Annotated in this window: 114 protein-coding genes and 1 pseudogene; 54 read left to right on the plus strand and 61 right to left on the minus strand. The window is 61.5% G+C overall.

Annotated features, from left to right (window positions below; genetic code table 11):
* The 9 genes from LPA44_RS10845 to LPA44_RS10885 form a co-directional block, all read right to left on the minus strand.
* Positions 1-1245, minus strand: a 1245-nt coding sequence (locus LPA44_RS10845) for a proton-conducting transporter transmembrane domain-containing protein (protein WP_230889602.1), incomplete at its 3' end; no start/stop codon positions are given.
* On the minus strand, positions 1238-1594 hold the full coding sequence (locus tag LPA44_RS10850; protein WP_230889603.1) for a cation:proton antiporter subunit C: 357 nt from the start codon (positions 1592-1594) through the stop codon (positions 1238-1240). The genes LPA44_RS10845 and LPA44_RS10850, both read right to left, overlap by 8 nt.
* Positions 1591-2079, minus strand: a complete 489-nt coding sequence (locus tag LPA44_RS10855; protein ID WP_230889604.1) for an MnhB domain-containing protein — start codon at positions 2077-2079, stop codon at positions 1591-1593. The genes LPA44_RS10850 and LPA44_RS10855 overlap by 4 nt, the downstream gene beginning before the upstream one ends.
* Entirely contained in the window at positions 2076-2606 is a 531-nt protein-coding gene (locus LPA44_RS10860; RefSeq protein WP_230889605.1) for a DUF4040 domain-containing protein, read from the minus strand. The genes LPA44_RS10855 and LPA44_RS10860 overlap by 4 nt, the downstream gene beginning before the upstream one ends.
* Positions 2603-2920: a monovalent cation/H(+) antiporter subunit G gene (gene mnhG / locus LPA44_RS10865; RefSeq protein WP_230889606.1), complete on the minus strand. Its 318-nt coding sequence runs from the start codon at positions 2918-2920 to the stop codon at positions 2603-2605. The genes LPA44_RS10860 and mnhG overlap by 4 nt, the downstream gene beginning before the upstream one ends.
* The gene (locus tag LPA44_RS10870; RefSeq protein WP_230889607.1) at positions 2917-3192 is read right to left on the minus strand and encodes a cation:proton antiporter; all 276 of its coding nucleotides are present in this window, start codon (positions 3190-3192) and stop codon (positions 2917-2919) included. Before LPA44_RS10870 ends, mnhG begins: the two co-directional genes overlap by 4 nt.
* Positions 3189-4232, minus strand: a complete 1044-nt coding sequence (locus tag LPA44_RS10875) for a monovalent cation/H+ antiporter subunit E (protein ID WP_230889608.1) — start codon at positions 4230-4232, stop codon at positions 3189-3191. Before LPA44_RS10875 ends, LPA44_RS10870 begins: the two co-directional genes overlap by 4 nt.
* 143 nt (positions 4233-4375) lie before the next feature.
* Entirely contained in the window at positions 4376-5527 is a 1152-nt protein-coding gene (coaBC, locus tag LPA44_RS10880) for a bifunctional phosphopantothenoylcysteine decarboxylase/phosphopantothenate--cysteine ligase CoaBC (protein ID WP_230889609.1), read from the minus strand.
* A gap of 38 nt (positions 5528-5565) precedes the next feature.
* Positions 5566-6285: an NAD(P)/FAD-dependent oxidoreductase gene (locus LPA44_RS10885; protein WP_230889610.1), complete on the minus strand. Its 720-nt coding sequence runs from the start codon at positions 6283-6285 to the stop codon at positions 5566-5568.
* Between the two features lie 88 nt (positions 6286-6373).
* On the opposite strand from LPA44_RS10885, the gene LPA44_RS10890 reads away from it, so the two are divergent.
* Both LPA44_RS10890 and LPA44_RS10895 read left to right on the plus strand, forming a co-directional pair.
* Positions 6374-6865 carry a type II toxin-antitoxin system RatA family toxin gene (locus LPA44_RS10890; RefSeq protein WP_230889611.1) on the plus strand — a complete coding sequence of 164 codons (492 nt, stop codon included), beginning with the start codon at positions 6374-6376 and terminating at the stop codon, positions 6863-6865.
* A 122-nt stretch (positions 6866-6987) separates the two neighbouring features.
* Complete coding sequence (locus tag LPA44_RS10895; RefSeq protein WP_230889710.1) at positions 6988-8067, plus strand: Gfo/Idh/MocA family protein; 1080 nt, start codon at positions 6988-6990, stop codon at positions 8065-8067.
* Positions 8068-8071: 4 nt separating this feature from the next.
* On the opposite strand, the gene LPA44_RS10900 is transcribed toward LPA44_RS10895, so the two are convergent.
* A complete protein-coding gene (locus LPA44_RS10900; protein ID WP_230889612.1) occupies positions 8072-8620 on the minus strand; it encodes a plastocyanin/azurin family copper-binding protein in 549 nt (182 codons plus the stop codon).
* A gap of 154 nt (positions 8621-8774) precedes the next feature.
* On the minus strand, positions 8775-9320 hold the full coding sequence (locus LPA44_RS10905; RefSeq protein ID WP_230889613.1) for a GNAT family N-acetyltransferase: 546 nt from the start codon (positions 9318-9320) through the stop codon (positions 8775-8777).
* A 172-nt stretch (positions 9321-9492) separates the two neighbouring features.
* Between LPA44_RS10905 and LPA44_RS10910 the strand changes: the two genes are divergently transcribed.
* From LPA44_RS10910 to LPA44_RS10925, 4 genes are all read left to right on the plus strand, one after another.
* Positions 9493-9750: an MTH865 family protein gene (locus tag LPA44_RS10910; protein ID WP_230889614.1), complete on the plus strand. Its 258-nt coding sequence runs from the start codon at positions 9493-9495 to the stop codon at positions 9748-9750.
* Between the two features lie 84 nt (positions 9751-9834).
* On the plus strand, positions 9835-11136 hold the full coding sequence (locus LPA44_RS10915) for a M28 family peptidase (RefSeq protein ID WP_230889615.1): 1302 nt from the start codon (positions 9835-9837) through the stop codon (positions 11134-11136).
* Positions 11137-11211: 75 nt separating this feature from the next.
* Entirely contained in the window at positions 11212-11940 is a 729-nt protein-coding gene (locus LPA44_RS18260) for a hypothetical protein (RefSeq protein ID WP_230889616.1), read from the plus strand.
* Between the two features lie 45 nt (positions 11941-11985).
* Positions 11986-12426, plus strand: a complete 441-nt coding sequence (locus LPA44_RS10925) for a DUF7313 family protein (protein ID WP_230889617.1) — start codon at positions 11986-11988, stop codon at positions 12424-12426.
* A 243-nt stretch (positions 12427-12669) separates the two neighbouring features.
* On the opposite strand, the gene LPA44_RS10930 is transcribed toward LPA44_RS10925, so the two are convergent.
* The 9 genes from LPA44_RS10930 to LPA44_RS10970 form a co-directional block, all read right to left on the minus strand.
* On the minus strand, positions 12670-12930 hold the full coding sequence (locus LPA44_RS10930) for a DUF7314 family protein (protein WP_230889618.1): 261 nt from the start codon (positions 12928-12930) through the stop codon (positions 12670-12672).
* The gene (locus tag LPA44_RS10935; protein ID WP_157501088.1) at positions 12923-13216 is read right to left on the minus strand and encodes a DUF7315 family membrane protein; all 294 of its coding nucleotides are present in this window, start codon (positions 13214-13216) and stop codon (positions 12923-12925) included. Before LPA44_RS10935 ends, LPA44_RS10930 begins: the two co-directional genes overlap by 8 nt.
* Before the next feature lie 112 nt (positions 13217-13328).
* Positions 13329-14093, minus strand: coding sequence for a cytochrome bc complex cytochrome b subunit (locus LPA44_RS10940; RefSeq protein WP_230889619.1), 765 nt, complete (start codon positions 14091-14093; stop codon positions 13329-13331).
* A gap of 4 nt (positions 14094-14097) precedes the next feature.
* Complete coding sequence (locus LPA44_RS10945; protein WP_230889620.1) at positions 14098-14910, minus strand: cytochrome b; 813 nt, start codon at positions 14908-14910, stop codon at positions 14098-14100.
* Positions 14911-15750, minus strand: coding sequence for a ubiquinol-cytochrome c reductase iron-sulfur subunit (locus LPA44_RS10950; protein ID WP_442903380.1), 840 nt, complete (start codon positions 15748-15750; stop codon positions 14911-14913).
* Positions 15747-16133, minus strand: a complete 387-nt coding sequence (locus LPA44_RS10955) for a DUF7318 family protein (protein WP_230889622.1) — start codon at positions 16131-16133, stop codon at positions 15747-15749. Before LPA44_RS10955 ends, LPA44_RS10950 begins: the two co-directional genes overlap by 4 nt.
* On the minus strand, positions 16134-16805 hold the full coding sequence (locus LPA44_RS10960) for a plastocyanin/azurin family copper-binding protein (protein ID WP_230889623.1): 672 nt from the start codon (positions 16803-16805) through the stop codon (positions 16134-16136).
* Between the two features lie 85 nt (positions 16806-16890).
* Entirely contained in the window at positions 16891-17745 is an 855-nt protein-coding gene (locus tag LPA44_RS10965) for a DUF7319 domain-containing protein (protein WP_230889624.1), read from the minus strand.
* A gap of 40 nt (positions 17746-17785) precedes the next feature.
* A complete protein-coding gene (locus LPA44_RS10970; protein ID WP_230889625.1) occupies positions 17786-18223 on the minus strand; it encodes a hypothetical protein in 438 nt (145 codons plus the stop codon).
* A 111-nt stretch (positions 18224-18334) separates the two neighbouring features.
* Between LPA44_RS10970 and LPA44_RS10975 the strand changes: the two genes are divergently transcribed.
* The gene (locus LPA44_RS10975) at positions 18335-18820 is read left to right on the plus strand and encodes a DUF7321 family protein (protein ID WP_230889626.1); all 486 of its coding nucleotides are present in this window, start codon (positions 18335-18337) and stop codon (positions 18818-18820) included.
* 5 nt (positions 18821-18825) lie between these two features.
* Here the strand turns inward: LPA44_RS10975 and LPA44_RS10980 are convergent, their stop codons facing one another.
* Complete coding sequence (locus LPA44_RS10980) at positions 18826-19512, minus strand: ArsR/SmtB family transcription factor (protein WP_230889627.1); 687 nt, start codon at positions 19510-19512, stop codon at positions 18826-18828.
* A 100-nt stretch (positions 19513-19612) separates the two neighbouring features.
* The gene (gene nth, locus LPA44_RS10985) at positions 19613-20296 is read right to left on the minus strand and encodes an endonuclease III (RefSeq protein WP_230889628.1); all 684 of its coding nucleotides are present in this window, start codon (positions 20294-20296) and stop codon (positions 19613-19615) included.
* A gap of 246 nt (positions 20297-20542) precedes the next feature.
* Between nth and mvaD the strand changes: the two genes are divergently transcribed.
* The 3 genes from mvaD to LPA44_RS11000 are packed head-to-tail and all read left to right on the plus strand — an operon-like array spanning position 20543 to position 23425.
* The gene (mvaD, locus tag LPA44_RS10990) at positions 20543-21523 is read left to right on the plus strand and encodes a phosphomevalonate decarboxylase MvaD (protein ID WP_230889629.1); all 981 of its coding nucleotides are present in this window, start codon (positions 20543-20545) and stop codon (positions 21521-21523) included.
* Positions 21524-21571: 48 nt separating this feature from the next.
* Positions 21572-22714, plus strand: a complete 1143-nt coding sequence (locus tag LPA44_RS10995) for an NAD(P)/FAD-dependent oxidoreductase (protein ID WP_230889630.1) — start codon at positions 21572-21574, stop codon at positions 22712-22714.
* A 60-nt stretch (positions 22715-22774) separates the two neighbouring features.
* A complete protein-coding gene (locus LPA44_RS11000) occupies positions 22775-23425 on the plus strand; it encodes a response regulator transcription factor (RefSeq protein WP_230889631.1) in 651 nt (216 codons plus the stop codon).
* Positions 23426-23428: 3 nt separating this feature from the next.
* Here LPA44_RS11000 and LPA44_RS11005 read toward each other — a convergent pair whose 3' ends face one another.
* The 6 genes from LPA44_RS11005 to LPA44_RS11030 all read right to left on the minus strand — a co-directional run bounded on the left by LPA44_RS11005 (position 23429) and on the right by LPA44_RS11030 (position 29638).
* Complete coding sequence (locus LPA44_RS11005) at positions 23429-25243, minus strand: sensor histidine kinase (protein WP_230889632.1); 1815 nt, start codon at positions 25241-25243, stop codon at positions 23429-23431.
* A 63-nt stretch (positions 25244-25306) separates the two neighbouring features.
* Positions 25307-26347, minus strand: a complete 1041-nt coding sequence (locus LPA44_RS11010; RefSeq protein WP_230889633.1) for an ATP-binding protein — start codon at positions 26345-26347, stop codon at positions 25307-25309.
* Positions 26348-26422: 75 nt separating this feature from the next.
* Positions 26423-27118, minus strand: a complete 696-nt coding sequence (locus tag LPA44_RS11015) for a hypothetical protein (protein ID WP_230889634.1) — start codon at positions 27116-27118, stop codon at positions 26423-26425.
* Positions 27111-27392 (minus strand): sulfurtransferase TusA family protein, encoded by a 282-nt coding sequence (locus LPA44_RS11020; RefSeq protein WP_230889635.1) that lies wholly within the window; start codon positions 27390-27392, stop codon positions 27111-27113. Before LPA44_RS11020 ends, LPA44_RS11015 begins: the two co-directional genes overlap by 8 nt.
* Entirely contained in the window at positions 27392-28342 is a 951-nt protein-coding gene (locus tag LPA44_RS11025; protein WP_230889636.1) for a hypothetical protein, read from the minus strand. Before LPA44_RS11025 ends, LPA44_RS11020 begins: the two co-directional genes overlap by 1 nt.
* Positions 28343-28417: 75 nt before the next feature.
* Positions 28418-29638, minus strand: coding sequence for a hypothetical protein (locus LPA44_RS11030; RefSeq protein WP_230889637.1), 1221 nt, complete (start codon positions 29636-29638; stop codon positions 28418-28420).
* Between the two features lie 84 nt (positions 29639-29722).
* On the opposite strand from LPA44_RS11030, the gene LPA44_RS11035 reads away from it, so the two are divergent.
* Entirely contained in the window at positions 29723-30580 is an 858-nt protein-coding gene (locus tag LPA44_RS11035) for a hypothetical protein (protein WP_230889638.1), read from the plus strand.
* 54 nt (positions 30581-30634) lie between these two features.
* Positions 30635-30811, plus strand: a complete 177-nt coding sequence (locus tag LPA44_RS11040; protein ID WP_230889639.1) for a YegP family protein — start codon at positions 30635-30637, stop codon at positions 30809-30811.
* Positions 30812-30815: 4 nt separating this feature from the next.
* Here the strand turns inward: LPA44_RS11040 and LPA44_RS11045 are convergent, their stop codons facing one another.
* Positions 30816-32156 carry a phosphoribosylamine--glycine ligase gene (locus LPA44_RS11045; protein WP_230889640.1) on the minus strand — a complete coding sequence of 447 codons (1341 nt, stop codon included), beginning with the start codon at positions 32154-32156 and terminating at the stop codon, positions 30816-30818.
* Between the two features lie 171 nt (positions 32157-32327).
* Here LPA44_RS11045 and LPA44_RS11050 point away from each other — a divergent pair, with 171 nt between their 5' ends.
* From LPA44_RS11050 to LPA44_RS11060, 3 genes are all read left to right on the plus strand, one after another.
* Positions 32328-33626: an ABC transporter substrate-binding protein gene (locus tag LPA44_RS11050; RefSeq protein WP_230889641.1), complete on the plus strand. Its 1299-nt coding sequence runs from the start codon at positions 32328-32330 to the stop codon at positions 33624-33626.
* 543 nt (positions 33627-34169) lie between these two features.
* Positions 34170-35024, plus strand: coding sequence for a sensor histidine kinase (locus LPA44_RS11055; RefSeq protein WP_230889642.1), 855 nt, complete (start codon positions 34170-34172; stop codon positions 35022-35024).
* A gap of 45 nt (positions 35025-35069) precedes the next feature.
* Complete coding sequence (locus LPA44_RS11060) at positions 35070-36596, plus strand: bacterio-opsin activator domain-containing protein (protein WP_230889643.1); 1527 nt, start codon at positions 35070-35072, stop codon at positions 36594-36596.
* A 126-nt stretch (positions 36597-36722) separates the two neighbouring features.
* Here the strand turns inward: LPA44_RS11060 and LPA44_RS11065 are convergent, their stop codons facing one another.
* Positions 36723-37277 carry a response regulator gene (locus LPA44_RS11065; protein ID WP_230889644.1) on the minus strand — a complete coding sequence of 185 codons (555 nt, stop codon included), beginning with the start codon at positions 37275-37277 and terminating at the stop codon, positions 36723-36725.
* Positions 37278-37428: 151 nt separating this feature from the next.
* Between LPA44_RS11065 and LPA44_RS11070 the strand changes: the two genes are divergently transcribed.
* The 3 genes from LPA44_RS11070 (at position 37429) to LPA44_RS11080 (ending at position 40121) form a co-directional block, all read left to right on the plus strand.
* Complete coding sequence (locus tag LPA44_RS11070) at positions 37429-37785, plus strand: winged helix-turn-helix domain-containing protein (RefSeq protein WP_230889645.1); 357 nt, start codon at positions 37429-37431, stop codon at positions 37783-37785.
* A gap of 147 nt (positions 37786-37932) precedes the next feature.
* Positions 37933-39021 carry a tubulin/FtsZ family protein gene (locus LPA44_RS11075; RefSeq protein ID WP_230889646.1) on the plus strand — a complete coding sequence of 363 codons (1089 nt, stop codon included), beginning with the start codon at positions 37933-37935 and terminating at the stop codon, positions 39019-39021.
* A gap of 359 nt (positions 39022-39380) precedes the next feature.
* Positions 39381-40121, plus strand: a complete 741-nt coding sequence (locus tag LPA44_RS11080) for a hypothetical protein (protein ID WP_230889647.1) — start codon at positions 39381-39383, stop codon at positions 40119-40121.
* Between the two features lie 382 nt (positions 40122-40503).
* Here the strand turns inward: LPA44_RS11080 and LPA44_RS11085 are convergent, their stop codons facing one another.
* Positions 40504-42150 (minus strand): ATP-binding protein, encoded by a 1647-nt coding sequence (locus LPA44_RS11085; RefSeq protein ID WP_230889648.1) that lies wholly within the window; start codon positions 42148-42150, stop codon positions 40504-40506.
* Positions 42151-42355: 205 nt separating this feature from the next.
* Between LPA44_RS11085 and LPA44_RS11090 the strand changes: the two genes are divergently transcribed.
* From LPA44_RS11090 to LPA44_RS11105, 4 genes are all read left to right on the plus strand, one after another.
* Complete coding sequence (locus LPA44_RS11090; protein ID WP_230889649.1) at positions 42356-43192, plus strand: hypothetical protein; 837 nt, start codon at positions 42356-42358, stop codon at positions 43190-43192.
* A gap of 164 nt (positions 43193-43356) precedes the next feature.
* The gene (locus LPA44_RS11095; RefSeq protein WP_230889650.1) at positions 43357-44016 is read left to right on the plus strand and encodes a sensor domain-containing protein; all 660 of its coding nucleotides are present in this window, start codon (positions 43357-43359) and stop codon (positions 44014-44016) included.
* A gap of 277 nt (positions 44017-44293) precedes the next feature.
* On the plus strand, positions 44294-45979 hold the full coding sequence (locus LPA44_RS11100) for an ATP-binding protein (RefSeq protein ID WP_230889651.1): 1686 nt from the start codon (positions 44294-44296) through the stop codon (positions 45977-45979).
* Between the two features lie 158 nt (positions 45980-46137).
* Entirely contained in the window at positions 46138-46605 is a 468-nt protein-coding gene (locus tag LPA44_RS11105; RefSeq protein WP_230889652.1) for a DUF3592 domain-containing protein, read from the plus strand.
* Positions 46606-47461: 856 nt separating this feature from the next.
* Here LPA44_RS11105 and LPA44_RS11110 read toward each other — a convergent pair.
* The 3 genes from LPA44_RS11110 to LPA44_RS11120 form a co-directional block, all read right to left on the minus strand.
* A complete protein-coding gene (locus tag LPA44_RS11110; protein ID WP_230889653.1) occupies positions 47462-47857 on the minus strand; it encodes a DUF7475 family protein in 396 nt (131 codons plus the stop codon).
* A gap of 86 nt (positions 47858-47943) precedes the next feature.
* Positions 47944-48840, minus strand: coding sequence for a hypothetical protein (locus LPA44_RS11115; protein ID WP_230889654.1), 897 nt, complete (start codon positions 48838-48840; stop codon positions 47944-47946).
* Between the two features lie 415 nt (positions 48841-49255).
* Positions 49256-50146, minus strand: coding sequence for a DUF7544 domain-containing protein (locus tag LPA44_RS11120; RefSeq protein WP_230889655.1), 891 nt, complete (start codon positions 50144-50146; stop codon positions 49256-49258).
* 110 nt (positions 50147-50256) lie between these two features.
* On the opposite strand from LPA44_RS11120, the gene LPA44_RS11125 reads away from it, so the two are divergent.
* From LPA44_RS11125 to LPA44_RS11135, 3 genes are all read left to right on the plus strand, one after another.
* Entirely contained in the window at positions 50257-50877 is a 621-nt protein-coding gene (locus tag LPA44_RS11125) for a DUF7500 family protein (RefSeq protein ID WP_230889656.1), read from the plus strand.
* A 70-nt stretch (positions 50878-50947) separates the two neighbouring features.
* Entirely contained in the window at positions 50948-51328 is a 381-nt protein-coding gene (gene cheY / locus LPA44_RS11130; RefSeq protein WP_230889657.1) for a chemotaxis protein CheY, read from the plus strand.
* Positions 51329-51491: 163 nt separating this feature from the next.
* A complete protein-coding gene (locus LPA44_RS11135) occupies positions 51492-53480 on the plus strand; it encodes a chemotaxis protein CheA (protein ID WP_230889658.1) in 1989 nt (662 codons plus the stop codon).
* 84 nt (positions 53481-53564) lie between these two features.
* Here the strand turns inward: LPA44_RS11135 and LPA44_RS11140 are convergent, their stop codons facing one another.
* From LPA44_RS11140 to LPA44_RS11150, 3 genes are all read right to left on the minus strand, one after another.
* Positions 53565-54434 carry a CheF family chemotaxis protein gene (locus LPA44_RS11140; protein WP_230889659.1) on the minus strand — a complete coding sequence of 290 codons (870 nt, stop codon included), beginning with the start codon at positions 54432-54434 and terminating at the stop codon, positions 53565-53567.
* A 179-nt stretch (positions 54435-54613) separates the two neighbouring features.
* Positions 54614-55837 (minus strand): HEAT repeat domain-containing protein, encoded by a 1224-nt coding sequence (locus LPA44_RS11145; protein WP_230889660.1) that lies wholly within the window; start codon positions 55835-55837, stop codon positions 54614-54616.
* Between the two features lie 71 nt (positions 55838-55908).
* On the minus strand, positions 55909-56490 hold the full coding sequence (locus LPA44_RS11150; protein WP_230889711.1) for an archaellin/type IV pilin N-terminal domain-containing protein: 582 nt from the start codon (positions 56488-56490) through the stop codon (positions 55909-55911).
* 156 nt (positions 56491-56646) lie between these two features.
* On the opposite strand from LPA44_RS11150, the gene LPA44_RS11155 reads away from it, so the two are divergent.
* The 9 genes from LPA44_RS11155 (at position 56647) to minD (ending at position 65639) form a co-directional block, all read left to right on the plus strand.
* The gene (locus LPA44_RS11155; protein WP_230889661.1) at positions 56647-56880 is read left to right on the plus strand and encodes a DUF7385 family protein; all 234 of its coding nucleotides are present in this window, start codon (positions 56647-56649) and stop codon (positions 56878-56880) included.
* Between the two features lie 507 nt (positions 56881-57387).
* Entirely contained in the window at positions 57388-57858 is a 471-nt protein-coding gene (locus tag LPA44_RS11160; protein ID WP_230889662.1) for a FlaD/FlaE family flagellar protein, read from the plus strand.
* Between the two features lie 161 nt (positions 57859-58019).
* Positions 58020-59369 (plus strand): FlaD/FlaE family flagellar protein, encoded by a 1350-nt coding sequence (locus LPA44_RS11165; protein ID WP_230889663.1) that lies wholly within the window; start codon positions 58020-58022, stop codon positions 59367-59369.
* The gene (locus LPA44_RS11170; RefSeq protein WP_230889664.1) at positions 59353-59799 is read left to right on the plus strand and encodes a fla cluster protein FlaF; all 447 of its coding nucleotides are present in this window, start codon (positions 59353-59355) and stop codon (positions 59797-59799) included. The genes LPA44_RS11165 and LPA44_RS11170 overlap by 17 nt, the downstream gene beginning before the upstream one ends.
* Complete coding sequence (locus tag LPA44_RS11175; protein WP_230889665.1) at positions 59800-60246, plus strand: flagellar protein G; 447 nt, start codon at positions 59800-59802, stop codon at positions 60244-60246.
* The gene (locus LPA44_RS11180) at positions 60243-61004 is read left to right on the plus strand and encodes an ATPase domain-containing protein (protein WP_230889666.1); all 762 of its coding nucleotides are present in this window, start codon (positions 60243-60245) and stop codon (positions 61002-61004) included. Before LPA44_RS11175 ends, LPA44_RS11180 begins: the two co-directional genes overlap by 4 nt.
* 15 nt (positions 61005-61019) lie before the next feature.
* A complete protein-coding gene (locus tag LPA44_RS11185) occupies positions 61020-62909 on the plus strand; it encodes a type II/IV secretion system ATPase subunit (RefSeq protein ID WP_230889667.1) in 1890 nt (629 codons plus the stop codon).
* Position 62910: 1 nt separating this feature from the next.
* A complete protein-coding gene (gene flaJ / locus LPA44_RS11190; RefSeq protein ID WP_230889668.1) occupies positions 62911-64650 on the plus strand; it encodes an archaellar assembly protein FlaJ in 1740 nt (579 codons plus the stop codon).
* A gap of 47 nt (positions 64651-64697) precedes the next feature.
* Positions 64698-65639: a MinD/ParA family ATP-binding protein gene (gene minD / locus LPA44_RS11195; protein WP_230889669.1), complete on the plus strand. Its 942-nt coding sequence runs from the start codon at positions 64698-64700 to the stop codon at positions 65637-65639.
* Here minD and LPA44_RS11200 read toward each other — a convergent pair whose 3' ends face one another.
* Together LPA44_RS11200 and LPA44_RS11205 are read right to left on the minus strand one after the other, a co-directional pair.
* Positions 65640-66623: an aldo/keto reductase gene (locus LPA44_RS11200; protein ID WP_230889670.1), complete on the minus strand. Its 984-nt coding sequence runs from the start codon at positions 66621-66623 to the stop codon at positions 65640-65642.
* Between the two features lie 57 nt (positions 66624-66680).
* The gene (locus LPA44_RS11205; RefSeq protein WP_230889671.1) at positions 66681-66902 is read right to left on the minus strand and encodes a hypothetical protein; all 222 of its coding nucleotides are present in this window, start codon (positions 66900-66902) and stop codon (positions 66681-66683) included.
* Positions 66903-66983: 81 nt separating this feature from the next.
* Here LPA44_RS11205 and LPA44_RS11210 point away from each other — a divergent pair, with 81 nt between their 5' ends.
* The 3 genes from LPA44_RS11210 (at position 66984) to LPA44_RS11220 (ending at position 68722) form a co-directional block, all read left to right on the plus strand.
* Positions 66984-67709, plus strand: coding sequence for a metal-dependent hydrolase (locus tag LPA44_RS11210; protein WP_230889672.1), 726 nt, complete (start codon positions 66984-66986; stop codon positions 67707-67709).
* 88 nt (positions 67710-67797) lie between these two features.
* Positions 67798-68193, plus strand: coding sequence for an OsmC family protein (locus LPA44_RS11215; protein WP_230889673.1), 396 nt, complete (start codon positions 67798-67800; stop codon positions 68191-68193).
* A gap of 82 nt (positions 68194-68275) precedes the next feature.
* Positions 68276-68722 (plus strand): DUF5799 family protein, encoded by a 447-nt coding sequence (locus LPA44_RS11220; RefSeq protein WP_269069981.1) that lies wholly within the window; start codon positions 68276-68278, stop codon positions 68720-68722.
* Here the strand turns inward: LPA44_RS11220 and LPA44_RS11225 are convergent.
* Positions 68719-68865, minus strand: coding sequence for a DUF4806 domain-containing protein (locus LPA44_RS11225; RefSeq protein ID WP_230889675.1), 147 nt, complete (start codon positions 68863-68865; stop codon positions 68719-68721). The genes LPA44_RS11220 and LPA44_RS11225 overlap by 4 nt on opposite strands.
* Positions 68866-68941: 76 nt before the next feature.
* Between LPA44_RS11225 and LPA44_RS11230 the strand changes: the two genes are divergently transcribed.
* Positions 68942-69235: a DUF5779 family protein gene (locus LPA44_RS11230; RefSeq protein WP_230889676.1), complete on the plus strand. Its 294-nt coding sequence runs from the start codon at positions 68942-68944 to the stop codon at positions 69233-69235.
* A 163-nt stretch (positions 69236-69398) separates the two neighbouring features.
* Here LPA44_RS11230 and aglM read toward each other — a convergent pair whose 3' ends face one another.
* From aglM to LPA44_RS11245, 3 genes are all read right to left on the minus strand, one after another.
* Positions 69399-70682, minus strand: a complete 1284-nt coding sequence (gene aglM / locus LPA44_RS11235; RefSeq protein WP_230889677.1) for a UDP-glucose 6-dehydrogenase AglM — start codon at positions 70680-70682, stop codon at positions 69399-69401.
* A gap of 74 nt (positions 70683-70756) precedes the next feature.
* Entirely contained in the window at positions 70757-71107 is a 351-nt protein-coding gene (locus tag LPA44_RS11240; RefSeq protein WP_230889678.1) for a TRAM domain-containing protein, read from the minus strand.
* 55 nt (positions 71108-71162) lie between these two features.
* Positions 71163-71846 carry a VOC family protein gene (locus LPA44_RS11245; protein ID WP_230889679.1) on the minus strand — a complete coding sequence of 228 codons (684 nt, stop codon included), beginning with the start codon at positions 71844-71846 and terminating at the stop codon, positions 71163-71165.
* A 70-nt stretch (positions 71847-71916) separates the two neighbouring features.
* On the opposite strand from LPA44_RS11245, the gene LPA44_RS11250 reads away from it, so the two are divergent.
* Positions 71917-72630 carry a hypothetical protein gene (locus LPA44_RS11250; protein WP_230889680.1) on the plus strand — a complete coding sequence of 238 codons (714 nt, stop codon included), beginning with the start codon at positions 71917-71919 and terminating at the stop codon, positions 72628-72630.
* Positions 72631-72647: 17 nt separating this feature from the next.
* On the opposite strand, the gene LPA44_RS11255 is transcribed toward LPA44_RS11250, so the two are convergent.
* Entirely contained in the window at positions 72648-73415 is a 768-nt protein-coding gene (locus LPA44_RS11255; RefSeq protein WP_230889681.1) for a DUF72 domain-containing protein, read from the minus strand.
* Positions 73416-74212: 797 nt separating this feature from the next.
* Between LPA44_RS11255 and LPA44_RS11260 the strand changes: the two genes are divergently transcribed.
* Complete coding sequence (locus LPA44_RS11260) at positions 74213-74848, plus strand: SDR family oxidoreductase (protein ID WP_230889682.1); 636 nt, start codon at positions 74213-74215, stop codon at positions 74846-74848.
* A gap of 16 nt (positions 74849-74864) precedes the next feature.
* Here the strand turns inward: LPA44_RS11260 and aglJ are convergent, their stop codons facing one another.
* Both aglJ and LPA44_RS18095 read right to left on the minus strand, forming a co-directional pair.
* Positions 74865-75782, minus strand: coding sequence for an S-layer glycoprotein N-glycosyltransferase AglJ (aglJ, locus tag LPA44_RS11265; protein WP_230889683.1), 918 nt, complete (start codon positions 75780-75782; stop codon positions 74865-74867).
* Between the two features lie 39 nt (positions 75783-75821).
* Positions 75822-75947 (minus strand): hypothetical protein, encoded by a 126-nt coding sequence (locus tag LPA44_RS18095; RefSeq protein WP_269069988.1) that lies wholly within the window; start codon positions 75945-75947, stop codon positions 75822-75824.
* Between the two features lie 87 nt (positions 75948-76034).
* Here LPA44_RS18095 and LPA44_RS11270 point away from each other — a divergent pair, with 87 nt between their 5' ends.
* Genes LPA44_RS11270 through glmS form a run of 7 tightly spaced genes read left to right on the plus strand, consistent with a single transcriptional unit; the run spans position 76035 to position 84148 of the window.
* Positions 76035-76877, plus strand: a complete 843-nt coding sequence (locus LPA44_RS11270) for a TrmB family transcriptional regulator (protein WP_230889684.1) — start codon at positions 76035-76037, stop codon at positions 76875-76877.
* Positions 76878-76924: 47 nt separating this feature from the next.
* Positions 76925-78067 (plus strand): NAD-dependent epimerase/dehydratase family protein, encoded by a 1143-nt coding sequence (locus LPA44_RS11275; protein ID WP_230889685.1) that lies wholly within the window; start codon positions 76925-76927, stop codon positions 78065-78067.
* Positions 78063-78962, plus strand: a complete 900-nt coding sequence (locus tag LPA44_RS11280; protein ID WP_230889712.1) for an NAD-dependent epimerase/dehydratase family protein — start codon at positions 78063-78065, stop codon at positions 78960-78962. Before LPA44_RS11275 ends, LPA44_RS11280 begins: the two co-directional genes overlap by 5 nt.
* Positions 78955-79911 (plus strand): NAD-dependent epimerase/dehydratase family protein, encoded by a 957-nt coding sequence (locus LPA44_RS11285; RefSeq protein WP_230889686.1) that lies wholly within the window; start codon positions 78955-78957, stop codon positions 79909-79911. Before LPA44_RS11280 ends, LPA44_RS11285 begins: the two co-directional genes overlap by 8 nt.
* Positions 79912-79941: 30 nt before the next feature.
* Positions 79942-81138, plus strand: a complete 1197-nt coding sequence (gene glmU, locus LPA44_RS11290; RefSeq protein ID WP_230889687.1) for a bifunctional sugar-1-phosphate nucleotidylyltransferase/acetyltransferase — start codon at positions 79942-79944, stop codon at positions 81136-81138.
* Between the two features lie 24 nt (positions 81139-81162).
* Positions 81163-82326: a sugar phosphate nucleotidyltransferase gene (locus tag LPA44_RS11295; protein ID WP_230889688.1), complete on the plus strand. Its 1164-nt coding sequence runs from the start codon at positions 81163-81165 to the stop codon at positions 82324-82326.
* Between the two features lies 1 nt (position 82327).
* The gene (glmS, locus tag LPA44_RS11300) at positions 82328-84148 is read left to right on the plus strand and encodes a glutamine--fructose-6-phosphate transaminase (isomerizing) (protein ID WP_230889689.1); all 1821 of its coding nucleotides are present in this window, start codon (positions 82328-82330) and stop codon (positions 84146-84148) included.
* 31 nt (positions 84149-84179) lie between these two features.
* Here glmS and LPA44_RS11305 read toward each other — a convergent pair whose 3' ends face one another.
* From LPA44_RS11305 to LPA44_RS11315, 3 genes are read right to left on the minus strand one after another with little or no spacing between them, the layout of a single operon-like run.
* Entirely contained in the window at positions 84180-85163 is a 984-nt protein-coding gene (locus LPA44_RS11305) for an NAD-dependent epimerase/dehydratase family protein (protein WP_230889690.1), read from the minus strand.
* A 14-nt stretch (positions 85164-85177) separates the two neighbouring features.
* Positions 85178-85936 (minus strand): UTP--glucose-1-phosphate uridylyltransferase AglF, encoded by a 759-nt coding sequence (aglF, locus tag LPA44_RS11310; protein WP_230889691.1) that lies wholly within the window; start codon positions 85934-85936, stop codon positions 85178-85180.
* Between the two features lie 57 nt (positions 85937-85993).
* Positions 85994-86629, minus strand: a complete 636-nt coding sequence (locus tag LPA44_RS11315) for an IS6 family transposase (protein ID WP_230889692.1) — start codon at positions 86627-86629, stop codon at positions 85994-85996.
* Positions 86630-86842: 213 nt separating this feature from the next.
* Here LPA44_RS11315 and LPA44_RS11320 point away from each other — a divergent pair, with 213 nt between their 5' ends.
* A complete protein-coding gene (locus tag LPA44_RS11320) occupies positions 86843-87514 on the plus strand; it encodes an FkbM family methyltransferase (RefSeq protein WP_230889693.1) in 672 nt (223 codons plus the stop codon).
* On the opposite strand, the gene LPA44_RS11325 is transcribed toward LPA44_RS11320, so the two are convergent.
* Complete coding sequence (locus tag LPA44_RS11325) at positions 87515-88609, minus strand: glycosyltransferase family 4 protein (RefSeq protein ID WP_230889694.1); 1095 nt, start codon at positions 88607-88609, stop codon at positions 87515-87517. It abuts the gene before it with no gap.
* A 78-nt stretch (positions 88610-88687) separates the two neighbouring features.
* On the opposite strand from LPA44_RS11325, the gene LPA44_RS11330 reads away from it, so the two are divergent.
* The gene (locus tag LPA44_RS11330) at positions 88688-89632 is read left to right on the plus strand and encodes an NAD-dependent epimerase/dehydratase family protein (protein ID WP_230889695.1); all 945 of its coding nucleotides are present in this window, start codon (positions 88688-88690) and stop codon (positions 89630-89632) included.
* 295 nt (positions 89633-89927) lie between these two features.
* On the opposite strand, the gene LPA44_RS11335 is transcribed toward LPA44_RS11330, so the two are convergent.
* The 3 genes from LPA44_RS11335 to LPA44_RS11345 form a co-directional block, all read right to left on the minus strand.
* Positions 89928-90866 (minus strand): hypothetical protein, encoded by a 939-nt coding sequence (locus LPA44_RS11335; RefSeq protein WP_230889696.1) that lies wholly within the window; start codon positions 90864-90866, stop codon positions 89928-89930.
* Between the two features lie 441 nt (positions 90867-91307).
* Positions 91308-92282 carry an alkaline phosphatase family protein gene (locus tag LPA44_RS11340; protein WP_230889697.1) on the minus strand — a complete coding sequence of 325 codons (975 nt, stop codon included), beginning with the start codon at positions 92280-92282 and terminating at the stop codon, positions 91308-91310.
* A 55-nt stretch (positions 92283-92337) separates the two neighbouring features.
* Positions 92338-93921, minus strand: coding sequence for a flippase (locus LPA44_RS11345; RefSeq protein ID WP_230889698.1), 1584 nt, complete (start codon positions 93919-93921; stop codon positions 92338-92340).
* Positions 93922-94030: 109 nt separating this feature from the next.
* Here LPA44_RS11345 and LPA44_RS11350 point away from each other — a divergent pair, with 109 nt between their 5' ends.
* A complete protein-coding gene (locus tag LPA44_RS11350; RefSeq protein WP_230889699.1) occupies positions 94031-95071 on the plus strand; it encodes a glycosyltransferase family 4 protein in 1041 nt (346 codons plus the stop codon).
* A 308-nt stretch (positions 95072-95379) separates the two neighbouring features.
* Here LPA44_RS11350 and LPA44_RS11355 read toward each other — a convergent pair whose 3' ends face one another.
* Positions 95380-96516, minus strand: coding sequence for a glycosyltransferase family 4 protein (locus LPA44_RS11355; protein ID WP_230889700.1), 1137 nt, complete (start codon positions 96514-96516; stop codon positions 95380-95382).
* Positions 96517-96547: 31 nt separating this feature from the next.
* Complete coding sequence (gene aglG, locus LPA44_RS11360) at positions 96548-97465, minus strand: glucosyl-dolichyl phosphate glucuronosyltransferase (RefSeq protein WP_230889701.1); 918 nt, start codon at positions 97463-97465, stop codon at positions 96548-96550.
* A gap of 204 nt (positions 97466-97669) precedes the next feature.
* Here aglG and LPA44_RS11365 point away from each other — a divergent pair, with 204 nt between their 5' ends.
* Together LPA44_RS11365 and LPA44_RS11370 are read left to right on the plus strand one after the other, a co-directional pair.
* The gene (locus tag LPA44_RS11365; RefSeq protein ID WP_230889702.1) at positions 97670-100954 is read left to right on the plus strand and encodes an oligosaccharyl transferase, archaeosortase A system-associated; all 3285 of its coding nucleotides are present in this window, start codon (positions 97670-97672) and stop codon (positions 100952-100954) included.
* Positions 100954-101889 carry a DUF368 domain-containing protein gene (locus LPA44_RS11370; protein WP_230889703.1) on the plus strand — a complete coding sequence of 312 codons (936 nt, stop codon included), beginning with the start codon at positions 100954-100956 and terminating at the stop codon, positions 101887-101889. Before LPA44_RS11365 ends, LPA44_RS11370 begins: the two co-directional genes overlap by 1 nt.
* Positions 101890-101968: 79 nt before the next feature.
* Here the strand turns inward: LPA44_RS11370 and LPA44_RS11375 are convergent, their stop codons facing one another.
* The 3 genes from LPA44_RS11375 to LPA44_RS11385 are packed head-to-tail and all read right to left on the minus strand — an operon-like array spanning position 101969 to position 106708.
* Positions 101969-102649, minus strand: a complete 681-nt coding sequence (locus tag LPA44_RS11375) for a TetR/AcrR family transcriptional regulator (protein WP_230889704.1) — start codon at positions 102647-102649, stop codon at positions 101969-101971.
* A 3-nt stretch (positions 102650-102652) separates the two neighbouring features.
* Positions 102653-105124, minus strand: a complete 2472-nt coding sequence (locus tag LPA44_RS11380; protein ID WP_230889705.1) for an efflux RND transporter permease subunit — start codon at positions 105122-105124, stop codon at positions 102653-102655.
* 6 nt (positions 105125-105130) lie between these two features.
* On the minus strand, positions 105131-106708 hold the full coding sequence (locus LPA44_RS11385; RefSeq protein ID WP_230889706.1) for a COG1361 S-layer family protein: 1578 nt from the start codon (positions 106706-106708) through the stop codon (positions 105131-105133).
* Between the two features lie 586 nt (positions 106709-107294).
* Here LPA44_RS11385 and LPA44_RS11390 point away from each other — a divergent pair.
* Positions 107295-108959 (plus strand): DUF7282 domain-containing protein, encoded by a 1665-nt coding sequence (locus LPA44_RS11390; RefSeq protein WP_230889707.1) that lies wholly within the window; start codon positions 107295-107297, stop codon positions 108957-108959.
* 69 nt (positions 108960-109028) lie between these two features.
* On the opposite strand, the gene LPA44_RS11395 is transcribed toward LPA44_RS11390, so the two are convergent.
* The 3 genes from LPA44_RS11395 to LPA44_RS11400 all read right to left on the minus strand — a co-directional run bounded on the left by LPA44_RS11395 (position 109029) and on the right by LPA44_RS11400 (position 111782).
* A complete protein-coding gene (locus LPA44_RS11395) occupies positions 109029-109271 on the minus strand; it encodes a DUF7123 family protein (protein ID WP_230889708.1) in 243 nt (80 codons plus the stop codon).
* Between the two features lie 660 nt (positions 109272-109931).
* The gene (locus LPA44_RS18265; RefSeq protein WP_330166497.1) at positions 109932-110291 is read right to left on the minus strand and encodes an ERCC4 domain-containing protein; all 360 of its coding nucleotides are present in this window, start codon (positions 110289-110291) and stop codon (positions 109932-109934) included.
* 234 nt (positions 110292-110525) lie between these two features.
* Complete coding sequence (locus LPA44_RS11400; protein WP_230889709.1) at positions 110526-111782, minus strand: transposase; 1257 nt, start codon at positions 111780-111782, stop codon at positions 110526-110528.
* 144 nt (positions 111783-111926) lie between these two features.
* On the opposite strand from LPA44_RS11400, the pseudogene LPA44_RS11405 reads away from it, so the two are divergent.
* A pseudogene (locus tag LPA44_RS11405) lies at positions 111927-112208 on the plus strand (IS5/IS1182 family transposase); the annotation flags it as partial.

A 112208-nucleotide genomic window follows, 5' to 3' on the forward strand; every position in this document is an offset into this window, starting at 1 on the left:
GACGATGACCGCGAGCAGCGCCCACGAGCCGGCTTCGGCGGCGCCCACGGCGATGTACCACTTGCCCGCGAAGCCGATTGTCGGCGGGATGCCGACCATCGCGACCGCGAGCACGCCGAAGACGCCCGCGCCGACCGGCGAGCGCTGGACGAGGCCGTCGAATTCCTCGACGCGGCGCGCGCCGGTCTCCGTGGCGACCAGCCCGGCGGTGAGGAACAGCCCGCCCTTCATGATGGCGTGGCCGACGAGGTGGATGGCCGCACCCATGAGCGCGGTGACGTTCCCGATGGAGATGGCGGCGACCACGAGGCCGAACTGCGAGACCGACGAGTACGCCAGCATCCGCTTGACTTCCGACTGAGAAATCGCCAGCAGGCTGCCAGCGACGATGCTGACGACGGCCCCGCCGACGAGGATGGCGTGCGCCAACTCGTTTTCGGCGAGGAACGCAGCGCCGAACACCGTGTAGACGACGCGCAGCAGCGCGTACGCCGCAATCGTGGAGACGAGCGCGGAGATGAGCGCGCTGACGGTGTCGGGAGCGCCCGCGTAGGCGTCGGGCTGCCACGTGTGCAGCGGGAACACCGCGACCTTGATGAACAGGCCGACGACGATGAACGCGAACGCCGCCTGCGTGAGCGTCGCGCCGTAGCCGTTCTCAGCGAGTTTCACGGCGAGGTCCGCCATGTTCAGCGTCCCGGTGTCGATGTACGCGTACCCGACGCCGAGCAGGAACAACGACGCGCCCACGGTGCCGACGAGCAGGTACTTCAGCGCCGCGACCGCCGACCGGCCGCGGTCGCCGCTGGCGACGAGCGCGTACGCCGCCAACCCCGTGATTTCGAGGAAGACGTACATGTTGAACAGGTCGGCGGTGACGCTCATCCCGGTCAGGCCGGTGACCAGTAGCATGTACACCGCGTAGAACGGGTTCGACCGCGGTCCCGCGCGGCGGGCGTACGCGAGCACGCCCAGCGAGACGACCGCAATCAGGACGATCATCGTCGCGGTTAGGCCGTCGACGACGAGTTCGATGCCGTATGGCGCTTCGAAGCCGCCGACGACGTACGTGATGGTGCCGTCGGCGAACGCCGTCGCGGCGAGCTGTGCGGCGACGACGAGCTGGACGGCGCACGCGACGACGGCGACCGGCCAGCCGCTCTCCGAGCGCGCGATGCCGGCGACCAGCGCGACGAGCGACCCGACGATGGGTGCGGCGACCGCGAGCGCGACGAGGTCACTCACTCTCACGCACCTCCTTGAGGGTGTCCTCGGTGAGCGTGCCGTACTCCGCGTAGATGCGGACGATCATCCCGAGCGCGACCGCCGTCAGCGCGACGCCGACGACGATAGCGGTGAGGATGAGCACGTGCGGCAGCGGGCTGACGTACGGTGCGCTGTCCGTCAGCACGGGTGGGCTGCCGCCGTCGAGGTACGCCGACGCGATGAAGAACAGGAAGATGCCGGTCTGGAAGATGTTCATGCCGATGACTTTCTTCACGAAGTTCCCGGCGGCTATCATCACGTACGTCCCGATGCCGAGCAGCAGGAACGACGCGACGTAGTAGTCCCGGGTGACGAGTAGGTCTATCATTCGTTGTCACCTCCGTCCTTGCCGGCGTCGATGGCGAAGAACAGGCCCGTGATGGTGCCCGCGACGATGACGCCGATGAACAGTTCCACCACTTCGATGCCGTACTTGCTGGCGTGGTGGATGCCATACGCCGAGTAGTCGAGGAAGCCGCCGCCCGCGACGACCGTGCCGACGCCGATAGCGACGAACGCCGCGACGCCGCCGGCGACGACGAGCACGAGCGTGGCTTCGCCAACCCACTCGCGAAGCGGATCGATGCCGAACGCAATACCGAGCATCAACATCACGGTGGCGACGACGACGCCGCCCTGGAACCCGCCGCCCGAGGAGTCCGCGCCGTGGAACATCAGGTAGAGGCCGTACGTGAACACGAACGGCGAAACGACGCGTACCGTCGCCATAATGATGGGGCTCTCGACATATGATTGCAGGTCGTCGGCCGTCTCGGCGGCCTCCAGGTCGGCTTCCGAGGTAGATTCGCTCATGCGAACACCTCCTTGCCGAGCACGACGAGCAGGCCGACGCCCGCGGAGTAGACGACGACCGCCTCACCGAGGGTGTCGAACCCACGGTAGGCCGCGAGCACGGCAGTGACGGCGTTCTTCACGCCCGCCTCCTTGTACGCGTGTTCGAGGTAGTACTGCGTGACGTCGGACGTGATGACGGTCGTGTCGGCGGCCCCGATTTCGGGGAGCGCGCCGAGCGTGGTCGCCAGTACGGCGACGATCAGCACGGTGACGCCGAGCGCCGGCACGTCGAGGCGTTCGAGCACGCGGTCGCCCGACGGCCGCACCGTCTTTGCGATGGTTAGCAGGAACAACACGGTGGTGACGCCGGCGCCGACCGCGGCTTCGGTGAGGCCGACGTCGGGTGCCTGCAGCACCACCCAGACGACCGCGATGCCGAGGCTGTACGTCGCGAACGCGATGATAGCGGCGAGCACGTCCCGGAGGACGGCCGTCGCCAGCGCGGTCGCGAGTATGAACGCGATGAGCGGGAGTTCGAGGTTCATTCGCTATCACCCTCGTCGGTCGTCCACGGTTCGATGCCCTGGTCTTCGGCGGCGCGCGCGATGGCGTGGGCCGCGGTCGGGTTCGTGATGAACATGAACAGGACGAGCAGCGCGGCCTTCACGCTGGAGAGGTCGAAGCCGAACGTGATCGCGACCGCAGCGAGCGCGAGGCCAGCGCCGAGCGTGTCGCTCTTCGAGGCGCCGTGGGTGCGCGTGTAGACGTCGGGCAGCCGCAGCAGCCCGACGGCCGCGACGAACGCGAAGAACGCGCCACCCGCGACGAGCGCGAGCACCGCAATCTCGCGGGGCGTCACAGCACACCACCCCGTTCGACGGTGAATTTCGAGATGGCGATGCTCATCAGGAAGTTCAACAGCGCGTAGACGATGGCGATGTCGAGCGCCGAGGGGTTGCCGGTGGCCGCCGCGACGAGCGCGATGATGACGACGATGTTCGTCCCGATGGCGTTGACCGCGATGACGCGGTCCTGCATCGTCGGGCCGCGCACGACGCGGTAGAGGACGGACAGCGAGATGACGATGAACGCCGCCGCGCCCCCGAGCAGGATGTCAGTGAGCAGCGTCACTCGTTCTCACCTTCCGTTTCGTCGTCGGTGCGTGCGCCGCGCTCGGCGGGACTGGCGATGCGAGCGGCGCGCCGGCCGTAGAACACGAACCGGACTGCGCGTTCGAGCGCGCCGTCCAGCAGGTCGTCGCGAGCGCCCGCCGTGAGGCTGTGCACCGTGAAGTGGCGTTGCGTGACGTCGACAGTGAGCGTCCCGGGCGTGAGCGTGATGCTGTTCGCGAGCGTCGTCGCCGGGAGCGCCGACCACACCGCGGCGTCGAACTCCACGACGCGCGGGTCGATGGGGAGCCGCGGGTGGAGGACGACGTACGCGATGTCGAGGTTCGCCTTCACGATTTCCCACAGCAGGAAGGGAACGTACAGTGCGAAGCGCGCGAGCCGCCCGCCGAGTTTGCTCAACTCGACCTCGCCGCGCGTGGTGATGCGCCACAGCAGCGCGGAGACGACGCCTGCGGTGATGGCGCCGGTCGCGAGGTCGAACGTCGAGAGCGTGCCCGAGACGAGCAAGTAGAACGCGTACGTCGAGCAGAACAGCACGACGAACTGGCCGAGGCCGGCGGTCCGCGTGAGCGGGCTGCGGCGGGTTGGCCGCTCGACAGGCGCGAGTTCGACGGTCAGGCCGGCGGCTTCGAGTTCGCCCTCCAGCGGCGGGAGTAGCGGGGCCATCCCGAGCGGGTTGTACTCGGGGTCGAGGACGACCGTCTCGACGCCGTGGCGGCGCGCGTAGTCGGCGAGCACGTCGGCGTAGTCGCCGGGGTTGAAGAGGTACTCCGTCTGCCCGACGACGGCGGTCTCGACGCCGACCGAGTCAGCGTCCTCGCCGAGATCCTCCTCGACCCACACTTCGATGCGGTCGAGGAGTTCCACTGCGGCCGTCGCTTCCGCGCCCTCCTCGCTGGTGTCGATGCGTTCCGACACTGGGTAGACGAAGTGGAGGGTCGGCCGGCCGTCGGCGTCGGCGGCACGTTCGGCGACGTACGCCACCGTCTTCCGGAGTGTCACCGAGTCGTCGACCGGGACGAGCAGGTCGTCGCCAGCCATCAGGTCACCCCCCGTGGTTCGGGCCACAGCGCCGACTGCGGCCGCGTAGCTAGCGTCATTTGTCGTGTTCGGCGAGTGGGTGCGCCGTATGATGATACCTTCGGTTTCCCACGCTAGTCGGCGGCGAGTACGGCCGGTGAACGTCAGGCGCGGGTGGCGAGTTCGTCCGCGACGCGGCGGCCGAGCGCGGTCTTGCTGCCAATGAACTCGGTGACGTCATCGCGGGTCACGAACAGCACGCGGGTGTCCTCGTCACCCATCACGCTGGCGTCGTTGGCGACGACGAAGGAGAGGTCCACGCGTTCGAGCGTCTTCCGCGCGGCGACGACCATCGCATCGTCGTCGCCGGACGTCTCGGCCTTGAACCCGACGATAGTGAGGTCGGGATGGGCTTCGCGAATCTCGTCGATGAGCTTCGGCGTCGGCTCCAGGTCGAGTGTGATGTCCTGGCCGGAGCGAATTTTCTCCTCGCTGGCTTCGACGGTGTAGTCGCTGACCGCGGCCGCGGAGACGAGCGCGTCGGCGTCCGCGCAGGCCTCGCGGGTCGCCGCCAGCATCTCCGCGGCGGTCTCGACCTGCACCGTGTCAGCGTACGGGACGTCATCGCCCTGGTGAACGAGCATGACGTCGGCCCCGGCGACGTAACAGCCCGCGGCGACGGCGCGACCCGTCCGGCCGGACGCGCGGTTCGTGAGCACGCGCACGGGATCGATTGGTTCGCTGGTCGCGCCGCTGGTGACGACGACGTGCTCGCCCGCCAGGGGGTCCTCGCTGGCGGCGCGCGCCGTCTCGACGGCGATGGCTTCCTCGGTGGCGATTTTGGCTTTGCCTTCCTCGACGCGCGGGTCGACGAAGTCGACACCCCACGACTCCACGCGGTCAATGGCATCCAGCACGCCAGGGTGGTCGTACATCGGCTCGTGCATCGCGGGCGCGATTACGACCGGGACATCGGCCCCGAGTGCGGTGGTCGCGCACGTCGTCACGGGCGTGTCGTCGATTGCCCCCGCGATTTTCCCGACCGTGTTCGCGGTCGCCGGCGCGACGAGGAAGACGTCCGCCCAGCCGTCGCGCCCGCAGAGGTCGACGTGCTCGACGCTCCCCGTTATCTCGGTGACGACGGGTTCGTCCGTGGCGAACTCGACGGCCCACGGGTTGATGATTCCCTGTGCGCTCCCGGTCATCACGGCCCGTACGCTCGCGCCGCGGCGGCGGAGTTCGTGGGCGAGTTCCACGACCTTCACCGCCGCGATGCTGCCCGTGATCCCGAGGGCGACGTTCACTCCGGAGAGCATTCACAGGGGGTTCGCACTCCCGGCTATAAATAGGCTGGTCAGTCGTCGTCTTCGACGCTCGGGTGCATCGTCGGCGGGTCCGCTGGCGAGAGCGCGGCGAGGGCGTCCAGACTCTCCTGCTCGCGCTCGCGGCGTTCGGCCTCGTCGATTTCCTCGCAGCCCGGCGGCACGTCGCGGTCGCGGCCCGTGAAGTAGCCCTCCGGCGCGACCCAGTCGTGGTAGTGAGGGACGTCGCTGTCGTCGATGACGGTGAGCCCAACAGTAGCGCCGTGGCCGGCCGCGACGACGGTCTGGTGGTACTGGCGCGCGATGCGGCCCGCGGCGTAGACGCCGTCAAGGTCGGTGCGGCCGAACTCATCGACGTCCAGCATCGTCTTCGAGCCGCGGTCGATGCGGGACAGCTCGAAGTCGTCGAGGTAGGAGATGTCCGGCCACGATGACGCGACCACGAAGTCCGCGGTGTCAGTGGCGGCTGCGTCCGTCTCGACGACGAAGCCGTCGTCGGTGCCGGTGACACGTTCGACGTGCGCTTCGACGAACTCAACGCCGGCGTTCTCGGCCTGCTGTCGGGTGGCGTCGAGGAAGGTGCGCGCGTTCACGCCCGCCGGGAACCCGGGGACGTTCTCCAGGTGGGCGTTGCGCGCGAGAATCGGCTCGCCGGCGTCGTAGACGGTCGTATCGAGGCCGGCACGTGCGGTGTAGATGGCAGCGGTCAGGCCCGCGGGCCCGCCACCGACCACGGCGACGTGTTCGGTCATGGCTGTGGGTTGGCACCGGACGGATACAAGCACCGCGGTCGAGGCAGATTCGCAGTAGACCTTTGACGCCGCACGGCGTAGGGAGTGTGTGAACACGGTCGAGGTGAGCACGGACGTTCGCGTCCCCGTCGAGGAAGCGTACGCGTTCGTCGCCGACTTCCCGCGATACGCCAAGTATTCGGAGTACTTGCAGTCGGTCACCCAGCACGGGAGCGGCGGCGCGGGCACCGAGTACGAACTGACGTTCGCGTGGTGGAAACTCACGCACGCGGTGCACTCGCGGGTCACCGGCACGGACGAACCCGAACAAATCGACTGGAAACTCGTGGACGGCATCGACGCGCACGGCCGCTGGGAGGTCACCGAGACCCCCGACGGGTCGCGGGTGACGTTCGTCGTCACGTACGACACGGACAGCGCCCGTGGGTCGCTCGACCTGCCGCGGCTGGTGTCCCTCGATTGGGTGGTCGACAAGGTCGTGGACAAGGTCGTCGAGGAGGGCGAGCGCGTCGTCGAGCGCGTCGTCGCGGACCTCGAAGGCGAGCGCCGCCCAGTCGAACTCGCCGTCGAGACGTACTGACCCACGGCAACGCTTATCCGGTATCGAGTGAACGCTCCGGACGTGACAGTACACGATACGAGCGCTAGGTTCGGCGCTCGCCGGAGGGCAGCACAGTGACCGACGAACCGCTCTCGGTCGGCATGCTCGGCTACGGGTTCATGGGCGACGCGCACACGAACGCGCTCCGCACGCTCCCGCAGTTCTTCCCGGACGCACCAGAAGTATCGCTTGACGTGCTCGTGGGGCGCGACGAGAGTGCAGCCCGCGAGGCCGCCGACCGCCTCGGCTTCGACCGCGTGGAGACCGACTGGCGGGACGCCATCGACGACGTCGACGTCTTCTACAACCTCGGCCCGAACGACGTCCACGTCGAACCCTCCATCGCAGCGCTGGAGAACAATGTCCACGTGCTCTGCGAGAAGCCGCTCGCGCCGACCGTTGCGGACGCCGAGCGGATGGCGGAGGCTGCGAGAGAGAGTGCTGCGACCGCGGGCGTCGGGTTCAACTACCGGTTCGTGCCCGCCGTCCAGTACGCCAAGCGACTAATCGAGGATGGCGCGCTCGGGGAGATTCGGCACGCGCGCTTCCGGTACCTCCAGGACTGGCTGGTCGACGCGGACGCGCCATGGTCGTGGCGAATGGACGCCGACACAGCGGGGTCGGGTGCGCTCGGCGACCTCGGCGCGCACAGCTTCGACCTCGCGCGCTACCTCGTCGGCGACATCGACGCCGTCAGCGGGCACCGCGAGACGTTCGTCGAGGAGCGCGTCCCCGAGGGTGAGAGCGAGGCGCGACCCGTCACCGTCGACGACGCGTTCGCCGCGCACGCGGAGTTCGCGAACGGCGCGATGGGGACCTTCGAGGCGACGCGGTACGCGACCGGCCGGAAGAACGGCCACACGTTCGAAATCGACGGCTCCGAGGGCGCGGTCCGGTTCGACCTCGAACGGCTCAATGAATTGGAGGTCCGCCGCGGGGACGGCCGCGGCTTCGAGACGGTGCTCGTCACCGACGAGGATGATCCCTACGGCGAGCACTGGTGGCCCGCGGGCCACGTGCTCGGGTGGGAGCACACGTTCGTCCACGAGAACAGCGAGTTCCTCGGCGCGGCCGCCGACGACGGCGAGTTCGCGCCGGACTTCGAGGACGGCTTGGCGGTGCAGCGGCTTCTGGACGCCGTGGAGCACAGTGACGACCGCCGCGAGTGGGTGACGGTCTGAGAAGTTACTCTTCGAAGTCGCCTTCGTAGTCGCCGCCGTACCGCATGAAGAGGTAGGTTAGGCCGAGCACGGAGACCATCGACCCGGTCGCGGCGACGCCGAGGGTCTTCGCGCTGTCCGGGAGGATGGACTGGTAGCCGGTCTGTTCGGGCGGGTTCTCCGTGACCTCGATGACGCCTTCCATCCCCGCGCCGGCGTGGGGTGTGCAGACGTACTCGTAGGTGCCTTCGACCTCGAACGTGTGCTCGTAGGTGAACCCGGAGTCTTCGAGGGACTCGTGGCCCTCCCAGGAGGCTTCCTCGGGAATCGACGTCGGGACGACGTTGTGACCGCCCGCCGCCCACTCCCAGCGCACGGTGCCGCCGGGCTGGACGTACGCGGTTTCGGGGTCGAACGTGAGGCTCCCACCAGGTGCGACCGTGACGACCGTCGGGCCGCCCTCGCCTTCCTGCGCGGCGGCGGTCCCGGTGGCGGCGACCCCCGCAGCGGCGGCACCGGCACCCGCCCGGAGGAAGCTGCGGCGTGTCACCCGCTCGTCTGCATCGGAGTTCATGCCCGGGGCTATGTGACACCGGGTACTGAATACTTTGGTTTGTGGCTCCTCCCGGCCGTACCACGATTCACTGACGGAACCGCGACCGTCAGTCCTCGCGTCGGTCCGCGGGCGGCCGCTTGACTCGGGCTGCCAGCGGATCGTCGAGGTCCAACTACATCGTCACTTCCGCGCGGAGCCGCTCGGTGACGTCGAAGCCGAGGTTGTCGTAAACGTGGACGGCGCGCTCGTTGTCCTCGTCGACGGTCAACACGAGCGACTCGCAGCCGTCCGCGTCGGCGTACGCGACCAGTTGTTTGAGGAGTTCCGTGCCGACCCCGCAGCCCCGGTGATCGGGGTGGACGAACACCACGAGTTCGGGGTCGCTGGCGTCGGCGGGCGCCGCGGCGACGTGCCCCCAGACACCGTCATCGCCTACCGCGAGCAGGTTCAGGCCCTCGTCCGCGAGGTCGTCCAGCCACCGTTCGGTGCGCTCGCGGGTTCTAGGTGGCAGGCCGAGCGTCGTCGTCTTCAGACTCATCGCGTCGTACATCTCGACGAGGGGCGCGCGGTCGTCGTCCGTGAACGGTCGCACGACGTACGGCTGGCCGTCGTCGTCAAACGCGCGCGGGCACCGCGGCTGGCAGTGCACCGTCCCCTCGCAGCGCGAGTTGTCCCACGCGTCGCACGCGGGCCGCTGGTCACTGCCGTCCACGGGCATACTCGCTAGTAGGGTGTGAACTGCCTTCAAGGCGGAGCCGAAACTGTGGGGGTGTATAACGGGGTGTGGAGCGGCACGCGACCCGCAGCGAGCGCGACGCGCGCACGGAAACTCCGCGTGCCGAGTCGAGGGTTCCAGAACCCTTTTGCCGGGTCGCTGTCCACGTGCGAACATGGCAGACGTCGAAACCGAACTCCGCAAGGAACTCTTAGATGCGTTCTCGGGTGCCGACTACCCGGTGAAGAACCAGATGGGTCTCGTGCCCGCGCTCCCGAACGGCCCCTCGACGAAATTCGAGGCCGGCGGCAAGTCCTTCACCGCGATGGAACTGGCGACGAAGCTCTCCAGCCGCGCCGAGTTTCCCTACGACGACGCCGAATCCCTCGTCGACGACGTCATTGAGGGGCTCAAGGAAGAAGGCGACCTCTGAACGCGAATCGATAGCGCGACGACGCGCCGCAGTGCGATTTCTTCTTCCGAAACGACTTACGGCGTGGTCGGCGTCGGTACGGCCATGACCGACTGGATTGGTGACGTGTTCACCAGCGACACGGGCTGGACGCACCTCGAGGCGCTCGTCGACGTGCGCGGCCGGATGGCTGGGTCCCCGGGCGAGCGCGAGGCCGCCGAAGCGACGCGTGATGCGCTCTCGGCCGCCTGCGGTGACGCTTCTCTGAACGAATTCGAGATTCAGGGCTGGACGCGCGGCGACAGCGCCGTCGAGACGCCCGCCGGTGACGAGGAGTGTATCGCGCTCCCGCGAAGCCGGAACGGCGACGTCTCTGGGGAATTCGTGGACCTCGGATACGGCCTCCCGAGCGACTTCGAGGAGGTGGACCTCACCGGGAAGGTCGTGATGGTGGCCTCCGACGTGCCCGGCTGGTACGACCGCTACCTCCACCGCCGCGAGAAGTACTACCACGCCGTCGAAGCGGGCGCCGCGGCGTTCGTCTACAAGAACCACGTGGAGGGCTGCCTGCCGCCGACCGGGAGCGTCGGCACCGAGGAGCAGCCGCTCGGCGAGATTCCCGCGGTCGGCGTCTCCAAGGAGGTCGGCGCGCGCCTCGCCCGGAAGTACGACGGCGAGCGTGTGGGCGTCTCCGTGAGCGCCGAGGTCGACGACGCGACGAGTCAGAACGTCCACGCGACGCTCGGCCCGGACACCGACGAGGAACTGCTCGTGACGAGCCACGTCGACGCCCACGACATCGCCGAGGGCGCGATGGATAACGGGGCCGGTACCGCGATGGTGGTCGAACTCGCGCACGTGCTCTCCGACCGCGAGGCTGATCTCGACACGAAGGTCCGCTTCGTTTGCTTCGGCGCGGAGGAGGTCGGGCTCGTCGGGTCGGCCTACGACGCCGCGAACCGGCACCGCGAGCACGTCCGCGCCGTGTTGAATCTCGACGGCGTCGTCGCCGGTCGCACGCTGGAGTTCTACACGCACCACTTCGACGCGCTCGAGGATGCCGCCCGCGAGGTTGCCGACCGCTTCGACCACCCGATTTCGGTGACGCCCGAGATGGGGCCACACTCCGACCACTGGGAGTACGTGAAGTTCGGCGTCCCCGGCTACCACGTCACCAGCCAGACCGACGGCGAGGGCCGCGGCTGGGGGCACACGCACGCGGACACGCTCGACAAACTGGAAGTACGGACGTTCCGTGAGCAAGCCATCCTGCTCACGGAACTCGCGGTCGAACTCGCCAGCGAGGGCTTCGCCGTCGCGCACGCCAGCGAAGCCGACATCGCCGCAGCGCTCGAAGACGAGGACCTCGCCAAGGGGATGAAGATTACCGGCGACTGGCCATACTGACGCCGGGAGCCCGTAGCCTTTTTGCGACTGCCGGCCCCGCGTTCCGACGATGAGCGAGACGATGCTGCGTGGGGTGTGGCGGTGACGCGCGTCGGCGTTCTCGGTGACGGAGCGACGGCTGCCGCCGACGTTGTGCGGGACGCCGGCGGGGAAGCCGTCGTTGGCGACGAAGCGCTCGACAGCGACGCGGACGTGGTCGCGGCGCTCGGTGAGGACGCGCTCCTCGACGTGCTCGCCACGGGGGCCGGCGCGCCCGTCCTCCCGGTGAGCGCGGGCAGCGAGTACGGCGGCGTCACTCGCGACGACCTGCCGGACGCGCTCGCCGCGCTCGCCACCGACGACTACGAAGTCGACGACCGACCGACGCTGGCGGTCGGCGTCGGCGAGACGAGGGTACGCGCGCTCGCGGACGTAATGCTCGTGACGGACGAGCCCGCGCGCATCTCCGAGTACGCGGTCACCACGCAGGGTCGCGACGTCGACGAGGTGCGCGCGGACGGCGTCGTCGTCGCGACGCCCGCCGGCAGCCACGGCTACGCCGCCGACGCGGGTGGACCGTTGCTGTCCGCGGACGCCGACGCGCTCGCGGTCGTCCCCGTCGCACCGTTCCGCGTCGAACGCGTCGAGTGGGTGCTCAACGCGCCCGCCTCCGTCACCGTTGTCCGAGAAGAAGCCGACGTCGCGTTGTTCGTCGACGGCCGCGACCACGGGTTCGCGGCCCCGCACGGGTCCGTCGAACTCGACTGGGGGGAGCCGTTCCCCGTAGCGGTCGTCGCGGCGTCGCGGGGCGTCGGCTTCGAGTGAGCGTATTGGAAAAGACATAATACCGCGACAGACCGACGTTCGCGCATGGCAGTTCCATCGGTCACGCTCTTCGGGCCACTCGACACGGTGCTGGCGCCCTACGCCGAGTATGCCGTGTTGCTCATGGTCGTGTTGAACTTCGTCAGCCGGCGCGTCGCGCACGCCGCCCACGAGCGGCAGGCCGAGGACGGCGCGGACGCGCTCTCGTGGCACCCGTTCCACGCCTTCACGACGTGGGGCGTCGTGCTGTTGAGCTTCTACTACCTCACGCTGCACCACCACAGCGGAATCGTGTTGTCCGCGCTCGCCGTTGGCACGCTCCTCGCCGACTTCTTCGAATTCGAGGCGCGCAAGGTCGAAGCCCGCGAAGGCCTCGAACTGGAAGCCCCGAAGGGCGCCATCGTCGCGGCGACGATTACGCTCATGTACGCGGCCTACATCAGCGTCTTCTTCCTCGTCAAGCCGTACTGGATGCAGGTCGTCTGAAGCGACCCGACTCGAATTTCTCGCTGTCTCGAACGAACTGTCCAGCGACGCGGTCGCCTCGTCAGTCCCTCCAGCGACGCGACCCGCCGACGCGCGCCAGCGACGAGCACGCTCCACTACGGTCTGCTCTGTACAGCGTCGAAGAGAACACGAGGAGTGCAGTGGACGGCAGCAGCGGCACGAGCGAGGACGAACGGCGGCGACGCTACGCGGGCGGAGAAACGTCGGCGAGGAGGAGCGCGGTTACTCGCTGTTGACCTTCGCGTACAGCTCGCGGCCGAGCGGCACGCCCACCCAGAAGAGGAGTGCGCCGAAGATGGCCAGCCAGAACATCGACTCCAGTAGTATCAGCGCGGCTTCGCCGAGCATCGAGAGGTCGCTCGGCGGCGCGCCAGTGAGCTGGGAACCCGCGAAGCTCGGGGTCTTGTACCAGCCAGCCAGCACCATCCAGATGAGGCCCGCACCCGTCAACAGGCCGAGCCCTTTCGCGAACTCGTCAGCCATTATCCGAAGGTTCGTCGCCGCTGTCTTTATCCTTTGCCATTCCGCTGGCGCGGAACCGCGAGGAGAACGCGTACACGAGACCGCCCGCCGCGATGAGACCGACGCCGAGCGCCGCGAACGCGACGTTCACGTCCTCGGGCGCCGCCCGTCCCGCGTTCGTCGCGGTGTCCAGCGCGACGAACCCGAGCACAACCGACACGACGGCGAACAGCGTGGAGAAGACTGTCACGGACTTGTAGAGCCGGTCGGGCACGACCACGTCGCGGCCGCGTTCGTCGTCACCCATCAGCTGGACGAACGGCCGGCCGATACTTCACTGTCGCGGTCGGCGAGAGCGCACCGAGAACGAGAGTGTGAGGCGGGAGAAGTGGAGAACGTCGGCTGCGGGTCGGAATCGGTTACTTCGGCGGCCGGAGTTTGTAGTAGCGCCGGTTGAGGTCGTACATGTACCCCTCGCGCATCGTCTTCAGGACCGCATACGCGATAGCACCCGCGATTGGCGGCACAAGGAATGTCAAGTCGAGTAGGAGATGCGAGTCGAGGGGAACGTGGGTCTTCATGGAATATACGCTGATGGTGAATGCAAAGACGACGCCCATCACGCCGACGGACGCCCAGAACGGCTGCTCGACGGGCCGGCGCGCGCTCCCCTTGTTGAGGAACGGGACGATGGCGATGAACCCGACGACGACGAGGTTCGCGACCACGCCGTACGTCCGGTCGGCCATCAGTTTCTCCCCGCCGAGGATGGCGAGGTCGGGGTTCAGCGGACCGAGCTTGAGCAGGCCGAACGACCAGTAGAGGTACCAGTCCGGCAGGATGATGCTCGGCGTCTGACTCGGATTCGCGGGCGCGCCGAGGTGCGGCGGGAGCGTCGACGCCAGGAAGAAAATCATCCCGACGAAGAAGCTCGTGAGCGCCAGGTTCCGGATGAGTTCGTGGGGCCAGACCGGGAACGCGAGCACGTCGCGTTCGACGTAGTCGGACTCCTCGCGTAGGTCCTGGTCCTCGCGGCGGGAACGCTCGAAGTACTCGTAGGTCAGCCGGGAGAGGCCGGTCGTGCGCTCCTTGCGTTCGCGCCACGTCGGCGTCTCGTCGTCCGGCGGAACAATGCCCGTACCGTCGGTGCGAGCCGCGTCGTCGGTGTGTTCGTCGTCTGCCATTGTTTTAGTGGGGTTCCGCGATGCCCTGCATCCAGACGAGTCCGAGGTGGATGGCGATGACCGTCGTCACCACGAACGGGAGCAGGAACACGTGGAGGATGTACATTCGCTGGAGTGTCGGCTGCCCCGGCGAGAAGCCGCCGAACACGAGCTGTGCGACCCATTCGCCGATGAGCGGTATCGAGAGGCTCATCTCGACGCCGATCTGTCCGGCCCAGAACGCGAGCTGGTCCCACGGGAGCAGGTAGCCCGTGTACCCGAAGACCATCGTGAGGCTGAGCAGGACGATGCCGATGATCCAGTTGACTTCGCGGGGTTCCTTGTACGCGCCCGTGAAGTAGACGCGCAGCATGTGGAGGAATACCGCGGCGGTCATCACCTGTGCGGCCCACCGGTGCAGCGACCGGAGGAAGAACCCGAAGTTCAGGTCCGTCATGATGGCGGCGACCGTGCTGTACGCGACGGTCGCACCCTCGATGTCGACGGAGCCGGCGGCCGCGGACGGCGAGTAGTAGAACCCGAGCAACGCGCCGGATATCGCCGCGACGACGTACGCCAGCGTGGAGAAGAACCCCAGCGAGTACAGGGGGTACCAGTACCAGAACTTGTTGTCGAGGTTGTACTGCTCGGTGTGGCTCTTCGGCATCTGGAGGTTGACGCGGTAGTACAGCGTCTCCAGCAGTTCGAGGTAGTCGACCAGCCGCAGCCGCTTGTCGAGCCAGACGAGCGTCGCGAGGAACGTGTGCTCGATGGGCGTGAGGTCTTTCTCTTCGAGCCAGGCGTCGTGGTCGTGGTCGTCCTTGCGTTCGACGCTCATCTATCCGTCCTCCGGGCGCGGGTACGCCGTGAAACTGCGCTTGACGATGCTGTACGGGTCGTAGATGGACTGGTGGCACGCACAGTAAATCTTGTCCCCGGCGCCCTCGTAGTTCGAGGACCGGTAGCCGGGCACACAGCAGTAGTGCGTGCACTTGTTGAGGAACGCCATGAAGCCGTCCTGGGTGGCGGCCTCGAGCCACTCGCCGACTTCGCCGCTGGCTTCCTCGACGGCGTCTTCGAGGAGCGTGCTCCGGATGACCTGCACCGGAATCGAGTTGTCCGTCTCCTGGGAGCGCCACGTCACCGAGGCCGGCTTCCCGATGCCCGCCTCGCCGTACTGGTTGTCCCACGTCTCGTAGTCCTCGAAGTCGTCGACGTGGACCTGTCCGGAGCCGGGCTGCCAGTCGTAGGAACTGGAGCCGCCCGAGTACCGGAAGTAGTTGTCGCCCTCGTAGCTCGGCTGGAGGCCCTGGTAGTCCTGGATGCCGCAGTACTGGAACCAGTCGACTTCGTACGTGATGCCGCCGAGGTCCTGGCGGGCGACCTGGACGGTTTCGCCCTGCTGTTCGACTTCCTGAATTTCGGGGTAGACGCCGCGGAGGTACCCCTCGTCGTCGATTTCGATGGGGACCATCGGCATCGCACGCGGGGCCGGCCCGCCGGTGTTCTGGACGCCGAAGTACGTCGTCTGGCCGCCGCCGGTCCCCGTCTGGTTGGTGACGGCGTCGAGGCTGGCCACGCCGGCGGTACCGATGCCGGCCACGCCAGCGCTCCCGACGACGCCCTTTACGAAGCGGCGACGTCCCGAACTCTCTGGGTACTTGTCAGACATAGTTATTTCTCGTAGTAGGGGTAGATTGCCTTCTTGAACTGTTCGCCGACGTCACCGAACGCGGATTCGCCGTCGACCTGGTCCTCGCGGACGTAGAGGTCTTCCCACTTGCGCCGGCGCTTCTTCACGATCATCACGTCCGGCAGGAACTCCTTGCGGTAGAGGAGCAGGACGAACGAGAGGTCGATGAAGATGGCCGCGAGGAGGAACCCGAGATACATGTTCCCGACTGGGTCGACGCCCCAGCCCGTGATGAGGCCGTACGCGAACACGGCCACGAACGCGATTTCGACGAGCGTCAGCAACACGATGGCGATGGTCGCCGCCGTGCTCTCGCGGGCGGGCTCGTACCGGTGGATGTCGCCGTAGTTGGATCCTTTCGAGGACATTTATTCTTTGTTGGGTGCGCTCGCGTTCTGTGATTCGCCGTACTTGAGGACGAAGAAGGCGTAGACGAGCGACACGATCATCATGAGGATGGTCGCGATGCCCACGAAGTGTGCCTGGAACGGCACGCCCATGTGGTGGGGGTCGAGCTCGGCTTCGCCGCCTCCGCCGGGTTCCTGTCCACTCTCGTTGACGACCACGGTGCCGACCATGCCGGCACCGGCGTGGGGCGTACAGACGTACTGGTACTCCCCGGTCGGGCCGTCGAACGTGTGCGAGTACGTGAAACCGGAGTCCTCGAGGGGTTCGTGGCCTTCCCACGATGCCTCCTCGGGGATGCTCTCCGGGACGACGTTGTGGCCGCCCGCCGCCCACTCCCACTCGACTGTCGCACCGGGTTGGATGTAGACAGTCTCGGGGTCGAAGACGAGCTGCCCGTTGGGGGCGACCGTCACCGTCTTCGTCGTCCCGGCGCCCGGGAGTCCTTCGTCCTCGCCGGAGCCGCCACCGTCCGTCGTGGCGTTCCCGGACGTGCCGTTCCCAGAGGTCGTGTTGTTTCCTTCGCCCTCCTGGACGGCGGCGGACGTGGAGGACGACCGAGCGCCGGCTGCGCCGATGGCTGCAGCGCCGCCGGCCGAACCGGTCGCAATCTTCAGAAAGTCCCGCCTCTTCATACAGTCGTGAGTCAGGATGGCTCCCGCATAAACCCACCGATGGCCGCGCGGGACGAGACGCGCCGTACACCGGTTCTACCGGCGTTCAGGGGGCGTCGGAGTGGTCCCGCTGGCTGTCCGTTTCGGGGACGAACGACGGTCGTTCGCCGTCGCCGAGCCCCGCCGAACGCAGCCGGTTGCGGAACTCCTCGGAGCGGAAACGGTCCGACAGCCGGGCGTTGGCGACGACGACCAGCATCAGCGCGCCGAACAGCACGAAGCCGACGCCCGCGATGACGGCGATGATGGCGGAGTTCCCGAGCGGGTGGAGTTCGAGAGTTGTCCCGGCGACCGTGCAGGCGCGCGCCGTCGACCCGGTGACCGGTGGGCACCCACGCACGAGCGGGTCGTAGAGGAGCGGCGAGAGCACGAGGAGGACGCCGACGACGACCTGCGCGAGGCCGATGTACTGGAGCAGCGTCGTCCCGAGGCCGCCGCTCCCTTCGGGGACCTCCTGTGGGTTCGGGAGGCCGGCGTTTTCGGGTGCATCGGGGACGTCGTAGTCGTCCATCGAGCAGAGCGCCACGGTGGGTTTCACGTCCCGGAGGACGGTGCCGCGGCCCTCGACGGCGCCGTCGGCGTAGACGACCGCGTACCCTTCGTCGGAGTACGCGAGCACCACGGGCTCGCCGTCGATGGTGTCGCGTTCGACCACCGCGAAGACGTCGCGGGTGGCGACGCGGTGCCGGAGGTCGGCCTCCACGCGGTCGAGCAGCCGTTCGCCCGTAATCCACGTGTCGGGGTCGAAGGCGGCGTCCCACTCCTCGGCGGACAGCTCGGCCATCTCCTTCGGGCCGAACTCCTCGAAGTCGGCCTGTTCTCGGAGGTCCGCCGGTGTCTCGTCGTCGGGCTCCTCGTCCGGCGCAGGCTGGCCGCCCTCGCCGGCGTTGGAGTCAGTCATCACCTCGAAGTTGCGCGTGAAGCGGGTAAACGCTTCCGACCTACACGACGATGGAGTCGACGCTCGTGTCGTTCTCGTGGACGGTCACGTCGAAGTACTCGTACTCGAGGACGCGCTTGTCGAAGACCGTCTCGTTACCGCGCTCGATGACCACGCGCACGTCGTGCCCGCGGTCGTGTATCTCCCGCGTAAGAGAGACCTCGTTACCGGCGGGCACGTCGTAGGTTTCGGCGTCGCCGGCTGGTGCCAGCGTCACGGAGACGTTCTCCACGCCCGCGCTTGCGCGCACCGTGAGGTGTGCCGGGGCGTGCGAGGTGCCGACGGCGGTGTGGGGTTCGGTCGTGTCGCTGGTCGTCTCGGTCGGTGTCGCCGTCGGTGCAGACGTGGGAGCCGTCGTCTCGCTACTGGTCGGTGCGAGGCCCGCGCAGCCCGCGACGGCGACGAGGAGGGCGACTGCCGCGATTCGCGTCGGGGACATGGCCGAACCTGCGGCCGAGACTGGTAAACGTCTTGTGTCAGTCGCTCTCGTGGTTTCCGCGTCGAGGGAACGAAGCGAACCCGTTTAGTCGCGTCGCGCGAACCTCCCGCTATGGTCGCAGACGTGACGGTGGCGAGCGTGGCCGCGGTGCTGGTCACCGCGAGCTTCCCGTGCTACCTCTACGGCGCGTGGATCATCGTCGACGCCGAGACCGTCACGTGGGGGACGCTCAGACACCACCTCGCGTACATCTTCCTCGGGCTTACGCTCAACACCGTTCCCGTCGTCGTCTGGATGATTCCCACGCTGTTCGACCAGCTCGGCGGATTTGCGGTTGTTCACGCGTTCTTCGGCGTGCAGGCATACGCGCTGCTGGCGTTCGCGCTCACCGGCATCGTCCCGATTCTGCGCGCGAAACGCGAGTACAACCTCTACCACGACCCCGACCAGGACGTCGACTTAGACGAAATTCACGAAAACATGAGCGCGTGGCGGCTCCGTCTGCGCGCAGGCGTTATTGGATACGTGCTGTGCTGGCTGGTAGCGTGGGTGCTTGGCGTCGCGCAGTTCGTGACGAAGTACGAGACGCAGTTTTGAGGCCCCTACCGTCCGCGGTACCAGACGTAGCCGAGGACGACGGTAAGCACGAGCAGCCCACCGGCGAAGAACAGCACGCCTGGCGGGAGTCCCTGTGCCGCCGACTGCGACGCGGTGGTCGCAGCGGTCGTCGTCGCCTGTGCCGTCTCCGTGGCCTGCTCGTTCATGATGCTGATACCGCCGCCGTCGGTCGTCGCGGCCGGCGCGTCGCCCGCGTCCCCACCAGTGGTCTGGTAGTCCGTCGGCGCGCCCTGTCCGCCGAACAGCCGCTGGACGACGAGGCTCGCGACGCCGAGCACGCCGACCGCGCCGAGCACGCGCAGCAGCCGTTCTTTCAGTGACGGTTTCGACGCCTCGTCGGCCGCGAACACGACCAGCGACTCCGACGCGGGGGCGTAGACGTTCATCTCGCGGCCCTGCTCGGAGTACCACGTGTCCGCGACTTCCACGAGGTCCGCCTCCACGAGCTTCTCCAGGTGGTAGGTGGCGTTCTGGAGCGACGTTCCGACGTCGTCCGCGACGCTCGACGCGGTATCGGGCTCCTCGTACAGTGCGGCGAGAATCTCGCGGGCGGTGCTCGAAGACAGTGCTTCGAACACCTCGTCGGCGGCGTCCTCGCGGATGCCGACCACGCGCGAGCCGTCGCCGCGCTCGACGGTCGACCGCGACGGGAGTAAGCGATTCCCTGCCATCTACGCGGGGCTACACGTCGCCCCTTCAAAGTATCTCCTAAAGCTAAAGCCCCGATTTGAGTCTGTCCGCGCAAGGGCAAAACACGCGCTTACCGGCCGCCTACCACTCGCTGCCGTCTGCGAGGTCGACGTCGTGCTGGAGCTTCGAGGACGGACAGACGTCTTCGAGCAGGCAGTCCGAGCAGTCCGGGTTGCGCGCGGTGCACGTGTCCCGACCGTGGCTGATGAGCCAGTGCGTGAAGTTCTGCCAGTGCTTAGGCGGAACGACGTCCATCAGGTCCTCCTCGATGGCCTCCGGGCGTTCCTCCTCGGTGATACCGAGCCGCCGCGAGATGCGCTGGACGTGCGTGTCCACGACGATACCCTCGGTGATGTCGTGGCCGTGTTGGAGCACGACGTTCGCGGTCTTCCGGCCGACGCCGGGCAGGTCCGTGAGTTCGCTCATCGTGTCCGGGACCTCGCCGTCGTGTTCCTCGACGATTTGCTGGCAGGCGTTCTTGAGGTAGCCGGCCTTGCTGTTGTAGTACGTAATCGAACTGAGGTCCTCGGCGAGCTCGTCCTCGTCGGCGTTCGCGTAGTCCTCCGGGGACTGGTACTTCTCGAAGAGGTGGGCGGTCTCCTTGTTCACACGCTCGTCGGTACACTGCGCGGAGAGGATCACGGCGACCAGTAGTTCGAGGCGGTTCGAGAAGTTCAGTGAGATCTCGGGCTCGGGGTACTCCTCTTCGAGTCGGTCGATGACCTCCTCTACCTGCGCCTCGCGCGTGTCCAGCGGTGTTCCCATACCAGGAAATCGGCCGTCCAGCCCTTCCCTGTAACGGAACCGGCGCGGCGAACGTTCAAATGCGAGGACGGGACTGCGTCCACGCGTGACCTGACGACGGCGGCAGAGTGCTCGCGGGAGCGCGGTACGCCACTCTGCTGACCCGCCGACGCGCGTGCTGGCTGTCAGCCCCACGCGCCATCCGATTCCATGGCTTGCCGGCCGGCTTCCGGGACGTTTATGCGCGCGACAGACACCCATCGGGGTATGAAAGCGACCGCGCGAGCCCACCCGATTCAGGGCATCGTGAAGTACCACGGGATGCGGGACGAACAGCGCCGGCTCCCCTACCACGACTCCATCAGCGTCTGCACCGCGCCGAGCAACACGACGACGACGGTGGCGTTCGAACCCGACCGCAGCGAGGACAGCTACGTTGTTGACGGCGAGGTCGTGGACGGCTCCGGCGCCGACCGCATCCAGAAGGTCGTCGACGAGGTGCGCGAGCGCGCGGGCGTTGACCACCGCGTGCAGGTCGAGAGTGTGAACAACTTCCAGTCGAACATCGGCCTCGGGTCGTCGGCCTCGGGGTTCGCGGCGCTCGCCCGGGCGGCAGCCGAGGCCGCCGGTCTCGACCTCTCACTGCCCGAGATTTCGACCATCGCGCGGCTCGGGTCCGCGTCCGCCGCGCGCGCCGTCACGGGCGGGTTCTCCGACCTCCACACGGGCTTGAACGACGAGGACTGCCGGAGCGAGCGCCTCGATGTCCCCGACGACTTCGTTGACGACCTCCGCATCGTCATCGCGAAAGTCCCGTCGTACAAGGAGACCGGGCACGCGCACTCTGAGGCCGCGGACAGCCACATGTTTCAGGCGCGCCTCGCGCACATCCACGCGCAACTGGCGGAGGCACGCGACGCCCTCCGCGAGGGTGACTTCGAGCGCGTGTTCGAGACCGCCGAGCACGACTCGCTGTCGCTGGCCGCGACGACGATGACCGGCCCGTCGGGGTGGGTGTACTGGAAGCCGGACACCGTCGAGGTGTTCGACGCCGTCCGTGAACTCCGCAGCGAGGACGACGTCCCCGTCTACTTCTCGACGGATACTGGCGCCACGGTCTACGTGAATACGCGCGCTGAGCACGCAGATAAAGTCGAGGAAGCCATCGCGGACTGCGGCGTCGAAACCGACGTCTGGGAGGTGGGCGGCCCCGCGCACGTGCTTGACGAGAGCGACGCGCTGTTTTAACCCGCGTAGGCGGGTACGGTTTTGTCCCTGGTTCGTGTAGCCAGTAGTATGCGTGTCGTCGTACTCGGCGGTGGTTACGCGGGCGTCGTCCTGACCGACCGACTGGAAGACCGGCTCCCGGCCGATGTCGACCTTCTGGTAGTCGACGACACCGGCGACCACCTCGTCCAGCACGAACTCCACCGCGCGATACGCCACCCGGAGTTCGCCGACGACATCGTCGTCCCGCTCGACGACATCTTCGACCGAGCGCGCGTCGAGGTCGCGACCGTCGAGGACGTCGACCGAGATACCCGGCAGGTCGAACTCGCGGACGGCACCAGCCTCAACTATGACGTGGCTGCGGTCTGTCTCGGCGCGGAGACCGCGTACTACGGCCTTCCTGGTGTCGAGGCGCACGCCAGCCCGTTGAAGCGACTGCCGGACGCCGTGCGCATCCGCAGCGAGTTCGAGGACCTCGTCGATTCGAACGGCGGCACGGCCGTCGTCGGCGGCGCTGGTCTCTCCGGCGTGCAGACGGCGGGCGAACTCGCGGCGTTCGCGCGCGAGGAGGACGCCGACGTCGACGTCGTGTTGCTCGAACAGCGCGAAACAATCGCGCCGTCGTTCCCCGAGCAGTTCCGGAACGCGGTCCGCGACGAACTCGACCGCGAGGGCGTCGACGTGCGCACCGGCGTCACCGTCTCGCGCGCGACGGACGAAGCAATCGAGACCGACGACGGCGACGTGGCCTACGACGTGTTCGTGTGGACGGGCGGCATCCGCGGTCCGAATGCACTAGACGGCGAGCGCGTGGATGTCCGCGCGGACTTCGCTGTGGACGCCCACACGCTCGTACTCGGGGACGCTGCGCGGGTGGTCGACGCCGAAGGGACGGCAGTACCGGCGTCCGCGCAGGCGGCCGTCCGCGAGGCGAAGGTCGCGGCGCGGAACGTTGAGAAACTGGTCGCAGACCTGCGCGAGCACGACGACGGCTTCCGGCCGCGACTCGAACAGTACACGTTCGACTCGCCAGGCTGGCTGGTGAGCGTCGGTGACGGCGCGGTCGCACAGGTCGGCCCGAGCGTGTTCCGCGGCGCTGCGGCGAACGCCGTGAAGTCCGGCGTGGGCGCGAGCTACCTTGCGTCCGCCGGCGGCATCCGGGACGCGGTCGACTTACTCCGCGAGGAGTTCGAGCTCGTCGGGGAGTGACCTATCTCGTGTAACCTGACGGCCAATCCAGTTTTACGGGACCGAACCGACTAGACGAGTATGACGGCCGACAGTTCCGCGGCTTCGGGTCCGCCCGTGCAGACCGACGGGAGCGGGTCTGCAGAGGGCAGCGACGCGCTCGACGGTGACCACACAGTTCTCGTCGTCGACGACGAGGCGGAGTTCGCGGAGGCGGTCGGCAACTGGATAGACCAGCGCTGGAACGCGGTCGTCGCGACCGACGGCGAGGAAGCCCTCGAGAAGTACGGCCCCCATGTCGACGCCGTGTTGCTCGATCGGCGGATGCCGAAGCTCTCCGGCGACGAGACCCTCCGGCGAATCCGCGAGCGCGACGGGGACGCCCGCGTCGCGATGTTGACGGCGCTGGAGCCCGACCTCGACGTCGTCGAGTTGGACTACGACATGTACCTGGAGAAGCCAGTGGACCGCGAGGAGGTCGTGGACGCCACCCGGGAGCTGTTGGAGCGCGCGAACTACACGCGAGAACTCCGGGCGCTGTACGCGCTCAGTTCGAAAATCGCGGAGTTGCAGGCGCGCTACGACGAGGCGGAGTTAGCTGACGACGAGCGCTTCCAGCGGCTGCAGACGGAGTTAGAGCGCGTGCGCGAGCAGGCCGCCTCGCAGCTCGACGGCACCGACGACGGGACGATGGCCGAACTCCTGCAGGTCGTCGAGGACGCCGACCGGTAGTCGTCACGTCGACGCCACGGGGAGCGTGATGCGGACGACGGTGCCCGTGGGTTCGTTGTCTTTGATTTCGACGCCGCCGCCGTATGATTCGACGGTTTTGCGCACGAGGAACAGTCCGAAGCCGCTGCCGGAGCTGTGCTCGCCGAGTTCGCCGCGCTCGAACACCGCTTCCTTGCGGTCGTCGGAGATGCCGGGGCCGTTGTCCGCGACGCGGACGGTCACCCAGTCGCCGTGGCGTTCGGCGTCGACGTGGATGCGGGGCGTCGCCTTGTCGTTGTGTTCGACGGCGTTCGTGAGGACGTTCTCCAGCACTGGTTCGAGGAGTTCGTCGGCGCTCACGGCGACGTGCGGGATGTCGCCGAGCGAGACGACTGCGTCCTCGTAGGCGTTGCGCGTGCCGTCGGCGACGTCCTCGAGCGCCGGTCGGAGGTCCACAGGATGGAGGACGTGTTCGTCGTCCTCGACGAGGGACTTGGTGTAGGTGCGCATCGTCTGGACGAACTCGGCCATGCGGTCGAGGTGGTCGAGGAGGACGTCGCGGTGGTTCAGGAGGTCGTCGCCGTCGTCGAGCGTCTGGAGCCGCGCCTTCACGACCTGGATGTCGTTGAGGAGGTTGTGGCGGAGCGTGCGGTTGATGAAGTCCAGTTCCTCGCGCTCGATGGCGAGTTCGCGCTCGTAGTCGAGGCGGTCGAGCACGTCGTCGAGGTGGGTTGCGAGCACGTTGACCGCGTTGAGTTCGCGGGTGGCGAGGTGGGCCGCGAGTTCGATGCGGCCGCGGTCACCGACCTTGGCGACCGTGTTGAACGTACTGTTGGAGTTGTCCGGGCCAGCGACGACCTCGCCGTCGAGCACGACGCGGACGTCCGAAGGCGCGTACAGTTCCTCGACGGCTTCTCGGGCGAGCGCGGCGGCGCGGTCGCGGTTCTGCGCGTTCACGAGTTTGGACGCGTACTCGTGGAGGAGGTCGAGGCGTTCGTTGGCTTCCCGCTCGCGTGCGAGCTGCTTCTGCTCGGTGACGTCGGTCGCGACGACGTAGACGTATGTTCGCCCGCGGTCGGTGTCGTAGGGGACGAACTGGACGATGAACTCACGGGCATCGCTGTCGTCGCGGTCGCCGTACGCGACTTCGTGGACGCCGTTCGCTTCGCTGTACGCGATTTCCTGGGTTGTCGGCTCGCCGCGGTGGTCGCCGTCGAACAGCGACGACAGCGACGTTCCCGCGAGCTGGGCGGCTTCCTGAATGGCGGCTTCTGGGTCGTCGAATGTCTCCCGGAAGTGCTCGTTTGCCGACGAGACGGTGGGTGAGCCGTCCGCGAGTTCGACGGTGGCGACGGCGTCGCTGGTGTTCTCGAAGAGGCCGGCGAGGCGGTTCCGTTCGACCTGTAGGTCGCGGCGGCGGCTGTCCGAGCGCGCGCGGTAGACGCCGATGCCGAACGACCCGAGCGCGCCGACGACGACCGCGTCGAGCGCGATGACGTACGGCTTGAGGTCGTTCATCGTCCACGTCTGGACGGCGACAATCCACGCGAACAGCGCGGCCGTCGCGACGGTCCCGCCGAACGTCGTCGACATGACCGTGGTGGCGTGGTCGCTGTCCGATTCCGAGCGTGCGAGCCAGACGCCGCCCGCGACGAGGAGGGCGGCGAGCGCGAACAGCGTGACGTTCTCGACGAGCGAGGGGAGGATACCCCAGCCGAGGTCGGTGGTGTCGTCCCAGACGTCGTACAGGGGGATGGCGAACAGCGCGGCACCGAGGAGGGCGATGGCGTGACCGGCGAGCCGCCGGCGGCGGCTGTCCGGTGTCGGGGAGTCGGCCATTTGTCGAACGTGTGGTCAGCGCGCAGTTAAGCGTACTCGCCGAACGAACGCGTGGAGCGAGGATTACGCTGCGTTCGCGCGCGGCAGGTCGACGACGAACACGGTCCCGCGGGGTTCGTTGTCGGTGAAGCGGACGTCGCCGTTGTAGTGGGTGACGAGCGTGCGCACGAGGTCGAGGCCGCCTTCGGCGTCGGCGAGAACGTCCGGTTCGACGCCGGGGCCGTTGTCGCGGACTTCGAGTCGCACCGTGTCGACCGTTGGTTCGACCGCGACTTCGACCCAGGGGTCGTCGGCGTCGTTGTGTTCGGCGGCGTTCTCCACGAGGTTGTCCACGACCGTCTGGAGGGCGTCGTTTGCCCGTACGTGTGCTTCCTCGGGAAGGTCGGTTCTGACGGTGACGCGGTAGGCGTCGGCGACGCGGTCGGCGGCGGTCTCGGCGAACGCCGTGAGGTCGACGGGTTCGAGGGTCGCGTCGTCGGTGATGGTGTTCGCGATGGTGTTGGCGTTCTCGATGCGGTCGAGCGCCTCGTTGGTCTGCTCGCGGATGGTGCCGACGCGGTCGGCAACCGCGTCGTCGTTCGTGGTGTCCGCGACCAGCGCGGCCTGCCCGCGGATGACCCCGAGGCTGTTGCGGATGTCGTGGCGGAGCACGTCGTTGACGAACGCGAACGCGCGCCGGGCGCGGGAGGCGCGTTCGGCGTCGCGGTGCGCGCTGACGTAGAAGACGCCCGCGACGAAGCCGGCGACCGCACCGATGCCGGTGTCCACGAGTATGGGGAAGACGGGTTCGGCGACGGTCCGGCCTTCGAATTCGCGGACGGCGATGGTGAGGAACGTGATGACCGCGAACAGCGCGGCGCTGGTCGTCGACCACGCGGCGACGTACCAGCGGTGCTCCGGGTCGAAGTCTGCGACGTGTAGCCAATAGCTGGCGAACAGCAGTATCACCGCGGGAACGGCGTCGACGAGGAACGCGGATAGCGGCCCGCTCGCGTAGTTGAGTCGCGCGACTTCCGTGATGTGGTGTGCCGCGGAGGTCGCAAGCAGGCCGACGGCGAGCGCGCTGAGGACGGCGACCGGCAGGTGGCGTCGCAAACTGCCCATGCTGGTAGCGACCGGAGACGCTAACTTAGTTGTTTGTAGTCACGGAACGGGTGAACGACGCGAAGGGCGGAGTCGTCAGCTCTCGGGGTGTTGGAGCGTGAACGGGCTGTCTTCGCCGGGTGTCGCGCGCAGGACGCGCTGGACGCGGTTGTGCCATCTGTCGTGGAATTGGCGGCGTTCGGCGTCGGATGCCTCGCCTGCGACCAGTTTCGGAATTAAGTCTGTCACGCGGCCGCCGTCTGCGCCCGGCGGCGACATGCCGACCGCAGCCGGCGCGAACGAGACGCGGACGCTGTCGTCGGTGTCGAGGCGGTGGAACGCGAACGTACGGCCGGGGCCGTTGAGGTCCGTGAACGATAACAGGTTCTCGCGACCACCGTAGCCGCCGAACCCCGTGAAGCCGGTCTCGCGATCCGCGCCGGTGACGTGGCTGACGACGTTCGCCATCGGGCCGAGGCCGTGGTCGTCGGGTTCGCCGCCAACCTCGACGGCGACGTCGCTGCGGACGGGGAGGTCGTCGGGGTAGAGGTCGTCGAGCGCGAGTTGGGTCGCGCGGAACGCGCCCGCGACGGCGGGGCAAGCGTGGCCTGCAGCGAGCACGACCTCGGGGAAACCGACGACCAGCGGGTCGCCCTCGGGGACGACGCCGAGCAGTTCCGCGAGCGGATCCCGGACAGCGATGGGGTCGGCGTCCGCGAGGTGCTGCCAGTTCGTTCGCTCGGTACCGCGTCTCGGTGTCGGGTCGGTCACGGGGTCGACAAGGTCACTCATGTATTTCGAGGTAGGTGGTGTACTGTTTGCGGAGGACGCGCCGCCGGCTCTCGACGACGGCGAGCAGTTCGTGCGGGGTTTCGGCGGCGAGTTTCGGATACTCGGTCTTCGCGCGGCGGTCGGTGCTCTGGATTTCGAGTACCGCTCCTTCCGGGAGGTCTTCGAGCGCGCGCTGCACGCGCACGATGCCGTTCGCGCAGCCGCGACCCCGGTTGTCGACGGTGCGGTCGGGGTCGACGCCGGGTTCGGTGTCGGGGACGTCGAGGTCGGGCATCAGTCGCCCACCTCCCTGTCCATCTCGGCGAGGTCGCAGACGCCGTCGATTGGTGAGCACGCGCGCCACATCGGGCACGCGAGGAAGATGGTGAACAGGACGGCGATGAACCCGAGTTTCGCGAGCACCGCGAGCCCGACAGTCGTGCCGACGTACGTGCCGATGCTGGTGCCGAGCGCGTCGACGGCCTGGTAGATGCCGGTCGCGACGAGTGTCGGGATGACGAATCGTACTGTCCACCGGAAGCGTTCGAGTTGTTCGCCGGCGGCTTGGACGACGGGCGGCGTCGGGCGGAGTTGGCCGGTTGGCACGGCGACGAAGATGTTCCAGACGGCCCCGCCGACCCACGCCGCGAATGCGAGCAGGTGGATTGCACGGGAGGCCGCGGGGACGGCCCCGCCACCAGCGAGTGCGACGTCGGCGGTGGCAGACAGCGCGACGGTGAGGACGGCGCCCACGAGCGCGAGGACGCCGGCGAGCGTCCGGAAGCGTTCGGGCACGGGGGCGTCGTCGAAGGTGTCGATGGCTCCTGTGGAGACGGTAGCGCCGAGCGCGATGGCGAGTGCTGCGCGGAGTGTGAGGGGTGCGTCGGCGTAGACGACCGTGAGCAGTGCGACGCCGGTTACGGCGAGCACGGCGAGCGCGCCGACTGCGAGGCGGTCGAAGCGGCGGTACATCTCCGCGCAGTAGTCGGCGGCGGCGTCGACGTCGCCGGGGCGGACGAAGCCGTGTTTCCATAGCAGGCCGCCAAGGAGCACGCCGAGCGCGACGAAGTACCCCCACTTGGCGAGCGCCAGCACCGGTGACCACTGTCCCGTGAGGTCGAGTGTCAGCGCGGTGCCGACCAGCGACGCTGCGAGGATGACCGCGAGCGCGGCCTTTGGGAGGAGGTACTTGTCGAAGAGTTCGTCGGCGACTGTGCCGGCCGGCTCGTGGGTTACGTCTGCCATCGCGACTGGAACACCTCGTCAAGTGATTAGGCATACCTAAACTAAGGGCTGTGTGCGGACATGTTCGGCCAGCAGTTAGCGCACCTCCAGCGCGACGACGACCGCAAGGAGGACGTACGCGAAGGCGACTGCCCCTGCTGCGGCGAGCACACGACCCGCGCTCGTCAGCGCAGGGATGCCGAACGCGAGGCCACTCGCTTCGACGGCCGCACCAGCGAGCAGCGCGGCGAGCGCGGCCCGCGTCGTCGCGTCACCGGTGTCTGGGGACTCGGCGACGCTCGGCGGGTAGAACTGGACGAGGAACCCCGCGACGGTCACCGTAAGGAATCCCCCGAGCACGAGCGCCACGTGACCCTCGATTCGGGCGGCCGAGAGCCAGCCGGCGGCGACGCCTCCCGCCACGACGACCGCAACCGCGCCCGCCGCGAGTCCAGCGAGGATGCCGGAGAGGCCGACACGCCGACGGTCCGACCGACCGAACAGCACCACCGCGTGCGCGAAGAATACGACGACGGCCGTGCCTTCGACGGCCGCGGCAGCGCGGAACAGCCAGCCGTCCCACAGCGAGACGGCGAGCAGCCCAGGGCCGACACCACCCGCGACGAGCACGACGATTGCGGGCACCGCGAACGGGTCGACGCCGAGGAACCGCGGGAGCAGACGCACACCAAGCACGAACACGAGTAGTGCGGCGACACCGGTGGCGAAGAGGTGCGAGACGCCGGCTGGCGACGCGGCGAGCAGGCGCGGGACGGTGGTCTGCGTGGCGAGCAGGTCGTACGACCCGACGACGAGGTAGGCGAACGGCACCGGCACCGCGAGCACCGCGGCGCGTTCGGCGCGGTTCGACACGTCTGCGAACGGGTCGCGGACAGCGCCGCGCACCGACCACGCCAGCGAACCGAGGAAGACAGCGACACCGCTACACCACAGCAACGCGCCGGCGACGCCGACAGTTTCGGAGACGGCTGCGGCGCCGCTCGCCGTAAGCAGCACCGTCCCGGACGCGGCGAACGCGAGGTGGACGCCGGGGAGTCGGCTCGGCGGATGGACGCGCCCAAAGTACGCGGGCACGAGCAGGTACGCGTGCCCGAAGACGACGTGGAGCACGAACCCGAGGACGGCGAAGTCGACGCCGCTGCGCGCCGGGAGGCCGACGAGTAGCCCGACCCGCCAGAGCACGAGGAAGGCGACGCCCGTTGCCGTGAACAGCCGCGTCCACCGCCCGACGCCGGAGCCTGTGGCTGCCACGAGCGGAGTGACGTCCCAGTCCGTCGAGACACCTCTGTCGAACATGTTCTACGACCCGTGAGCATGGGTTCGTCGAGCCGAACATCTCCGGACGCAGGCCTTTGCGCGCTTGCGGCCTACGTCGAGGTGATGAACTCTTCGACGCGCGACGCCGAGGCCGGCGTGGAGTGGACGCTGGCGAGCGCGCACGAGCGCTGCACGCCGGTCCAGCGGACGATTCGCTACCTCGAAGTCGTCCTCGAGTACCGGGGGCTGGAGGCCACGCGGTTCGGCGGCGGGTTCTTCCCCGACGCCGTCCCCTACACCTGCGGCAAGGAGGCGCGGGTCTTCTACTGGCGCTCGGTCCTCGACGCCGCCGCGCCCCCGGCAAGTGCGTGGGACCACGTCTGCGCGACGCCGTACGGCGTCCAGCCGGCGAGCGAGGACGAGAGCGTTACACCGACGCTGACGGCCGACGACGGGCGAACAGTCGTCGTGGAGGGGACGGTCAGTGGCGACTCGACGGAAGCCGAACTCGCAGCGGGCATGGCCCCCGACGTGTCTATCGAACGGGTGGACGGGGACGAGGTAGTCGTCGCGGCGGCCGGCGACCGCTACCGCGTGGCGTGCGGGGAACGCCGCGAACTCCCGCTCGGCGAGCAACGGGTCGAACTCCCCGACGGCGAGCACGCGACGACGACACCCGTGCTGACCGTCCGGTATCCGGGCAAGCGGACGTTCTACCATCCCGCGGTCGACGCGTCCTACCGACTGTTCCCGTCGTTCGGGCTCGACCTCGCCAACGCGCCCCGCGTGCTGGACGTGGAGCCGGGGCCGAACGTCGACGAAGAGGCGGTCGCCGCGGCACTTGGTGTCGACCTCGATTCGCGGCCGTACGCCGAGCGCGTGCTCTGGCAGGCGTTCGTCCACACCGCGTTCGGGGACAACGCGGCGCCGACGCTCGCACAGTTCCCGGACGGGCTGTTACCCGTATGGCCGGGTGAGTGAACCTGTATCCGAGGCGAAACTTATAGGGGCGCGCACCGATAGCGCACTCGGACCATGAGTCAGACCTTCGAGTTGTACGAGGACAGCAGCGGCGAGTGGCGGTGGCGGCTCCGCGCCGGCGGCGACATCGTCGCCGACTCCGGTGAAGGGTACGCCTCGAAGAGTGGGGCGCGCGACGCCGTCGAGACCGTGAAGGGCGGCGCGTACGACGCGCCGGTCGAAGAACAGTAACCGACTACTCGTTGGCCGGCCCGAGGTAGTCCCACGCCTGCAGGCGGTCGCCGTCGCCCTCCACCCAGCGGTCGCCGATGTCGTCGCGGTAGTAGAGGTTCGGGATGAGCACGTCCTCCACGCGTTCGTAGGCTTGTTCCTGGGCTTCCTGCATTGTCTCGCCCTTCCCAGTTACGACCAGGGGCATTCCGGATTCGCCGGCGACGCGCCACTGGCCGTCTACACGCTTGGCGTCCTCGATGTGGACACCCGCAGGCGGGGTTGTGGTGCCGCCGTCCTCGTCGGAGGCGAACACGATGGCGGCGTTCCGGGAGTTCTCGTCGTAGGTCGCTTCGTCGTCGAATGGGAACGGCGGCAGCACCACGCGGACGCCGATTTGATAGCCGTCGTGGACGTCGAACTTGGGGTCGCGGCCGTTCGCGAGGGCGGCGAAGAACTCCCCGGTCGAGGACTCGATGGCTTCCTCTTGGAGGGTGATAGTTGGGTAGCCGAACCGTGGTGTGAACTCCAGCGGGTAGATGCCGGTGTCGTTGACGATGCAGTTGAGGTCGATGCTGCCGACGTAGCCCTCGTCAGCGAGCCACCCCTCTATGCGGCCGAGCGTTCGCTCGAAGAGGTCGTTGCGCCGCGACCAGAACATGCTCGTCCCCATCTCGCCCGTCGATGGGCCGATGTTGCCGGGGAACAGGCGCTTGTGCTCGAAGTTGAAGTTCACCGGCTCCACGAACTCGTTTCCGTTGAAGAAGCCACAGACAGCGACTTCGACGCCCTCGACTTTGCGCTGGAGCTGGAACCCCTTCATGCGGTGGCCCCAAGCTTTCTCGTACGCGCGCAGGACGTCGATGACGTCGCTGCCGTCGTCGTCGTTGCCGACGTACAGCAGGCGTTTGACGTTCTGGACTTCGCCGAGTGGCTTGACGACGTACGGTCCGGGGTTCTCGTGGACGTGCTGGATGCCCGCCTGGAAGTCCGTGAATTCTTCGTGTTCGATGGTGTTCACGCCGTTCTCCTCTAGGACTTCCATCGCGTACCCGCGGTCCTCTTCTAGGCGGTCGGTGTTGGGCGTGCCGCCGACGACGGCGTGGCCTTCTGCACGTAGTTCCTCGGCGAGCGCGCCGGTGCCGACATCGTTGCCGACCCAGATGTCGTCGAAGATGATGACGTCCGCCCAGTCGACTTCCCCCTTCCAGTCGTTTGTCTTCGGGACGAAGCCGTCCGCAATCTCTTGGTTGCTGTCGGCTTCGATGTAGTATTTGACGTCGTGGCCCTCCTCGTGGACCTGCCATGCCACGTCCCCGATGAGGGCGGCGTCCGCGGAGACGAACAGAAACTTCGTCGGTTCCATATCGGTCAGTCGCGCGGTGCGACCAAAAGGATGCTGTCCACCTGGAACGTCTCAGTTACGGCATAGGTCAACTCGGAGATCGTGGCTCAAACTTGGGTGATCTCGCTGAATGCATGGTGAAAGGTGCCATATCCGGAATCCATTTATACAAGTTGACTGTTATTGAGTGGTATGCCATCAAGAGTCAATCGGCGCGATGTCATTCGCGGTCTCGGAGCTGCAGGTATCGCCGGGCTCGCCGGCTGTACCGGCGGCGACGGTGACGGCAGTGACGGGACAACCAGCGGGAGCGGTGGCGACACGACCACGACCACCAGCAGCAGCGGCGGCAGCACCAGCCGGACGCTCAAGCAGGGCGTCCTCCTGCCGACAACCGGCGACCTCGCGGACCTCGGTGCGCCCATCCGCGACGGCGCAATCCTCCCGCAGTCGCTCCTCGAAGGCGAGACGGACTTCGAGCTGGACTTCTCCGTGCAGGACACTCAGACCGACCCCAACGCCGGCCAGTCCGCGGCGCAGACGCTGCGCAACGGTGGCTATCCCGCGGTTACGGGCGCGGCCTCCTCGGAGGTTACCATCGCCGTCTCAGAGAACGTCTTCATCCCCTCGGGGATGGTCGGCTGCTCCCCCGCGAGCACGTCGCCGGCGATCACCGATCTTGAAGACAACGGCCTCATCTTCCGCACGCCGCCGACGGACGCCCTGCAGGGCGAAGTGCTCGCGCAGGTCGCCGTCGAACAGCACCAGGCGTCGACCGCGGCGACGATGTACGTGAACAACTCCTACGGCCAGTTGCTCGCGGAGAGTTTCAACTCGGCGTTCCAGGACCAGGACGGGCAGGTCGCCCAGGAGGTCTCCTTCCAGAAGGGGCAGTCGTCGTATACCTCGCGCATCTCGCAGGCGCTCAACGACAACCCGGATGTCGTCGTCGTCATCGGCTATCCCGAGAGCGGCATCCAGCTGTTCCGTGACTTCTACTCGGACTTCGACACGGACGTTCCGATTCTCGTCACGGACGGGATGCGGTCGGCGAGCCTCCCCGCGGACGTCGGCAACCCGCTGAACAACGTCACTGGCACCGCGCCGCTGGCAGCCGGTCCGGGGCGGGACTACTTCGACGAGCAGTACCAGGCCGCGTACGACGAGGAGCCCGGCGTGTTCACCTCGCAGGCGTTCGACGCCACCGCGGTCTGCCTGCTTGCGAACGCGGCTGCCGGCGAGAATGATGGCGCCGCCATCGCCCAGGAGATGCAGAACGTCGCGAACCCGGGCGGCGAGGAGGTCACGCCGAGCACGCTCGCGGAGGGCCTCGAAATGGCCGCTGAGGGCACCGAAATCCAGTACTCGGGCGCGTCCAGCGCCGTTGACTTCGACGAGAACGGCGATCTGAAGGCCGCAACCTACGAGTACTTCGGCTTCCAGGAGGGCGGCGGTATCGAAACCCTCGACGAAATTCAGTTCTCGGCCTAACGCGACTACCATCCGTTTTTTCGCCGCGATGCCTCGGTAGCGATGTGTCCACACCGTAGTGGATTCGCTTCGGTTGCTCCACGCCACCGAGCGTTATTGGCGAAATCCCGGGCTCGCCGAAAACTGCCCGGGAACCCAATCTTGTGATGGGGCCCCTCCTGCTGGTATGGCTGTTTCTGTGCGGGAAGCCGAGAGGAAAACTAAATGGTGTGGGATGTAAACTGAGTTGATAACTAGGGTGCCGGGCACGATGACAGAGACAGGTTCTGTGGGTGTGACAGACGTTCTCGATGCCGGTGAGCAGCGATCATGGGGGCTACAGACGCTCCCTTGCACCAATACAGCAGCTCGGGGGTTTCGACCGGCCTCGAGACGGTCGGCTCATGGACGCCAGCTATGAGTGGGCGCAGTCCACCCGCGATTCCGATTGAGTCACATCCTTGTCCGGTGCTCGAATATACCCTCTCGGATGGGAATCCACAGGTTACAACCACGAATAGTGCCTTCGAGCAAGCGTTCGGTGGTGCTGGCACAGGGATGCCGGTGGCCGACGTCTTCGATGGGTTTGGTGGGCTCGGCGCAGCTGACGAGCCGGCGCTTGCAACACAGCTCGCAGACGGCGACGACATCGAGCGGTTTGTGACCGGCACCGAATCGACTCAACGGTATTTAGTGCAGCATGCTGCTACAAGCGAGACGGGCGGTTTTCTCGTCTTCACCGCGCTTGATAGGCCCGGGACACCAGCTGCCGTCGACGATGTGGCGAGCGTGCTGAGCCATGAACTCCGAAACCCGCTTGACGTGGCGAAAGCACATCTCCAGGCCGCGCGCGAAACCGGCGAACCAGCCCATTTTGACGCGGTTAGCGACGCCCATGACCGAATTTCGCAACTCATTCAGGACGTGTTGACGCTTGCCCGAGGTGAGGAGGCAATTACGGCGACTGAGTCGGTATCCATCCAGGGTGTCGCGACGGAGGCGTGGGCTGCCGTCGAAACGCAGGGGGCTGACCTCGTGACGCCGACTGCGCTGCCCACAGTGGACGCTGATCCGGATCGTGTTCGCCGACTGTTCGAGAACCTCTTTCGAAACGCCGTCGAACACGGCCAGACGAGTGAGCAGCCAGGGACCAACGACGAGCAGTCAGCCACTAGCCAGTCCCAGATTACGGTTACCGTCGGGTCACTCGAGGGTGGGTTCTATGTCGCTGATAACGGCGCTGGCATCCCGCGTGATGAACGCGACGCCGTCTTGACGCCTGGCTATACGACGGCAACGAGTGGCGCTGGACTCGGGCTTGCCATCGTTGACCGGATCGTTGGCGCCCACGGCTGGGAACTGACGCTAACCGCCTCTGCAGAGGGTGGCGCACGCTTCGAGATACGAGTCCACTCATGACCGTCAACGACTGCCACATCTTGCGGACAGTGGAGTGACTGCGCCATGGATGACCGACTCCAGCAGGCACCGATTGGCGTGCTCGAAATCGAGGCTGATGGAACCCTCCGCGAGATAAACGCGGCTGCACGCGACCTACTCGACGTTAACGGCTCAGTGGCGGGTGAGCCACTCGCGGACGTGTACCCACAGTCGGTCGAAGATACGCTACCCCGCCTGCTCGATGCGGACGAGATCACGGCCGCGGAGTTCGAAGAGTATTATCCAGCCATCGATGGCTGGCTCGCCGTCTCAATTGTCCCCGTCGAGACCGAGGCAACGGTGTACGTGCAGGATGTGACCGCGCGGCAATCACACGCACAGACCGCGGAACAGCTCCGCGCTGAACGAACTCGAGCAACGATTGTTGACGAGCTCATCGCGGACGTCGTCACGAAGCTCGTTAACGCCCAGTCGCGTGACGCGATCTTGGAGGCGATTTGTGAGGCGTTCGGCGAGACCGACTTGTACGAGTTCGCGTGGGTCGGTGACCGGGACCCTGGACACGATACGCTGGCGGTTCAAGCGGTTGCCGGCGATACCGGGCAGACGTTTGCGGCGGTGCGTGATACGATCGGGTCCGGGGAGCAGACGCCTGAAGAGCGGGCGATCGAGCGCACCCAAGTGGAGGTCGTGCACCCGCTCGCCGAAGCCACGCACGTCCCCGAGCGGATCCGCCGGGCTGGATTCGCGGATGGCATCCAGTCATTAGTCGCGATTCCACTCGTGCATGGGGCGGACAGCCACGGTGTCGTCGGCGTGTACGCGAGTCACGCCACCGCGTTCTCCGAGCGCGAACGGACCACCTTCGAAGCCCTCGGGGAAATCGCCGGGTTCGCCGTGACGGCTACCCGGAACCGGAACTTACTGCATGCCGACTCCGTGACTGAGGTGACCTTCGAGGTAGACGACTCAGTGCTCGCCGCGCTGAGCGCGGCGACGAAGACGACGATAACGGTGAACGGCATCGTTCCCCACGAGGAGGCCATCCATGGCTACCTCTCAATTGCTGGGGCAGCCCCCGACACCGTTGCGGCGGCAACCAGGGAGCTAGATGGCCTGAACAACCCCAGGGTTGTGCGCGCCGCTGACTCCGGGGGGACGATCGAAGTGACCATCACCGAGTCGACGCTGCTACTGATTGCGGCCTCGTTCGGCGCAACCGTCCAGCAGGCAGTCTTCGAGGATGGAACCGGGCGTGTCGTCGTTGACCTACCCCAAGACGGGGAGCTTCGCCGATTCGCGCGGGTTGCGAGCCGGGAAGTGGATGCTGACGTCGCCGCAAAACGACAGCGGGACACCACGCCCGGGGTACGCGCTCGCGACGTCCGAGAAGAGCTCACCGAACGGCTCACCGACCGCCAAGAAACCGTCCTTCGAACCGCGTATCTAGCGGATTACTTCGAATCCCCGCGGGGCAGTACCGCGGAGGAAGTCGCCGCCTCACTCGATATTACGGGGTCGACACTCCTGCATCATCTCCGTGCGAGCCAACGCAAGCTTCTCGACGCAGTCTTTGACGACTACGACTAACAGTCAACTCGCCACAACACAGTGCTGGGCCGCTAGAATGACGAGTTCGCCATGTGGTGTGCCACTCCTTCGACTCGCTATTGACCCGTCTGGTGTGCCGAGTAGTTGGCCCGCAGTCACCGAGGGCTAGTCGAACACATCAAGGACGTCTTCCTCAGGCAGGAGGCGACGCACTCGCTGTTCGAGATCCGCGGTTCGTTCGGCGACATGGGTATACCCCTCGTGGTCGGCGCGCTCAGTGGCGGTTGTCGCAGTCTCCACGACGGCTTGCTTGGATGCAGCGCTGAAATACTCGCCAAGCAGCTCGTAGGCCAAGACGGTTCGGTGCTGCTCGATGACGGTGTGGAGCGTCTCGCGGTCAACCGGCTTACAGAGGTATGCGTCGAACGGCATATCCAGCACGTCGAAATCAGGATCAACCGCGGTGACCATGATCACGCGCCCACGGAACTCTCGGTCGTTGAGCTCCAAGAGCACGTCATCACCAGACATCCCCGGCATATGCCGGTCTAATAGGACAATATCGACCGTCGTGTCTTCGATGACGGAGAGTGCGTCTGCGCCCCCGTAGGCGGTTTCGACGCTGCAGAAGCCGCGAAGTCGGAGGGCGTACGCGTCCGCGACCTCTTTTTCGTCGTCCACAACGAGAACCGTGAGGGCATCCAGGGCGTCATCTGACATAGCTCCCGGCGTACACTGTGCTCGTCCCTGAATCCTATTAACAGGTTGCTTTCGCGATACCACACCAGTCTGCATACTTCGCCCCTCCACGAGGACTGGGTCTGCATACCTAGCATGTCAATCCACGTGGCGGGGGGTTCGTTCCTGACGTATGCCTGTTCACCGGCAGCCCTCCAGTACAACTCGCTCACGAACGCATACGGACGAAGTCGATCTCACCCCGACAGAACTCCTCGATATCTTCGGTGACGAATACACGCGACGCGTGTTCGAAGCCATCGCGGACACACCGCAAAGCGGCCGTGACGTCGCCGAAACAATCGACGTCTCCCGTCCAACTGCATATCGACGACTCAATAAACTCCAGGACGCGGGACTTGTGACAACCGAGACGGTACTCGCGAAAAAAGGCCGCCATCACAAGCAGTACAAGGCAGTCGTCGACGAACTCCGCGTCTCGTTCAACGACGACGGCAGCATGGATGTCTCCGTCCAAACCACCAATTAACGCACGTTATTCCACCAGAACCCTCCTTCTGCGGTAACCAAACACCACTCGCTTTGAGGAATGAACTACCAAGAGATTACTCCGCAAGGCATCCGTTTTGTTTCGCCTGTAGAAAGATAGTTCAAGCCGGCTACCAGCATGCCTAGTATGCGCGTTGTAGCTATCGGCGTTGGCGGTGCTGGCGGCCGCATCGTCGATTCCCTCTACCAAGATGATACCACTCGGCCAGCATCGTATCTCGCCGGTGGCTGTGTACTGGATACTGATGGCGTCGATCTCGCGGCGTTAACGGCAGTTCCAGAGGATGCACGCCAGCTGTTTGGTCAAGCGGAAACAAACGGGAACGGTACTGGTGGGGATCGCGAAGTGGCTGCTGCAGCGCTTGAGGAGGATTTCGTGGAGATGCAGCGAGCGGTCGATTCAGCAGTCACCTCGGACGCGGCCGCGATACTCCTACTCTCTGGGCTCGGCGGCGGTACCGGATCTGTCGCAACCCCAAAACTCGCCGACGAGCTGCAGGCGATGTATGATCGACCTGTGTACTCGGTTTCAGTGTTGCCGGCTACCCACGAGGACGTCCCCGCGGAGAATCCAGCACACGCCTTGCAGTCGTTGGATAGCGTGGTAGATGCGCAGATCGTCTTCGATAATGACGTGTGGCTCAACTCCGAGCAAGATATTCTTGATGTGGCCGATGAACTGAACCAGACTCTCGCTGAGCGTCTTGGCGCGCTGTTTAGTGCTGGTGAAGCCGCGGGCGCGGATTCAGTTGGGCAACGGGTCGTCGACGCCAGCGAAATTATCGCGACGCTCGACGAAGGTGGCCTGGCAACAATCGGCTACGCAGAACAAACACTCGACAGCCAGGCGGACTCAGCGTCGCTGCTCGGCCGCGTTCGCGGACTCATCGGGGCACGCGACGCGACGGTCGATGAAGTCGCAGCGATCAAGGCGGTCGAAACCACGCTTCGCCGTGCAACCCGCGGGCGATTGACGTTCAACTGTCCGCTCGACGCAGCAACAAGCGGCCTGCTAGTCGTGTCCGGGCCGCCAGCCTGGCTCCACCAGTCGGCAATCTCTGACGGCCAGACGTGGCTGTCAGAAGAAATCGGTTCAGTACAATTGCGTACCGGTGACAGTCCAATCCCGAACGGCGATACCCTCGCAATCCTCGTTCTCTTCGCTGGCATCCGTGACGCACCCCGGATCGACGAACTCCGGACGACGAACAGCTGAGCGGTCGTCTGAGCGAAGCATGCATCGAAGTGGCTGTGATCTTTGCGCGTTTCTGAATGGGAAATGCTGCATTACCGTTATTTCGTCTCAGGCACAAGCCAGCGGTGTCGCCGGCCCTTCAGAGCGATCACCTACCATCGGACACGACTTTGCGAGCCTCGTCACAGCTCCCCCGTGAGGACCAGCAGCTCATCCTCGCCGGCGACATTCTTGTGAGACAATCTCAACGCGAGACGGCCCAATCTTGGTACGGTTCCCGCTATTGACGCGAAGGGCACGGTCTCGTTAGAATTGTGAGGGGTTTCTAATGCTGAAATGGTGCACCATGTATTTTGAGGTGGCAGCGAGAGTCTGAACTGATGTCCCTGAGTATCGGCTCCTCGCTCACTGATGGGGTTCGTCGCGTCGCCAATCGAAACGGCTTGAAACTGATCCTCGGATACGTCGTCCTCGGCCTAATCTGGCAGGTCACGTTCTACAGTGCGTTCGTCACTTGGATCGGTACAACCGACATTCCCACTGACGAGCTTGGTTTGCCGACAGTAGGCGCACCGTTCGCACTCCTTGTTGTAGGTGCAGTCCTCTCGCTGCTGGCGCTTCAATACCTTACAATCGTCGCGCTCCGAACGTTCGTCAACGGCCACACCCAGTCCATCCCTCGGGAATACTTCACACGAAATATCGTCTACGTCCTCATTAACTCAATCCTCGGCAGTGTCGCATTCGGCCTCCTCGTCACCCTTGGAACCATCCTCCTCGTTATCCCAGGAATCATCGCCTACACCGCATTCCTCTTCATGATCGTCTACATCACCGTCGAAGACCAGAACTTCATCGCCGCACTCCGCGATAGTTGGACGTTAACGCGGGGCAACTGGCTGCGCCTCTTCGGCCTGCTACTGGTCCTCTTCGTCGCCGTTGGGATTTTCGCCAGCCTCCTGTCCGTCGGCACAAGAATCGCGATAACCGCCATCGCCGGCCAATCACTGGGTACGCTCGTTTCAGGCATTATCGCACTCCCTGTCTCACTACTCACGCTCGGCATCCTTGCAGAAGCATACACCCAACTCCGCAACCAAACCGGAACTACTGAACTGTGAACTGCCCCTGCCACTCGCCGCCTTCGGTGACCCCTTGAGGAAGGGAGCTTACCGCCTGTATTCACTAAAACCGGGGTTCCCTCACGCGTTTGACGACGGTTGCCCGCGGGATATCGACACTAGGTGGTTTCAGGCTCGCGAGCTAGCCGGAATGCGTTCAGGGAACTACCGAGAGAACGGTAGTAGCCCGGCACCGCATTCGTAAGTCGTCGCCGGCCGATACGCGAGTACAGGGGCGTGTAGTCGCGTTACTGACAGTGGGAATGGCCGGCGACACTCGAAGAATTGCAGAGCCAACAAGTATGTGTTATGGCCCACGGGATACGACGGCCTTAGCGTTCAGATCGGGAACTCGGAGGGGCCGATATTTCCCGCTCCCATTTCAGCGATCAACTTCGAGTGAAACCTCGTGGAGTCGAACGGTAACGGTGCTTCCTTGAGAGTCGCGGTCTCCGAAAGAGAGGGTTCCACCGAGTTGGGTGACAGCCCAGTTCACGAACCAGAGGCCAATACCTTGGCTGTGTTTGAGTTGTGATTCAGCTCCTTCAGTCAGAATTTGTCGCTCGCGTTCTGGGATGCCGGGGCCATTATCCGTGACCGTGAGTTCTACTGCTGGGGCATCGGTATTGACCGTGATTTCGATGCGTGGCGTCGACCGGTCCGTGTGTGTCAGTGCGTTCTCGATCAGTTCTGCCAGCACCTCACGAAGGAGCGCCGGATACGATTCGATGAGGCATTCCTCGGGACACGTAACGTCAATCTCGCTCGCCGGGTACTCCGCGCGAAATTCGGCTGCGACCGTTGTCACGAGTGCCGTGATATTAGTCCGTTCCGGCGGCCCAAGACTGTCCTGCATGATGTCTTCGGCTTTTCGCGCTTTCTCGCTCAACACGACGAGGTCCTCGGCGTTCTCTTGGACGCCTGATCGAAGTGTGTCGTCGTCGATTTGTTCGGCGTGAGCGAGGACGATATCCAGTTTGTTGCGGAGATTATGTCGTAGGATGCGATTGAGGACGGCGAGGCGTTGCTCTCGTGTCTGTTGGTCGGTGACGTCCCGAAGGAGCACTGTTTTCGCGACCGGCGTGGCGTCGTCTTCGACGGCGGAGACGCTGTATTGGAACCGTCGCCGTCCCTTCGTGGTTTGCAGTGTGCTGGCCCCGGTGGTGCCGACTGTGAGATCCAGTTGCGCAAACTCGTCTGCGACAGCTTGGACTGGCTGGCCAATTAGTGATGCGGGCGGCTGGTCGAAGACCTGCCCGACGGTCTCGTTTGCGTCAAGGACGTGGTCGTCCCAGTCAAGGACGAGGACGGCTTCTTGGAGTGTTTCGACGACGCGTGTCCGCGCGATATGCTCTGCTTTTGGGAACACTGTCAGAACGGGATAGCGACGGACTGCGATGGCGAACAGGCCACCTGCGGTGAGGAATCCGACTGTGACCCCGTTCGCGGCAGGGTGGCCGTTACCGAGCATGCCGGCGAGATATGGTGCGGTAACGGCAAGCGACAGCACGAGCACTTGATGTTTCGAGACGCGGGCGTGATTCCAGCCGAGATCGACTAACAGATACGTTGCATACACGATGAGGATGAGTAGCGTCAGAATCGCGGTCCCTGCGAGTGACGCGACGAGCCGTTCGATCGTGGTGGTTGGCAGCCCAGCGGCGATAACTGCCCCGCTCAGGACGACCGGCGCGGCGATCCCCGCGAACATGATAACTCGCCACCGCGTCAGTCCGGTTCCACGGCCAGTGTAGCCGAGCGCGTAAACCGTCCAGATGCCGGGTAAGAGGAGGGCACACCCGAGTTGGCCGAACGTCGCAATATCACCGATCACGGAGACGCCGAGCGCGCTCGAGGACTCCGCGAGCAGCGAAAAGAGCGCCCAGCATGCCATCGTCCCAACAGCGACCGCGAACGTCCATGCACTGGCGTGCTCTCGGGCCTGCAGCACAGTCCACGTCGTCCAGGCCAAGAGGAGGACCGCAACGCCGTCTAGCAGAACTGCAGCGGTCGCCTCAAACACCGGCATTATTCGCCATACTTCAACTAGCCAAGTTATAGTTACTGTTCGAACGCCACCGATGACCAACAACCCGGACCACTAGTTAGCGAGAACCACTGTCGCGAGTGGCGCGAGCCACCACCCACAATTCAGCCGATACCGGCTGGTAATGGGGGCTAGTACGGCCGTTCTGGGGAGAAAACATTTACAGGTACCGACGAAGCTTCCTGTGATGCCCTCCAGGCGCACCTATCTCAGCACGCTCGCGGCCGTCAGTCTCGCTGGCTGTGTTAGCACCACCCCAGACGCAACAACTGAATCGACGACCGAAACGACGACCGCCACGAGCACGTCGTCACGCCCCGCGGTAACAGTTGAGGCGGCGGCCGTCCAGTACGCCTACCGGCACATCGAGAGCGTGGACTGGAACGCGATTCAACCAGCAGACGGCCAGTTCGTCTTTGTCACCGTAGACGCTACCGACGCAGCGGCAGTCCCAGGCCGGGACGCGTTCACGCTTCTCACCGACGACGAACGCCACACTACAATAGAGATCGCGGACACCATGCCGGTTGACGTCGACGTGCCCGGGGAGGTGTACAAACCCGAACGAGAGCAAACCGAGCCACGTGGGTGGCTCGTGTTCGATGTTCCAGCGCAACTCGACAGCTCGCCATCGCTTCGGCTGGACGGCGAGACTGGCTCGTGGGAGTGGCCCCTCAGTATTGCGAAGGCGACATCGCCACCCCCCGCGTGGGAGTGGCGTGCCAGCGCCCCCGAGGCAGTCTATCCCGACGAGACGTTCACAATTACGGTCGCTGCCGAAAATGTCGGTGATGGCCCCGGAACGTTCCGTGGCGCGGTCAACTTCTCGTACCCTCTATACCGACCGAAGGGATTCGACATCCCACTTGACGCCGGAGCAGCCGGTGAAGCGACGGTTACCGCGAGTAGTACCAACGCGGACCCAGGAATGGAGCTGACGTACGGTATCCGGACGCCAACCGGACAGTCAGACGTCGCTGTCACCGTCGAATCCGCGCCGACAACAACCGAGAACACAAACTGAGGTCGTACACCGAAGCAAGGAGCGGGCCCACACCGAATGTCGTAGGAGAAGCCACCGTCTGCCAGCGCTTGGCTCGAGCAGTTCGATTGTGGAGACCGGGCTGTGGGTTTCTCACCGGGAAATACTGCGACTGGGTTTAGGGAGTTAATGCCTGTAGCAATTGTATGAGCAAACCGATTCGTGAATCCCGTATTTCGGGGTTCCTGAGCGTGATCGCGGAACGCCAAACATACAAGAACCTGCTATATTTGGTGGTTGCATTTCCACTCGCAGTCGGCTACTACGTTCTGCTGAGTGTTGGGTTCACGCTTGGAATCGCACTCTCAATTCTCGTGGTTGGGTTAGGTATTCTTGCAGCGACCGTCATCGGCGTGCGGTACATCGCAGCGTTCGAACGCTGGCTCGCAAATCGACTGCTCGGCACCAAAATTCCGACACCTAGTGATGTTGAGGATGCTGGCGACGGGGTTATTACGACGGTTAAAGCGTATCTGCGTGCGCCGTCGACCTGGCGGGGACTCGGCTTCATCCTGCTCAAATTCTTCCTCGGAATCCTCTCGTTCATTTTGCTCGTTTCTTTTCTCGGAACAGCACTGGAACTGCTCTTGTTACCACTCGTTCCCGAGGGCGCATTCCACGTCCAGATTGTCGGTTGGAGGGTTGCCCAGAGCTTCGAGACGACCACGCAACGAATTGTCGCCGTTCCAATCGGGGCTGTACTCGTCTTTGGGTCGCTGCACATCCTGAACGCGTTCGCGAAAGCGAATGCTAGAATTGCCGTATCGCTACTGAAGGGCGAAGCGTCCAGCGACGGAAAAGCGTAAGTTGCCCATCGGAAGCACGAAACTAGCCTGAAAGCGCGACCACCTCGGAGTGAACGGAAACACACCCGCTGAGACCGGCGTTGTTGACTGCTGTGTCGTGAAAGTATTAAGACGGAATAGATAGTGGCGTGATACAAATGACGTGGAGGATGTTCCGGCAGTACACCCTGAACGTGGGGGTGATGACTGTGCACGCGGCTGAGGGGTTCGTCCCGTGCGTGCCGGCACAACGAGAGGCCGCGGACAAGCACACCACCGGAGCCAGGGGTTACTGACGATGACGGTGGATATCGTGATGGTCTTGCAGGGACTCCGTTTGCTCGCAGCCGGGCTGTTGGTGGCTGCCTGCGGCTACGCAATCCAGCATCGAAACGAGCACGTGGCAGCCGCATTCATCTGGACGGTTGTCTCACTGACCGCCTGGGGGTGGCTTACGATGCTACCCAATTTCTTCGGCCCATCGTTTGTGACAGGTTTTAGTCAGACCGTCGTTTCGCTGGGAGCGGCTGCTGCCGGAGGATGTGCGGTGGTGTTCTGGTTCGTGTATATTCGTCGCTACACCGGCCACCGCCAGTACGCTACGACCCGACGCGTGCTGGTGATGCTCTCGCCGGTGGGTGTTGACCTCGCGATCCGCGTGTTGATGGTAACACCTCTGACCAGCCAGGTGGCGCCCGTCAGCGGTGTGCTAGCCGTCGTGTATACGACGCTGTATCTGTATCTCGCTGCCCTGTTCGTGCTGGGTATCTATCTCCTGTTCCGGCTCGCCCAACGATACAGACAGGTCCCGACCATGCAGGTTGCCGTGCTCGGGGTGGTGATCGCCGCGCCAGTTCTTGCGGTGCTCGTTAGTACGCTTACCCGGCCCGTCGAGGACGGTACAACCGTCAGCATGCTTCCCGTAGATATATCCAGTCTCGGCTTTCTCCTCAGTGCGCTCGCGTTCGTGTACGCGATTCGAACGTATTCGCTGTTCACCACCTTTCCCGAGGCCGAGTACGTCGCCCGCGACGAAGTCCTCGAAGATCTCACTGAAGCCCTGTTCATCCTCGACCCAAGCAACCAGATTGTCGATATGAATGCGGCGGCGACGGACCTCTGCCAACAACCGGCTAAGGACACGATCGGGCAGCCGATTGACGCCGTGTTCAACGACCTCTCACACATTCCCACGGATGGCGTGCAACGCACGACGCTCCAGACACCCACCGGCCCCCGACAGTTCGAAATTAGTGCTTCAGCCCTCCAAGATGGTGATAACGCCCAGCTCGGAACAACCCTACTGGCTCGGGATATCACTGCGAAAACAACGCGTGAACAACAGCTTGCGGTGCTCACACGCGTCCTCCGGCACAACCTTCGGAACGACATCGATACCGCACTAGCGCACACGAATGAAATCACGGACCCCGATGTGCGGACGACAATCCGCTCGAAGCTGCACTCGCTCGCGGAGCTCGGCACCAAAGCCCGGGATATTGATGAGGTAGTTTCGAAGGCACACGAGCCACGGGAAGACGTTGATATCGTCAGCATCGTCCAGTCGGTCACGGAGCAGTTAGCGAGCGAATATGACTGTGAGATCGAGGTGCGGGCGCCCGAGGAACTACGGATTGTCTCCCATCGGTGGCTGCTCTCGCGACTCCTCACGGAGTTAATCCAGAACGGAATCACGCACACCGAACAGCCAACCCCACGCATCAACGTGGACGTCGAATGCGCCAACCGACACGACGGCCCGGTCACGATCAAAATCGCCGATAATGGGCCGGGCATCCCAGCGCACGAACAGACCGCGATGCATGACGAAACGGAGACGCCACTTGAACACGGCAGCGGCGTCGGGCTCTGGCTCGCCAACTGGATTACTGAATCACTCGGTGGCAAACTGGCGTTCGACCAACGGGAGCCCACCGGCACGACCGTGACAGTCACACTGTGGCCGAACTCAACATCCAGTTGACCCGCCTAGGGCGAACGCCATCGGCGGAGGACGACCGCTGTGCGCTTCGCGTTGACCAGGGTGGCGTTTCGCCGACTTGTATCGCTCGCCGTGGCTGGATTTCTCTCTGAGCAATCGACCACCATGTTTTCAATATTTGACGAGCGAGCCTCTCAGTTATGGAACTGAATGGGCCGACTGGATGGGGGCGAATTGCCCTTGCCTTAATTTTTGGTGTCGCCGCTATCGCGTACGGCGGCTACAGCTACATGGAGCAGACGTCCGCGTTGGATTCTACGGCAACGGTTGAGGCCACAGTCACGGACATTTCGGTGGAGACGAATAGCGGCAAGGGTAATACGTACACTCTGCACGCGACGTACACCTACACGTACGCGGGCGACCAGTACACGAGCTCGAACGTGTATCCGGGTGAACTGCCACGCGAATTCAATAGCCGAGAAGACGCACGAGCACAATTAGCCGGCGTCGAATCCGGTGATATGGTGTCTGCGTACGTGCCAGCTGACGAGCCTGGAGACGCGTATCTCAAGCACGAACGTAGTAACAAACCATTTCTCGTAATTGGCTTTGGGTTGCTGCTCGTTGTCGGTGCAGTGCACTCGACGCTCAAAGGACGGTTCTGAACCCTCCAAATTCTGGTTCGAAGCGGCCGGCTACATTATACGCTGAACAGGCGCAATCCCACGGCGTTCAGGCCGTGGATACGCGCCGTCACTCGGTGATACGTTCCACCGCCAATTGCATAGCTGAGTTTCCAATCCATACGTTGAAGTGCCAAAAACTGCTAGACAGCAGTAAGGTCAGGTCGGAACGGAGCGGATTCCGAATCGTCCTTCGGAGGCGGTCTATCCGCCACTCAATGAGACAGTATCCGAAACGCCGACGCGGTGAACACGAATCCTCGAAGGGTTCGCCGTGTGCCCGTCGGCCTGAGCAAGCCCGACGATACCTCCGAGTCCGTTGAACTGTCAGCGACTCCCGGCTGGCAAAAACAACAGCTGGGAGTCACTGACACGGAGGAGAGGAGTACCAGCCGCTTGGCACGGCTAAACAGCCACCGACCACGACGACTGGGGTAGATGTGAACTCCCGTAAAGTGGCGGCGTCCGTGGTTGCAAACCTGAAACTCTCACCGCTCGGGATTCCTCCGCCTTCAGGCGGAGGAGGATGTCAAAGGCTGCTGGGGGATTGTTGGCCCGCCTCGACCCTAGTATCTGTGGTAGAAACCCGTCCGAATGGTTTTTATCGAGTTCGCTGTGATTTCGATAGCATGAGCTCTCCATTTGAGACACCGCTCGTTCGGTATGGGATGGGACTGAGTAGTGCAGCGATTCTCGCCGCGGTTGCGTTCTTCTTTCTTGAGGGTACAATGCAGCTTATCGTATTCGCGTTTGCTGCGTTCGAAGCAGTCTTCCTTCCGTATTTCCTAAAATTGAGTACGTAACGCGTCGTTCGAATACTCCACTCTGTGTGGATGTCTCACTTTGAGTTTGTGTATAGGTAGAGCGAGCAGATGATGAGGAGGACTTCTGCGGTTTTCGCGGCGACGGCGTTCCAGTTGAGTGAGCCACGCATGTAGAATGCGGATAGGAAGCCTTCGAAGCCGCCGTATACGAAGAATGCGGTGAACGTAATGAGGGCGTATGCGGCGGCGACGAGGTAGAGTTCGCGCCGCCAGTAGTTCGTTAGATAGAGTGTGATTCCACCTAGGAATCCGAGTCCGTTGAGGAAGAATAGCGTGCCGAGAGTCTGGCTGAAGTTGATGAATTGTGGTGCCAGTAATAGGTGGATGATGCCGGTGATGACTGCGAGGTCGTTTGCGATGTATCCGACTATACTGTCAGGGAGGCGTACACTCGACTCATTTCGTGTCATTCATAGACTGCAAATATGGTATAAAGCAAAAATCTTTGCCCGAATCCCACCAGACGAGATACCCAACTTGACTTCTTCGACGCCGCCTACTTGTCTCCGGATGGAGCGGCGGTCACCTCAGAAGGAAACTCAGCATACGCGATATATGGCGTTCCTTGATACGCGACCAGCCACGTGCCGTAGGAATTACTTGTCTCTAGGCCTTGATGGGCACGGAATCGAGCAATCACTGACCGGAACGCATCCGTCGCCTCACTGAAGTAGCCGCTGTCGATTGCCTCTTCGATGACATCCTGTTCAGCCGTCGAAAGCCCAGTGAGCGCGAACTGGTAGGTTGACCGTAGTTGTTCCGCGAACGCTGCAGAGCTCGTCGCAATCTGTGTGACTGCATACCGATATTCAGTTTCAGTCACCGTCTCAGCACGTACCTGGACGCGGTACACCGAGTCGCCATCGCGAATGAACTCGTACTGCTGTCGTGGAACCAGCACCGAGGCGTCGGCTGTGCCATCCGGATACAGATGCCGTGTCCCGATGTCGAACCCATCGCCATCCTGTGGCTCACCCGCGGGTGGGATAACGCCAGCCAGCGCAGTTTGATCAACAGCCGGCAGGTCGACGTATCCGATTGTCGCGTTCGCGTCCGACGTCGCGGGGTCGTAATCCACCTGAATGGTGTAGCCCGTTCGCTCCCGGCTGGCACCTGCGGTCATTGAGACTTCGTAGTAGTGATCGTCCAATCGAATGGGCTCATCGAGGCGAATCGGTGGGGCGGTTCCAGCGACGGTTGCAGATCCGTTTGCGACGGCGTCCGTGATCGTCTCATACCCTTGGGAAGTGGGCGAGAGTGTTCGAGACATCTCATCGCTCAGCGCTTGCGGTGTCGCTTCCCGCATATCGAGCACGTTCGCGGGATGCGCACAGCCGGCAAGTGGAACGGTAAGGAGGGCTGTTGTCCCGGCGAGGAATGTTCGGCGGTGCACAGTAATGGCTGTCTCGTTGTCCAAGAAAACGCTTGCGAGGAGTTGCGTGCTCAGCAACACTGGCCGCTCCCGGGGCTTCGAAACCGAGAGTATGGAAGTTGGAAGGCTAAAACCTCGCCCTCTATGACGGGGAGGGTGTCAATGAAGCGTGAATGCTGCGTTTGAGGCCGTCAGCTACCCACGAGTAAACTGGTGGGCTTGTCGGTGGACTCCCGAGTTTCGCGCTCCACAGTCGAAAGCCCCACGCCCCCTGCTTTCTAACAGGAGGCTTTCTCAGGTGGCTTCCCGGCTGGGAGTCGGAGCGACTCGTTCAGCGTCCCCGACTTCGGGGGCTGGCTGACAGACAGCCCGTCCCACCGATCACGTCTGGACCGCTGGGACATGCTTCTAATTGGGGCTCGAAGTCACATCAAACTTACGCGCTTGCTCCCACGACTGAAGTCGTGGGCTTCCGCGCTGGTATCGCTGTGACGATGGGGACGCTGATGGTGGCGAGAACGATGACACCGACGAGTGCTGCGACGGCGACGGCGATGAGTGCGATTGGCGTGAGTGCGGCGCCAAAGACTGCGAGCCCGAGGGGGACTGCAACGATCGCACTGGCGAGGCTGAAGATGATGCCGGCGCCGACTAGCAGGACGATTTTCACGAGGACGTACACGGCGAACTCCCGCCATTCAGCGCGTAGTGTTGGCCAGAAGCGCCGCCAGTTAGCGAGGACGCCGCCGCCGTGTTCGGCCATCAGCGGCACGACGAACGCGGTGGTGAATTCCGCAACCAGCGCTGTAGTCGCGCTAACGACGGCTAACAGCGGGATTGTCACAACGAGTGCGAGCAGCGAGATGACGACGTCCGTTGACGCCGCAAAGATGATGGGGGCAACGACGGCGGCGACTGCGAGCAGGACGGCGATGGTGATGGCGAGTCGGAAGCCGAACAGTCGCAGCCCTGCGCCGAGTCGGGTGCGGAATGGGCCACGGAGGCGAACCGTCCGGGAACGAAGAACGTCGACGAGGACGAACTCCATGACGGAGCCGATGATTGCGAACAGGAGTGTGACGACGAGGGCGATGGTGAGCAGTGAGAGGGCGGCCGCGATGAATTGTGGGTCGGTGAGCAGGCGGCCGTATTCGGCGACTATCTGCGGTGGGACGTCCACGGAGACGGTAGGTGTCTGGGGTGGGGAGAGGCCCGCGAACATCGCGATGATGGCGAGCCGGACCCACGTCCAGGCGTCAACTGGCAGCAGCAACGACTGGGTTTCGGCGAGGGCGTCGTCGAGCGAATCGACCGCGTACCACGACATACGCGGCTGTATGCTGCGGCACGCGAAAAAGATGGGTGGCCGTTCGATAGGTTGTCGCGTCACGGGGGGCCGCGATAGGTTTTTGGAGTGTGCACGGCTACGCTCGGAGTATGGCCCCAGCCGGCGACGCGGATTCCGACGAATCCGTTCTCTCTGCGGATGAACTCGATATTGAGGCCCGCGAAGAGGTCGCCTCAATCGGGGACGACCGATACGTCATCGGTCCTGACGGCCCGCCAAGCACATCAGAACCCACGGAGGACAACGATGACGACGACGAGCGTACGGACGCCCGTGAGGAACGCAACCCAGACGAATCATCTGACGACTCAGAAGCGAATGCGACGCGATCGTCTGGGTCGCGGCGCGTGACAGGCCGAGATGTGAAGCGGTGGCTCGGCAACGAACTTAGCGAGCACAACAGCGAGTATGCGTATCGGATCGCTGCAAAATCCGGGGGGTCAATCAATCACCAGCAGCTTGCAACCGATGATATTGGCGCGGCCTTCGATGGCCTCCTTGTCTGGTACGCCCAACAGATTTCCTCAGGCACACCCGTTGATGAGGCGCTTGGCATCCTTCTCTCGGAATCCAGCGTGCAGGCACGGTATCCGACATCCCGGCTGATCGCGTACCTTGAGGAAAACGATCTTGGCCCCGATGATTCGATTCGGGATCTTGTTGACACCGTCTCCGAGGATGACGGCCTTGTCTTCCCGCGGCGCCGCTAGCAATCCCAATTTCCACGAGTGATAGCTGGGGAGGAGAATTTATTAGACGGACTCGGTTAGAGTGGGGTGTATGGCGAAGCAGGTTCTGTTGGTGGATGATTCCGAATTTATGCGGAACTTGCTTCGTGAGATCCTCGAACGAGAATTCGAGATTGTTGGCGGGGCTGAAAACGGGGTTGAAGCCGTGGAGATGTACAAAGAGTACGACCCTGATGTAGTGATCATGGATATCCTGTTGCCGATTCGGAACGGGATTGAGGCAACAGCGGACATCAAATCCTACGACCCCAATGCACACATCATCATGTGTACGAGCGTCAGCCAAGAGGACAAAATGAAGCAGGCTGTGAAAGCGGGTGCAGACGGCTACATCACCAAGCCATTCCAGAAACCCAGCGTCATGGACGCCATCTCCGACGTCCTCGCCGTCAACAATGCCTCAAACAACTAACCACTCACAACCTCTGGCGAGTATCCACAGCCAGCGAGATCACTCCATAGTTCGTGGACGTGGAGAACACGGCGGTACTGGTGTGGATACTAGCATAGACGGGAGACCGGCCAGCATGGGTGCTGGAATACCTCGTCTGAATGGGTCGTGGTGGGGTGTTTGAATGGACGATCATTTGGATGCGTTTGTTCGTGAAGGCAACCATCATCTTACGGCCCTCAATGAAGTGTTGGTTGAGCTTGGGGAGGATCCTGATAGTGAGGAAGCGGTTGCGGAGTTCTTCCGGCGTATTCACACGCTGAAGGGGATGTTCAGTGCGATGGGCTTCGACGCTGCTAGTGACCTCGCGCATGCGATTGAGGATCTGGTAGCCGAGATCCAACAGGATGACCTCGCAGTGACCCAGGATCGAAGAAGTCGTCTTGCCGAGGGCGTTGCTGAACTTGCCGAGTGTCTTGTGGAAATCGAAGCGAGCGGCATCATCCAGCGAGACGTCTCCGCGACGATTACCGCACTGCGTGCCGACCTCGATGCAAGCGACGCTGGCGTGGAGGCGGCTGTATCAGATGGTTCTGCGGGGGTTTCGGGGGATCCGTTCGGTATTGTGGATCGTGGGGTTGTTGAGCGTGTTGACGGGCATGTTTTCCATATTCGCGTTGAGATTGGTGAGTCGCCGTTTCGTGGAGTGGATGGGATGTTGGTGCTTGAGGCCGCCACTGATGCGTTTGACGTACTGGGAACCCGGCCCAGTCAGGACGCGATTACCGCTGGCGAGTACGAGACTGAGTTTGATTTGGTTGTTGCCAGCAAGAACGCCGATATCGAAGCGACCGTTCAGGCATTCCCGAAGCTCGCTGATGCGACGATTACCGAACTTGACCCAGCAGACACAACCGACACCGAGACGCCAACTGATTTGAAGGATTCACCACTGGAGGCAATCAGCCGTGAGGGCGCCGAGACTGGCGACGCCAATGGCGTAGCCGACGCGGTGGGTGAAGCCGTGATGGCAGCGTCGGATACCGCGGTGCAGTCAGTTACTGTGGACGCCGACTCCCTCGAGGAGCTCTCCGAACTCGTCGACCGACTCTTCCTCACGCAACGCCAACGAGAGAACGAGTATAGCGGCCAGCAGGGTGGCTCGGTTGGTGATCTTGGAGTGATTGCTGGGCGGTTGCAGGAGACGGTGTTGGATATGCGGTTGCGTCCGGTAGAGACGATTACTGCGGAGTTCTCACGGCTGGCCAACGGTCTCGCAGAAGATCAGGGGAAAGATATTGAGTTCGTGGTTACGGGCGAGGATGTTGTCCTTGATTACACGCGCCTTGCGGCGCTTCGCGGGCCACTACTGCATTTGCTGCGGAACGCCATCGACCACGGCATCGAGTCCCCAGAGGAACGGCAAGCGAATGGGAAAGCTCCTGCAGGGACGGTGGTCCTCGCAGCGAAGCGCGACCGCGACCACGTCACCATTGAGGTTCGGGACGATGGCTGCGGTCTTGACCACGAACAACTCCGAGAAACAGCCATCAACAAGGGAATCAAAACCCAAGCAGACATCGAGGAACTCTCCGATGCTGAAGTGGCAGAGCTCATCTTCGAGCCCGGGTTCTCGACAACTGATTCGGTGACAGACCTCTCAGGGCGTGGCGTCGGCTTGGATGCCGTCCAAGAGACAATTTCAGACCTGGATGGGTCTGTCTCAGTCTCCAGCGAGCCTGGAGCGGGAACAACAGTAACGATGACGTTCCCCGGCGCTGTCGCTATCCAAGATGTCGTATTCCTCGAGTGCGGCGGCCGGGAATACGGGATTCCCAGCGAGGATGTCGTTGAGGTGTCGCAGCTGCGTTCAGTTGAGACGATTGACAGCGAGAACGTACTTTCGGACGGCAAGACGGACTATTCTCTCGTCTGGCTTGACGACGCACTGAACGTCACTAATGGGACGCGGGAAGATAATGGCATGCTCGTCTACATTCATTCCGGGGACCACCAGATTGCGGTCCACTGCGATGACATTCGACGCCAACAAGAAGTCCTCCTCAAGCCCTTCGAGAAGGAGGTTTCAAACGACTCTGTCTTCTCGGGCGTGGCACTCCCCACGGACGGCGATGTCGACCCAATGCTGGATGTCGCCGTTCTCGATTCGTGAGTTTAGTGCTTGTTAGGCGTGGCTCCCGTGGTCAAAGCATATCGGTGATATTGCTGTAGAGCGCGTGCGGTAGGTGGAGGCCGGCTACTCTTCGTTGATAGCTTCGCTGGCGATGTTTCGACCACGAGTCTTCATCGTGACTTCGCGGCGTTTGCGGACTTCCTCAAGCACGTCGGCTTCGATGAGGCGCTCGAAAATGGCCTCGACTTCGTCAACGTCCATCCCGAGGAAGTCTGGGATTTCAAACGATGAGACACCCGAGTACAGCGCCATCAGTACGCGTTTTTCTGTCTCGGATAGCTCCACTGACCCCTGGCTTTTCTGGGCTTCCTTCGTGAGCAGCGACTCCAGCACCGAACACGTACGCGGGTCACTGGAGAGGTACGTCTGCACGCTTGTGCCCTCGATGGTATGCTCAACTTTCAGCACGGGGCGTTTTTCGCCTTTGACTTCCAGTGATGTGCCTTCCGCGGACCCAACGTCATCCAGGTCGATCGAGATGAACGAGCCGTTCTGCATGGCGACGTTCAACTGGTCGTCATCAACTTTGATGCGTGCACGTTCAAACGCTTCCTCTTGGACGACTCCACCCTGTACTGCGGGGTGTTTCACATGGAGTTCCGTTTTGTCGAGTAGCGCGCCGTAGAGTTTTGTTTCGAAGTCCTCGGTGTTCTCATTCATCGAGATTAAGACGACGCTCTCGTTGGTCAACTGGAGGGTGACGTAGTCGCTGACCTTCGCGACCGTCTGGTTGACATCATACCGGCCGCTCAGACTCGACACATTCGACAGTGGGAGCGATCGCTTGCCGTCGTTACCGGCGAGGATGATGCGCTTGTTCGACAGCAGGATGCGGCCGTTCGTCCACGACGCATCCTTCAATTGGCGGCCTTCTTTGACCGCCTGCAAGAACTTGCCCGCCCCATCAACGATCTTGTACTCAGACTCGCTCATTCCTCTCCGGTGACCGGATGTCGTGCGTCCCAACCACGTCGGTTGTGTGCCTGGCCCGACGGATCCGTGCTCATTGCTTGCGATAGTTATTCTGCTGGCGCATATAACGCTTTGCGTGCAATTCTCGCAATTGAAACCCGAAGCACAGACCCCGACTGCGCTATCCCGTTACGGGGTTGTCAGGTGTGGCCGCCGAGCTTCGAGATCGCCGAAAACGCTCGCCGCCGAACATCCTCGTTGTCCGTCTCATCAACGAGTTTCTCCAAGCGCTTCCGTGAACGGCGACCACCAACTTTCCCAAGCGTGAACGCCGCCATTGCAACCGCATCCTCACTGTATTCGTCCTTGTCGATCACCTCAAGCAGGTAGTTCTCAACCAATCGATCATCGATTTCCGCCAATCCTGTCGCTGCAAACTGCGACAGCAACTCATCGTCTTCGCCAAGCACGTCCCGCAGCGCTTCGACGGCCTTCCGCTTTGAGGCGTGCCCGTCCACCACGCGGCCGAGCATCCAGACTGCGTTGCGGCGCTGGTGGATCTGGGAGCCCTCCTCGATGATCGCCACAAGCGACTCCACCAATGCGGGGTCGCTACGCGCCGCCATCCGATCCACAATCATCTCACGGAGTTCATGGCTGCGATCCGGCGACACATTCGACAGAATCTCAATCAACGAAAACACCGCCGTCCGCCGTACGAGGTCACTCTCATCATTGAGGCGCTCGACTAGGGCGTCCACGGGTTTTTCATTCTCAAATTGGCCGAGCGAACTCACTGCAGTGCGCCGGATCTGCTCGTGGCCGTCGTCGACAACCTGCAGTAATCCCCGTAGCGCCGTCGAACCGTTTAACCACCCAAGCGCCTCCGCTGCCTCCTGCCGAACTTGTAGCGGTTCCTCTGGCGACAAACACTCCACAAGCACACCCGCAACAGAAGGCTCCTCAACACGACCGATGGCACGCACAATCCGCGCACGCACCTTCGGATGCGGTTCATTCTGGAGACGATGCGCCAGTGGCTCCGCCGTATCCTCGACACCAAGTAGCCCCAGGACGTTCGCTGCGGCCATCCGAAGTTCAGCAGTGTCCGCATCAAGATTCGCTACAAACGCCTCCGCTTGCGCCCACGTCGCCCCCGTCTCCGGCACAGATTCTCCTAATCCACGCATCAACGCTTCAATCGCCTCGTGTTGGGTGAGCGCGTCAATCGCTGCTGCACGAACCGTCGCCTCCTCGTCGTCCATCGCCTCAACAAGCGCGTCAATCCCCTCCGAGTCAAGGTCATCAAGATTGCCGAGAATCTCCGCTGCACGACGCCGCACCGTGTCCTTCTTGCTATTCCGGAGGAGTTCGACGAGCTTCCCGACATCTCCGGTCCGCTCAAGCCCGTACAGCGATGTCACAATTCACCGAACGGTGGGCGACTACAAAATCATGGCGCTCAAAAAATACCGCGGCGAAAGACCAGAGGGCGTTACAGCGAAACGTCGTTTTTGTTAGCCAACGATTCAGGGACGTTCGCCACGTACGTAGTCTGTGACCCGTACTGGGTCGTGATCGTCAGTTCAACCGACGCACCTGGATCAAGATTCTCGCCAATTTCGCTGGCATCCAGAACGATTCGACTACGGTCGGACTGATTCACTAGTACCGGATCTCCATAAATTATCGATTCTGTGCTGAAAGTGGTATCGGTGGTGCTATCGGCGTTTTCGTGCGAGAGGGTTGCCGCTGCGTTCGGACCGATCCATTCGATTGTGCTTTTCGTGAGGTTAATATTATCTGCACCGGCCGCTTGCCGCACCGTTAGATTCACATATTCAACCGAGTCACCAGAGCTTGACACGTTTCCAATAGCTGAAACGACGTTAATTTGGTTCGAGACCTGTGCACTGGCATCCTCCCCAGTCGCTTCGCCTTGGGCTTGGAGGAGGCTTGCGGTGTTGATCAGAACGCCGGCGGCGATCGCGGCGACGAGTACCATCGCGATGAACACGATGAGCGTCCCGATACCAACCTGCCCGCGCTCTTCTTCGTCTGTGATGAATTCGAACATGATTGTTTGGTTCTTTGCCCCAACCCGCGCCGGGTTGCTGGGGCGCATCCACAACGAATCCCGAACCTTACTAAAAGGTATGCCCCCGGTTATCAACTATGAAATCCCCATAACCGGGCGATAAAAGGTTAATGGCAGCCGAATAGACTGACACAGATGACCAACCAGATTGACTTCGAATCGATCCGACATCGCGTAAAGCTACTGCAGGATACGGGTAACGAGCAGGTATTCGAGAACCGTGATAGTGTCGAGTGTCCAGTCTGCGGGCAAGCATTCACGGAAGCCCTAGTGACAATCGAGCGCACCTGCCAGCTCTCCCCATCTCCATCAGTTGAACTCTGTCTCGTCCGAGAGTACAAGCGTACTATTGTCTTCACGCACACGTAGCGAGCGCAATTCTAAGAAATGGTAACTACGGGGAAATCTTTTATAGCTACTTAGTCCGTCTTTAGGCACGAATGCCGGGAACGCTCCAGGGACAACTCAGCCGGACGAAAGCGCTGCTTTCGACAGAGGATACCGCCCAGTTTGTTTCCGGCAACCAACACAGACACTCAGCGCCCGTCTGGAATAGCTACCAGTTCGAAAGTGCCCGTATCAACTCACTCCCCATAGGCGAAGCGCGTGACCACCGTTGCTGTTTGAGTGATAACGCACTACCAGCGCAAAGAAACCGTGGCCGGAATGACACCTAGGTGGGACAGAGGAGATTATGGACGACGCGCAAATGATGCCCATCGAAGCCACCACTGTTACGATCGATGAGGGCCAACAGCCAATACCTAATGCGGCCCAGCATATCGGAATACAATCAGCGAGCAATCCCGGACGGATCGCGAACTGGATGGCAGCGAGCAGTCTAGCGGCGATTGATTCACCAAAAGAGATTGAACGATGACTTTGAACCCACGCGACTACGATCCCGAGGAATTGCGTACTGCCGCCAGACAGAGTGACGGTCAAAACATCCGCGAGCTGAAAGAGCGCCTCACCGAGCACGAGCAAGCAGCTGACGAATCGATCCGATCGAGCCAGCTCAAACAGCTGTTGTTCATGCACTCGAGTGCAAGCGAGCAGAATCTCCAGCGGCCGTATCTGGAAACAATGCCGGGGAAGTATGCTGCCGAGATTACGTTATTCGAGTGGTTAGAGTTCCTCCTGGAGCGAGGTGGCGTGAAGCGGTCGTTGGACGCGATCGACTACTATGCATCTATCGGGTGGGTCGGTGATGATGCGGCTGAGGAGCTTCGTGATCATGTCCGCGGGTTCGCGGGTCCAGCCGACGAAGACGCACACTCGGACTTTGAAATGACTGACCACGTGCTAAGTCTCGTGTTCATCGCGCGCTTAGCGTCAATGGAATAACATTTTATTGGCCAGGTAACAAATATTCTGTAATGATCGTCTGTACACGCCTGTACCCTCTGATCTCGGCGCATCGCCGAAAATTGGAGTCCATTCCCAATTCATCTGTTTGAGAATTGGGGAGAACATTAATTACGTGCGGAGCACCTGTATCACTCCGAATGAAGTTTATCCACCTCACCCCGACTGCAATCGTCTTCGTGCAGCTCGGGGCACTGGCCGTCGGGATGGCCAGTTGGCTCGACGACGATGAGGAGGAGTCGGGGGACTCCGGTGGTGACGATGAGTTCGACGTCAACGACGGGGAATTTGACGACGACTTCGACGACGACTTCGGATCATTCGATGACATGGACGGCGAGGACGGTAGTGCAGGTGCCCAAGACACGTCCGTCAACGAACTCGAGCATCGTATTGAGGAGCTTGAAACCGAGGTGTCGAACGTTGCGTCGAAGGCCAACACCGTCCGTAGCGAGAACGAACAGATTAGCGAGAGCGTCGAAGACGTCGAGGAGAACGTCCGGAAGCTCCTGGAGATCTATGAGATGGTGACTCGTGGCGTCAACCCATTTGTTGACGACGTGAATGCTGACGCGGTCGGTGGTGGAGGCGACGAGAGCTTCGGGCTGTTCGACGACGAAGATGGCGACGACGACGCTACCGATGACGATCTTGATCCCGATATCGCAGATGCAGACGCAGACGACTTCTTTGAAGACAATACCCTCGACGAAGGCGGGGAAACCGACGATCTTGACGACTTCGACGAGGACGACGAGACGGACGGCTTCGGGTTTGACGATGAAGACGGCGCCGAAGACGAGGCGTTTGGCGAGCTGGCCGAGGAAGACGAGGACGCGAACGACGATGGGACGTCCTTCGAGGATCTCAAATCAGAGTACGACTCCGGCGACGCCGGTTGGGCCGACGAGGATGACGTATCCCTTGAAGAGAACGCCGAGGATGTAGAGACAGGAGATGGCGACGATACTAACCTTGGATTCGACGAGTCCGATCTCGAAGCCGAGGCCGACGATGCAGCCGCGGATACAGAGGCGGCTGAGGCTGGCTTCGAGTTTGAGGACGGCGACGAGTCTACGAATGTCGATGAGACGACGGGGTCGTCGACGGCGCCAGGCCTTGGTTTTGCATCCGGCGGGGATGAGCCCCATCTTGCGGAACCCCCAACCGGATACCTCGCGGATGTCGTCGCTCTGGAATGGCTGGATTACCTGCTCTCGGAGTTTGGGCCGAAGAACACGGTTCGCACGCTGAACTACTACGAGCGCATCGGCTGGATTGGCGAGCCGGTGCGCGACCACTTGTTTGACTATCTCGAAGGACTGACGGATTCAGATTATCTCTATCGCGAGGAGTACGGGACGACTGAATTAACGATGGACGACCACCTTGAGAGCCTCGATTATATCGACGAACTGGCCAGCGAAAACATCGAGCGCGCCATCGTCGACCGCTTCGAGGACCTCCACAGGAATGGGATTCAGCGTTAGTGGCTCCGCGGCAATCTTGTTTATTGCCGCGTTCGTGAGTGTCGGCCTTCTCTACTCGGCCGCGTACAACGGATATGAGCGTGTTCAAGATGCTGAAAATAACTACGATGACCGAATACTCGACCAGCGCAATACTGCCGTGAACATCACCAATGCGACGTACAACGCCAGCGGAAACGAGACGGTGACCGTGAACGTGACAAATGAAGGGTCGACGACGCTGTCCGTGAACGAGACCGACTTGTTGATCGACGGCGAATTCGAATCGCGGGACAACTACGTCGACTGGAATATTGACGGAGAGACGGACACGTCGCTGTGGCTGCCCGGTGAGACATACAACATTACGGTTGACGCCGGCCAGCCCAAGCGCGTGAAAATCGTCACAGCTCCCGGCGTTACGGAGACCGCGACTATGGAGGGGAGCTAAATGGCGAGTGTTTCCTCGTCGACGCTCATTATCTTCATCGCGAGCATACTCGTTGCAGCATCAGTTGCGGGGACGATGACAAACGGTGTACAGCAGTTAAGCGGCGCGCTCGCCGACCGAAGCGTCGACGTAAGTCATGAAATCCGAACTGATGTCGAAATTATCAGCGATCCTGGGTCGCCATCATCGATTTATGCCAACGGGACCATTACGTTACTTGTGAAGAACACGGGGTCGCAGACGTTAGCGGCAAGCCCGAAGACGTTCGACGTCCTCGTTGACGGGCAGTACGAGGTGCCGTCAAATGTCACTGTCATTGATGGCGGCCAGTGGCACAAGGGGGACGTGACGCGTGTGACACTACAGAGAGACTTGCCTGATGGCGACCACCGGATCGTGGTGACGGTTGGCGGCGATGAGGAGGTCTTGGAGTTCCATATATCATGAGTACGCGAAGCCTCTACTCGCTTGGGTTGGACGAGCACGACCGGTTGAATAACGAGCTCGGTGGGGGGATTCCTGGTGGGAGTATCGTCCTCATTGAGGGTGACTATGGCGCTGGGAAGTCGGTGATGAGCCAGCGGATCACGTACGGGCTCTGTGAGGAGGATCACTCGGTAACGCTGGTTTCCACGGAGTTGTCGGTTCGGGGGTTTATTGATCAGATGCATTCGCTGAGCTACGATATTGAGGATCACCTCTTGAATGAGAATTTGTTGTTCTTCCACGCGGATGTTGACTCTGGGGGGAGCTCACTCCGTGGTGGCTCCGAGGATGAAGGCGACCGGAGGCAGTTGTTGAAACGCCTGATGGAAGCCAATAAGATGTGGGAAGCCGATGTTGTCGTTATCGATACGTTCGATGCTATCCTTCGGAACGATCCGAAGTTTGAGGCGCTCATCCGGCAAAACGACGAGCGACAGGCGGCTCTCGAAATCATTTCGTTTTTCAGGGACCTCATCTCGAAAGGAAAGGTCATTGTTTTGACTGTGGACCCCAGTACGGTAGATGAGGAAGCGATCGGCCCGTTCCGCTCCATCGCTGACGTGTATTTCGAATTACAGATGGCGGAAGTGGGCAACGACGTCCGCCGTTCGATCGCGGTACGGCGGTTCGCCGGCATGGGCGAACAGGTCGGTGACACGATCGGCTATTCGGTCCGGTCAGGAACCGGCATCGTCATTGAGAGTCGGAGCGTAGCGTAAGCAGAACTATCCACTATGGCAGACCACGGGAGTCGACAGATCGGGCAGGAACTTCGGGAGACAGCGAGTCAAAACGCCCATCTGCGTGAATACCTTCAGCGGTTCAAACAGTTCACGGGAGAGTTCCCGAAATTCATCGATGAACCCGACGACGAGTGGGAGGCGGACAAGCCGAATGTCCTCTATCCTGTCGGCGGCCCGATTTACTGCCATGTGTACGGTGATCTCGGGAAGGACACGAAGTACTATACCGTTGAGCCGGAGCTCTCCGGCCCCGAATCAGCCGTGTTCAGTCAGGTCCGGGAGCGCATCCTTGAGAAGTCCGTGAACAAGCCCGCGCCCGAACAGGAGGCCGAATACGACGACCGTATTGAGGAACTCTTGGACGAGACGGTTCGCATCAACGACGATGAGGACGGTGGTGTGTTCCAGCGAGTGCGGTCGCTCCCGAACAACCTTGGAGCGCTGGTCCGGAACTTCGGTGCGTCGGATGTTGCCAATCAGATGGTCAGTGATGAGCGCGGCCAAATGTCGATGGACTCCGGGGATCTGTCCGGCAAGCAAGTGAAAGCAGGAGCGCGCCGGGTCGCAACCGCGCCCAAACAAGCTGCCCGGCAGTTCCGGGCGGCGGTGCCACTCGTCCGAGACGCACTGGGGGAAGCGTTTGGCTTGGGCCGCATCCCCGTGACGCAATCAACCTACGAGAATATTCGCTATCAGCTGAACCGCGACATCGTCGGATTCGGCCCGCTGGAACCCGTGATGCGTGATCCATACAACGAGGACATTCACGTGATCGGGCCGAGTCACTGCTACGTCGACCACGGCACGTTCGGGATGCTGGAGACCACAGTTGACTTCGGGTCGTCAGAGCAGTTCGACAGCTGGCTGCGGAATATGGGTGAACGCATCGGTGACCCGGTGTCGGACGCCGATCCGATTGTGGACTCGACGCTCCCGGACGGGTCCCGTGTGAATATAATTTATAGCGATGATGTCTCCCTGAAGGGGCCGTCGTTGACGATTCGTCAAGGTGATGAGGTTCCGCTGTCGGTCGGCCAGATTACGGACTGGGGGACGCTCTCGCCGGAGCTGGCGGCGTATCTCTGGCTGTGTCTCGAGAACGAGCAGACGGTGTTCGTCGTCGGGGAGACGGCGTCCGGGAAGACTACGACCCTGAACGCCATCATGTCGTTCATTCCACGGGATTCCAAGATTTATACTGCGGAGGACACTGCCGAGGTGCTGCCGCCCCACGACACGTGGCAGCAACTTCTCACTCGGGAGGGCCAGGGCGAGAATTCCGCGGACGTGGACATGTTCGATTTGGTCGCGGCCGCATTGCGTTCGCGTCCCGACTACATCATCGTCGGTGAGGTGCGCGGCGAGGAGGGTCGGATGGCGTTCCAGGCGGCCCAGACCGGCCATCCCGTGATGTTGACGTTCCACGCAAGCGACATCGTGTCGATGATTCAACGCTTCACGGGTGATCCCATCAACGTTCCGGAGACGTTCATGGATAACGCTGACGTCGCCCTATTCCAGAATCGCGTCAAGCAGGGTGATGACGTCCTGCGTCGGGTTACGTCGGTCCAGGAGATTGAGGGGTACTCCAAGGAGATGGGTGGGGTTGTCACCCGGCAGGCGTTCTACTGGGATCCTGTCGAAGACGAGATTGTCTTTCAGGGGCGGAACAACTCCTACGTGCTCGAAGAACAGATTGCGACCCTGCTAGGGTATTCTGACACGCGCGAGATCTACGAGGAGTTGGACTTCCGCGCAGACATTATGGAACGCATCATTCAGGAGGACTTGACGGGGTATCACGAGTTCAACGAGACGATTGAGGCGTTCCAGCGCGACGGGATCGAAGGCTTGCCATTCACCATCTCGCGCGGGTTCTAGTATGGTGGCTGAGGACGTCGACGCCGAGCCAACTGGCACGCTGGAAAACATCGAACTCGGTGACCTCATCGCGTCCGTCGTTGAGTCGTACCGGCAGATGCCGATGCCGGCGTACACGTACGCCCTCCTTGTTGTAGTGCCGTCGATCGTGTTCCTGTTCGCGTCTGTCGCTACATTCTTGTTTCTGGACTTGCCGCTGTTCGTCGCTGTTCCGGTCCCGATGCTTGGTGCGCTCGTGCTTGTCGCCGCAATTCTATACCCGAAGATTAAGCGCGATCAGCGGAAGACGCAGATGGAAAACCAGTTCCACCTGTTCGTCACGCATATGACGATCCTATCGACGACGAACATCGACCGTGTGGAGGTATTTCGACGCATTGGGAACGAACATGAATATGGTCCGCTTGCGGAGGAATCACGGCGTATCGTCCAGTTAATCGACGCGTGGAATCAGAGCCTTGACGACGCCTGTCGGATGCGAGCGAACAAAGTACCAAGCAATCTTGTCGCAGACTTTCTGGATCGGCTGGCGTACACCATCAACTCTGGGGAGAGTTTGGAGTCGTATCTAACCTCCGAGCAGGACTCAATCATCCGGAACTACGTAACGGTCTATCAGGGACAACTGGAAAATCTTCAGGTGATGAAAGATCTCTATCTTTCGATGGTGCTGTCGGTGACGTTTGCGCTCGTCTTCGCGACTGTCCTGCCTATCCTCTCGGGGACAAATCCAACATTAACGGTGTCCTCCGTTGTCGTGCTTTACACGTTCATCCAAATCGGGTTCGTGTACGCCATCTACACGGTATCACCCAGTGATCCACTGTGGTATTTCCCAGAGAACCGGACGACATCCACGGAATGGCGGCTGCGGATCGCCACTACGGTTGGGATTGGGCTCTCGCTGGTCCTCGTTGCTGGTGAATTAGTTGTCTTTCTCGGTTGGACGAGCATCGCGCCCCGGAGCATCCCACTCCCGCTGTACGCCGCCATCCCGACAACGCCGTTGGTCATTCCGGGTCTCGTAGCGCGTGCTGAGGAAGAACGTGTGAAAGACCGCGACGACGCGTTCACAAATTTCATTCGCGCGCTTGGCGCCAGCGAAACCGCTCGCCAGACAACAACAACGCGAGTCCTGGAGACGCTTCGAACCAAGGAGTTCGGCGCGCTTACGGGTCTCGTCGATGATCTCTATAAGCGACTGAACCTTCGTATTGACGCGTCAAAGGCGTGGCGTCACTTTAGCGCAGACGCACATTCGTACCTGATTCAGAAATTCAGTGAAATGTACCTAATCGGCCGCCAAATGGGTGGCGACCCGAAACACCTCGGTAACCTCATTTCCGGGAATATGAGTGAAGTCCAGCAACTCCGCCAGCGCCGCAATCAGGCCGCCTCAACGATGATTGGTGTGCTGTACGGCATCACCGCAGCAGCAACGTTCGCATTCTTCATCGGACTGGGCATTGTCGACGTGATCTCCGGGCTGGGATTGAGCTTCTCAAACTCCGCGCTAGATATCGGCAGCATCATCAACACAGCTGTGTACGACATCCAACTCATCGAGTATCTGCTAGTCGTGACGATTCTCATCAACGCGGTATTGTCGTCGCTCATGATTCGGGTCATCGATGGCGGGCATAAAGTCAACGCCTACCTCCACTTCGTAGTGTTGACGTGGATTTCAGCGATCATCGGGTCGCTCACACTCTCACTCGTGGAATCACTGCTTACGGTGTGACCCGGGGGAGCCACACTTATGTATCGGTATCCGCTACCTTTCCCACGATGAACAAGGCCGGAGGCGACGGATACGTATTCGCCGTCGCTAGCGGGAAGGGTGGCGTCGGGAAGTCGACGACCACAGCAAATCTCGGCGTGGCGCTCGCCGACGACGGGTTCGACGTCGCCGTGATGGATGTTGACCTCGGCATGGCGAATCTTGCCGGCCTCCTTGGCGTAGATCCGAATGTAACCCTGCATGATGTGCTCGGTGGAGAGGCGTCGCCCGCCGATGCCACCTATGAGACGAACGGACTCACACTCGTCCCGGGCTCAACTGACTTAGAGCAGTTCGCACGAGCCGACGCCAAATCCCTCCATCGAGTCGTCGAATACCTCCGTGAACGTCATGACGTGGTGTTGCTCGACGCGGGGGCGGGGCTGAGCTATGATATTGCGATGGCGATGAACGTCGCAGACGGCGTTCTCCTCGTGACCACTGCTGAATTAGCATCACTGACGGATGCCACGAAGACCGGGAAGCTCGTCGGGAAGCTCGACAAACCAGTCGTGGGGGCGGTATTCACACGCACCGGCGACGGCAGCTTCGACGACGTTGAAGGGATTGCGACTGCGCTAGGAACAACAGACGCTGTAACCGTCAGTGTGCCCCACGACGACGCCGTGAAACTCGCAGTACGAAAGGGCCGGCCGGTCGTCTCGCTGAAACCGGAGAGTCCAGCGGCCCGTGCGTACAAGCGACTCGCCGCGAAACTCGCAGATAGCATCGGTATTGAGCCCGCCACACCTGAGCCAACTGGGTTTGAGTGGGTTGACCCTGATACCGGAGAGACTGAAGACCCAGCGAAACCAGTTGATGACGGCGACGGTCCAGTGTACGAGATCCCGCTTGAAGACCTGATTGAGGAAGCCGGCTTAAACGCAGAAGATGACGCCGCCAAGCGTCGCGTGAAACTCTACGACCGCGTAAAATCGAAATTCTCGTAACTACCAGCGGTGGTGGACGTGCTCCTCGATGTACTTCTCGTAGACGTCACGGGTCGCGCCATGGGCCTCGTGCGTGAGCGGGCGGGCGTTCGACGCGGCGACGTTACTCCGGATGTGCTCGGGTGAGGTAGAGCCCGGAATGACAGTGGAGACAGCGTCAAAGTCAAGAATCCAGCGGAGCGCGAACTGAGGCAACGTGAGCATGTCCGGGACGTGTTCGCGGAGTTCGTCGACGGCCGCGACGCCCGGTTCAAGGGGGACGCCAGCGAACGTCTCGCCGACGTCGAAGGCGTCGCCCTCGCGGTTGAAGTTTCGGTGGTCGTTCTCCGGGAACTCTGTGTCCTCGTCGATTGCGCCCGTGAGCAGCCCCGACGCGAGCGGCACGCGCACGATGACGCCGACGTTCTCGCGCGCGGCGGCCTCGAGGAAGCGCTCGGCGGGCCGCTGGCGGAAGGGGTTGAAGATGATCTGGACGGTCTCGACGCCCGGATACTCGATGGCCTTCAGGCCCTCCTCGACCTTCTCGACGCTGACACCGTAGTGGTCGAGTTTCCCCGCGCTCTGGAGGTCCGCGAGCGCATCAAATGTTTCGGACTGGTAGTACGTCTCTGTGGGTGGACAGTGCAGTTGGAGGAGGTCTAGGGAGTCGACGCCGAGGTTCTTGCGGGAGCGGTCGACGAACTGTTCGAGGTTTTCGTGTATGTAGCGGTCGGCCTCGTGGGGGTCGAGGCGGCGGCCTGCCTTCGTTGCGACGACGGGGTCCTCGTCGCGTTCGTCGAGGACCTCGCGAATGAGGCGTTCGCTGCGCCCGTCGCCGTAGACGTCCGCGGTGTCGAGGAAGTTCACGCCCGCGTCTAGCGCGGCGCGTACGGCGTCCTTGCCCTCTTCTTCGGCGACGTCGCCCCAGTCGGCGCCGATTTCCCATGTGCCGAGGCTAACTTCGCTGACGTCGAACCCAGTTGAGCCGAGTCGTCGCTGCTTCATACCGGACGACGAACCCGGACCCACCTAACGCTGTGGGAATGGTGTAAAGGTGGCCGGTTAGTCGCCGGCCGGCGCGAGCAGCGCAAGCCCCGCGCCGAACGCGGGGAGGCCGATCAGTAGCGCGGACGCGTACGCCAGCAGAACGAAGACACCGGGTGCGTCGAAACTGACGGCGACAACGACGGTCAATAGCGTTAGTTGGGCGAGCAGGAGCCCGAGCAGTCCGTCGCGGTTGCTCGCGCCGGCGGTATCACGAGTGGACTCGCGGGCGATGTCCATACCGGCGTTCGTGTCACACTCGCGGAAGTATCTACTGGGCCGTCAGCTTTTATGTATGCTTCGCGAGTAGTTGGAGGTGCTATGGAACTGACCTGGTTCGGCCACTCGACGTGGCGCGTGGAAGTCGGCGAGACGACGCTGCTCATCGACCCGTTCTTCGACAACCCCAAGACCGACACCGACCCCGAGGAAGTCGACCCCGACCACGTGCTGCTCACGCACGGCCACGCCGACCACATCGCCGACGTGGACCGCTACCGGGGCGCGCACTTCGTCGCGACGCCCGAGCTCGCGGGCTATCTCGGCGACCAGTACGACATCGACGACGCCACCGGAATGAATCTTGGTGGTACCGTTGAACTCGGCGACGCCTACGTGACGATGGTGCGCGCGGACCACTCCAACGGCATCGACACCGGCTACGGCACCTCCGCCGGGATGCCCGCGGGCTATGTGATTTCGGACACCAAGCCCACGCAGGTTGCCGACGAGGACAGCGAGACGTTCTACCACGCCGGCGACACCAGCCTCCACACGGAGATGCGGGACGTCATCGCGCCGTTCCTCGAACCCGACGCCGTCGCCGTGCCTGTGGGGGATCACTTCACGATGGGGCCGTGGCAGGCCGCCGTCGCCGTCGACTGGCTCGACGCCGACGTCGCATTCCCGATGCACTACGACACGTTCCCGCCCATCGAGATCGACACCGACGACTTCGTGCGCGAGGTCGACGCCACCGGCAGCCCCGCCGACGTCCAGGTGCTTGACGGCGACGAGACGTTCGACCTCTCCGAACACTTCTACTGACGGCGCCGCCGTCGCGCGGTCCACCGTCCCCGCGGCGGCTTCCGAAAGAACAACGCTTACGGCGCGGGCGTGAGTTGCCTCGCACGTAATGACAATCGAAGTCACCAGTACGTCCGAGGAAGGGTACGTCACGCGTTCGCGCGTCGGCGACTATGAACTGACCGTCGACGCGACCGAGGAAGAAGGGCCGGAGCCCAACGGCGTTCTCCTCGCGGATTACGCGTCGTGTTTCATCCCGGCGTTCCGCGTCGGCGGCAACAAGGAAGGCTTCGACGACCTCGGCCGAATCGACGTCGACGTTGAGGGCGACCTCGATGACGATGACGACCTTGAGGCGATCCGCTTCCACCTCCTCGTTGAAGAGGACCTCGAGGATGATGATTTCGATGCCATCGTCGCTCGTGCCGAAGACATCTGTCACGTCCACAGCGCGCTCCGCGAGGGGCTTCACGCCGAGATTACCGGCGAGACCGGCGCGTTCTAAACGGCGAGCATACGGCGGACGCCACGACTACCACGTTCTTTTCGTCGTAGCATACAAGCACGCCCACCGCGTAGCGGCAGTCATGGCTAATGACTGGCAAGATATGGTGGTCGGTGCTCGTATGTCTGTCGACAACGAGTTCGACGACCGGGTACGAGCGTCGTCGCTGTCAAATTCCCAGTGGGGGCTCGTGATGACCGCGGTTGAGTTCGAGATTGAGGACGCTGACGACCCTGATAATGCGCGCGTCGTCGCCGACACCTCGAAGCTTGAACACGTCCTCCCGGAAATGCAGAACGTCGACAAACAGATGGCGATGGGCGGTGGTGGCAGCCAATCAATGAATCGCAGCAGCGGCGTCGTTGGCGGTATCAAGGACGCACTCGGTCTCGGCAGTGCCGACGACGGCGACGAGGAACTCGAAGCGGAAGCAACGCAGCTCGCCGAGGAGTACGCCGAAGCGTTCCAATCCCACCTCGAAGACGAGGGGAAGTGGGAGAAAGTTCGGCGCGCTGCAGCCGGCGACTAGCCGTCCCCGGAGTGGAACAGTGTGAGCTCTTCGGCCTCATAGATGTTGAGGAGTTCCTCAACGAGTTCGTCATAGGATTCCTCATCCTCCCGGAGTGCGTCCAGTCGCTCGACGGTTTCCTCGCTGAGGTGGACGTCGGGCATGCGCGGAGCAACGGCCGCCGCCAGCATAAATCCACTGTCGGGAAGGTTTTTGCCCCGTCGCGCCCACGCTACGACCATGTCTGACGGGTTCAACCTCGACCTACGGAACGCCGAGGAGGAAATCGACGTCCCCGAGTCCTTCGATGGGAGCGTCGTCCTCGGCGTCCTCGACGGCACCACGCCAGACGGCGACTGGCTCGGTGAAGTCCACGACGGCAACGTCCTCCTGCTCGCCGTCGACGGCGACCTCAACGACCTTGCCAGTGGGTTCGCCAGCGACGTTAAGGACGCCGGCGGTACGCTCATGCACTTCCGGGAGTTTCTCGTCGTTGCGCCGCCCGGCGTCGGCGTCGACGCCGACCGACTGTAATGATTAGCTTCGCCGTCGAGGTCATCTCCTGTTGCTGTTCCACTCTGGATCCTCGCCGAACAAGTCGTTGGCTTCTATAAAGACACCAGCCAGTTCCGCTACGAGGCCAGCCGCTCGTTTGGCGCGGCACTCGATTCGCAGTGTTCGCCCTCACCCATCGTGGTCACCAAGTCAACCCTTCGTACGTGATGCCTTCGCGGCGCTCAACGATGCGCCGCCCATCAACGACCACGGGCTCGGCCATCGCGTCGAACTCCTCGTCGAGCGCGGCGAACTCGTCCCAGTCCGTGACGAACACGGCCCCAGACGCGCCATCGAGCGCCGCCTGCGCGCTGTCCGTGTATTCGACGTCAGGGCGCTTCTCCGCCATCTTCTCGGTCGCGACCGGGTCGTAGGCGACGACGTCGGCGTCCCGGTCTTGGAGGCCGTCGATGACCGGAATCGCGCGCGTTCCCCGAATGTCGTCGGTACCGGGCTTGAACGAGAGGCCGAGCACGGCGACGCGCTCGCCCTCGATGTCGACATGGTCGTCGAGCAGCGAGAGCAGGCGCTCGGGCTGACGGTCGTTGACCTCGACGGCGGCTTCGAGGACCGCAGGGTCGTAGCCGGCGTCTTTCGCCGCAGAGATAATTGCAGCCGTATCTTTGGGAAAACAACTACCGCCCCACCCTACCCCAGAACGGAGGAACTGACCGCTGATACGGTCATCTTCGGCGATGGCGTCGGCAACCTCGTAGGCGTCGACTCCGAACTCCTTGCAGATGTTCCCGATGTCGTTAATGAGGCTGACTTTCGCCGCGAGGAAGCCGTTGTTCGCGTACTTGATCATCTCGGCCTCACGCAGTCCCGTCTCGACAACCGCGGGGTCGCCGTTGGCAGCGTCAACGAGCGGCTCGTAAACGTCGTGGAGCACATCGTAGGCCGCCTCGTCGGTCGCGCCGTAGACAACCTTGTCCGGATGCAGGAAGTCCTCGACGGCCGTCCCCATGCGGAGGAACTCGGGATTCATCGCGAGCGTCGCGCCGTCGAACCCACCGCGTTCGAGTGCGGGCGCGACTACGTCCTCGGTTGTCCCCGGGACGACTGTGCTCTTCACAACGACGACGTGGTCGTCCTTGCCCGCGAGCGCTTCGCCGAGCGACTCCGCGCCCGCCTGCATAATCGAGGTGTCGATGCGGCCGTCCGCTTCAGAGGGCGTCGGCAGCGCGAGGAACGTCACGTCCGTCTCTCGTACCGCGTCGTAGTCGGTCGTCGCTCGCAGCCGGTCACCCGCGTGCTCGGCAATGCGTTCCTCGAGTCCGGGCTCGTGAATCGGCGCGCGGCCGCCGTTGATGGTGTCAACGGTGTCCTGGTCGATGTCGACGTTCACGACGGAGTGACCGAGGTCCGCGAAACACGCCGCGACGGTTGTGCCGACGTAGCCGCTGCCGACGATACTGACGTTCACGTTAAATCCACCTTGCTCGGCCTTACGCGAGGGCCGTATTAAGGTCGTTCGTCACGGACAGCGCCGTCCTCGATTCAGGCTGTCCCCTCGAAAATCGCGTCCGCGGACGTCCGCTCGCGGTTGAACGACGTCACCGTCGCGCGAATCACGTCGCCCTCCGAGAGCGTCTCGGGGATGTCCTCGGTGAACAGCACGAACCCCTCGACTTTGCCGACGGCGACGCGCTCGCCTGAGTGATGGTCGGTGAACTCCGTGATACCGAACTCGTAGGTTTCGCCCATCTCGACGGGCGCGTCCCGCTGTTGAGCTTCGTTGTGCGCGCGCTTCGACGCCGCCGCCTCCGAAGACCGTCGCCGCCACAGCACCAGTGCGACCAGCACCAGCAGGACGCCAGCGGCACCACCGAAGACTACCGGATTGTTCATGGTCGCCGCCTCGCAGCGGACCGCCTACAAACCACCGACTCCCGGATTCGCAGCGTCATCGCTCGGTGAACGTCAGGTAGTGGCCGTCGGGGTCGCGGACGCGTACGCCGCTATCTACGTTTGAGACGCGACACGCGCGGTCTGCGACAGCGTTCGCGGCGTCTGTGGGCGACTTCGCGACGAATCCGAGGTCGGCGTGGACGGCGCCGCGGGCGTCCGCGATGCCGAGCTGTGGCTCCCAGAGTTCGAGGTCGACGGGGTCGCCGAGGCGGACGCGCTCGCGGTCGCCGCCGCGGTCCGTCACCGCGAACCCAAGGTCGCGGTAGAACGCCGCCGCGCGCTCCAGATCCTCAACTTCGAGGACGGCTTCGAAGACACCCGTGAGCGCACCGTCGCCGTCCGAACCGCCAGTCCCGATCTCCACGCAGTGGCCGTCCGGATCGTCGAAGTACAGCGACTGCGCGCTCCCGAAGTCAAACTCCACGAGGTCGAAGTCGTCGGCGAGACGGTCGCGCCACACGTTGTACTCGCTGCGTGTCGTCGAAAACGCGTAGTGGACGTGGACGCCGCCGCGCGGCACCGTCGACGGCTCGCGGAGCACGAGCGTCGTGTCGCCCACCTCGTAGACCGCTTCGTGGTCGCGGCGCTCGCCGCTGAGATCAAGATGTTGCTCGTAGAACGCGGCCGCGCGGTCGAGCGAGCGCACTTCCAGCGCAAGCGAGTCCAGCGCAGAGAGCACACCGCGACGTTCGCCGGCCACGTGCAAAGGCCTACCCCGTTTTTTGGTGCTGGTCGCCGTACGTACTCGTATGCCGATGAAAGCCACCGGGCGCGCGACCGACTTCGCGGAAATCGACCGCTTCGACGACGGCGTCGGATGGATTGCACACCCCGACGAGGCGATGCAACGGGCGAGTCACGCGTTGCGTGTGCCCGCTGACGATCCGGGCACCGACGAAGCGAGCGGCGGGGCCGCGAGCGCCGCGGATGGCGACGTCTGGGTGGTCGACCCCGTGGATGCCGACGGCGTCGATGACCTGTTCGCGGAATTCGGCGAGGTCCAGGGCGTCGTCGTGTTGATGGACCGCCACGGGCGGGACGCCGCGGCGGTCGCGGAACGGCACGACGTGCCGATTCACGTGCCGTCGTTCGTCGACCCCGGTATCGACGCGCGCACGCAGCCCGTAACCGGCGAGCTGCCGGGCACTGACTTCGAGGTCGTGCGGACCGTCGACTGGCCGGGCTGGGACGAAGCCGCACTCTACGACGGCGAGACGCTCGTCGTCGGAGACGCACTCGGGACGGCGCAGTACTTCACGACCGGCGACGAGCGCGTCGGCGTCCACCCCATGCTGCGCGTGAAGCCGCCGAACGCGCTCGAACAGTTCGAACCTGAACGTATCCTCGTCGGGCACGGCGAGGGCGTAATGGACGATGCATCGAGCGCGCTGGAGTACGCGCTCGACGGCGCTCGGCGGCGTGCGCCGAAGGCGTGGCTTGAGGCCGTGCGGTCGATGGTGTAGTCTGGGGAGAACAGCGTTCAGTCCGCGAGCCGCTCGCGGAGTCGGTCGGCGTCCTCGAACATGTGGGTGTTGTTGAACAGGACGTAGACGTCGCTGGCGTCTAATCCCTGGAGTCGGTCGGCGAGTTCGTCGAGTTCGTCGTCCTCGTAGCGGTAGTCGTAGTCGTGGACGTCGCCAGTCTCGCCGTGCATGCGGCAGTACGCAACGGCCACGTCGTCGACGGGGTCGCGGTGGAGTGGATTGACGACGTGGACGAGATCGAGGTCGCGGCAGACGTCGGCGACCCGGTCTGGGGCATCGTTCCACTCGCCGCGGGGCTCCCACGCGATCGTGTAGTCGCGGCGGTCCACGTCCGCGAAGAACTCTCGGAGGTTCGACTCGTACTCCTCGGTCGGCCCGAAGCTCGGCGACGTCTGGAGGACCACGACGTCGGCGTCGAGGGCGTCCGCGCGGTCGAGCGTCGCGTTCCACGCGTCGCGGACTGCTTCGGAGTCCTTGAAGTAGCCGACGTCGCCCTTGGGGAGTGCGTCCCGGTGGTTGTTCCACGTCGGGCTCGACGACGGATGCGTGACTGCCTGCCACGCCTTCAGCGCGAAGGTGAACTCCTCGCCCGCCTCTCGGCGCCACCGCTCGGCCGTCGAGACCTGCGGGAGCTCGTAGAACGTCGACTGCAGCTCCACGCTCTCGTACTCGTCGGCGAACGCCGCGAGCTTGCTCTCGTACTCGTCCTTCCATCCCTCGGACGCGTCGTAGCGGCTGTACCCGCAGGTCCCGACCGATACCATGCACCGAGAATCGGGTGGGCCGCCGAAAAAGCTACTCGCCGGAATCGAGCAGTGTAGCTACAGAGGGGCTCAGTCCGTAACAACCCCAATTCGAAGCGTCTGTAGCCCGGTCGCAGATATCCGATGGAGAAGTAGCCGTAGAAGCACGACCGTCGCACGTCGTTCAGGCGCGTGAGGAGGGCAGCCAGCAACTGTCGTCACCCGTCACACCGAGAGAGACTTAATCCTCGTACTACAGACCCGTGCCGTCACGCGGTTTCTGACAGTCGTGATTCCAGGATAGTCGTCGCCCGCGCGTCGGTGTGTAATTTCGGTAGCTGGCCGCTATCGGGTGATTCGTAGCGCCTTTCGTGTTCGTGGTCGATTCGACGGCCGGAATTAGTCGTGAACATTTCCAATACGTTCGTCGTCAGTGCTCCCGTTCGAAGAACTACACACCCGTTCTATCTGGCGGATTGGGGAGTGAGCGACCCGTTCTATGCTGGCTGATACGTTCTCAGACGGGCGGTTCTCATCGCCCGTTGCAGTGGCTGCCAACCAGGATTGGTGCGCTCGTGCTGACTGCTCGTCCTCGTTGGTGGCCGCGAGTATCGCGTCGGTCGCTACGAACAGCGACAAACCCGCTTCTTGCGGACGATTCGTCCGCTGTAGTTCCGCAGTCCTGTGAGGAACGCGAAGCGACGACCTGCAACTCCCGCACGTTCTCGACGACCGAGAGCGACGGCTCGTCGCGGAGTCGGTCGATGGTGTGAGGCCGCGGTCGCCACCTATTCGATGCGTGACGACCAAACGTGGCTATGGACGTACTCGTTGCCGGTGCGCACGGCCAGGTCGGACAGCACGTCACAGAGCTACTCGCGGACGGTGAGCACCGCGTCTACGGGATGGTCCGGGACGAAGCCCAGACCGACGACGTCGCGGCGCTCGGTGCCGAGCCAGTGGTTGCGGACCTGACGGAGTCAGTCGCGCACGCCGTCGAAGGCTGCGACGCCGTCGTGTTCGCCGCCGGATCGGGCGGCGAGGCGGTCGAAGCGGTCGACCGGGACGGCGCGATTCGGCTCGTCGACGCCGCCGAGGACGCGGGCGTCGAGCGCTTCGTCATGTTGAGTTCGATGTTCGCCGACCAGCCCGCAGCCGCGCCGGAGCCGCTCCGCGACTACCTGCGCGCGAAGGGTGAGGCCGACCGGTACCTCCGCGAGAGCGACCTTACGTACACCGTGGTTCGCCCCGGCGAGCTCACGAACGAACCGGCGACGGGCCGGATTCGCACGGCTGCCGACCTCTCGCAGAAGGACGGTGACGTGCCGCGCGCCGATGTCGCGCACACCCTCGCAGCGACGCTCACCACCGAGGCGACGTACGGGGAGACGTTCGAGGTGCTCTCCGGGGACGAACCAGTCGAGGCGGCGCTGGCCGACCCGTTACGCGAGTGACGGCGCAGGCGCCCGCTCAGTCCTCGCGCAGCCGGTCGATGCGCTGGCGCTGCTCGCGGTGGAGTGAGACCATAATATCGGAGACCACGCCGAACATCACCAACTGGACGCCCAGCAGGAGGAGGACGCCGGCGACCATCGTCAGTGCTTCGTGAGAGATGTTTTTCACGAACCAGTCGTAGCCGACGTAGCCAGCGAGCGCGACGCCTGCGGTCCCGAAGACGGCGCCGACGCTTCCGAAGTAGAAGAGGGGGTTGGACGTCTTCGCGAGGCTGTACAGCGTGAAGATGATGCGTGCGCCGTCCGAAATCGGGTGGAGGTTCGTCTCCGAGCCCTCCGGTCGCGCACGATAGGTGGTTGGGACGACTTCGACGGGGATGTTGTGGCGTGCGCACTCGACGGCCATCTCCGTCTCGATGCCGAAGCCCTCCGCGGAGAGGAACATCTGCTTGAACGACTCGCGGGTGAACGCGCGGTAGCCCGAGAGGATGTCGCCGTAGTCCTCGCCGTGGATACGGTGGAATGCCCGGTTGATGAGGCGGTTCCCAATTTGGTTGAGTTTCGTCATCGCGCCCGGCTGCATGTCTGCCGTGCGGTCGCCGACGACGTGCTCGGCATCACCAGCGACGAGTGGGTCGAGGAGTCGCGGAGCTTGCTCTGGTGGATTGGTGGCGTCGCCGTCGAGCAAGAGAACGTACGTCTCGTCGATGTGTTCGACGCCCTCGCGGACCGCTTGGCCTTTTCCGGAGCCCGATTGTTCGATGACTTCCGCGTCGTGCTCGCGCGCGATCTCTTGGGTGTCGTCCTCGGAGTGGCCGTCGACGACGAGAACGTGGCCGATGCCGACGTCGTAGAGCCCGTCCACGACGTCGCCGATGGTCTTCGCCTCGTTCCGCGTCGGAACGAGCGCACACACGTCCTCGTAGTCGGTCATTAACTGTCCGTCTGCCTCCCGCCGCTAAAAAACTTGTATTTACTCTTCGTTCCGGCGCTGACTGAGCGTCTCCCAAATCTCTGTGCAGCCCGCACCGTCGGCGACGTCGTCGAGGTGGTCTTCGTCGGACGGCCGTGTCCGCTCCCCATCAGTTCGGTTACTCATCTTCTGAGTAACTCATTTTGGAGGAGGTGGCATAAGCCTTCCGGAGGGACCGCCACGCTATTGGTCGCCAACGGGTAACGCCACGCCATGAGCACGTCCGACGCCGAGGAACTACTCGAACCGCTCGACCTCACCGAGTACGAGCGTACCGCGCTCGAAGAATTGTTGATACTCGGACGAACGACGGCACCGGACCTCGCAGAAGCAACCGGGATACCGAAAAACCGCATGTACGGTGTCCTCGATCGGTTAGCCGAGCAGGGGTTCGTGAAAGTGATTCCGGGTCGGCCGAAGAAGTACCAACCGAAGCCACCCGAGGAGATTCTCGACCGTGCGGTCGAGAACCAGCGACAGGAGTTCGAGGAGTACCGCCACGACATCGAGGAGGTTCGGGAGGATTTCCTCGACCAGTTCGGGCCGCTGTTCGAGCAAGCCAGCGAGGAAATCACGCCGACCGAGGAGTTGTTCCACGTCGTCGACGTCGGCGAGCCGAGCGAGCGTGAAACACGGTCGTTGTACCACGAAGCGAACGAAGCGGTGTACGTCATCACGAAGAGTCTCGAGTACCTCGACAGCATCGAACCGGCACTCGCAGACGCGCTCGACCGTGGGGTTACGGTTCGAATGCTCTTTCTGAATCCCGATCACCTCGACGACGAGAACCGGAGAATCCAAACCGGGATTGTCGACACCCTTCGAGACGAGTACCCGAGTGTCGAGTTGCGGTTCAGCGAGAGTCCGCTCCCGTGGCGCGGCACGTTCGTCGACCCGAGTATGGACTACGAAACTGGGAAGGCCATTCTGTTGGTCGAGGAAAACGACGTTCCATTGAGCATGCGACAGGCTGCGGTCACGGAGAACGGTTCGTTCGTTGCTGGTTTGAGTCGGTATTTCGACCTCGTCTGGAAGCACGAGGTTCTTGACCGGTGAGCTGAACAGAAGGTTTATGGATGTGGTTACTCACTTTCTGAGTAACCATGACCGTGCTACTGACCGGTGCAGACGGCTACCTCGGTTGGCCGACCACGCTTCGCCTCGCGAACCGCCTCGACGAGCGCATCGTCGCTGTCGACAACTTTGCCCGACGAGAATGGGTTTCGGAATCCGGTAGCGTCTCCGCAATTCCCATCGACGACGCTGACGACCGCTTCGGCGAGCTCGAGGGTGTGAGTTTCGTCGAAGGAGACCTCTCAAATCGTGACTTCGTCAACCAGCTCCTCGAAGTCCACGAACCCGACACCGTGCTCCACGCGGCGGCGCAGCCGAGTGCGCCGTACTCCAGTATCAACGGCGAGCGCGCGCTCTACACACAGCAGAACAACATCTCGATGACGCTCAACCTCCTCCACGGCCTCCACGAGGCCGGCCTAGAGGATACGCACTTCATCGAGACGACGACGACGGGCATCTACGGCGCCCCCGAGTTCCCCATTCCGGAAGGAGGCGCCAAGATGGAGAATCAGGGAGAACGCGACGAAGTCCCCTTCCCTGCGATGGGCGGCAGTTGGTACCACCAGACGAAATCATTCGACGCCGCGAATATGCGGCTCGCCGAGACGGAGTTCGACCTCGACATCAGCGACGTTCGAACCGCAATCGTCTACGGCACCGAGACGGAGGAAACACGAAACACCGGCCGCCCGACCCGGTTCGACTTCGACTACTACTTCGGGACAGTCGTCAACCGGTTCTGCGCGCAAGCCGTCGCCGGGTACCCCATTACGGTCTACGGGAAGGGCGAACAGCGGAAGCCGATGGTCAGTCTCCAGGACGCCGTCGAAAGCCTCGTGAACCTCGTCGAGCGCGGGCACTCCGGCGGCGGCATCGACGTGTACAACCAGACCACCCGCCCGGTCGCAATCGTCGAACTCGCAGAAACTATCGCCGAAGTCGGCGAGGAGTTCGACCTCGACGCGGAGGTCGAGCACTTCGAAAACCCCCGTGAAGAGGACGAGGAACACAAGATGGAGATGGAGAACGACCGCTTCGAGGAGCTCGTCGGCAGCCAACAGCAGACGCTCGAGGAAGGTGTCCGCGACATCCTCGGAACCCTCGTCGAACAGAGAGACCGCATCACCGCCCACGAGGACCGCTTCCTACCGGGGGTGCTGACGGATTAACGTCCTCGTTACTGGCGGCGCGGGGTATATCGGCAGCGCGTTGCTCCCCGAACTCGTCGCTCGTGGCCACGACGTGCGCATCCTCGACGACTTCTCGCTGTCGAGCCCGCGGAACCTCACTGCGGTCTCGACGGACGACTACGAGTTCGTCCGTGGCGACGTGAGGGACAGCGATGCAGTCGAACGTGCAGTCGAGGACGTAGACACCATAATACACCTCGCCGCAATCACGGGCGCGGCGACGTCCCACGAGATTCGCGAGGAGGTCAACGACGTGAATGTCGAAGGGACGAAAGCTGTCGTGGATGCTGCTGTGGACGCCGGTGTCGAACGCGTCGTGCTCGCGAGCTCGTGTAACGTCTACGGAAGCGCGTACGACCGTGACATCGTGGAGGACGACGCGGTAGCTCCGCCGAACCCGTACGCGGAGTCGAAAGTCGCGGCCGAGCAGTACTGTCGAAACGCCGACGTGGAGACGGTCTCGATGCGGCTCGCCACGAACTTCGGATGGAGCCCTGGCGTCCGGTTCAACCTCGTCGTGAATACGTTCACCTTCCGCGCGCTCGTCGGCGAACCGTTGACCGTGTACGGAGACGGCAGCAACTGGCGGCCGTTCATTCACGTACTTGACGCCGCACGAGCGTACGCAGACGCGCTCGACTGGGAGCCCGGCACGTACAACGTTGGCCTCGACAATTTCCGTATCGAAGAAATCGCCGAGCTCGTCGAATCGACCGTCGGCGAATCGGTCGACATCACCTACCAGCACGAGCAAGACCCCGGGCCCTCGTACCACGTGAACTTCGAGAAGGCACGCGAACAGGGCTTCGAACCGACGCACACGCTGACCGAGGGTGTCAAATCCCTCGCGTCTCACTTCACCAACCATGACTGAAACTCACACTGTCGGTATCACGGGTGCCGCGGGCTACATCGGGTCCCGCGTCACGAAGAACCTCCTCGAATCCGGCCACGAGGTCGTCCCCGTGGACAACTTCCACGCTGCGAAAGTCGAGGCCATCGACGGGACAGAAGTATTAGACGGGGACGTACGCGACCGAGACACCATCGCCGAGCAGTTCGGTGACGTCGACATCCTCTTCCATTTGGCCGCGCTGACCGGCGTCGAAGAGTGCGACGAACACGTCGACGAGGCGTTCGAAGTGAACGTCCGTGGGACCGAGAACGTCGCTCGGTTCTGTCGCAGCTCCGGGACACCACTCGTGTTCCCGTGTAGCATGGCTATTCTCGGGGAGCCAGTAGACCTCCCCATCTCATCGGACCACCCACGTGACCCCGTCAACACATACGGCCTGACCAAGCGCCTGAGCGAGGACGACATCCACGTGCTGGCGAAACACTCCTTCCCGGCACACGTGTACATGAAGTCGAACCTCTACGGCCACCACGAAGTCGGTGGGCAAACGGTCGGCAAGCGGACGGTCATCAACATCTTCGTCGAGAAAGCACTCAACGACGAGACGTTGACCGTGCACGAGCCCGGGACACAGGCTCGGGACTTCGTTCACGTGAAAGACGTCGCACGCGCCTACGAACAATCGATGGACTTCCTCCTCGGAGAGAACGATGACGGCGCTCGGACGCTCCCACTTGCGAGCGGTGAGGACATGAGTGTCCTCGACCTCGCGAATCTCGTACAGCGGGTCACGCGGAAAGAACGCGGCTACGAGCCGGAAATCGAACTCATCGAGAACCCGCGCGGTGAGGAAGCCGCTGGGTCGGACTTCAGCGTCGACACCGACGAAGCACGAGACGCAATCGGGTTCGAGGCCGAGCACAGCGTCGAGGAGACCGTTCGGGACCTGCTCTCGGAGGCGGAGTGAGATGTCCGCGACGTTCTGGAGGGGGTGCTGATGCAGTCGGTTGTTCTCGCTGCAGGTGAAGGGACGCGGATGCGGCCACTTACTGCGCGGCGTCCGAAACCCATGCTTCCCGTCGGGGACAAGCCACTCGTCGCACACACCGTCGACGCCGCGGTGGAGGCAGGCGCGTCGAGAATCGTGCTCGTCGTCGGCTACGAGGCGGACGCCGTCAGGAAGCACTTCGGTGACGAGTACGGCGGTGTTCCAGTCGAGTACGCTGTTCAGGAACGCCAGGAGGGGACGGCGGATGCCGTGCGTGCTGCCCGCGACCAGCTCGACGACGCGCCGTTCGTCGTGTTGAACGGCGACGACCTCTACGATGCGGAATCACTCAGTGACCTCTACGAGGCCGCGCCCGCAGTCGGAACGTACGAAGTCGAGGATCCACGCCCGTACGGTGTCTTCGATGTCGTTGACGGTGTCGTAACGGACATCGTCGAGAAGCCCGACGACCCGCCGTCGAACATGGTGAACGTGGGAGCGTACGCGTTCCCCGCCGCTGCCCAACGCTGGCTCGACGTTACGGAGAGCGAGCGCGGTGAATACGAACTGACTGACGTCTTGGCTCACGTCATCGACGAATACGAAGTGTCGGCCGTCGACGTCTCGTTCTGGATGGGCGTCGGTCGCCCCTGGGAACTCCTCGAAGCCAACGAGTGGGCTCTCGGCGATCTTACTCAGCGTATTGACGGTGACGTGCACGCGGACGCGGATCTCCGTGGCCCGGTCGTCGTCGAGGAGGGAGCGACTATCGATGCCGGCGTCGTCATCGAAGGACCGGTTCTCGTTCGCGAGGGAGCGACTGTCGGACCGAACGCGTACGTTCGTGGCCACACCGCCGTAGGACTGGATGCGAAGATCGGCGCATCCGTGGAAGTCAAGAACTCGGTTCTGATGGCGGATGCGTCGGTCCCTCACCTCTCTTACGTCGGGGACTCGGTGCTCGGTCGGGACGTCAATTTCGGCGCGGGGACGACGGTCGCAAACCTCCGCCACGACGACGAGAACGTCCGCGTTCGTGTGAAGGGTGAGGCTGTCGACACTGGGCGTCGGAAGTTCGGCGTCGTCGCCGGCGACGGCGCGAAGACGGGAATCGACACCAGTCTGAATGCTGGTGTCAAGCTCGGTGCAGAAGCGAAGACAGCGCCCGGAGAAGTTGTCACGCGGGACAGGGACACAGAGTATTAAGGACGTTACACGAAACACCGAACCATGAAGGCAGTCATACTAGCGGCGGGCGAGGGGACACGGCTTCGGCCGCTGACGCTCGCCCGCCCGAAACCGATGCTCCCGGTCGCCAACCAGCCGTTGCTCGAACACGTCGTCGACGCCGTCCGAGAGGCCGGCATCAACGAGGTCGTGTTCGTCGTCGGTTACGAGCGCGAGCGCATCCAGAGTTACTTCGGCGACGGGGACGACTGGGGAATCGACATCGAGTACGCTGTACAAGAGAAACAGCTCGGAACCGGACACGCACTCCTGCAGGCCGAGCCGTACGTCGACGGAGAGTTCGTCGCGCTGAACGGGGACCGAATTCTGGACCCGTCGGCAGTCTCGAAGGTTGTCGATGCGCACCGGGACCGCAGCCATTCGGTGATGGCCGTAACCCGCGTCGAAGAACCGACCAACTACGGCGTCGTCGAATTCGACGGGCGACAAGTCACCTCGATCGAGGAGAAACCGCCGACGCACGCGGTTTCGGCGGATACTATTAATGCCGGAGTATACGCGCTTGAGGAGTCTATCTTCGACGACCTCCGGTCTTCCGAAACAGACGGGGAACTCGCAATCACGACGACGCTGCGCGAGTACGCCGCCCGCGGCGACCTGACGGCGGTTCGGTTCGACGGACTCTGGCTCGACGTCTCCTACCTGTGGGACCTCGTGACGGTGAACGCACAGGTCATCGACCAGTTCGGCGCACCGCGTGGCGACTCGGCCTCCGCTCACGACGAGAGCACGGTCGCCGACGCAGTCGCGCTCGGCGGGGACGTTCGAGTGCGTCCGAGTGCGGTCGTCCTTCCAGGGACAGCGCTCGGTGACAACGTCGAAATTGGCGCGAACGCTACTGTCTCGAACGCCGTCGTTCTCCCGGATGCGACAATCAAGGATGGGGCAGTCGTCAAAGACTGTATCGTCGGGGCGAACGCCTCGGTCGGACCCAATACGACCATCGAGGGCGGAAACGCGGACGTCGTCGTCGACGGCGAGGTTCATGAGGACGTCCGCCTCGGTGGCGTTCTCGGCGACAACACCTCACTCGGCGGCGCGGTCGCTGTGGCGCCCGGAAGTGTTCTCGGAAACGAAGCGGACGTCGAATCCGGCGCTGTCGTCGACGGGTACGTTGAGGACGGCGCGGTCGTTCGGAGGGGATAACATGTGTGGAATCATCGGCTACGTCGGCGAATCAGACGCACTGCCAATTCTGACGGACGGCCTGAAGAACCTGGAGTACCGCGGGTACGACTCCGCGGGCATCGCTTTGCGTGATGGTGAGGGAGACAGCCTCGACGTGTACAAGCGCGCCGGCGAAATCGACGCCCTCCGAGAGCATCTCCCCGAGAGTTCGGGCTCAACGACGGGCGTCGGGCACACCCGGTGGTCGACGCACGGCGAGCCGACGGACGCGAACGCACACCCCCACGCCGACGAATCTGGCGAGGTGGCCGTCGTCCACAACGGCATCATCGAGAACTACGACGAACTGAAGTCGGAACTCGAGGAGCGCGGCCACCAGTTCCTGAGCGAGACGGACACCGAAGTCGTCCCACACCTCGTCGAAGAAGAACTCGACGACGGGTACGACCTCCCCGACGCGGTCGAGCGCGTCGCGGACCGCCTCGAAGGGAGTTTCGCACTCGGCGTCGTAAGCACGGACTTCGACGGTCTGGTCGCGATTCGGCAGGACAGCCCGCTGGTCGTCGGTATCGGCGACGAGGCAAACTTCATCGCTAGCGACGTCACGGCGTTCATCGAGCACACTCGGAATGTGTGTTACCCCGAGGACGGTGACGTCGTCACCGTCACGGCGGACGAGGTCAGTTTCCGCCACGACGGCGAGGTCGTCGAACGGCCCGTCGACGAGGTCGAGTGGGAGGCCGAAGCTGCCGAGAAGGGGGGCTACGACCACTACATGCTCAAGGAGATTCACGAGCAGCCGCAGGCGCTTCGCCAGACGATTTCGGGGCGGCTCGACGAGATGGCGGGCGACGTCGACCTCGACATCGACCTCCCCGAGGAGTACGTCGCCTCGGTCGAAGAGATTCAAATCGTCGCGTGCGGAACGTCGTACCACGCGGGCCTGTACGCGAAGCGCCTCTTGGAGGAGTTCGCGGACGTTCGCGTCAACGTCGAAGTCGCCAGCGAGTACGAGTTCACCGGTGGTCGAGATCCGTGGCGGACGCTCGTTTTCGCGGTCACGCAGAGCGGCGAAACCGCGGACACGCTCTCCGCGATGCGGGCGGCTTCTCGTGCCGGCGCGCGGACGCTTGCGGTGACGAACACGGTCGGGTCGACTGCTGCACGTGAAGCCGACCACGCGTTGTACATTCGGGCCGGCCCCGAAATCGGTGTCGCAGCGACGAAGACGTTCTCCTCGCAGGTTGCGACGCTGTCGATGCTTTCGGTGTACTTCGGCCGCCAGCGTGGTTCGCTGTCAGTCGACCGCGCGCAGACGCTCTTGGAGCACATTCGTGGGCTCCCGGGCGCCATCCAGCAGCTCCTCGACCAGGAAAACGCCATCCGCGAGATTGCCGGTGAGTACGCTGACGGTGACGCGTTCTTCTTCGTCGGGCGGTATCTCGGCACTCCTGTCGCGTTGGAGGGTGCACTGAAGCTGAAGGAGATTGCGTACGTGCACGCGGAGGGATTCGCTGCCGGAGAACTGAAACACGGGCCGCTGGCGTTGGTGACGCCGGAGACGCCCGTGCTAGCGGTGTTGACCGAGGGCGCGCGTCCAGACGAGACGCTGAACAACGTGAAGGAAGTCGAATCGCGCGGCGCGCCAGTCGTCGGGTTCTCGTCGTACGAGCGCGGCGAGAAGTACCTCGATACGGTCGTCGGCGTTCCGGAGCTCGGGTTGCTGGAGCCGTTAGTCGCGAACGCCGGGATGCAGTTGTTCGCGTATTATGTAGCCGATGGGATGGGGCGGGCGATTGACAAGCCGCGGAACTTGGCGAAGAGCGTTACCGTGGAGTGAGAGTTCTGCGGTTTACTGTCGAACGGCAGGTTCAGGAATTCCGGACGAGTGGTTCGTACCAATCGCGGTTCGATTTATACCAGTCGATAAAGGTGGACACTCCTTCCCTAATGTCTCTGCTCGGTTCGTAATCGATGAGTTCGCCGGCTTTCGAGACATCGGCATGCGTGTGGCGAGCGTCGGCGTCCTTCGCGTCCTCGTGGACGATGTCGACGTCCGCACCTGTCTCCTCGACGACGTACTCGGCGAGTTCCCGGATGGAGATACGGTCGTTCGAACCGATGTTCATCGTTTCACCGTCCGCGGCGTCGGTATCGAGCAGGGCGAGGTTCGCGTCGACGATATCTTCGATGAAGGTGAAGTCCCGAGTCTGTTTTCCGTCCCCGTAGATTACTGGTGGCTTCCCGTTTAGGCACCGCGACACGAAATTCGAGATGGCCATGTTCGGTCGCATTCGCGGCCCGTACACTGTGAAGTATCGGAGGTTGACGGTCGAAACATCTCGAATGTGGTCGTAGACGTTGCAGTAGTGTTCGGCCGAGAGTTTCGTCACCGCATAGGGGCTTTTCGGGTGGTTCGGATGGTCTTCGTCATAGGGCAAGTACTCAGGGACGCCGTAGACAGACGAGGACGAGGCATTCACGACGCGCTCTACGCCGTGGTCAGCAGCTGCTTCGAGTACCGTCAGGAGGCCGTCGACGTTGTTCTCGTTGTACGCCTTAGGCTGTTCGACGCTCGGTCGGACGCCAGCCTTCGACGCCTCGTGATATACTATGTCGACATCACGACCAGCGATAATTTCCTCGACAACTTCTTCGTTCGATGTCGAACCCTCGACGAATTCGAAGCGGTCCCCGCCGACACCGCGGCAGACCTCAAGATTGTGTTCTTTGATGCCGAGGTCATAGTACGGGTCGAGGTTGTCCAGGGTTATGACGCTATGCCCCTCTTCGAGGAGGCGTTCGGCGATATTCGAGCCGATGAAGCCCGCACCGCCCGTGACCAGGACTTGCATGGCCGTGGGTTCGTTTAGGCTTCTTTTGTCGTTTCTGATTCCGACTCCGACGACTCTAGATTTTCGTTTGAGAGCCGTTCCTCAGCACGCTCACGGTCCTCGGGGTATCCGACGTCGATACGCCAGCCGTCCAGTCGGATCGCGTCGATGGTGCGGCCGGATTGAATCAGCAAGTCGATGGCATCTGGAAGCTCGTACTCGCCGCGGTCGGAGGGTTGGACTAGGTGGCACGCGTGGAAGATGGCGGGACTGAACGTGTAGAACCCAGTCATCACTAGATTCGATGGCGGATCTTCAGGTTTTTCGACAACGCGAACGATTTCGCCGTATTCGTTCGTGTCACACACGCCGTACCGGGACGCCTCCTCCATCGGGACCTCCTCGACGAGGAATGCTGCGTCTGTCCGGGTCTCTTCCTGCCGGTTCACTACGTCGCCCAGGTTTCCTCGGAAGATGTTGTCCCCGAGCATGAGGACGAAGTCGTCGTCGACGTGTGGTTCGGCCTGGAGCAAAGCGTGTGCGAGTCCAAGCTGCTCGCGCTGATGGGCGTACGTGATGGGGCGTCCGCGGTACTCGTCGCCGTAGCGCTCGATGATTTTCTCCTTCATATAGCCGACTACGACTACGAACTCGTCGACACCGACATCGATGAGGTTATCGAAGACATCCTCGATGAGAGTTTTGTCGTTTACTTCGACGAGGACCTTCGGTTTGTCGTCGGTAAGGGGCTGGAGTCGGGTTCCTTTGCCCGCGGCGAGGACGACGCCTTTCATTTGTTGAAATCATAAATAGGAACAATATAAAACCTTGCTATCTACCTAGGGTAGTGTTCAGATAAGCTGATTCCATGCGAAGCTGAACGATCCGAGCCAGTCGTCGGCGGTTTCTGCTTCGGCGTTGCTGAAACAGTTTGAGAAACAGAGTGTCCGTCGTTTTATCTCTCGAAAAACACGTTCGACAGCGTTCCGATTTCCATGTTTCTCGTATCTGAAATCGTAGCCGTGGCGGTGACACGCATCTTGCAACGAGTGCGAGCCATTGACGAGAAACACAGCGTCTTCGACGTCGTGTTTCTCGGAGAGTTCAGCGAGAAACGAATGAGCGAGAACCTTCGTAGTCGTTGTTTCAAGCTTTGTATGGAGTAATTCGTTTGTTTCAGGATCGACAGCGGCGTACAGCCAGTACTGCTCGTCGTTGAGTTGGATCACAGTCTCGTCGACCGCGACATGATCCGGAGACCGACCAGAGTCAGGCTGTAGATCGGCCTTGTGAACCCAATTATGAACGGTGGACCGAGCACGCTCGACACCAAATATCTCAAGAATAGAGACAGTATTTGAAAGCGATAGTCCAGCAAGATGCAGTTGAATACTGAGCTTCATCAGCAGCTGCGGTGTCGCTTCTCGTTCCACAAAGTCTAACTCGATCTGGTCGATACAACCGTTGAGGCTAGCGTTCTCCGCCATGGACACGCAGAAAACGCTACGCCTCACCTTTCAATCCTTATCTGAACACCGCCCTACCTAGCGAAACAGTCTTACCCTTCGTGAGGCGAAATCATCAGTAAGTTGCAGATACCATATCTGATTAAACGCCGCTACCATCATGGTGGAATCCGGGCAGTTGCAGCAGCTATCCCCCGGTTCATCCTTAAACCAATACTGCTCCGATATCGGAAGTTGAAAGACCGGCTGTCATCCACAGACTACCAGAATCAGGACGGGATCAAAGTCGATACGAGCAACCCCTTCGTCAGACAAATAGACTCACTGTACCTCGGAAATTATGAAGAGCAAGAAATCACCCTCATCAAGCGCTATTTACCGGGAGATATTTCTGTTATCGAATTAGGTTCGGGAATTGGATATACTAGTTGTTATATCAACCAGAAGTTAGATCCCAACACAAAGCACGTGACGATAGAAGCAAACCCGGATTTAATCCCCTTAATTGAAAGACACCGGAGTTTGAATAACGCGACATTCGACATTCAAAATGCCGCGTATGTTCCGAATGAAGACACAACAACGTTCGCTTCTGGGGACCATTTCTTGACCGGGAACACCCATAGCCGAGGTGTAGAAGTAACGGAGGTAGCAGGAATCAGCCTTGACGAGATATGCCAAACTGAGGGGATAGAGTCGTTCTTCTTGGTTGCCGATATTGAAGGTGCAGAAATTGAACTGATTGAACAGGAAGCTGAGTTACTTAGAGAAAGATGCCGGGGGATAATTGTAGAGTTCCACCCGGACATCGACAGTCCAACTGCGGCTAGAAAGAAACTTAATGAGCTGCGATTCAGACAAATAACAAGTATTGATGATGTCGAAGTCTATCGTAGAGAGGATTAGTCAGACTAATTCGCGATAGAGATCCCGATATCGTTTTACGACGTTCTCGATAGAGTACCGATCCGCCCTTTTCCTGCCCCGTTCCACTAATGATGCACGTTGATCTGCATCTGTGAGGACATCGCTAAGCACTTTTGATAGTGACTGAGGATCGTCAACCCGGTGAAATCGGGCAGCCCCTTCGAACGGAGTTGTAAATTCGTCGATGTCAGAGAATATACACGGGACTCCAATACTAAGTGCCTCAAGTGCGGCCGCACTAAATCCCTCCCATCGGGAGGGCATCACATATGCATCGGATTCGGCCATCATACTATAGACATTACTCCGATCTATTTTTCCGAGGAAGTGTATCGAATCATTAACGCCAAGATTCTTCGCGAGAGACTTCAAATCAGACTGTAGTGGGCCGTCGCCAGCGATTGCTGCCTCCACGGAGATACTGGGCTGAAGTTGCGAAATAGCCCTGATAAGTGTGTCTAGTCCCTTTTGTTTGGCCAATCTTCCTGCATTCGAGATCAAGTACGCATCTGTGTCAATATCCACACAGTCGTGAACGCTCCACTCTTGGTTTCGGCTCTCTTCTACTCTATTCAAGTTTACGCCGTTATGAATGACGCGGATATTATCACAAAAGAATCGTTCCCAGGAATAAATAGAATTGACAACTGTTTCCGAGACACAAGTTATCTCGTTTACAAGGCTGTTTGTAATCGCATTTGCGACAAGGCCCTTAGTAGTGAATCCGTCGTGATTATTCTGTTCGGTGGATATAATGGGTGTCCCTTGAAGATAAGCGATAGGCTTCGCAAACGTTCCCGAATGGTTGTGATGTGTCTGAATGATATCATATTGGGATAATATCTGGCGTGCCGTTTGAATTGACGTAACATCAGCTCCCACCGAATTATTTGGAGCACCAATATCGTGAACTTGAATCAGGTCCATACCGTTAAATGGCTCAACATTAAACCAAGCCAGAATATCTGCTTGTATATCTGTATGCTTTACAAGCCCTGTAGCGATGTCTGCAGGGACACTTGTTGTTGAGACTGCATTTACCACGTGACAGACACGAATAGTATCATCTCCCATAGTACTAATATTTGATAGGGGTTGATATATGATTCGGAAAACCGAAAATTGTTTAATCAGTATTTCCGATGGAATACTATGGCTAATCATAGCGTCCTAGTTACTGGTAGTAGTGGAACTGTCGGAACCAGATTAGTACAACGACTGCTTAAACAGGATTATATCGTCCATGGAGTCGACATAAACCCAAATCCATGGTCGGAACGCGTTGACGATGTCACGAGGACTATCGACCTCTGCGACCCCACAAGTCTCGACAAACTTCCTGAAGATGTTGATACTGTCATTCACTTGGCCGCCCATGCTCGGGTGCATCAATTAGTTGAAGACCCACGCCGTGCGCAAGAGAACGTAGATATGACGTTCAACGTATTAGAGTATGCTCGTCAAACGGGCGTCTCGAACGTCATCTTCAGCAGCAGCCGCGAAGTATATGGTAACGGTGATGATATAATTTCGTCGGAGTCAGATACATTCGCTGATGAGTGTGAAAGTCCATATACAGCAAGTAAAATAAGTGGGGAAGCACTAGTTAAGTCATACCAGAACTGCTATGGAATAAATAGCAGTATCCTCCGTTTCTCGAACGTTTATGGAAAGTTTGACGCGTCAGACCGGGTTGTTCCATTATTTATTGCACAAGCATCGAATGGACAAGATTTGACTATCTACGGAAACGAAAAGGTTCTTGACTTCACGTATATTGAAGATTGTGTAGATGGAATATATAAGGTGTTAGATAATTTCTCCAAATCACAGGGAATGACGTTTAATATTGCTTCTGGTGAGGGGGCATCTCTAGTTGATCTTGCGGAGATAGTGGTGGACAAGGTAGGCGCCGATAGTGCTATTCACGTCGAGCCAAGCCGAACAGGTGAGATTGCACGGTACGTAGCTGACATTAGCAAAGCACAGAAAGTGCTCGGTTATCAGCCCTCGTTCTCGTTCGAAGAAGGGATCGAAGAAACTGTAAACTGGTATATAAATAACGATCACCTGTTCGAAGAAGTTCTAACCAAATAGGCTCTTACAGACGCTCGTGCGAAGTGAATCAACAAGCTCTTGTTTGGGTTCTATGTGCTGCCCCGACTTAAATGATTATCCACGGATAGACGTTGAACTCAACGTATCGGTCACTTCGGCGGCACATCAAGCAGTTCGACAGAATCCTTGATGTCCGGCCATCGGTCTCGTTGTCCGGGTCAAGATTGACGACATCTATGTGACTACGGGTATGGAATCAACGCATCTGGATACCGCTATCTGAGTATGGATCAGAGCAAGTTATTGTGAACTATTCTGGTGGATGCATCGTCCGCTACGCGATGTACCCGAGTTGATTCAGACGGTCAGACACGATATCCTCGTCAAGGTCTGTCGTTGACACAGGTGTTTCAGCCACTACTTCACGCCGCTGGCCAGGAATCACGAACCACGGAACACGAACTAGACTGTCGGCATAGATTTGCGGCGGATGACCGTAGCCTCGGCAGGGTACTGGCCCGATCCAGTCACCGATGAGATTGCCATGGTCACTACTTAATACCGTCTGACCATCAAGATCTAAAATAAGCTGTTCAACCTCATTAACCACCCGCTCAAGATTTTCACGGTACCCGCGCCAAACATCTGATTTCGTCACTCCGTCTAGCCGAAACTGCAATTTCACCCAAATATCGCCGTTCGATTCCCCTTCTCCGCCCTTCTCACTGGGCGGACTAATACCACCCTGGGGAAGTTGCTGTCCAAATTCGCCGATAAATGGATAGTGAGGCTGCATGAAATGTGCAAGTATCCGCTTTTGGGGATATTCCTTATGCGCGTCACGGATAGCATCAGCCATCACGTCTGGGGGTACGGTCTCCAACTCAACATCCCAGCCATCGTCAAGGAGATTGATGGTAGTATAAAACGTTTCATCCGGTATCTCCGTGAAATACGGATTTGCCGTAACATACACTGTGTCGTGGTACTGCTCGCCAGTAAATGTCGATGTGAGGAAGTCGTTGCTACTACTACCGACTGAAATCCGCGGTTCAAGAGTGCCGTCAAGATCAATAGTAGATTTGAAGAGGTCATAACGGCACCCATCCAGCAAAAAAAGATTATCCCATGACTCATCCATGATGGAGCCGTGGTCGGAGTGCCCTCGCCACTTATAATAGCGCTGGTTCAACGTCATGCCGAACTGGTGGTAGACGCCGGGTAGTGCCTGTGGGTTTCGAAGCAGAGTAAGCGCATTTGAGAGATTATACATTTAGTTCCTACATATATTTGGCCCGATATAGGTTTTTGGTTTTCCCGGATTCGTTATGTAGTTCCACAAATTAGGAGGACCAGTAATGGTATTATTGACTACGCGTGATATATTGTGTGTTTAACCAAAAGAGAATATTAAGTCATGATTAATTATACTGGGCGCTTTTGACCTTACTGGAGAGTATGAGGACGACGCCCGTGTCGTAGTGTTCCCTTCGTTGTGTTACTCCACGACTGCTTCTGTGCGTAGTTTCTCAATCACCTCAAAATGGATCCTCCCCTGAAATATAATTTTAATGACACCGTATTTTTCATAGGTCTCAGCGCTACTGCTTTGATTTAAGATACAGGAATTGGCAGGATATCAAACATGAGTTTTGAGAGATTCTCTACTCGGAGTATATTGGTTATATCGTGTTTTGTTTCTGGTTTATTTATTTCACATATATCCTAGGTCTTCAAGCTGTTCACGGACTGCCTCACCACTTTCGTGAGATCGCTCTGGTCGCTCACGCGCACTTGGAGTATAGTCATCACGATCAAGTGTTTCCTCAACCGCGGCATGAATGTCCGTCACAGACTTAATGCCCTCGATAATTTCAGAGTTAGTAGCGGCCACAATCGCTTCTTCAGTATGGAGGCCGCCCTGTAGTCCGTGGTCACTGACTAGCAAGAGGTCATCTTCGGAGTTGAGGTCGCCGACAAGTTCACCAACGAAGTCGTCCATCTCATTATAGGCGTCGCGCTGGAGGCCAGGATCATCGTAGGAGACGTGCCCGATTAGGTCAAGCGCACTCGTGTAACCGAAGACGAGCTCGTACTGGCGACTTCGGAGTGCGCGCCGCGTCCGTGCAATCCGGACCATCCCCATCTCCATACACTGCTCGTAGAACTCGACCGGGTCGGCGGACGTATGTCCACCCGTCGCATCGGAATCGCGCTCAAAAAGATCGCCCATGCGCTGTCTCAAGAGATGTTCGCGGTCCTCATCGTCCGGGTTCACGACGTAGTTTGGCACACCGATTGCCTTCGCCTTTCGACCGTCAAACACCGTCGAGAGGTCATGTTCCTCGTAGTATGTCGCGTGCTCACGGAAGGCGTCCTCGCTCGTGTTCGTGAGAAGCCACGCGCCGATGCGGGACTGAATCTCTTTAGGGAGGAGGTGATCTGCCGCACGACTCCCAGCGCGGAGAAGTGGGTTCTCCCAGGCGACGCCGTCATCAAGTTGCAGGCCATGCTCAGAAGGAGGTAACCCTGTGATGATTGTTGGCCAGAGTTCGTGTGTGCTTGGTTCGCCAGCAACACTTACGATGGTCTCGATAGATTTGTACGCGCCAAGGGTAAGGTTTGAGTGTACATCTGAATCGACGAGTTCCGGGTCAAGGGCGTCGATTCCGAGAACGACGAGGGTCATGTATATATATATGGCAGGCAGTGCCGTTAATGCTTTCTGCCTGTACTTGGAGTCGTCACATGAACCAGCGTGCGACGCGCTTGAATGGTTCAAGGTCGACGCCGAGGCTCTGCTCAGCGCTTTGGACAAGCATTACGTCGTCCTCCTCTAGACCGCCGAGTGCGAGAATCGCGACAACGTAGACCACGCCCGCAAGCGCCACGAGTACCATACGACCAAGAATAGAGGGTTGTCCGACCGTCATGCGGACGACAGCATATATGCAGGTCGCGATGAAGAGGAAGGCGCCTACGGGCTTCGCGACCGCCCACGAGAATGGGCTGATGTCATAGCTCGTGTAGAGTTGATAGCAGTAGAGGAGGTGGACGACGACGAGCGAGATGGCGCTGGCAATAGCGGCGCCGACGGTACCGATCGTGGTAAGCAGGAAGTAGTTCAGGGTGATGTTCAGAGCAGCCGCGAACGTGTTCACGTAGAGGATGACACGCGTGTCTCCGAACGCGGAGAGCGTACGCTGGTTTGGTCCGGTCACCGCCATCGTGAAGTAACTAGTCGCGAGTATGACAAGATAGGGCGCCCCACCGGCGTACTCAGCGCCGAATGTGTGCGTGATGAGAGGCGTCGGAAAGTAGGAAAGCAGGAGGAATGGTGGAATGGTGACGAATACCACCCACTTGGTAACGAGCTTGTAGAGATGGGTAATCTGCTCCCACTCGTCAGCTGCGTGGAGGTCAGAGATGTTCGGGAGAAAGAGATAGCCCAGCGACGCTAGCCCGAACGAAAGGGTCTGCGCAATCGTGTAGCCGATGTCGTAGACGCCGACATCCGCTGACCCGCGGAGGTACTGAATCATTAGGGTGTCCGTATTTCCGAGAATGAACACGAGTCCGGTGGTCGCCATCAACGGGAGGCTGAAGACGAGCATCTCGCGATGCTTCGGCGTCCAACCCAGGTCCGTATTGAGGACGGTCGTGTAGCGGACGAGGAAGTAGAGGGCAGCGATCGCGCCAATCCAGTTGGTCGCGACGTATGCGGCCGCGACGGTTACGGGCGTGGCGCCGAGTAGGACGACGGCACTCACGAAAGCGATTCGAGTGAGCGGATGGAGGAGGTTCTGGACGATGACCTTCGGTACGGAACGTCCAACGGACTGCGTGCTGCTGATCGCGAGTCGCATCAACGGCATCGCAGGGACACCAAAGGCGACGACACGGAGCACGGGAACGAGCGCTGGATTTCCGAGGAGGTCGGCGACGAGACTAGCGGAAACAAAGATGAGACCGGCAAGAGCCAGGGAGACGAAGAGATTGAGTTGGAACGCAGAAACGAGGACTCCCCGTCGGTCAGCACCCTCGTAGCGCGGGACGTTCCGCGGGATGCCCGTGTCGAATCCGAGCTGGGAGACGATGGATGTCACGAGTAGGACGGTCAGGCCGACAGTAACCTCTCCGTAGCTAGCAGGGACTAGCTGCTGAGCAACCATGAGCTTCGCGACGAGAGAGATTCCTAGTTCGAGAAACGTCCCGAGGAAGACGACAAGCCCGCTCTTCCCGAGTGTGCGGACGATGTCGTCCGTGTCGTGGGGTCTGTCTGACTCGACGCAGTCGTGCGTCGATTCGCGCTCCGTGTCTCGAGACACGCTGTTGTATCCCCTCGCGCGTTACCTATGTCTTTCTCATCCGGTCGTTGTTGAAAGGTCGTTCTTCCTTCCGAAATCGTTTACTTCGTGCTGGACGAAACTCCGTTTCATGAAGATAGGATTCTTTGCATATTCTCTCTCAGGAACCGGTCCGCGGACCCGGGCACGGACGCTTATTGAGGCGTTGGCAAACCGGACGGACCACGACCTCGTAGTCGTCACCGGTCCGAGTGAAGACTATGATCACCCTCGCGTCGAACGCCATCGCATTAATGCAGTCCCGATCGGTCTCCTCACCGGCGCCCCGACAGTCCGCCGGGCGTTCACGGACGTGGACGTCGTCCATGTCCCTGTAAATATCTACCAGATCGCGTACGTCCGAGCGATCTACCACGGTCCCCTCGTCTCTGGTGCTGGCGTCCAGCACACCTTCCCCTACCGAACGCTCGCGAAGTATCTCGGTATCGACCAAGTTATTGAGACTCACGAGTATGTGGCGTATCTCTGGGAGCGAAGTGGCTTCAAGAGTGATTACATCTACCCGGCCGTGAACGCGGAGAACTTTTACGAGTACGAGACGGACGAACGTGAAGCCGTCCGGGACCGTCTTGGTATCCCATCGGAGAATGATGTCGTGCTCTTTGTAGGAAGTCTTACTGAATTCAAAGGCGCTCACCTGATCTCACGACTCGCACGTCGTCTTGAGAACGATGACGTGACCGTTATTGTCGCCGGTGAAGGCTCGCTACGTGAACGCTTTGAAGGACGGCCGAACATCATCTATGAGGGCTTCGTGGACAACGAGAACCTTCCGCCGCTGTACAACGTTGCTGACGTGACACTGGTGCCGAGCAAGAGTGAGAGTTTCTCTATTGTCAGCGTCGAATCTGCGGCCTGTGGGACTCCCGTAATTACAACAACACAGGAAGGAACGATGATTCGCCTCTTTCGAGAGCGCCAGGCCTATCGGTGGGCAGAGAGGTCAGTAGATGGTCTGCTTAATGCGGTCTGCGACCTGCTCAATAATCCGGATGAACACCGTACACAAGCCGAGCGTGGACACGAAGCAGTCGAGGAGATGGGTCTAACTATCGCCGACACCGTAGACCAACACCTCAAGGCTTATAGAGCCGCTATTGAGAACCACTGAAAACGGTGAAAACAAACCGAGAGAAACCACTCCGTCTCCATGTTATTCTCCTACTTGTAGCGTTTGTAGTGTCTATTCGAGTTAAGAGACAACTATGCCATGCGTGACATAACCCACGCTACTAATTCAGAAATATACACGATGTGGTGGCTCAAGCACGGATTCGATTCCCTCTTGAGAGAGTGTTGTCGACTCACTCGACGTGCAGGGCGGTTCAACCGTGAGCATGGCCTGAACGACCGGCGTTGATATATTCCCCTCCTGTACACTACTGGCGAGGTACGAGGTGCTGGCAGGTGGTTCTCGGTCTAGGCACGTAACGCGGCGAGGATGTCGCGATAGCGCTCAACCGCTGCATCGAAGCTATATCTAGACTCGATGAGAGTACGCCCGTTCGCCGCTACGTTATCAAGGTCGTTACGCGTGAGGATTCGTTCGAGGGTTGTCGCTATTCCTTCGGGGTCGGTTTCTTCCATCAGGAAGCCGGTCTCGCCTTCGTGAACAACATCTGGAACGCCCGCAACCGGCGTCGCGTAGACCGGTGTCCCAGAAGCGAGTGATTCGAGAATGGTCGTTGGGAGCCCCTCCGTGGGTTCGGAAGGCATCACGAGGAGGCGCAAGCGGTTGAGTTCCGCGGGGACGTTGTTGTGGTCTACCCATCCTGTAACTTCGACGTCGCCTGCAGCGATCTCGTCTGCAAGTTCCTCGCGGAGCCAACCTTCCAAGTTACCGGTTCCAATAAAGCGAAACGTATACTCGTTGGGAATTCGGCGTGCTACTTCTGCCAGCGTTCGAATACCTTTCTCCTCATCGATGCGACCGAGGAAGCCGATGGTCTTCGGACGTTCGGTGAACGACGTACGCGGCCGGAATTTCTCGGTGTCAACGTAGCGTGCGCCGTGAGGATAGACATTTGGAGCGTTCGGATTAAGGTCAAGTTGTCGCGCCATATTAGGCGTGTACGTGACGACGCCGTCCGCGGCTATGAAGTTCACCCGTTCAAGCAGTCGAACGAGCGTGGCGAGTGCGTCCGCAAGGGGTGTAGGAATGCGCTGCCGCCACGCGAGTTTCAGGGTGAGCGGAACGTCTCCCCGTGGTTCGACCGCAACGGTCTTTCCAGCGAGTTGAGCAACGAGTACGGGAAGGAGGTAGGCGGTCGCACCGAAGAAGAGAACAACGTCTTCATCTCGTGAGACGAGGACGCGACTCATTCGGAGCTGGTTGAGGAGGAAACGGGCTGCCGCGACTGGAATTGAGCCACCAACACCAGCCTGCGTCACCTCAACAACCTCGTGGTCATCTCGGATTGTCGAGTTATTCGGTAGGTCGGCGGTAACGAGTGAAACGGGGCCGAGCGCGGAGAGGATGTTAAGGAGGGTTCGCGTAGCGTTCTCGCCAGATGAGCTCAAGGGGTGTGTGACGACACAGACGCCCCGTTCTGACATACTTGCCCTATCTCGGAGCGGACGTTTCAGCCTATCGTTTCCACGCCCCGTACAAGTATCCAAACCCGACAAGCACCGTGAAAATGTAGAGCATCACGAGGCGCGAGACGCTCGCAAAAGAGGGGTTACGGACAATTTCACTGAGGTGTTCTGGTGTAGATTCGATGAGAAGCAATCGGAGAAAATCTCCCTCTTCGCCACCCGAACCGGGCAGAATCGTCTCCATGACTCGCTTCGAGTATCCCTGCCAGAACGCCCGGTCGCAGAGCCACTGTAGGGCAGTCCGATAGTCGAACACCTTGTGCGCAACTTCTGCGTCTGGATTGTACCAGACCTGCTCGTCGTACTCCTGGCGCATACGCGCACAGAGTTCCGTCTCGCCGCCCTGGAGATTCTTATCTCCCTTCCGGCCGCCGATATCCGTGTCGAAGCCGTCCAGTTCCAGAAACACATCTCGCCGGAAAGAGATATTCGACCCGAACGTGTTCCGAACCCAGCCGGGGCCGTCAGCGAACCCTTTGTGCGTCACACCGACCAGCCAGTAGAACTCCTCGGGCAGGAAGTCGGGCTTCCCGGCGACCCACTTCGGCGTCATCTTTCCGCCGGCAGCTAGCGCGTCCTGTTCCTCGTAGCTCTCGACTAGCTCCTCGACCCACTGTTCGTCCGCAATCGCGTCGTCGTCGATGAACGCGACGACGTCTCCACTCGCCAGCTCAGCGCCCGTGTTCCGGCTCTCTAACAGGCCGACGTTCTCGTCGTTACAGTGCAGTACGACGTTTTCACGTTCGCTGTACTCTTCGCGCACGCGGTCGTACAAGTTGTCGTTCCCGTCGACGACGACCACTAATTCTACGTCGTCGTAGGTCTGTCCGAGCACGCTCTCGGCCGCTTCACGGAAGTGCTCGTACATGTCCGGCGAATACGTGCACAGGACGACGGAAACGCGCATCACGAGGAAGTAGCCGAGACGGGCGTAAAGACGTTTCTTTTGAGGTGTGAAGAAAGGTGTTGCACGTAGGCCCTGAGACAGAAATTTACATCCTTAGTCCCGATAATTTCTCGGGGGTTGTCGACCAGGCCCCGCTCAAACCCGAGGGTAAATCCCGCGGGTAGATGACAAGGCTTATTCGCGTTCTGGCGGACCCTACGGGTAATGAGCGAGAAGAACGAGGAGTCGATGGCCCCCTCCATATCCGGCGGATCAGCCCTCGACGCTCTCGAAAATTGGTACCACGTACCCGTGCTGGGCGCTGTCCTCGCGTTCATGTTCTGGGTGCGCGTGCAGGCGTGGGAGAATTTCACGCAAAACGGCGAAGTGTACTTCTCCGGGAACGACGCGTACTACCACTTCCGGCAGGTGATGTACACCGTCCAGAATTGGCCCCAGACGATGCCGTACGACGTCTGGACTGGCTTCCCAACTGGGACTAATTCCGGCCAGTTTGGGACGCTGTTCGACCAAATCGTCGCAACGGCCGCTCTCGTTGTCGGGCTCGGTGATCCGTCACAGCAGACGACGGCGATGACGCTGTTGTTCGCGCCGGTCGTGTTCGGCGCCCTCCTCGCAATTCCGACTTACTTCGTTGGGAAGCGATTGGGTGGCCGGCTCGGCGGCGTCTTCGCAGCCGTCATTCTCGCACTGCTTCCCGGCTACTTCCTCTCGCGAACCCTCGCAGGTGCAGCCGACCACAACGGCGCCGAACCGTTGTTCCAGTCGCTCGCGGTCCTCGCAACACTCGTCGCGCTCGGCGTTGCACAGCGCGAGAAGCCGGTCTATGAGCAGTTCCTCGATCGTGACGTCGCTGGTCTAAGAAGGGTCGTCGGATGGAGTGTGCTTGCAGGCGTCGCAACCGCGGCCTACATGTGGATGTGGCCACCGGGTGTCCTGCTTGTCGGGATCTTCGGCGTGTTCTACCTTGTGAAGCTGACGAGCGACTACTACAGCGGAACGAGCCCGGACCATGTCGCCGTCGTCGGCGCAATCAGCATGATGACAACCGGGTTGTTGATGCTTGTTCCACTCTCATATATGAATTTCTCCGCGACGGGCTATACACTCCTGCAGCCGCTGTTCTCGTTCGCCGTGGCAATTGGAGTTGTATTCCTTGCGTGGCTCGCCCGCCAGTGGGACGACCGCGAACTCGACGCGACGTCGTATCCTGTCGCCGTAATCGGCATTTTACTCGTCGGTCTTGGTATTACTGCAGTCGTCCTTCCGGACCTGTTCTCGATGATTCAGACGAACCTCGTCCGTTTCGTCGGCTTCAGCGCTGGCGCGTCCGCCCGCACCATCGGCGAGGCGCAGCCGTTCCTCTCCCGGACGAGCAGCTATGGCCTTGGGATGTTTGGCGTCATCTTCCTCGAATACGGGTTGGCGTTCTTTACTGCGCTCCTTGGCGCGGCGTGGATTCTGCTGCGGCCACACATTCGCAGCGGCAACCCTCGGCGTATGGGTGGTGCGGCGGTCGCCGTTGTCGTGGTCGGCGCAGTCTTTGCAGCGCCAGGTATTGGCGATGCGGTCGGCACGCTGTTCGGTCTCGACGGCCAGCTTGGTGCGCTCGCGATTGTCGGTGTGACGCTGACGGCAGTCACGGTGACCGGCGAGTACGACGCGGAGCAGCTGCTTGTTGTCGTTTGGGGTGCGTTCATCACCTCGGCGGCGTTCACGCAGATGCGGTTCAATTACTATCTCGTTGTGCCGGTTGTCGTGCTGAACGCGTACGTACTCAAGGTCGTGCTCGGGCTCGTGAGTCTCGACAAGCCGGCGTCCCAGATCGAGGATGTCGACTGGTATCAGGTTGGGACGGTCGTCGCCGTGGTGTTGGTTGTGCTTGTGCCTATTGCAGCGCCGGTGGCCGCGTCGGCGACCGGTGACGGCGCTAGTCCGATTCAGTTGACGAACAACCAGAACCAACAGGTCCCCCTGCAGTCGGCGACAACTGTTGGCGCGGCGAACAACCCTGGTGCGGTGACGAGCTGGGACGACGCGATGGAGTGGATGAATGCGAACACACCCGAGCAGGGCGACTTCGGCGGTGCAGGTAATGCCGACCAATTGGACTACTACGGGACGTACAGCCAGACCGACGACTATGACTATCCCGAGGGCGCGTACGGCGTGATGTCGTGGTGGGACTACGGCCACTGGATGACCGTCGAAGGCGAGACGATTCCGGTTGCGAACCCATTCCAGCAGCACGCCACGCAAGCTGCGAACTTCCTCCTCTCGCAGAATGAGGACGAGGCCGCAGACGCACTCGCGGCTGTTGAAGAGGACGACGCGAAGACTCGGTATGTCGCGGTGGACTCCCAGATGATTCTGCCGCTGGAGAAGTTTAGTGCGCCGACGGTGTTCTACGACGGGCCAAACAACTTCTCGCAGTCGGACTTCTACACTCGGTCTGTCATTGCTCGGTATCAGGATGGTGAGCCGGCAGCGGCACAGATTATGACTGACTCCCGGTACGGGACGCAGGCGATTCGCTCCCAGGAGTACTATGAGTCGATGATGGTCAAGCTCTACCGGTACCACGGAAGCGCGAAGTCGGTTGATCCCGTGGTAGTCGATTGGCGGCAGAACCGAGGTGGCCTGCCGTGGTTCGATATTTCGAATCAGCAGAACTGGACGCGGTCGTTCGACAGCATGCAGGCAGCCGAGCAGTACGCCGCGAATGATACCACCGCACAAATCGGTGGGGTTGGGTCCTCACCCCGTGAGTACGTTGAAGCGCTTGATCACTACCGCATGGTCGGGGTAAGCGATGAGTCTGCGGCGCCGGCGAATCTCTGGCTCACGGGCAACGAGCTGAGCAGCCAGTACTACCCGACATCGGTGAAACTGTTCGAACGCGTCAACGGCGCAACTATCGAGGGGACTGGCCCTGCAAACACGACGCTCGAGGTGTCTACCAACTTCGAGATTACGGAGATGCGGAATGAGAATGGGAGTGCACCGACGTTCCCGTACGCCCAGCGCGTCGAAACTGGGCCCGATGGGAACTTCGAGCTGACCGTTCCGTACTCGACGACTGGCTACGACGAGTACGGCCCGGAGAACGGGTATACGAACACGTCGGTTCGCGCTACCGGCCCGTATGAGATTACGAGCGGGAACACGATCACGGACGATCGCGAGATCGTGAACTGGAACGCCACCACTCACGTCACGGAAGGCCAAGTCATCGGCCAGAACGACTCCGCGTCCACGGTTGACCTTGAACGCAATCTTAGGGCGACGCTCGGCGAAGTGAATAACTCGACTACCAGCAACGAGACGGCAGCAGTGGCTGCACCATCGACGCTGGAGACGGCCGATGAGACGGCCGGCGCCACGGAAGCAGCCGGGAGTGGGCCGGTTGACCTGCAGTCGCCGTTCGGCGCGGCCGCAGCGGTTGCCGTGCCCGCGGTTGCTGGTGCGCTTGGTCGGCGCTACGCATAATGGATGGTCGCGCCTGGATCGCGGTCTATCTGAAGGGCGCCGCAATGGGTGCTGCCGACGCCGTTCCTGGCGTCTCTGGGGGGACGATCGCGCTCATTACGGGTGTCTATGAGCGCCTTGTCGGCGCTATCGCGGCACTGGACCCCATCGACGCGCTGGGGTTGCTCGCGCTCGTGCCACGACTCGGTAGTGCCGACGCTCGCGCGGAGTTCGTGGAGACGCTCGTCCGGATGGACGTGCCGTTCCTTGCGTTGCTCGGCACGGGCGTGGTGACCGCGGTCGTCACTGTTGCGAACGTCGTCCACGTCGCTATCCATGACTTCCCGGGGGTAACGTTCGCGTTCTTCTTTGGGCTCATCGCGGCCTCCGTCGTCGTGTTGCTCGGGGAGGTGTCCATTGAGACGCCTGGTCGAATTGCGGCGGCCATCGTTGGGTTCGTGCTCGCGTTCGTTCTGAGCGCGCAAGCCCAAGCCGGCGCACTCCCCGAAGTGCTCCCCGTTGTCTTCCTCGCGGGTGCGGTCGCCATCTGCGCGATGGTGCTCCCAGGTGTCTCGGGATCGCTTTTGTTGTTGACACTGGGGTTGTACGATACGATGACTTCAGCCGTCAGCGAAGCGACCGACGCCGCACTCGGTGGCGACCTTGGCGCGACCGTCGACCCGGTGACGACGCTCGTGGTGTTCTCGGCGGGCGCCGTTGTTGGCTTGCTGTCGTTTGCGCGTGTCGTCGAGTGGGCGCTTGATCACTATCGGGCGGCGACGCTGACGTTCCTCGTTGCATTGATGGCGGGCGCGCTCCGTGCGCCGGCGATCCAGATTAGTGCGGCGAACCCTGAGTGGAGCGTGGCGAGTGCGGGCGGTGTTCTGGTTGCAGCCCTTGTCGGTGCGGCGGTCGTACTCGTGCTGGACGCGACGACCGATGACCTCAACTACTGAACGCCGACGATTCGTGATGGTGAGTTAACTTAGCGGTGCGGTACTGTGGGCGTACTCATGAATGACCGCGAGGCGGGTGTCACAGATCAGTGTTGTTGAGAGACTCGTTTTCCGATAATAGATGTTGGTCTATGCAGTCGTGGACTGTGTTGTAGACCTCTGGCAGGTCCGTTGTTTCCGATGATGTACGTCGGACGATTCCGCCTAATACGAGTGTTAGGAGGGTTTGTGCGACTGGTTCGGGGTCGACGTCACGGAAGACTCCTTGTTCAATGCCGGAGCGAATAATTGTCTCGATGTGGGTTTCGATGGTTTGGTCGAGTTCGGTTATTTTCTCGCGGTAGACCTCATCATGAACGCCTTGCGCTCGCAGTTCGATGAACGTCTCGTGGGACTGTTCGGGGGTTGTGTGTGGTGGGGTGACGTTATCGATGATTTGGCCGGATTCGCGTTGGTCGGGGAAGCGGCCTCGAACGCCCTGCATGAGCAGGGTTTCTAAGGCTGTCACGGGGTCATCAAACTGGAGGAGTGAGAATTCCTCGGTTAATTGTGCGATGATGCGTTCTAGGAATTCATACAGGAGTGCGTCTTTATCGCTGTAGTGATGGTATAGGGAGGATTTGCTGATGTCAGCTCGGTCGGCGATCCGTGACATCGACAGCCCGGTGTAGCCGTATTCATCGAGCGTTTCGAATGTTGCTCGCATGATCGCGGATTTCGTATCCGTGGATTCAGAGTCGAACGGGTTGGAATCAGACATTGGTTATGCTGGTTGGTCTGCTGGCTGCGTAATGACGACACGTTCCCAGAGCACGGCTGCCGAGGGCGTGATCAGGATCGATGCGACGAACGACAGGAACACGGAGAGCGCGATCACCAAGCCGAACTGCCCGAGGATGGGCGTGATTGCGAGCGCCAACACACCGGTGCCAGACGACGTTGTGAGCATGCTGCCAGCGAGCGCGCCACCGGTCCCACGGACTGTTTTGTCGAGTGCGTCATGGATATCTCGTGTTGGATCGTATTCCTCGGCAAACCGGTGCACGATGTGCGCGGAGTAGTCAATCCCGAGCCCGATGGCGATTGAGAGGATGGTTGCCGTGAGGACGTTCAGTGGGATGCCGAAGTACCGCATTGTGCCGGCGAGGACGGCGATCGTCCAGACAATTGGGATGAGATTCACAATCCCAAGGGATGGCCGGCGTTCGAGCACCCAGTAGATGAACACGAGGAAGATCGCGGTTGCGATCAGCGCGAGCACAAGACTCTCAATCGCTGAGTTGAAGATCACGTCAGTGATGGCTGCAAAGACGACTGTTTGACCGGTCGCAATAGCGTGCATTCGATACCGGGACGCCATCTCACGACCGGCGGCAGCGACCTCATCCTGGGAGGCGTCGCTTTCCGCGGAGTACACAACGCGCGTCGATCGGTAGTCATCGGAGAGGTAATTCAGCGTTTGTCCCCGTGACGATGAGGAGAGCAAGTAGTCATACACTACTTCGAGGTTGTCATCCGGGATGCCGTCCCCATTCTGATCGTTGCGGGCGACGAGTTGCGCGAATTCTGGATCTTGGTCCGTCCGGCTTTCGATGACGGAGACGATACTCTCCGGATTCGCTCGACGATCCTCCGAAATGAGCGCGTCTGGTGGCTCGTCGTTGACGCGATTGATCTGCTGGAGGGCGTCGTCTTGCCGTAATGGCGCGTCAATATAGATTGTGACACTGCTACTTTGTGCGGACTCGAAGTTATCCTCGAGGAAGTTGAGGGTGCCCGTGACGGAGTAGTCGCCGGGGGCGAACGGTTCCGGGAGCGCCTCAATATAATCGGGGTTCTCTTCGGGTGGGAGGAAATCCTCGTTCGAGAAGGAGGTATCGACCCCAGTGCCGTACGCACCAGCAACCGCGCCGGAGAGCAACATCAGCGCGAGGAAGACCTTTGGCCCGCGCTTTGCACACCAGTTCCCAGCCGTCAGCGACCGTGCAAGCACTGAGTTCCCGCTCCCGATCGCGGTACTGCCGAATTCGGGGATGCCAAGCCGGATGCGGGCTTCGTCTAACAGGACTTTCATCGACGGCAGGAACACCCCAAAGATCAGGAACGTGAACACGATCCCGATGCCCGCAACCAGTCCCAGGTCGCGGATTGGGCCGAGATCGCTGATCAGGTTTGCGCTGAAGCCGATGACAGTCGTCCCGGTGACAATGAAGAACGCGACCAAGAGTTGGTCGGTTGTGGGTCGCATCGCCTCGTGGATGCCGGCGCCTGTGGCGCGTTCCTCACGGTATCTGTTGACGGTGTGAATCCCGAAGTCAATGCCAACCGCGAGGAGTAACACTGGCACCGCGATGAGCATCTGGCTGAACGGGATGCCCGCAAGTCCCATGAAGCCGAACGTCCAGATGATGGTCATGACGAGCGCGATAATCCCCAAGAGCAGGTCGACGGGATCACGATAGGCGAACACCAAGAAGACGATGATGAGGAGGGCGGCGGCCGGCACGACAATCGCCATTGAGTCACCAATCACGGAGTTGAGTTCGTTCGAGAGAATGCCACTCCCGAACACGGTGAAATCGCCCTGCGTCCGGTCAGCAATCTGCTCGACCGTGAGTTGCATCGGCGTCAGCGGACTTGTGCCACCAGCGCCTGCTGTTGACGACAAGCCAGCCGGCACACGATGTTGGATAGTGCCGATTGTCGCTGACGCACTCGCTGCTTGCGGATTAAAATCCGTGCTCAGCAGCGACGTGAACCCTGGTGTTTGGGCTGCCTGCTTGACCGCGGCATCAATTTGAGCGGGCGTCGCGTCCCGAATGGCGCGCTGTTGCGCTGAAACTGTCGTCGCTGACGGTTCAAGCTGCTGGGCGACGATTGTTGCGGCGGTTGACGTACTGCTAATACGGAGTGATTCGCGTTCTTGGACGCGTTCCTGTAATGTTAGGGATCGGAGGAGTGCTGGTTTCGAGAGGACGTTGTTGCCGCGATGAATGATCTGCGTGCTGCCGACGTCTGCGGCAAAGGGGCTTCCGCCGAACTCGGCGTTGACGTCCTCGTAGGCTTCCTGGGCTGGGTTGCCTTCGACGAACTGGCTGGTGCCGGCGTCACTGCTGATGCTGCCAAGCCCCCCGGCAAACACCAGTGTCAAGACGAGGAACGCCACGACGACCGTTTTCGGCCGGTCGACGATCCAATCGTCGGCCGTCTCAAGCAGCGAATCTACAGTGACCATAGCGGGTTATCGCCGCCGGTAGAGGAGTGCCGCCCCAATCAACACGACAACAACGACGACGCCACCGATGAGCGTCGTAGGGAGGCCACCTTCAGCTGCTGGGGTGAGAGTCACTGGAACTTGATAGGTGTCCGAGAGCACCGTATCACCGTCCGGTTGCTCGTACTGGAAATCAAGCTCAAGCGGCCGTGGTTGGGCGACAGCGCCACCGGCGGCACTAACCTCAAAGACGATCGTTGTGGACTCGCCTGGCTCAAGCACGGGCACGAAGGCTTCATCCGAACTCACCGAGAGCGGATCATCAACGAACGCCTTCGCGTTGATGTTCCGTAATGTCGCATCATCATTATTGGTGAGTTGCAATTCGAGCGTGCCACTTGAGCCAACCTGCAGCGACGTGTCGACGCCCGAGATGTCGAAGATATCGCGTTGGCCGGCAATCTGCACCCGCGAGTTCAGCGTGTTACTTTGCTGGTCGTTGCCACTGCGGTCTTCATACGAGACGGTGTACGAAAACTGGTAGGGGCCGCCGTCGGCGTTATCACTGACCGTCACCGGGAAGCGAATCGTCTCTTGGGCTCCGGCTCCGAGGTCGCCAAGTGCGAACTCTGTGCGCTGTGGCTCAATCCCCGTTGCTGGTGCCTGTAAGTTAATCACAGCATCGTTGGCCGGGTTTGGCCCGTTGTTCGTGAGCGTCGCGGTGACATTGCCCTCCGTCCCGACACGGAGATCACTCGAAATATCACCGAGCTCGAACCGTTGTTCTGCTTTTACCTCTCCCCCGACAGTGATCTGGTCCGAGCTGCCCGAGACGCCAGTCGGGGTTTCGTATTCGACTGTGGCCTGAATCGGATACTGGCCGGCCGTTGCACTATCCGTTGCCGTAACCCGGACGGACCCAGAATGCGTTTCACCGGGTGCGAGCGCGGGGATGAACACGCTCGCCTGGGACTGGGGCTGCGCTGTGCCACTGAACTGCACGCTAGGATTCTGTGAGGTGAGTTGCACGGAAAGATCATGGGCGCGTTCACTCCCCGTGTTCGTTACGGAGAAGTTGAAGTAGTCGCTGCCCCCAGCGGTTAGCTGGTCCGTTGCTGTCGGTGACAGCGAGAACCGTGGCTGCTCCTCGACAACGAGTTCAACGTCGAAGGTTTTCGTGCGCGTGGCGTCGACGTATTCGATGTTCGAGTACCCGGATTGAGTCTGGTCATAGTTCACAGTCTGGGTGTAGGCGTACTCCACGGTGACCGGAACCGAATACGTGCCCGGCTCAAGGTCTTTCCCGGTCTCGATGTCAAAGGCCGCCTGTTGGACGCCGCCATCTTGGAGCGCGCCAACTGTTACCGTCCCCGTTTTGACGTTAATCGGGGCGTTAATTTGGGCGTCGTCAATCGAGACTTGAACGTTGCGCGCGGTACTCACGCGCTCGACGAACTGCGCGGGACCAGATCGCCGGACCTGTCCCGTATTCGACAGCGTCACAGCAACGGACGTCTGGTCGCTCGCCTGAATGTGGTTGTCTTGAACTGACGCCGAAATCCCTGGACTCCCCAGGACTTGCTCGGACTGGGCTGCAACCGGCATCACTGGAACCACCAGCGAGGTCACCAGCAAAATCGGAATGAGGAGAGCTAGTGACGTCCGTGTGGGTAAGTTAACCATTTATTCAGGCCTCCATACGCGTCGGCTTGTAGTTCTGGAGGGTCTGTTTCAAACCCGTTTGGAGTGGTGAACGTAACTGGCCCATCTGCTGGCATAGTACTGAGTGAGCAATCAAGTAGCTTTCGAACGAACGTTCGGTCGGGAACCTCTGGCAAATCGAAAGTCCACCTCTCATATGCGCTTCCAACGAGTAATCGGGAAAACTCGAATCGTGGCGGTGTACTCTGTTATCCTTCAAACGAATCAAAGACCCATGATCCGTATATTGACTTGCGTGGAAATTTCATGGCCGATAATCGCCCACGAGGATTAATATGGTTCGGCGGCAAACTCGGTCACAACCGGCGACCCCATGACCTCCACCCGTCTCACAGCCACCATTATCGTTCTAGTACTGCTGATAGCAGCACCACTGACGAGTGCAATGGGCGTCGCTACAGCTACTCAACAAGCATCCGCGTCCGTTGGCGACCACAAGGTGATTCGCGGGAACTCAATTGCAATCCCAGTGAGCCACTCCGCCGAGGCAACACTCACGATCGGGAAGGCAAGCCGCGGATTCGAAGTCGAGGTTCCACTCGGTGGGAGCGGAACCACGACAGTCGAATTTAACACGTACCGAACCACGTCGTCGAACCCGAATGCATTCATTTCCGTAGATGGCGCAACCCTTACTGCGCCCTCCAGTGGCTCGCTTGATACAGCCCTCTCCCCGGGCCAGTACACGCTCACCGTCACGGTTGGAGGGGATGTCAAAGATGTTGGTGAGCTTGAGGTGCTGCCTCGCTATCAGACAACCAGCAAGATGGCGCGCCTGCCGAGCACCCTTGCTGTCGAAGACGAGCAAGAGGTAGCGACACCCACGGTTTACGACTATCTTACGACGGGGAACGACGTGGTTCAGGGTGAATACGCCGCGCTCATGGTTCAAAACAGCGGGCTAGGCGGCGCCATCAGTGGTGACTCCACGCCGACCTCACTGTCGAATGAGGGTATTTATCTGCGCGTGAAGGAACTCAGCCCCGAACCGAACACGGAGACAAACGTTGCCACCGTCGAGGACGTGATGATTCGAGAGCAGATGCGGGTGAAAGGCGGGTCGAACGTCGCCCCGAACGGACGCCATAACCGGTTTCTTGCCATCTGGGACACTAGCGACCTCGATATGTCCGGATTTCGAAAATACACCTATGAGGTCCAAATCGTCCTCGATGGCGACGAAAACCCACTTGTCGCGTCCAACGAGACCGTCGCCTCACAACGCATCAACCTCAAACAGCCGATGATTCAAATGCAGGCTGAACCCGGATTCACACTGCCACCGTGGAACGACTCCACAATCACGGTAGCCGGGCAAACAAACTTCGCGCCGAGAACAGACCTCTCGGTAGCCGCCCTCCAAGAATCTCCCCATCCCCACCTCTGGGAACAAACTGTCTCCGCCGACGATGACGGGTCATTCTCGGTTACCTTCGAATTCCCGCGCATCCACCAGGCCAGCGAGTCATCAGGCACCCCGCCACCCGGTGACTATCCGGCCGCCCCCCGGTCCAGTGAATTCCCCGGTGACCACCGAGACGGCGAGTTCCCGGGCGCGCACCGCCCCGGCGAACTCCCGCTCTGGGTGCAAGGCTATAAAAACTGGACTGACTACTCAATCCAGCTCCCACAAACGAACGCCGCCCTCCAATTCCCCGATCAGACAGCCACAAACGACACCGTCACCGTCACCGACATCACACTCCCCGCCGATAGCATCCTCCAACTCACAGCGAATGGCACAACCATCGGGACCTCCCGACACCTCCCCAGTGGCGTCTACGACTCCGTCAACGTCTCATTAGACACTGCGATTGACCAACCGACAGAGGTGCGTGCCATCGCCATCAAAGACGCCAACGGCAACGAAACCCTCGACGGGAATGACACCGTCTATACAGCAAGCGGCTCACCCGTCGACGACACAGCACTCATCCAACCTCCAACAGAACCCAACACAACCACCACAGCACCGCCACCAACGACGACAGCGCCAACACTCCCCGTCCAAGAGTCCGACCCACTCCCACCAGTCGAAAACGACGCCTCACCCGGCTTCGCCCCACTCTCCCCCATCACCACACTACTCGCCGCCGCCATCGCCGCCCTCATCGCAGCCACCCGCCACACCTAAGAAACCACCCCAACCAAACAAGCATCCACTCGAAGCCGGCAGCGAACAGCACCACCAGTCGACGTTACCTCAGGTATCAGCGGCCTGCTTGATCAACCACGTCACTCCATCCGAGCCACCACCCCAGCGCTGGAACTCATACTTGGTAGAGTTGGTCTCAATATCACTCATTGCAACCCCAACCCGTTTGGCCGATACGTCAAGTTCTGCTGCAATATGCCGGCTTTTGATAAACGCCCGCCCGTCTGCAAGCTCTGTCTCCAGATACTGGTAGATCTGGTCATACAACGGCTTCTGGCTGTGTTCGGGCATATACTACGTAAAGTGATATCGTGGCCATCAACCTTTCGAGACGGGTTAACACCGAATATTCGGTCAGCCAACAGTGGTCGATTGGGCAGACAATGCCGGACTCACGCCCGCCCTGACGGAGAAATTGCTCACCCTACAGACGCGAGCTTGAGTTGCCACTAAGCATCGTTTGTCGAGGCCATAGCACAACCATTCCCCGGTTTCCTACCCGCTGGTATCGTTGCCACTCCACAGCGTAAGGACAGCGAGGGTGTTTCAACACCCTCGGGATGTGCAGCACCGGTCCAAGGTGCCTGCAAGCCTAACGTAACTGTTCAAATAAATAATTCCGTCGGTTGAAGCCCACTCTCATAGTCCGTAGTTGATACTATTAAGACAAATTGAACGGAAGGAAGGGAGCGTGTCAGCGACCCACCGCTAAAGCGGTGGGCTTGTCGGTGAACTCCCGAGTTTCGCGCTTCCCAGTGGAAAGCCCCACGCCCCCTGCTTTCTAACAGGGGCTTTCTCAGGTGCTTTCAACACGGGAGTCGGAGAGACTCGTTCAGCATCCCCGACTTCGAGGGCTGGCTGACAGACAGCCCGTCCCATCGACCACTTCTGGGTCTGTGGGACGTGCTTCTCACTGTGTCTTGAAGTCACTTCAAGCTGACGCGCTTCCTCTCACCCCTGAAGGGGTGGGCTTCCGCGCTGGTACCGCTGTGACAGATTCCTTCCATCGGTCTGTAGAGTACCTACCAGAAAAGCGTTCGCCTGTGCTTCGCAGCCTGGAACGGTTTGCCAAGAGGTCTCTACGACGACCGTAATGGGCCGTGGCCACTCGGCGGCCTGCTGCAGTTCGGAAGTGAATCGGTCGCGTTCCCAGGTGAGCGACGTGAGGAAATCGTGGCCGATCTTGCGTTCGACCGCGAACCGTGGGTGGTAAGTATTCGGCTCCGGGTCGTGAGTACAGTCAGCCGGGATGGCGTAGTCCCCGGTTGAGAGCGTCACGTCGCGCATCTTGACCGCACACCCGTCGAACATCCACGGGTGCTGTTCGAGTCTGTCTCGCAGTACGACGGTAGGAAGTCAACTACTACGGGCGCGGTGGCCCGTGGCTTGCCAGTGGACTCACCGCGTCATACCCGAAGAACTTCTCGGCGTTCACGGGTCGGCATCCCTGACCTTGGGGGCCGGTTGACGGCGACCCATGACCGGCGACAACTGTTGGCCGCCGACCACCTCCCACTCATTTGGGCTGCCAGACCGTTCCAATTTTCAGTAGCTTTCAGTAGTACACCGTAGGAAGCGGGTACACTGTTGGACGGCTGGGCCACGCCCATCGCTACCGTCTGCGTTCGGCTCGTGCAGGGCGACGGCGGGCGCTATGGCAGCCGACCCACCACCAGCGGTCGCCCGTGCCTGTTCGGGTTCGTAGGCGACGATGCTAGACCCGAACATGAGCCGCGTGCCAGCGGAACGGCGAGCTAGCACGATTTCGGAGTCCCCCGTGTAGGAGGACGTGAAACCGTGGTCTAGCGTATCGCCGTCGCTGAAGAACACGCGAGCCACGTTCAGTGCCCCGATGTAGTCGCGGTCGCCCTCGAACCCACACCGCGAGTTGTCACACCGGAAGTGCCCGCCCCACCACAGTTCCTCGTGATGGTCGGGCGACTTGCAGGTGTGGCCGGTCGAACCACACCGGGGACACGACCGACTCGTCCCCTCCGGGTAGACTCGCTCGACAGCGATACCAACACTCTCTGCCCGGTATTCGATGTTCTCGATGATGTCCCGTCGTGCCCACGACGACAACTCCCACGATAACGTGCCTTCGTCACTCGGTGGTGAGAGCGACCGCAAGTCCTCGTGAACAATGGCGTCCACATCGTAGGCGAGTGCAAGTGCGAGGACTTGGTTGGCTACGTCGTGTGTCAGTTGCTCGCGCTTGTGCTGGAGTTTGCTGTTCACCCGCTCGTACTCACTATGAATATGAGTGAACTCGTCAGTATGCGAGCGACCGTCACGACGCAATGAGGCAAGGCGGTCGTTCAGGCGCGTTCGTTCCCGGTGGAGTCGCCGCATCTTCTCGCGGTCGGTGAACTGGATGAACTGTGGCGTGGACAGTTGCTCGCCGTCGTCAGTGACCACCACGGCAGTCATGTCTTTCCGCATCCCGGCGTCGAGCGCCAGCACGCAGTCAATGTCGTCGCTTGCCCCAGTCTGTTCGACTTCGACAGGGAAAGAGAGTTCGTAGTAGGTGTTACCGGTTTTGCGACGAGAGGGCTGGAACTCGGGAGCCGAGAGATTGCCGTGAGCGAGGAGGTCGTGAAACGCTTCGTAGCCGCCGCGCTCGTACTCCGTCCACGACCAGTCACCTCGTGTCTTTGGTGAATGTGCGTCTGGCGTTTTGAGTCGGATGGTTAGCGTCTCGCTATCGCTGTCGTACTGGTATTTGACCGCTTGTCCACTGGTTGGCCCATCGTCCGCAGAGAACGGCAAGACGCCGGTATCGTACTCGGGACAGTCCTGCATCTCGAAATACGTGTCTGGATACGTCCCGTGACGGTCGTAGTAGCTGTTGAGTTGCCTTGTTTTGCCACCGATTGAGGGAAGTTTCAGACTCTCCCCCGGGAAGATTCCGTCAAGCTAACCAGGAATTGGACGCCGTCTGGCGATATGGCATCGCTCAGACGGCTTGCTTGGATGTGTCGAAACCTTGCCAAACAGCACGTTGACGATCCGGACGTACCCGCCGCGCCGTCCGGCGCGGGCGGGTACGCCGAGTGGGTGCAGATCGCGTTGATTCTGTACCGTGTCGAACTGGAAAAGACCCTCCGTGAATCCGAGGACTACCTCAACGAGATGCCCGGTGTTCTTGCCGTGTTTGGACTTGACGAAGCACCACACTACAGCTCGTTCTGCCGGTGGGAAAACGAGTATCGAATGCGTGAGCTCCGC

The sequence above is a fragment of the Halobacterium sp. KA-4 genome (genome assembly GCF_021028995.1).
GTDB lineage: Archaea > Halobacteriota > Halobacteria > Halobacteriales > Halobacteriaceae > Halobacterium.

Excerpts from the sequence above, each read along its gene's own strand:
- aglJ (WP_230889683.1), bottom strand. The coding sequence starts at position 75,782 with ATGACCGACTACGAGGACGTGTGTGCGCTCGTTCCGACGCGGAACGAG.
- LPA44_RS11105 (WP_230889652.1), top strand. The coding sequence starts at position 46,138 with ATGGAACTGAATGGGCCGACTGGATGGGGGCGAATTGCCCTTGCCTTA.
- LPA44_RS11185 (WP_230889667.1), top strand. The coding sequence starts at position 61,020 with ATGGCAGACCACGGGAGTCGACAGATCGGGCAGGAACTTCGGGAGACA.
- LPA44_RS11085 (WP_230889648.1), bottom strand. The coding sequence starts at position 42,150 with ATGCCGGTGTTTGAGGCGACCGCTGCAGTTCTGCTAGACGGCGTTGCG.
- LPA44_RS11095 (WP_230889650.1), top strand. The coding sequence starts at position 43,357 with ATGAGCAAACCGATTCGTGAATCCCGTATTTCGGGGTTCCTGAGCGTG.
- glmS (WP_230889689.1), top strand. The coding sequence starts at position 82,328 with ATGTGTGGAATCATCGGCTACGTCGGCGAATCAGACGCACTGCCAATT.
- LPA44_RS11180 (WP_230889666.1), top strand. The coding sequence starts at position 60,243 with ATGAGTACGCGAAGCCTCTACTCGCTTGGGTTGGACGAGCACGACCGG.
- aglG (WP_230889701.1), bottom strand. The coding sequence starts at position 97,465 with ATGCGCGTTTCCGTCGTCCTGTGCACGTATTCGCCGGACATGTACGAG.
- LPA44_RS11370 (WP_230889703.1), top strand. The coding sequence starts at position 100,954 with ATGGATGGTCGCGCCTGGATCGCGGTCTATCTGAAGGGCGCCGCAATG.
- LPA44_RS11040 (WP_230889639.1), top strand. The coding sequence starts at position 30,635 with ATGAGTCAGACCTTCGAGTTGTACGAGGACAGCAGCGGCGAGTGGCGG.
- LPA44_RS10915 (WP_230889615.1), top strand. The coding sequence starts at position 9,835 with ATGACCGACTGGATTGGTGACGTGTTCACCAGCGACACGGGCTGGACG.
- LPA44_RS11175 (WP_230889665.1), top strand. The coding sequence starts at position 59,800 with ATGGCGAGTGTTTCCTCGTCGACGCTCATTATCTTCATCGCGAGCATA.
- LPA44_RS10900 (WP_230889612.1), bottom strand. The coding sequence starts at position 8,620 with ATGAACTCCGATGCAGACGAGCGGGTGACACGCCGCAGCTTCCTCCGG.
- LPA44_RS10855 (WP_230889604.1), bottom strand. The coding sequence starts at position 2,079 with ATGAGCGAATCTACCTCGGAAGCCGACCTGGAGGCCGCCGAGACGGCC.
- LPA44_RS18265 (WP_330166497.1), bottom strand. The coding sequence starts at position 110,291 with ATGTTCGACGGGTGTGCGGTCAAGATGCGCGACGTGACGCTCTCAACC.
- LPA44_RS11395 (WP_230889708.1), bottom strand. The coding sequence starts at position 109,271 with ATGCCCGAACACAGCCAGAAGCCGTTGTATGACCAGATCTACCAGTAT.
- LPA44_RS11270 (WP_230889684.1), top strand. The coding sequence starts at position 76,035 with ATGAGCACGTCCGACGCCGAGGAACTACTCGAACCGCTCGACCTCACC.
- LPA44_RS11005 (WP_230889632.1), bottom strand. The coding sequence starts at position 25,243 with ATGGCCGACTCCCCGACACCGGACAGCCGCCGCCGGCGGCTCGCCGGT.
- LPA44_RS11335 (WP_230889696.1), bottom strand. The coding sequence starts at position 90,866 with ATGTATAATCTCTCAAATGCGCTTACTCTGCTTCGAAACCCACAGGCA.
- LPA44_RS11330 (WP_230889695.1), top strand. The coding sequence starts at position 88,688 with ATGGCTAATCATAGCGTCCTAGTTACTGGTAGTAGTGGAACTGTCGGA.
- LPA44_RS11400 (WP_230889709.1), bottom strand. The coding sequence starts at position 111,782 with ATGCAGGACTGTCCCGAGTACGATACCGGCGTCTTGCCGTTCTCTGCG.
- LPA44_RS11340 (WP_230889697.1), bottom strand. The coding sequence starts at position 92,282 with ATGACCCTCGTCGTTCTCGGAATCGACGCCCTTGACCCGGAACTCGTC.
- LPA44_RS11030 (WP_230889637.1), bottom strand. The coding sequence starts at position 29,638 with ATGTTCGACAGAGGTGTCTCGACGGACTGGGACGTCACTCCGCTCGTG.
- LPA44_RS11100 (WP_230889651.1), top strand. The coding sequence starts at position 44,294 with ATGACGGTGGATATCGTGATGGTCTTGCAGGGACTCCGTTTGCTCGCA.
- LPA44_RS11120 (WP_230889655.1), bottom strand. The coding sequence starts at position 50,146 with ATGTCGTGGTACGCGGTCGATTCGCTCGACGACGCCCTCGCCGAAACC.
- LPA44_RS10945 (WP_230889620.1), bottom strand. The coding sequence starts at position 14,910 with ATGAGCGTCGAACGCAAGGACGACCACGACCACGACGCCTGGCTCGAA.
- LPA44_RS11355 (WP_230889700.1), bottom strand. The coding sequence starts at position 96,516 with ATGTCAGAACGGGGCGTCTGTGTCGTCACACACCCCTTGAGCTCATCT.
- LPA44_RS11050 (WP_230889641.1), top strand. The coding sequence starts at position 32,328 with ATGCCATCAAGAGTCAATCGGCGCGATGTCATTCGCGGTCTCGGAGCT.
- LPA44_RS11020 (WP_230889635.1), bottom strand. The coding sequence starts at position 27,392 with ATGCCCGACCTCGACGTCCCCGACACCGAACCCGGCGTCGACCCCGAC.
- LPA44_RS11385 (WP_230889706.1), bottom strand. The coding sequence starts at position 106,708 with ATGCCGGTTGCAGCCCAGTCCGAGCAAGTCCTGGGGAGTCCAGGGATT.
- LPA44_RS10935 (WP_157501088.1), bottom strand. The coding sequence starts at position 13,216 with ATGGGTGACGACGAACGCGGCCGCGACGTGGTCGTGCCCGACCGGCTC.
- LPA44_RS11135 (WP_230889658.1), top strand. The coding sequence starts at position 51,492 with ATGGACGATCATTTGGATGCGTTTGTTCGTGAAGGCAACCATCATCTT.
- LPA44_RS11220 (WP_269069981.1), top strand. The coding sequence starts at position 68,276 with ATGGCTAATGACTGGCAAGATATGGTGGTCGGTGCTCGTATGTCTGTC.
- LPA44_RS11125 (WP_230889656.1), top strand. The coding sequence starts at position 50,257 with ATGGCCCCAGCCGGCGACGCGGATTCCGACGAATCCGTTCTCTCTGCG.
- LPA44_RS11295 (WP_230889688.1), top strand. The coding sequence starts at position 81,163 with ATGAAGGCAGTCATACTAGCGGCGGGCGAGGGGACACGGCTTCGGCCG.
- LPA44_RS11150 (WP_230889711.1), bottom strand. The coding sequence starts at position 56,490 with ATGTTCGAATTCATCACAGACGAAGAAGAGCGCGGGCAGGTTGGTATC.
- LPA44_RS11045 (WP_230889640.1), bottom strand. The coding sequence starts at position 32,156 with ATGGAACCGACGAAGTTTCTGTTCGTCTCCGCGGACGCCGCCCTCATC.
- LPA44_RS11080 (WP_230889647.1), top strand. The coding sequence starts at position 39,381 with ATGTCCCTGAGTATCGGCTCCTCGCTCACTGATGGGGTTCGTCGCGTC.
- LPA44_RS10850 (WP_230889603.1), bottom strand. The coding sequence starts at position 1,594 with ATGATAGACCTACTCGTCACCCGGGACTACTACGTCGCGTCGTTCCTG.
- mvaD (WP_230889629.1), top strand. The coding sequence starts at position 20,543 with ATGAAAGCGACCGCGCGAGCCCACCCGATTCAGGGCATCGTGAAGTAC.
- nth (WP_230889628.1), bottom strand. The coding sequence starts at position 20,296 with ATGGGAACACCGCTGGACACGCGCGAGGCGCAGGTAGAGGAGGTCATC.
- LPA44_RS11070 (WP_230889645.1), top strand. The coding sequence starts at position 37,429 with ATGCCTGTTCACCGGCAGCCCTCCAGTACAACTCGCTCACGAACGCAT.
- flaJ (WP_230889668.1), top strand. The coding sequence starts at position 62,911 with ATGGTGGCTGAGGACGTCGACGCCGAGCCAACTGGCACGCTGGAAAAC.
- LPA44_RS11260 (WP_230889682.1), top strand. The coding sequence starts at position 74,213 with ATGGACGTACTCGTTGCCGGTGCGCACGGCCAGGTCGGACAGCACGTC.
- LPA44_RS11275 (WP_230889685.1), top strand. The coding sequence starts at position 76,925 with ATGACCGTGCTACTGACCGGTGCAGACGGCTACCTCGGTTGGCCGACC.
- cheY (WP_230889657.1), top strand. The coding sequence starts at position 50,948 with ATGGCGAAGCAGGTTCTGTTGGTGGATGATTCCGAATTTATGCGGAAC.
- LPA44_RS11090 (WP_230889649.1), top strand. The coding sequence starts at position 42,356 with ATGCCCTCCAGGCGCACCTATCTCAGCACGCTCGCGGCCGTCAGTCTC.
- LPA44_RS11375 (WP_230889704.1), bottom strand. The coding sequence starts at position 102,649 with ATGTCTGATTCCAACCCGTTCGACTCTGAATCCACGGATACGAAATCC.
- glmU (WP_230889687.1), top strand. The coding sequence starts at position 79,942 with ATGCAGTCGGTTGTTCTCGCTGCAGGTGAAGGGACGCGGATGCGGCCA.
- LPA44_RS11010 (WP_230889633.1), bottom strand. The coding sequence starts at position 26,347 with ATGGGCAGTTTGCGACGCCACCTGCCGGTCGCCGTCCTCAGCGCGCTC.
- LPA44_RS11325 (WP_230889694.1), bottom strand. The coding sequence starts at position 88,609 with ATGGGAGATGATACTATTCGTGTCTGTCACGTGGTAAATGCAGTCTCA.
- LPA44_RS11225 (WP_230889675.1), bottom strand. The coding sequence starts at position 68,865 with ATGCCCGACGTCCACCTCAGCGAGGAAACCGTCGAGCGACTGGACGCA.
- LPA44_RS10940 (WP_230889619.1), bottom strand. The coding sequence starts at position 14,093 with ATGGCAGACGACGAACACACCGACGACGCGGCTCGCACCGACGGTACG.
- LPA44_RS10905 (WP_230889613.1), bottom strand. The coding sequence starts at position 9,320 with ATGCCCGTGGACGGCAGTGACCAGCGGCCCGCGTGCGACGCGTGGGAC.
- LPA44_RS10995 (WP_230889630.1), top strand. The coding sequence starts at position 21,572 with ATGCGTGTCGTCGTACTCGGCGGTGGTTACGCGGGCGTCGTCCTGACC.
- LPA44_RS11205 (WP_230889671.1), bottom strand. The coding sequence starts at position 66,902 with ATGGACATCGCCCGCGAGTCCACTCGTGATACCGCCGGCGCGAGCAAC.
- LPA44_RS11140 (WP_230889659.1), bottom strand. The coding sequence starts at position 54,434 with ATGAGCGAGTCTGAGTACAAGATCGTTGATGGGGCGGGCAAGTTCTTG.
- LPA44_RS11315 (WP_230889692.1), bottom strand. The coding sequence starts at position 86,629 with ATGGCGGAGAACGCTAGCCTCAACGGTTGTATCGACCAGATCGAGTTA.
- LPA44_RS11025 (WP_230889636.1), bottom strand. The coding sequence starts at position 28,342 with ATGGCAGACGTAACCCACGAGCCGGCCGGCACAGTCGCCGACGAACTC.
- LPA44_RS11000 (WP_230889631.1), top strand. The coding sequence starts at position 22,775 with ATGACGGCCGACAGTTCCGCGGCTTCGGGTCCGCCCGTGCAGACCGAC.
- LPA44_RS11035 (WP_230889638.1), top strand. The coding sequence starts at position 29,723 with ATGAACTCTTCGACGCGCGACGCCGAGGCCGGCGTGGAGTGGACGCTG.
- aglF (WP_230889691.1), bottom strand. The coding sequence starts at position 85,936 with ATGAAAGGCGTCGTCCTCGCCGCGGGCAAAGGAACCCGACTCCAGCCC.
- LPA44_RS11240 (WP_230889678.1), bottom strand. The coding sequence starts at position 71,107 with ATGAACAATCCGGTAGTCTTCGGTGGTGCCGCTGGCGTCCTGCTGGTG.
- LPA44_RS11350 (WP_230889699.1), top strand. The coding sequence starts at position 94,031 with ATGAAGATAGGATTCTTTGCATATTCTCTCTCAGGAACCGGTCCGCGG.
- LPA44_RS11285 (WP_230889686.1), top strand. The coding sequence starts at position 78,955 with ATGACTGAAACTCACACTGTCGGTATCACGGGTGCCGCGGGCTACATC.
- LPA44_RS11110 (WP_230889653.1), bottom strand. The coding sequence starts at position 47,857 with ATGACACGAAATGAGTCGAGTGTACGCCTCCCTGACAGTATAGTCGGA.
- LPA44_RS11155 (WP_230889661.1), top strand. The coding sequence starts at position 56,647 with ATGACCAACCAGATTGACTTCGAATCGATCCGACATCGCGTAAAGCTA.
- LPA44_RS11365 (WP_230889702.1), top strand. The coding sequence starts at position 97,670 with ATGAGCGAGAAGAACGAGGAGTCGATGGCCCCCTCCATATCCGGCGGA.
- LPA44_RS10965 (WP_230889624.1), bottom strand. The coding sequence starts at position 17,745 with ATGACTGACTCCAACGCCGGCGAGGGCGGCCAGCCTGCGCCGGACGAG.
- LPA44_RS11165 (WP_230889663.1), top strand. The coding sequence starts at position 58,020 with ATGAAGTTTATCCACCTCACCCCGACTGCAATCGTCTTCGTGCAGCTC.
- minD (WP_230889669.1), top strand. The coding sequence starts at position 64,698 with ATGAACAAGGCCGGAGGCGACGGATACGTATTCGCCGTCGCTAGCGGG.
- LPA44_RS11255 (WP_230889681.1), bottom strand. The coding sequence starts at position 73,415 with ATGGTATCGGTCGGGACCTGCGGGTACAGCCGCTACGACGCGTCCGAG.
- coaBC (WP_230889609.1), bottom strand. The coding sequence starts at position 5,527 with ATGCTCTCCGGAGTGAACGTCGCCCTCGGGATCACGGGCAGCATCGCG.
- LPA44_RS11170 (WP_230889664.1), top strand. The coding sequence starts at position 59,353 with ATGGGATTCAGCGTTAGTGGCTCCGCGGCAATCTTGTTTATTGCCGCG.
- LPA44_RS11215 (WP_230889673.1), top strand. The coding sequence starts at position 67,798 with ATGACAATCGAAGTCACCAGTACGTCCGAGGAAGGGTACGTCACGCGT.
- LPA44_RS11015 (WP_230889634.1), bottom strand. The coding sequence starts at position 27,118 with ATGAGTGACCTTGTCGACCCCGTGACCGACCCGACACCGAGACGCGGT.
- LPA44_RS10895 (WP_230889710.1), top strand. The coding sequence starts at position 6,988 with ATGCTCGGCTACGGGTTCATGGGCGACGCGCACACGAACGCGCTCCGC.
- LPA44_RS10910 (WP_230889614.1), top strand. The coding sequence starts at position 9,493 with ATGGCAGACGTCGAAACCGAACTCCGCAAGGAACTCTTAGATGCGTTC.
- LPA44_RS10970 (WP_230889625.1), bottom strand. The coding sequence starts at position 18,223 with ATGTCCCCGACGCGAATCGCGGCAGTCGCCCTCCTCGTCGCCGTCGCG.
- LPA44_RS10955 (WP_230889622.1), bottom strand. The coding sequence starts at position 16,133 with ATGTCCTCGAAAGGATCCAACTACGGCGACATCCACCGGTACGAGCCC.
- LPA44_RS11230 (WP_230889676.1), top strand. The coding sequence starts at position 68,942 with ATGTCTGACGGGTTCAACCTCGACCTACGGAACGCCGAGGAGGAAATC.
- LPA44_RS11380 (WP_230889705.1), bottom strand. The coding sequence starts at position 105,124 with ATGGTCACTGTAGATTCGCTGCTTGAGACGGCCGACGATTGGATCGTC.
- LPA44_RS10980 (WP_230889627.1), bottom strand. The coding sequence starts at position 19,512 with ATGGCAGGGAATCGCTTACTCCCGTCGCGGTCGACCGTCGAGCGCGGC.
- LPA44_RS11250 (WP_230889680.1), top strand. The coding sequence starts at position 71,917 with ATGCCGATGAAAGCCACCGGGCGCGCGACCGACTTCGCGGAAATCGAC.
- LPA44_RS11305 (WP_230889690.1), bottom strand. The coding sequence starts at position 85,163 with ATGCAAGTCCTGGTCACGGGCGGTGCGGGCTTCATCGGCTCGAATATC.
- LPA44_RS10930 (WP_230889618.1), bottom strand. The coding sequence starts at position 12,930 with ATGGCTGACGAGTTCGCGAAAGGGCTCGGCCTGTTGACGGGTGCGGGC.
- LPA44_RS11075 (WP_230889646.1), top strand. The coding sequence starts at position 37,933 with ATGCGCGTTGTAGCTATCGGCGTTGGCGGTGCTGGCGGCCGCATCGTC.
- LPA44_RS11210 (WP_230889672.1), top strand. The coding sequence starts at position 66,984 with ATGGAACTGACCTGGTTCGGCCACTCGACGTGGCGCGTGGAAGTCGGC.
- LPA44_RS10960 (WP_230889623.1), bottom strand. The coding sequence starts at position 16,805 with ATGAAGAGGCGGGACTTTCTGAAGATTGCGACCGGTTCGGCCGGCGGC.
- LPA44_RS11200 (WP_230889670.1), bottom strand. The coding sequence starts at position 66,623 with ATGAAGCAGCGACGACTCGGCTCAACTGGGTTCGACGTCAGCGAAGTT.
- LPA44_RS10860 (WP_230889605.1), bottom strand. The coding sequence starts at position 2,606 with ATGAACCTCGAACTCCCGCTCATCGCGTTCATACTCGCGACCGCGCTG.
- LPA44_RS11060 (WP_230889643.1), top strand. The coding sequence starts at position 35,070 with ATGGATGACCGACTCCAGCAGGCACCGATTGGCGTGCTCGAAATCGAG.
- LPA44_RS11065 (WP_230889644.1), bottom strand. The coding sequence starts at position 37,277 with ATGTCAGATGACGCCCTGGATGCCCTCACGGTTCTCGTTGTGGACGAC.
- LPA44_RS10925 (WP_230889617.1), top strand. The coding sequence starts at position 11,986 with ATGGCAGTTCCATCGGTCACGCTCTTCGGGCCACTCGACACGGTGCTG.
- LPA44_RS10875 (WP_230889608.1), bottom strand. The coding sequence starts at position 4,232 with ATGGCTGGCGACGACCTGCTCGTCCCGGTCGACGACTCGGTGACACTC.
- LPA44_RS10885 (WP_230889610.1), bottom strand. The coding sequence starts at position 6,285 with ATGACCGAACACGTCGCCGTGGTCGGTGGCGGGCCCGCGGGCCTGACC.
- LPA44_RS11160 (WP_230889662.1), top strand. The coding sequence starts at position 57,388 with ATGACTTTGAACCCACGCGACTACGATCCCGAGGAATTGCGTACTGCC.
- LPA44_RS10975 (WP_230889626.1), top strand. The coding sequence starts at position 18,335 with ATGGTCGCAGACGTGACGGTGGCGAGCGTGGCCGCGGTGCTGGTCACC.
- LPA44_RS18095 (WP_269069988.1), bottom strand. The coding sequence starts at position 75,947 with ATGAGTAACCGAACTGATGGGGAGCGGACACGGCCGTCCGACGAAGAC.